This is a genomic window from Gammaproteobacteria bacterium (genome assembly GCA_015709635.1).
Classification (GTDB): domain Bacteria; phylum Pseudomonadota; class Gammaproteobacteria; order Burkholderiales; family Nitrosomonadaceae; genus Nitrosomonas.
The window spans coordinates 1,211,098-1,326,440 of record CP054180.1 but is presented as its reverse complement, the minus strand read 5'-3'; the positions used below and the strand labels follow the sequence as shown (position 1 = coordinate 1,326,440).

General features: G+C 49.5%; 103 protein-coding genes, 1 pseudogene and 1 riboswitch (2 of these 105 only partly in view). Of the genes and pseudogenes, 53 read left to right on the top strand and 51 right to left on the bottom strand.

Going from position 1 to position 115,343, the window contains the following annotated elements; translation table 11 throughout:
- Nucleotides 1-862, top strand: the 3' portion of a protein-coding gene (locus tag HRU78_06025) for an NAD(+)/NADH kinase (protein QOJ24945.1). It extends 152 nt beyond the left edge of the window; the window shows 862 of its 1,014 coding nt (coding positions 153-1,014); the start codon falls outside the window, past its left edge; it ends in the stop codon at nt 860-862.
- A 52-nt stretch (nt 863-914) separates the two neighbouring features.
- On the opposite strand, the gene HRU78_06020 is transcribed toward HRU78_06025, so the two are convergent.
- Both HRU78_06020 and HRU78_06015 read right to left on the bottom strand, forming a co-directional pair.
- Nucleotides 915-2,744 (bottom strand): ATP-dependent metallopeptidase FtsH/Yme1/Tma family protein, encoded by a 1,830-nt coding sequence (locus HRU78_06020; GenBank protein ID QOJ23262.1) that lies wholly within the window; start codon nt 2,742-2,744, stop codon nt 915-917.
- Nucleotides 2,745-2,862: 118 nt separating this feature from the next.
- A pseudogene (locus tag HRU78_06015) lies at nt 2,863-4,117 on the bottom strand (outer membrane protein transport protein).
- A 437-nt stretch (nt 4,118-4,554) separates the two neighbouring features.
- Between HRU78_06015 and HRU78_06010 the strand changes: the two are divergent.
- Nucleotides 4,555-7,080, top strand: a complete 2,526-nt coding sequence (locus tag HRU78_06010) for an EAL domain-containing protein (GenBank protein ID QOJ23261.1) — start codon at nt 4,555-4,557, stop codon at nt 7,078-7,080.
- Nucleotides 7,081-7,178: 98 nt separating this feature from the next.
- On the opposite strand, the gene HRU78_06005 is transcribed toward HRU78_06010, so the two are convergent.
- The 7 genes from HRU78_06005 to HRU78_05975 form a co-directional block, all read right to left on the bottom strand.
- Nucleotides 7,179-7,976, bottom strand: coding sequence for a carbonic anhydrase family protein (locus tag HRU78_06005; GenBank protein QOJ23260.1), 798 nt, complete (start codon nt 7,974-7,976; stop codon nt 7,179-7,181).
- Nucleotides 7,977-8,494: 518 nt separating this feature from the next.
- The gene (locus HRU78_06000; protein QOJ24944.1) at nt 8,495-9,016 is read right to left on the bottom strand and encodes a GNAT family N-acetyltransferase; all 522 of its coding nucleotides are present in this window, start codon (nt 9,014-9,016) and stop codon (nt 8,495-8,497) included.
- 76 nt (nt 9,017-9,092) lie between these two features.
- Nucleotides 9,093-9,476: a SirB2 family protein gene (locus tag HRU78_05995; GenBank protein QOJ24943.1), complete on the bottom strand. Its 384-nt coding sequence runs from the start codon at nt 9,474-9,476 to the stop codon at nt 9,093-9,095.
- A gap of 5 nt (nt 9,477-9,481) precedes the next feature.
- Entirely contained in the window at nt 9,482-9,964 is a 483-nt protein-coding gene (locus HRU78_05990) for a hypothetical protein (protein ID QOJ23259.1), read from the bottom strand.
- Between the two features lie 119 nt (nt 9,965-10,083).
- Complete coding sequence (locus HRU78_05985) at nt 10,084-10,434, bottom strand: STAS/SEC14 domain-containing protein (GenBank protein QOJ23258.1); 351 nt, start codon at nt 10,432-10,434, stop codon at nt 10,084-10,086.
- Nucleotides 10,435-10,533: 99 nt separating this feature from the next.
- Nucleotides 10,534-11,379, bottom strand: coding sequence for a DMT family transporter (locus HRU78_05980; GenBank protein ID QOJ24942.1), 846 nt, complete (start codon nt 11,377-11,379; stop codon nt 10,534-10,536).
- Nucleotides 11,380-11,430: 51 nt separating this feature from the next.
- Entirely contained in the window at nt 11,431-12,540 is a 1,110-nt protein-coding gene (locus HRU78_05975; GenBank protein ID QOJ23257.1) for an aromatic ring-hydroxylating dioxygenase subunit alpha, read from the bottom strand.
- 220 nt (nt 12,541-12,760) lie between these two features.
- Here HRU78_05975 and HRU78_05970 point away from each other — a divergent pair, with 220 nt between their 5' ends.
- The 3 genes from HRU78_05970 to HRU78_05960 all read left to right on the top strand — a co-directional run bounded on the left by HRU78_05970 (nt 12,761) and on the right by HRU78_05960 (nt 17,664).
- Nucleotides 12,761-14,185, top strand: coding sequence for an adhesin (locus HRU78_05970; protein ID QOJ23256.1), 1,425 nt, complete (start codon nt 12,761-12,763; stop codon nt 14,183-14,185).
- 82 nt (nt 14,186-14,267) lie between these two features.
- Nucleotides 14,268-16,454, top strand: coding sequence for a primosomal protein N' (locus HRU78_05965; GenBank protein QOJ23255.1), 2,187 nt, complete (start codon nt 14,268-14,270; stop codon nt 16,452-16,454).
- A 214-nt stretch (nt 16,455-16,668) separates the two neighbouring features.
- Nucleotides 16,669-17,664, top strand: coding sequence for a zinc-binding dehydrogenase (locus HRU78_05960; GenBank protein QOJ23254.1), 996 nt, complete (start codon nt 16,669-16,671; stop codon nt 17,662-17,664).
- A 106-nt stretch (nt 17,665-17,770) separates the two neighbouring features.
- On the opposite strand, the gene HRU78_05955 is transcribed toward HRU78_05960, so the two are convergent.
- The 5 genes from HRU78_05955 to purB all read right to left on the bottom strand — a co-directional run bounded on the left by HRU78_05955 (nt 17,771) and on the right by purB (nt 23,835).
- Nucleotides 17,771-18,241 (bottom strand): hypothetical protein, encoded by a 471-nt coding sequence (locus HRU78_05955; GenBank protein QOJ23253.1) that lies wholly within the window; start codon nt 18,239-18,241, stop codon nt 17,771-17,773.
- 230 nt (nt 18,242-18,471) lie between these two features.
- Nucleotides 18,472-19,578 (bottom strand): molecular chaperone DnaJ, encoded by a 1,107-nt coding sequence (gene dnaJ, locus HRU78_05950; protein ID QOJ23252.1) that lies wholly within the window; start codon nt 19,576-19,578, stop codon nt 18,472-18,474.
- A 151-nt stretch (nt 19,579-19,729) separates the two neighbouring features.
- Entirely contained in the window at nt 19,730-21,670 is a 1,941-nt protein-coding gene (dnaK, locus tag HRU78_05945; GenBank protein ID QOJ23251.1) for a molecular chaperone DnaK, read from the bottom strand.
- 56 nt (nt 21,671-21,726) lie between these two features.
- Nucleotides 21,727-22,317, bottom strand: coding sequence for a nucleotide exchange factor GrpE (grpE, locus tag HRU78_05940; protein ID QOJ23250.1), 591 nt, complete (start codon nt 22,315-22,317; stop codon nt 21,727-21,729).
- 141 nt (nt 22,318-22,458) lie between these two features.
- Entirely contained in the window at nt 22,459-23,835 is a 1,377-nt protein-coding gene (gene purB, locus HRU78_05935) for an adenylosuccinate lyase (protein ID QOJ23249.1), read from the bottom strand.
- Nucleotides 23,836-24,038: 203 nt separating this feature from the next.
- Nucleotides 24,039-24,117, top strand: a riboswitch (cyclic di-GMP riboswitch).
- Nucleotides 24,118-24,282: 165 nt separating this feature from the next.
- On the opposite strand from purB, the gene corA reads away from it, so the two are divergent.
- Both corA and HRU78_05925 read left to right on the top strand, forming a co-directional pair.
- Entirely contained in the window at nt 24,283-25,119 is an 837-nt protein-coding gene (corA, locus tag HRU78_05930) for a copper(I)-binding protein CorA (protein ID QOJ23248.1), read from the top strand.
- A 224-nt stretch (nt 25,120-25,343) separates the two neighbouring features.
- The gene (locus HRU78_05925) at nt 25,344-27,533 is read left to right on the top strand and encodes a cytochrome-c peroxidase (protein QOJ23247.1); all 2,190 of its coding nucleotides are present in this window, start codon (nt 25,344-25,346) and stop codon (nt 27,531-27,533) included.
- Between the two features lie 65 nt (nt 27,534-27,598).
- Here the strand turns inward: HRU78_05925 and HRU78_05920 are convergent, their stop codons facing one another.
- On the bottom strand, nt 27,599-28,933 hold the full coding sequence (locus HRU78_05920) for a DUF3422 domain-containing protein (protein ID QOJ23246.1): 1,335 nt from the start codon (nt 28,931-28,933) through the stop codon (nt 27,599-27,601).
- A 162-nt stretch (nt 28,934-29,095) separates the two neighbouring features.
- On the opposite strand from HRU78_05920, the gene HRU78_05915 reads away from it, so the two are divergent.
- The 9 genes from HRU78_05915 (at nt 29,096) to HRU78_05875 (ending at nt 38,754) form a co-directional block, all read left to right on the top strand.
- Nucleotides 29,096-30,433 carry an adenosylmethionine--8-amino-7-oxononanoate transaminase gene (locus tag HRU78_05915; protein ID QOJ23245.1) on the top strand — a complete coding sequence of 446 codons (1,338 nt, stop codon included), beginning with the start codon at nt 29,096-29,098 and terminating at the stop codon, nt 30,431-30,433.
- A gap of 17 nt (nt 30,434-30,450) precedes the next feature.
- A complete protein-coding gene (locus tag HRU78_05910) occupies nt 30,451-31,851 on the top strand; it encodes an MBL fold metallo-hydrolase (GenBank protein QOJ23244.1) in 1,401 nt (466 codons plus the stop codon).
- A 261-nt stretch (nt 31,852-32,112) separates the two neighbouring features.
- Nucleotides 32,113-34,227 (top strand): 5-histidylcysteine sulfoxide synthase, encoded by a 2,115-nt coding sequence (gene ovoA / locus HRU78_05905; GenBank protein QOJ23243.1) that lies wholly within the window; start codon nt 32,113-32,115, stop codon nt 34,225-34,227.
- Entirely contained in the window at nt 34,224-35,393 is a 1,170-nt protein-coding gene (locus HRU78_05900; GenBank protein ID QOJ23242.1) for a putative C-S lyase, read from the top strand. The genes ovoA and HRU78_05900 overlap by 4 nt, the downstream gene beginning before the upstream one ends.
- A gap of 810 nt (nt 35,394-36,203) precedes the next feature.
- Complete coding sequence (locus HRU78_05895; protein ID QOJ23241.1) at nt 36,204-36,425, top strand: ribbon-helix-helix protein, CopG family; 222 nt, start codon at nt 36,204-36,206, stop codon at nt 36,423-36,425.
- Nucleotides 36,403-36,657 carry a type II toxin-antitoxin system RelE/ParE family toxin gene (locus HRU78_05890; protein QOJ23240.1) on the top strand — a complete coding sequence of 85 codons (255 nt, stop codon included), beginning with the start codon at nt 36,403-36,405 and terminating at the stop codon, nt 36,655-36,657. The genes HRU78_05895 and HRU78_05890 overlap by 23 nt, the downstream gene beginning before the upstream one ends.
- 71 nt (nt 36,658-36,728) lie before the next feature.
- Entirely contained in the window at nt 36,729-36,923 is a 195-nt protein-coding gene (locus tag HRU78_05885) for a hypothetical protein (protein ID QOJ23239.1), read from the top strand.
- A gap of 186 nt (nt 36,924-37,109) precedes the next feature.
- Nucleotides 37,110-37,867 (top strand): IS5 family transposase gene (locus tag HRU78_05880; protein QOJ24941.1). Its coding sequence is split into 2 segments (ribosomal slippage): nt 37,110-37,425 and nt 37,425-37,867, totalling 759 coding nucleotides; the frame shifts between segments, so codons are not numbered across the junction.
- A gap of 293 nt (nt 37,868-38,160) precedes the next feature.
- Nucleotides 38,161-38,754 carry a PEP-CTERM sorting domain-containing protein gene (locus HRU78_05875; GenBank protein ID QOJ23238.1) on the top strand — a complete coding sequence of 198 codons (594 nt, stop codon included), beginning with the start codon at nt 38,161-38,163 and terminating at the stop codon, nt 38,752-38,754.
- Nucleotides 38,755-38,853: 99 nt separating this feature from the next.
- Here HRU78_05875 and HRU78_05870 read toward each other — a convergent pair whose 3' ends face one another.
- Both HRU78_05870 and recQ read right to left on the bottom strand, forming a co-directional pair.
- Nucleotides 38,854-39,036, bottom strand: coding sequence for a membrane lipoprotein lipid attachment site-containing protein (locus tag HRU78_05870; GenBank protein ID QOJ24940.1), 183 nt, complete (start codon nt 39,034-39,036; stop codon nt 38,854-38,856).
- Between the two features lie 87 nt (nt 39,037-39,123).
- Nucleotides 39,124-40,944, bottom strand: coding sequence for a DNA helicase RecQ (gene recQ, locus HRU78_05865; protein ID QOJ24939.1), 1,821 nt, complete (start codon nt 40,942-40,944; stop codon nt 39,124-39,126).
- A gap of 279 nt (nt 40,945-41,223) precedes the next feature.
- Here recQ and glnA point away from each other — a divergent pair, with 279 nt between their 5' ends.
- The 3 genes from glnA to HRU78_05850 all read left to right on the top strand — a co-directional run bounded on the left by glnA (nt 41,224) and on the right by HRU78_05850 (nt 43,794).
- A complete protein-coding gene (gene glnA / locus HRU78_05860; GenBank protein ID QOJ23237.1) occupies nt 41,224-42,633 on the top strand; it encodes a type I glutamate--ammonia ligase in 1,410 nt (469 codons plus the stop codon).
- A gap of 222 nt (nt 42,634-42,855) precedes the next feature.
- A complete protein-coding gene (locus HRU78_05855; protein ID QOJ23236.1) occupies nt 42,856-43,305 on the top strand; it encodes a DUF4124 domain-containing protein in 450 nt (149 codons plus the stop codon).
- Nucleotides 43,306-43,344: 39 nt separating this feature from the next.
- Entirely contained in the window at nt 43,345-43,794 is a 450-nt protein-coding gene (locus HRU78_05850) for a DUF4124 domain-containing protein (GenBank protein ID QOJ23235.1), read from the top strand.
- Between the two features lie 7 nt (nt 43,795-43,801).
- Here HRU78_05850 and xth read toward each other — a convergent pair whose 3' ends face one another.
- The 3 genes from xth to HRU78_05835 form a co-directional block, all read right to left on the bottom strand.
- Nucleotides 43,802-44,569 (bottom strand): exodeoxyribonuclease III, encoded by a 768-nt coding sequence (gene xth, locus HRU78_05845; GenBank protein ID QOJ24938.1) that lies wholly within the window; start codon nt 44,567-44,569, stop codon nt 43,802-43,804.
- A 71-nt stretch (nt 44,570-44,640) separates the two neighbouring features.
- A complete protein-coding gene (locus HRU78_05840; GenBank protein ID QOJ23234.1) occupies nt 44,641-46,332 on the bottom strand; it encodes a hypothetical protein in 1,692 nt (563 codons plus the stop codon).
- 57 nt (nt 46,333-46,389) lie between these two features.
- Entirely contained in the window at nt 46,390-48,312 is a 1,923-nt protein-coding gene (locus HRU78_05835; protein ID QOJ24937.1) for an ATP-dependent DNA helicase, read from the bottom strand.
- Between the two features lie 238 nt (nt 48,313-48,550).
- Between HRU78_05835 and HRU78_05830 the strand changes: the two genes are divergently transcribed.
- The 3 genes from HRU78_05830 to HRU78_05820 are packed head-to-tail and all read left to right on the top strand — an operon-like array spanning nt 48,551 to nt 53,481.
- Nucleotides 48,551-50,047 (top strand): toll/interleukin-1 receptor domain-containing protein, encoded by a 1,497-nt coding sequence (locus tag HRU78_05830; protein ID QOJ23233.1) that lies wholly within the window; start codon nt 48,551-48,553, stop codon nt 50,045-50,047.
- Entirely contained in the window at nt 50,044-52,818 is a 2,775-nt protein-coding gene (locus HRU78_05825) for a WD40 repeat domain-containing protein (protein ID QOJ23232.1), read from the top strand. Before HRU78_05830 ends, HRU78_05825 begins: the two co-directional genes overlap by 4 nt.
- 27 nt (nt 52,819-52,845) lie before the next feature.
- A complete protein-coding gene (locus tag HRU78_05820) occupies nt 52,846-53,481 on the top strand; it encodes an SLATT domain-containing protein (protein ID QOJ23231.1) in 636 nt (211 codons plus the stop codon).
- Between the two features lie 3 nt (nt 53,482-53,484).
- On the opposite strand, the gene HRU78_05815 is transcribed toward HRU78_05820, so the two are convergent.
- Genes HRU78_05815 through HRU78_05805 form a run of 3 tightly spaced genes read right to left on the bottom strand, consistent with a single transcriptional unit; the run spans nt 53,485 to nt 54,656 of the window.
- Complete coding sequence (locus HRU78_05815) at nt 53,485-53,673, bottom strand: hypothetical protein (GenBank protein ID QOJ23230.1); 189 nt, start codon at nt 53,671-53,673, stop codon at nt 53,485-53,487.
- Between the two features lie 33 nt (nt 53,674-53,706).
- Entirely contained in the window at nt 53,707-54,078 is a 372-nt protein-coding gene (locus HRU78_05810) for a hypothetical protein (GenBank protein QOJ23229.1), read from the bottom strand.
- Entirely contained in the window at nt 54,075-54,656 is a 582-nt protein-coding gene (locus HRU78_05805) for a hypothetical protein (protein ID QOJ23228.1), read from the bottom strand. The genes HRU78_05810 and HRU78_05805 overlap by 4 nt, the downstream gene beginning before the upstream one ends.
- 74 nt (nt 54,657-54,730) lie before the next feature.
- On the opposite strand from HRU78_05805, the gene HRU78_05800 reads away from it, so the two are divergent.
- From HRU78_05800 to HRU78_05765, 8 genes are all read left to right on the top strand, one after another.
- Nucleotides 54,731-55,174 carry a hydrogenase maturation protease gene (locus tag HRU78_05800; protein ID QOJ23227.1) on the top strand — a complete coding sequence of 148 codons (444 nt, stop codon included), beginning with the start codon at nt 54,731-54,733 and terminating at the stop codon, nt 55,172-55,174.
- Between the two features lie 83 nt (nt 55,175-55,257).
- Entirely contained in the window at nt 55,258-55,599 is a 342-nt protein-coding gene (gene hypA / locus HRU78_05795; GenBank protein QOJ23226.1) for a hydrogenase maturation nickel metallochaperone HypA, read from the top strand.
- A gap of 12 nt (nt 55,600-55,611) precedes the next feature.
- Nucleotides 55,612-56,532 (top strand): hydrogenase nickel incorporation protein HypB, encoded by a 921-nt coding sequence (hypB, locus tag HRU78_05790; protein QOJ23225.1) that lies wholly within the window; start codon nt 55,612-55,614, stop codon nt 56,530-56,532.
- On the top strand, nt 56,462-57,646 hold the full coding sequence (locus HRU78_05785; GenBank protein ID QOJ23224.1) for a carbamoyltransferase HypF: 1,185 nt from the start codon (nt 56,462-56,464) through the stop codon (nt 57,644-57,646). The genes hypB and HRU78_05785 overlap by 71 nt, the downstream gene beginning before the upstream one ends.
- Before the next feature lie 30 nt (nt 57,647-57,676).
- Nucleotides 57,677-58,531, top strand: coding sequence for an Hsp33 family molecular chaperone HslO (locus tag HRU78_05780; GenBank protein ID QOJ23223.1), 855 nt, complete (start codon nt 57,677-57,679; stop codon nt 58,529-58,531).
- A gap of 174 nt (nt 58,532-58,705) precedes the next feature.
- Nucleotides 58,706-58,951, top strand: a complete 246-nt coding sequence (locus tag HRU78_05775) for a hypothetical protein (protein QOJ23222.1) — start codon at nt 58,706-58,708, stop codon at nt 58,949-58,951.
- A 250-nt stretch (nt 58,952-59,201) separates the two neighbouring features.
- Nucleotides 59,202-59,591, top strand: a complete 390-nt coding sequence (locus HRU78_05770; protein QOJ23221.1) for a response regulator — start codon at nt 59,202-59,204, stop codon at nt 59,589-59,591.
- 15 nt (nt 59,592-59,606) lie between these two features.
- The gene (locus tag HRU78_05765; GenBank protein QOJ23220.1) at nt 59,607-61,034 is read left to right on the top strand and encodes a HAMP domain-containing histidine kinase; all 1,428 of its coding nucleotides are present in this window, start codon (nt 59,607-59,609) and stop codon (nt 61,032-61,034) included.
- A 199-nt stretch (nt 61,035-61,233) separates the two neighbouring features.
- On the opposite strand, the gene HRU78_05760 is transcribed toward HRU78_05765, so the two are convergent.
- Nucleotides 61,234-63,618, bottom strand: coding sequence for a DNA internalization-related competence protein ComEC/Rec2 (locus tag HRU78_05760; protein QOJ23219.1), 2,385 nt, complete (start codon nt 63,616-63,618; stop codon nt 61,234-61,236).
- A 256-nt stretch (nt 63,619-63,874) separates the two neighbouring features.
- Between HRU78_05760 and HRU78_05755 the strand changes: the two genes are divergently transcribed.
- The 3 genes from HRU78_05755 (at nt 63,875) to HRU78_05745 (ending at nt 67,033) form a co-directional block, all read left to right on the top strand.
- Nucleotides 63,875-65,089, top strand: coding sequence for a PAS domain S-box protein (locus tag HRU78_05755; GenBank protein ID QOJ23218.1), 1,215 nt, complete (start codon nt 63,875-63,877; stop codon nt 65,087-65,089).
- Nucleotides 65,058-65,705, top strand: coding sequence for a response regulator transcription factor (locus tag HRU78_05750; protein QOJ23217.1), 648 nt, complete (start codon nt 65,058-65,060; stop codon nt 65,703-65,705). The genes HRU78_05755 and HRU78_05750 overlap by 32 nt, the downstream gene beginning before the upstream one ends.
- Before the next feature lie 278 nt (nt 65,706-65,983).
- On the top strand, nt 65,984-67,033 hold the full coding sequence (locus HRU78_05745; GenBank protein ID QOJ23216.1) for a class I fructose-bisphosphate aldolase: 1,050 nt from the start codon (nt 65,984-65,986) through the stop codon (nt 67,031-67,033).
- An 80-nt stretch (nt 67,034-67,113) separates the two neighbouring features.
- On the opposite strand, the gene HRU78_05740 is transcribed toward HRU78_05745, so the two are convergent.
- Both HRU78_05740 and HRU78_05735 read right to left on the bottom strand, forming a co-directional pair.
- Nucleotides 67,114-67,791 (bottom strand): sel1 repeat family protein, encoded by a 678-nt coding sequence (locus HRU78_05740; protein ID QOJ23215.1) that lies wholly within the window; start codon nt 67,789-67,791, stop codon nt 67,114-67,116.
- 84 nt (nt 67,792-67,875) lie between these two features.
- Complete coding sequence (locus tag HRU78_05735; GenBank protein QOJ23214.1) at nt 67,876-68,619, bottom strand: ankyrin repeat domain-containing protein; 744 nt, start codon at nt 68,617-68,619, stop codon at nt 67,876-67,878.
- A gap of 329 nt (nt 68,620-68,948) precedes the next feature.
- Here HRU78_05735 and HRU78_05730 point away from each other — a divergent pair, with 329 nt between their 5' ends.
- The 5 genes from HRU78_05730 to purD all read left to right on the top strand — a co-directional run bounded on the left by HRU78_05730 (nt 68,949) and on the right by purD (nt 74,434).
- The gene (locus HRU78_05730; protein ID QOJ23213.1) at nt 68,949-70,121 is read left to right on the top strand and encodes an FAD-dependent monooxygenase; all 1,173 of its coding nucleotides are present in this window, start codon (nt 68,949-68,951) and stop codon (nt 70,119-70,121) included.
- Between the two features lie 165 nt (nt 70,122-70,286).
- Nucleotides 70,287-71,294 carry a tRNA dihydrouridine synthase DusB gene (gene dusB / locus HRU78_05725; GenBank protein QOJ24936.1) on the top strand — a complete coding sequence of 336 codons (1,008 nt, stop codon included), beginning with the start codon at nt 70,287-70,289 and terminating at the stop codon, nt 71,292-71,294.
- A gap of 4 nt (nt 71,295-71,298) precedes the next feature.
- Nucleotides 71,299-71,541 carry a Fis family transcriptional regulator gene (locus tag HRU78_05720; GenBank protein QOJ23212.1) on the top strand — a complete coding sequence of 81 codons (243 nt, stop codon included), beginning with the start codon at nt 71,299-71,301 and terminating at the stop codon, nt 71,539-71,541.
- Complete coding sequence (gene purH, locus HRU78_05715) at nt 71,538-73,097, top strand: bifunctional phosphoribosylaminoimidazolecarboxamide formyltransferase/IMP cyclohydrolase (protein ID QOJ23211.1); 1,560 nt, start codon at nt 71,538-71,540, stop codon at nt 73,095-73,097. The genes HRU78_05720 and purH overlap by 4 nt, the downstream gene beginning before the upstream one ends.
- A 14-nt stretch (nt 73,098-73,111) precedes the next feature.
- On the top strand, nt 73,112-74,434 hold the full coding sequence (purD, locus tag HRU78_05710; protein QOJ23210.1) for a phosphoribosylamine--glycine ligase: 1,323 nt from the start codon (nt 73,112-73,114) through the stop codon (nt 74,432-74,434).
- Between the two features lie 12 nt (nt 74,435-74,446).
- Here purD and flgL read toward each other — a convergent pair whose 3' ends face one another.
- The 11 genes from flgL to flgB form a co-directional block, all read right to left on the bottom strand.
- Nucleotides 74,447-75,655: a flagellar hook-associated protein FlgL gene (gene flgL, locus HRU78_05705; GenBank protein ID QOJ23209.1), complete on the bottom strand. Its 1,209-nt coding sequence runs from the start codon at nt 75,653-75,655 to the stop codon at nt 74,447-74,449.
- Between the two features lie 22 nt (nt 75,656-75,677).
- Nucleotides 75,678-77,582: a flagellar hook-associated protein FlgK gene (gene flgK, locus HRU78_05700; GenBank protein ID QOJ23208.1), complete on the bottom strand. Its 1,905-nt coding sequence runs from the start codon at nt 77,580-77,582 to the stop codon at nt 75,678-75,680.
- An 81-nt stretch (nt 77,583-77,663) separates the two neighbouring features.
- A complete protein-coding gene (flgJ, locus tag HRU78_05695) occupies nt 77,664-78,671 on the bottom strand; it encodes a flagellar assembly peptidoglycan hydrolase FlgJ (GenBank protein ID QOJ23207.1) in 1,008 nt (335 codons plus the stop codon).
- A 16-nt stretch (nt 78,672-78,687) separates the two neighbouring features.
- Entirely contained in the window at nt 78,688-79,797 is a 1,110-nt protein-coding gene (locus HRU78_05690; GenBank protein ID QOJ23206.1) for a flagellar basal body P-ring protein FlgI, read from the bottom strand.
- 46 nt (nt 79,798-79,843) lie between these two features.
- Entirely contained in the window at nt 79,844-80,557 is a 714-nt protein-coding gene (locus HRU78_05685; protein QOJ24935.1) for a flagellar basal body L-ring protein FlgH, read from the bottom strand.
- 26 nt (nt 80,558-80,583) lie between these two features.
- The gene (gene flgG / locus HRU78_05680; GenBank protein QOJ23205.1) at nt 80,584-81,366 is read right to left on the bottom strand and encodes a flagellar basal-body rod protein FlgG; all 783 of its coding nucleotides are present in this window, start codon (nt 81,364-81,366) and stop codon (nt 80,584-80,586) included.
- Nucleotides 81,367-81,395: 29 nt separating this feature from the next.
- A complete protein-coding gene (gene flgF / locus HRU78_05675) occupies nt 81,396-82,139 on the bottom strand; it encodes a flagellar basal-body rod protein FlgF (GenBank protein QOJ23204.1) in 744 nt (247 codons plus the stop codon).
- A gap of 49 nt (nt 82,140-82,188) precedes the next feature.
- Entirely contained in the window at nt 82,189-83,454 is a 1,266-nt protein-coding gene (flgE, locus tag HRU78_05670; protein QOJ23203.1) for a flagellar hook protein FlgE, read from the bottom strand.
- Nucleotides 83,455-83,466: 12 nt separating this feature from the next.
- A complete protein-coding gene (locus HRU78_05665; protein QOJ23202.1) occupies nt 83,467-84,141 on the bottom strand; it encodes a flagellar hook assembly protein FlgD in 675 nt (224 codons plus the stop codon).
- Between the two features lie 11 nt (nt 84,142-84,152).
- Nucleotides 84,153-84,557 (bottom strand): flagellar basal body rod protein FlgC, encoded by a 405-nt coding sequence (gene flgC / locus HRU78_05660; protein QOJ23201.1) that lies wholly within the window; start codon nt 84,555-84,557, stop codon nt 84,153-84,155.
- Nucleotides 84,558-84,560: 3 nt separating this feature from the next.
- The gene (flgB, locus tag HRU78_05655) at nt 84,561-84,971 is read right to left on the bottom strand and encodes a flagellar basal body rod protein FlgB (protein QOJ24934.1); all 411 of its coding nucleotides are present in this window, start codon (nt 84,969-84,971) and stop codon (nt 84,561-84,563) included.
- Between the two features lie 233 nt (nt 84,972-85,204).
- On the opposite strand from flgB, the gene flgA reads away from it, so the two are divergent.
- The 5 genes from flgA to pbpG all read left to right on the top strand — a co-directional run bounded on the left by flgA (nt 85,205) and on the right by pbpG (nt 88,708).
- Nucleotides 85,205-85,900 carry a flagellar basal body P-ring formation protein FlgA gene (gene flgA / locus HRU78_05650; GenBank protein ID QOJ23200.1) on the top strand — a complete coding sequence of 232 codons (696 nt, stop codon included), beginning with the start codon at nt 85,205-85,207 and terminating at the stop codon, nt 85,898-85,900.
- 292 nt (nt 85,901-86,192) lie between these two features.
- Complete coding sequence (locus tag HRU78_05645; protein ID QOJ24933.1) at nt 86,193-86,462, top strand: acyl carrier protein; 270 nt, start codon at nt 86,193-86,195, stop codon at nt 86,460-86,462.
- 128 nt (nt 86,463-86,590) lie between these two features.
- A complete protein-coding gene (locus tag HRU78_05640; GenBank protein QOJ23199.1) occupies nt 86,591-86,959 on the top strand; it encodes an Xcc1710-like domain-containing protein in 369 nt (122 codons plus the stop codon).
- Nucleotides 86,960-87,165: 206 nt separating this feature from the next.
- Entirely contained in the window at nt 87,166-87,393 is a 228-nt protein-coding gene (locus HRU78_05635) for a hypothetical protein (GenBank protein QOJ23198.1), read from the top strand.
- Nucleotides 87,394-87,880: 487 nt separating this feature from the next.
- Nucleotides 87,881-88,708 carry a D-alanyl-D-alanine endopeptidase gene (pbpG, locus tag HRU78_05630; GenBank protein ID QOJ23197.1) on the top strand — a complete coding sequence of 276 codons (828 nt, stop codon included), beginning with the start codon at nt 87,881-87,883 and terminating at the stop codon, nt 88,706-88,708.
- A 12-nt stretch (nt 88,709-88,720) separates the two neighbouring features.
- On the opposite strand, the gene HRU78_05625 is transcribed toward pbpG, so the two are convergent.
- Nucleotides 88,721-90,226, bottom strand: a complete 1,506-nt coding sequence (locus tag HRU78_05625) for a carboxypeptidase M32 (protein QOJ23196.1) — start codon at nt 90,224-90,226, stop codon at nt 88,721-88,723.
- A 119-nt stretch (nt 90,227-90,345) separates the two neighbouring features.
- Between HRU78_05625 and HRU78_05620 the strand changes: the two genes are divergently transcribed.
- Complete coding sequence (locus HRU78_05620; GenBank protein ID QOJ23195.1) at nt 90,346-90,786, top strand: CopD family protein; 441 nt, start codon at nt 90,346-90,348, stop codon at nt 90,784-90,786.
- Between the two features lie 107 nt (nt 90,787-90,893).
- Here HRU78_05620 and HRU78_05615 read toward each other — a convergent pair whose 3' ends face one another.
- The 9 genes from HRU78_05615 to HRU78_05575 all read right to left on the bottom strand — a co-directional run bounded on the left by HRU78_05615 (nt 90,894) and on the right by HRU78_05575 (nt 104,334).
- Nucleotides 90,894-96,020: a malto-oligosyltrehalose synthase gene (locus HRU78_05615; GenBank protein QOJ23194.1), complete on the bottom strand. Its 5,127-nt coding sequence runs from the start codon at nt 96,018-96,020 to the stop codon at nt 90,894-90,896.
- On the bottom strand, nt 96,013-97,842 hold the full coding sequence (gene treZ, locus HRU78_05610) for a malto-oligosyltrehalose trehalohydrolase (GenBank protein ID QOJ23193.1): 1,830 nt from the start codon (nt 97,840-97,842) through the stop codon (nt 96,013-96,015). The genes HRU78_05615 and treZ overlap by 8 nt, the downstream gene beginning before the upstream one ends.
- Nucleotides 97,843-97,884: 42 nt before the next feature.
- Nucleotides 97,885-101,211, bottom strand: a complete 3,327-nt coding sequence (gene treS, locus HRU78_05605) for a maltose alpha-D-glucosyltransferase (protein QOJ23192.1) — start codon at nt 101,209-101,211, stop codon at nt 97,885-97,887.
- Nucleotides 101,212-101,382: 171 nt separating this feature from the next.
- Nucleotides 101,383-101,916: a peptide deformylase gene (locus tag HRU78_05600; protein ID QOJ23191.1), complete on the bottom strand. Its 534-nt coding sequence runs from the start codon at nt 101,914-101,916 to the stop codon at nt 101,383-101,385.
- On the bottom strand, nt 101,906-102,652 hold the full coding sequence (locus HRU78_05595; GenBank protein QOJ23190.1) for an S-methyl-5'-thioinosine phosphorylase: 747 nt from the start codon (nt 102,650-102,652) through the stop codon (nt 101,906-101,908). Before HRU78_05595 ends, HRU78_05600 begins: the two co-directional genes overlap by 11 nt.
- A gap of 13 nt (nt 102,653-102,665) precedes the next feature.
- Nucleotides 102,666-103,211: a hypoxanthine-guanine phosphoribosyltransferase gene (locus HRU78_05590; protein QOJ23189.1), complete on the bottom strand. Its 546-nt coding sequence runs from the start codon at nt 103,209-103,211 to the stop codon at nt 102,666-102,668.
- The gene (locus HRU78_05585; GenBank protein ID QOJ23188.1) at nt 103,177-103,497 is read right to left on the bottom strand and encodes a hypothetical protein; all 321 of its coding nucleotides are present in this window, start codon (nt 103,495-103,497) and stop codon (nt 103,177-103,179) included. The genes HRU78_05590 and HRU78_05585 overlap by 35 nt, the downstream gene beginning before the upstream one ends.
- 38 nt (nt 103,498-103,535) lie before the next feature.
- Nucleotides 103,536-103,973 (bottom strand): DUF2231 domain-containing protein, encoded by a 438-nt coding sequence (locus HRU78_05580; GenBank protein QOJ23187.1) that lies wholly within the window; start codon nt 103,971-103,973, stop codon nt 103,536-103,538.
- A 22-nt stretch (nt 103,974-103,995) separates the two neighbouring features.
- A complete protein-coding gene (locus tag HRU78_05575; protein QOJ23186.1) occupies nt 103,996-104,334 on the bottom strand; it encodes a hypothetical protein in 339 nt (112 codons plus the stop codon).
- Nucleotides 104,335-104,445: 111 nt separating this feature from the next.
- Between HRU78_05575 and HRU78_05570 the strand changes: the two genes are divergently transcribed.
- On the top strand, nt 104,446-105,090 hold the full coding sequence (locus HRU78_05570) for an HTH domain-containing protein (protein QOJ23185.1): 645 nt from the start codon (nt 104,446-104,448) through the stop codon (nt 105,088-105,090).
- A gap of 187 nt (nt 105,091-105,277) precedes the next feature.
- On the opposite strand, the gene ligA is transcribed toward HRU78_05570, so the two are convergent.
- Nucleotides 105,278-107,329 carry an NAD-dependent DNA ligase LigA gene (gene ligA, locus HRU78_05565; GenBank protein ID QOJ23184.1) on the bottom strand — a complete coding sequence of 684 codons (2,052 nt, stop codon included), beginning with the start codon at nt 107,327-107,329 and terminating at the stop codon, nt 105,278-105,280.
- 116 nt (nt 107,330-107,445) lie between these two features.
- Here ligA and HRU78_05560 point away from each other — a divergent pair, with 116 nt between their 5' ends.
- The 8 genes from HRU78_05560 to HRU78_05525 all read left to right on the top strand — a co-directional run bounded on the left by HRU78_05560 (nt 107,446) and on the right by HRU78_05525 (nt 113,859).
- Nucleotides 107,446-108,270, top strand: coding sequence for a DUF2914 domain-containing protein (locus HRU78_05560; GenBank protein QOJ23183.1), 825 nt, complete (start codon nt 107,446-107,448; stop codon nt 108,268-108,270).
- A 41-nt stretch (nt 108,271-108,311) separates the two neighbouring features.
- Nucleotides 108,312-108,857, top strand: a complete 546-nt coding sequence (locus HRU78_05555) for a zinc ribbon domain-containing protein (GenBank protein ID QOJ23182.1) — start codon at nt 108,312-108,314, stop codon at nt 108,855-108,857.
- Nucleotides 108,858-108,907: 50 nt separating this feature from the next.
- Nucleotides 108,908-110,074: a D-alanyl-D-alanine carboxypeptidase gene (locus HRU78_05550; GenBank protein QOJ23181.1), complete on the top strand. Its 1,167-nt coding sequence runs from the start codon at nt 108,908-108,910 to the stop codon at nt 110,072-110,074.
- 33 nt (nt 110,075-110,107) lie between these two features.
- Complete coding sequence (locus tag HRU78_05545; GenBank protein QOJ23180.1) at nt 110,108-110,977, top strand: D-amino acid aminotransferase; 870 nt, start codon at nt 110,108-110,110, stop codon at nt 110,975-110,977.
- A gap of 22 nt (nt 110,978-110,999) precedes the next feature.
- A complete protein-coding gene (locus HRU78_05540; protein ID QOJ24932.1) occupies nt 111,000-111,263 on the top strand; it encodes a DUF493 domain-containing protein in 264 nt (87 codons plus the stop codon).
- An 18-nt stretch (nt 111,264-111,281) separates the two neighbouring features.
- Nucleotides 111,282-111,944: a lipoyl(octanoyl) transferase LipB gene (gene lipB, locus HRU78_05535; protein QOJ23179.1), complete on the top strand. Its 663-nt coding sequence runs from the start codon at nt 111,282-111,284 to the stop codon at nt 111,942-111,944.
- On the top strand, nt 111,941-112,885 hold the full coding sequence (gene lipA, locus HRU78_05530) for a lipoyl synthase (GenBank protein QOJ23178.1): 945 nt from the start codon (nt 111,941-111,943) through the stop codon (nt 112,883-112,885). The genes lipB and lipA overlap by 4 nt, the downstream gene beginning before the upstream one ends.
- Nucleotides 112,886-113,001: 116 nt before the next feature.
- Nucleotides 113,002-113,859, top strand: coding sequence for an HDOD domain-containing protein (locus tag HRU78_05525; GenBank protein QOJ23177.1), 858 nt, complete (start codon nt 113,002-113,004; stop codon nt 113,857-113,859).
- 86 nt (nt 113,860-113,945) lie between these two features.
- Here the strand turns inward: HRU78_05525 and HRU78_05520 are convergent, their stop codons facing one another.
- The 3 genes from HRU78_05520 to ilvD all read right to left on the bottom strand — a co-directional run.
- A complete protein-coding gene (locus tag HRU78_05520; protein ID QOJ23176.1) occupies nt 113,946-114,362 on the bottom strand; it encodes an OsmC family protein in 417 nt (138 codons plus the stop codon).
- Between the two features lie 108 nt (nt 114,363-114,470).
- The gene (locus HRU78_05515) at nt 114,471-114,782 is read right to left on the bottom strand and encodes a c-type cytochrome (protein QOJ23175.1); all 312 of its coding nucleotides are present in this window, start codon (nt 114,780-114,782) and stop codon (nt 114,471-114,473) included.
- A gap of 290 nt (nt 114,783-115,072) precedes the next feature.
- On the bottom strand, nt 115,073-115,343 hold the final stretch of the coding sequence (gene ilvD / locus HRU78_05510) for a dihydroxy-acid dehydratase (GenBank protein ID QOJ23174.1). Its footprint extends 1,403 nt past the window's final position; the window shows 271 of its 1,674 coding nt (coding positions 1,404-1,674); the start codon falls outside the window, past its right edge — the gene reads right to left on this strand; its stop codon occupies nt 115,073-115,075.

Sequence of the window (115,343 nt, the reverse complement as noted above, 5' to 3'; positions counted from 1 at the left end):
AAATGTTGAAGTGTGCCCTTCCGAGAAAAAAATGAAAGGCTATACGCGCATTGAAGACAACATTGCAGCGAGTGAGCTCGTTGTCGTGGTGGGTGGTGACGGCACGGTCAGAAAGTTATTGGGTCTCATCAATAAAACCGGCACGCCGGTTTATGCCATTCCGGGCGGAAACGAATCGCTCTTTGCACGCTCGTACGCCATGAGTACCGATACCGGCGATTTACTGCAAGCCATTGCTTCTGGGATCTGTTTGCAGCAATTTTACGGTGTGATCAGCGGCAATGGAATTCGTGGAGAAAAACCTTTCTTTCACATGGCGTCGATGGGATTGGATTCATTAACCGTGAAAAATATCGGTAAAAGAAAAGGTCCGCTCAATGATTCGATTTACCTGTGGCATGGCTTGAAAGCGTTGTGCGCATTGCATCATCCGACTGTATCGGTGAGCGTTGATGGCCAGCCAGCCGTCGATCATGGAGCCGGTTATATCATCGTGGCCAATACGTCAGCGTATGCAAAGAACTTGCAGCTCGTTCCCAGCGCCAATCCGTCAAAAAATGAACTGGTCGCCGGCTTTTTGCCGGGTGCGCGGCCTCAGCATGAATTAGTCAAGGCCATGCGGATTCTGCAACGCAAACCGGCTAACCTGCCGATGCAGTATTTTTCCGGCAAACATATTACGTGCACCTTGCACGACAAAGCGTACCCACTGCAAGTCGACGGCGATTATTTCCGCAATCGCGATATCGAAGCTGAAAGCACCATTGAATTCAGTGTTAGCGAGAGGCCAATCCGGGTACTCATTCCACCGGCACTGAATATAGAGGCACAGCAAACTGCCGGCAATTTGTCATCGAATTAAGGAAACGCTGAATAGTTGTCTCCGCAAGCGATCTTTACTTGCATTTTCGCGGTTAAGCTTGTTGTGCGCTGGCACTAATCGCCTGCTTCAGTTTGGCTATTTCCGGTTGATTTAGTGTTTCGGTTTTAAGCAGCTCATCCGCCGTCCTATCCAGCAGTGCACGATTATTTTGCAGAATATTGATGGCGCGTTCCAAAGCCTGATCAACCAGCACACGCACTGCGATATCGATTTTGTTCGCGGTTTCGTCGCTGTAATTGCGGCTCTGCGGCAGTACCATATTGGGTTGCAAGAAAGCCGACTGCTCGCGATCATATGCCACATTACCCAATGCTTCGCTCATACCGTAACGCAGCACCATGGCGCGCGCGATATCCGTGGCACGCACCAGATCATCCGCGGCGCCGGTGGATACTTCATGAAACACCACCTGTTCAGCCGCTCTTCCACCCAGCAACACCGCCATTTTGTTGAGCAATTCTACACGTGTCATTAAAAAACGGTCTTCGGTAGGACGTTGAATGGTATAGCCCAATGCGCCGACACCTCGTGGAATGATCGATACTTTATGCACTTCATCGCTACCGGGTAAAGCCAGCGCCACCATGGCATGACCCAATTCATGAAATGCCACGACACGCCGCTCATTGGGATTTAACAGGCGGTTACGTTTTTCCAATCCGGCCACGATACGTTCAATGGCATTATTAAAATCATCCATCGTCACCGATGCGGCAGCGCGACGTGTCGCGAGTAGCGTTGCTTCATTGATCAAGTTCGCCAGATCCGCGCCGGTAAATCCGGGCGTTAAAGCAGCGATCTGCTCAATTTTGACATCGGTATTCAGTTTCACTTTTTTCGCATGAACGGCAAGAATCTGTTCGCGCCCTATTTTATCCGGACGATCCACCAGCACCTGACGGTCAAAACGCCCTGCCCGTAGTAATGCCGGATCGAGAATCTCCGGCCGGTTAGTTGCGGCCAGCAGAACGATACCGCTGCTTGGGTCAAAACCATCCAATTCCGCCAGAAGTTGATTCAGCGTTTGTTCTTTTTCATCATGGCCGCCGCCAAAGCTGCCATAAGCGCCACGAGCACGGCCTAGCGCATCCAATTCATCGATAAAAATGATCGCAGGTGCCATTTGCCGCGCTTGCTCGAACAGATCGCGCACGCGCGCCGCACCGACACCGACGAACATTTCCACAAATTCCGAACCGGAGATGGAAAAGAACGGCACACCGGCTTCTCCGGCAACCGCGCGCGCCAGCAAGGTTTTTCCCGTCCCCGGCGGACCTACCAGCAAAATCCCTTTCGGCGCGCGCCCGCCCAAGCGGCCGTAATCTGCCGGATTTTTTAAGAAATTGATGATCTCGACCAATTCCTCTTTCGCTTCATCCACACCGGCCACATCATCGAAAGTAACCTTGGTTTCTTTCTCGACAAAAACCTTGGCACGGCTTTTACCGATCGACATCAGCCCGCCGCCCATACTGCTGCCCATGCGGCGGATTACAAACAGCCAGATCGCGATAAAAATCGCCGTAGGTATGATCCAGGACAGTAAATCGCGCAGCCACGTGCTTTGCACCACACCGGTATACACCACGTTATGCTTATCCAGTATTTCTGCCAAACCGGGTTCCACGCGCGTGGTGACAAAATCCTTCAAACCATCGGCATTTCTTTCTTTCAATGTGCCAAAAATTTGATTTTGCGTTATCGCAATTTCAGCAATGCTGTCTTGCTCCAGAAAATGATGAAACTGACTGTAGGGAATGGGTTTTACTTGGGTGTATTGCGAGTACAGATTTTGTATCAGCAGTATGCTTAACAACGCCACTATGACATACCAGACGCTGAAGTGAGTTTGTTTGTCCATTGCTTGACCTCAATTTTTGTGGGTAAGAAGTACCGCGAATAACGCCAGTGTCAACTGCCGTCATAAGATACCGCAAACCAGCATAAGTTGCAGCAAGCAATCAGTGCTACGGTTTCAATTAAAAACGCCAGTCGAGTTGCAAACCACCGATATTGATTTGCTCGGAATATTGGCCGACGAGAAAGTCCACTGCCGAGCCTCTGCGGTTGATGGCGGCATCGTTCATGAATAAGTGCGCGTATGCCGCATGGATATTGATATTCTTCATGACCGCGTAAGTCAGGCCTGCGGTCAGCCAGTAGCGGCTGGCATCGGGAATTCGTGACGAGCTGTTTTGTGTGCTTGAAATCGGTGTTTCATCGTAAGCAAATCCCAACCGCCATGCCCATTTATTATTTTCAGAAAAATGATTGATACCCAAGGCATAGCGCCAGGTATCGCGCCAATTCAAATTCTGCACGTCATCCGGCTGCGCCGATGAGAAACTCGTGCGCAACTCCCGCACCAAGCTCCAGTGCGTCCAAAGTGCATCCGCAGAAACAGCCCAGCGCGGATTGAGACGATGCGTAAAACCGAACAGCACGGAGTCTGGCAGAGTACGACGTGCGCGCATTAGAATCAACCAGAGTATTGCCCTGCGTCAGTGCGATGGCTTTGTCCGGCACTGAGAAATCGGCATTGCCATGGACATCATGCACTACCCGGGAACGATAACTGACACCCAAGTGGGTATCTTGATTCAGTGCATAAAAAGCACCGAAGTTATAACCAAATCCAACACTGTCACCTTTCACTGAAACATGTCCGTCCGCAGCCTGGGGCAAAATTCCGCGGCTGGTGCAAGGCGTTGGTCCCAACGTCAAAAAACACGCAGAGCCGAGATCTATTGCGTTGGTTAATCTGGCTTGCATATACTGCACATTAAAACCGGCGCCGAATGAAAATTTTTCAGTTACCTTAAACGATAGCGATGGATTGAAGTTAAAAGTCAAAATTTCCGAATCGAGCGCCTGGTAGCGCCCTTTCCAATCCTGTTGATAGCTATTGCTCATACCAAACGGTGTATTGAATCCGAATCCGAAGGCTATGCGGTTTGTCAGCTCTTGCACATAATATACATTAGGGGCAGAAACCAGATTGGGCGAATCGCCGCCGTTGCCGCCTTTCAGCGGTGCTCCCCCCAGCAACGGACTCATATGTGAAGCACTGTCGTGAAACGTTGCGGAAGGTGCAATGACATAGCCTGCTACCGAAACCAATCTGCCGCGCACCTGACTCATCGCAGCCGGGTTAAAAAATACCATACTGCCGTCATCAATGTTGGTGGGAGCACCTGAGAATGCTTGTCCCAGCTCCTTGACACTTTGCTCCATCACGGCGATACCAGCACTCCATGTCGGAATTGCAGCCACCGATAAAAACAAACCAATAAAGCGGAGAATATATCGACAAAAAAAACTATCAACTACACGGTGCGTTTTAATAAATTCACCCCTGTCATTTTCTAGAATAATTGAAGATTCGTTACTTTTATTTCGGTACCTGTGATGCCATAAAGGCTTGCTTTACTTAAAAAATTTTTTAAGTATAATTTTCTGAATGTCAATAAGAATATTCCGACGCGTACAGAAATGAGCACTTTTCGTTCGCCATCGAAGCAACATTATGTCATTGAAATAAAATGTGTACAAATCTTCATTGATCAACTGGCTCATATTGCCTTGTGGTTATTCTTTTACTCGACAAATAACCCTAAACTCTTCGGAAAACTTTCCGACAAACTGCGAACAATTTTCATACTCTGTCCGCAATGAAAAATGATCATGGTGAGTCCAATTTCAAAACCCATCCTGTGGGCTCTCATCTTTATCAAAACAATCACTCTACTGCATTACTGGCGGAACAAGTAAAACTGCTTTATCAGCAGGCACCCAAAGCGCTTGTTGTAACATTGATCATCGCCGCAGCACTCGCCTTTGTTTTCTGGAATCACGTGACTAAAGAATGGATCATGGGGTGGCTGGCTGCTATCTGTTTCTTGACTCTCGGCAGATTTCTTCTGATCAGATCCTATTTCCGCAAACATCCGGTGGCTTCGGAAGCGGTGATCTGGGGACGCCGGTTCTTCGTCGGCACACTGTTCTCCGGTGTGCTTTGGGGGTTGGCCGGAAGTATTTTCTTTATCGATGACAGCGCCACACATCAACTATTTCTCGCTTATCTGCTGGCCGGCATGATTGCCGGTGCCATGGCCACTTTATCGTCTTATCGCGGTACTTTTCTGGCCTTCTCGATACCGGTTGTCATTCCTTTCACCTATCAAGTCATTGCGCACGAAAGCGATACGCACCTTGCGATTGCGTTGACCTACTTGCTCTTCGTTTTTGCCATGGGCGGCATTTCGCACCGGCTGTACAGAACAGTCGCGGAATCCCTCAAATTCCGTTTTGATAACTTCGACTTGTTAAAGCGTTTGGTGCAAGCGAAGAATCATCAAAAAATGATCAATCAAGCACTGCAAGCTGAGATCGCCGAGAAAGACCAAACCCAGCAAGCGTTGAAAAACGTCAAGGAACAACTGGAGCAACGTGTTTCAGAACGTACCGAGGCGCTGGCACTGGCTAATGACGTATTGCATCAGGAAAAGGAGCTATTCCAAGTCACACTGGCGAGTATCGGTGATGCTGTCACTACTACCGGTGCCGATGGAAGGATCACTTTTCTGAATCCGATCGCGGAGATATTTACCGGCTGGCGCAATCAAGATGCCAGCGGTTTGCCGCTACTGCACGTGTTTAACATTCTCGATCCGGTCAACCGGTCACCGGTATCCGATCCGCTTGCCAGTCAAACCACCCCGCCCGAAAACATACAAGGGCATCGCGAATGTTTGCTCATCCGTAGAGACAAGCAGGAGTGGATTATTGATTATGCCGTCGCACCGATTCAGAACGAGCAGAAAAAAGCCATCGGCTTCGTCATTACATTCCGCGATGTCACGGAACAACGCAAATTGACACAAAAACTTGCTTATCAAGCAGCGCACGATGCTTTGACCGGCTTGTTAAACCGCAAGGAATTCGAAACCCGGCTCAGCAAAATTCTGGCAGCAACGCGTAAAAATGATACGCATGCGTTGTTATATCTCGATTTGGATCAATTTAAAATCATCAACGATACCTGCGGACATAGTGCCGGTGACGAATTATTGCGGCAAGTGACAGCGCTACTGCATGCCAAACTGCGTGCACGCGATACGCTGGCGCGGCTGGGTGGCGATGAATTTGGCGTTATTCTGGAACACTGCCCGCAAAATGAAGCGTTGCAAGTCGCACAAACGTTGCGTGAACTGGTGCAAAATTTCCGCTTTCACTGGCAGGACAGGACTTTCACCATTGGTGTCAGCATTGGATTATTCCCAATCACACATGAAAACAAAGGCCTCACTTTTGCTTTGAATGCCGCGGATAGCGCCTGCTATGCAGCCAAAGAACAAGGCCGCAACCGCGTGCATGTATACCAAACAGATAAAGCGCAGCAAAAACCAGTCGAAACTCATTGGCTGCCACGTATCCAACAAGCCATGGCAGAGCAACGCTTATGCCTTTATTTTCAACCGATCCGACCGCTTTCGGATAACGGTAATGTGATGGAACACGGCGAAATCTTGCTGCGCCTGCAAGATGAGCACGGCCGCTTAGTCATGCCTGGAGCGTTTCTACCCTCCGCAGAGCGGCACGATCACATGCTGATGATTGATCGTTGGGTACTGGAGCATGCATTTAAACTAATCGAAGCACATGCGCATCACCACCCCCGCACTGTGTATACCATCAATTTATCCGCTCAAGTGCTGGAAAATGCCGACTTTCTCGATTTTACCGTAAGTACTATCAAAGCTGGCAAACTGAATCCTGCATGTTTCTGTTTTGAAATTTCCGAACATATCGCCTGCGCCGATTTGACGGATGCTATGCGGTTTATTGCGCCATTGAAAGAACTCGGGTGCCGTTTCTCGATCGACAATTTCACTGGTGGTTTATCATCATTTGGTTATCTGAAAAACATCCCACTTGATTATCTGAAAATTGACGGCCGGCTGATTCGAAACATGCTTTCCGATCCAATCGACCGGGCGATGGTTGAATCGATCAACCATATCGCACATGTCATGCGATTAAGTACCATCGCCGAATGGGTTGAAAACGGCCAGACCTTGCAATTGCTGGAAAATATGGGGATCGACTATGCACAAGGATATTGGATCGCCCAACCATATCCTATCGATGCTGCGATCGTAGAATTCTCAAAAATGAGCAATCCCACACAAAGCTGAATTAAGAAATTGGGAGAGTCGAGCGCAAATACAATGCGACAGAACCGCACATTAGCTTTGAGACCATTAGCTAATGCGCGGGTATACCTTAAAGTTTATTATCGCGTTGAGGAAACGGTGCGTCCGTTGACATTTTGCGGCGCCCGGGCATTGCCGGCGTAGAATCCCTTCAGTTGATCAAGCTGTGCTGAGGATATCGTAATGGAATCGAGTAGCAGATACCATTGCACACCTTCGCTGCAAGGCGGCGTTGTTAAAGAGCCGGCTAGCGCTACGTAGTCAAACGAATTATGGCCAAGCGGCGGTAATAATGTTGTCGGATCGATTTGGATACCGCTGGCATTGCTGTTTTGATCACCTCCTGTGGTTGGCATGTTATTTAAAATAGTCTGAAATGTTGCATTTTCTTCCCCGACATTTACAGCAACACCCAATACAATGAGTCTTCCATCCTGACCCACATGAACGAAATGTAATTCGGCTGGGAACTTCACTCCACCGACTACGTGTTCGCTGGGTTCATGAAAATGAAACTGAATCAGCGGAAACGATTCTTCGCCAATTTTCAATTCCCCTTTGTAATTAGTCGAGGTATTCACTTGAACCGCATGGCCGGTATTAAAAAATACCGGTACATCCACGTCATACCAAACTTGCAGATCATTCAATTTCCGTTTGTTATCAATTTTTGCCGCAGCAAAATCGACCGGTGATTGATGTGTTCCAATACTGCATTCCGCATACGGATAATTTAGCGGCACAACCGTTTGCGACGTATCCTGAATCGCGCCCCACGTGGCTTGCTCCTCATGCGTCCAATGCGGAGCGGCAACAGCCACGGTCGCATAACATGTGAAAATTGCTGAAGCCAGATTTCTTAATACTTTTCTATTCATTGGTTATCTCCAGTTTTCAAATCGTAATTCGGTTAGCACGTATGTTTTTTACAATAATCCACCATCGACGGTTTCTTATCCTTATCGGACTCCGCAGTCGATTGAGAACTTTCTTTCGTGGTCGATGAACCCGATTGTGATGTTTGTGTTTGCGTTTGTTGACTCGAATCGGTGGATGACTTTGAATTATCCGATCCGGATTGAGCAAAACACGAAACACTTAAACTCATTGCGATAGCCAAAAATATTTTTATCAGCATAATCCCCTCGTTTATATAGAAATTTGATTACTATTTCACTGCATGAACGCTCACGATAGCATGGTAAATGTCAATAAAATGTCAAGGAAATTCGTATTTTTTGTGAAAAAAATGTGAACTAAAACAACTACTAATAGTAATGTTATTATAATTCGGATGAAGAATTATCCTGGCTAAGGAATAAAATCAAAACTACTGTACAGTGCGTGATAAGAAAGCAAATCCGGAAGAATTTTTTCTGTAACCTCACGGCAAAGCTCAACAAAGCGAAGCATTCTTCTCAAGATATTCAATCGTCAAACCGGCAATCTTAGGTGTGCCAAGATACGATGGATAAGCCTCGATTCGCCCAGTGCGGTGATAACCCTGGCGTTGATAAAACGCGATCAGTTCAGATCGTTGCGATATCACAAATAGAACGAATTTATGCACACCCAGGGTGTTACGCGCAAACATTTCCGCTTGTGTGAGCATATATTTTCCAAGTCCCTGACCTTGCAAATGGGGATGAACCGAGAAAAAACCGAGGTATGCTTGTTCTTTTTTTGTGGCAATGTAAATGCACGCGACGAGTGTGGATAGTTGATTGACGACAAAAAAACAAGCCCCCGGATTCAGCATAGCAGCTTCAATTTCCTGCCGGTTGGTTCTATCGCCTTGAATAATCGCGGCCTCCGTAGTCCAACCGGTAGTTCCACGATAGGTTAGATTGATTAGATCGCTGATGGCCTGCGCTTGACCGAGATCGGCTTTTTCAAAACGAAAAGCGGAAAAATCCATTATCATTCGTGAGCTGCGCTTTTTCGCCTGATTTCACCTTACCTGTCCGCTGCTCACCACCTTTCTCAGAGTTTCCCTAACCCATTCCTAATGACGGGCTTTTAGTGATCGCTACCAGTACAATGTAAATGAATACGCACTGCGCGGCCACCCAAGCGATAATTTTTGTCCGTTTGGTTTTAGCAAAGCGCATCGCCACCATACCAAGACCGATATACAGCAATAAGCCGACAACTTTTGCGGTTAACCAGGAATTTTGCAACGGGTTTTGTTGAATTGTCATCGCCAGCACAATAGCGCTTGTCAACAAAACGGTATCGATCACGTGCGGCAAAATTTTGACCCAGCGCTGGCGCAAATTGGTTGAATCGCTGATCAACCAGATACCGCGTAGAAAGAACAGTGAATAACTGCAAATCACGCTGCTGACGTGAATCATTTTCAACAATGCATAACTCATCACGTTCAGACTCCGGCTATCAACCAACCGTGGCTTCCTGCTACGGCACCGGCGATGGTAATCAAGCTGAGTATCAGCAAGAACAAGTGTTTACGTTGAATTTTGGCAAATGTTTCCGGTGACACATCTTTTTGCACCGATGCAGCGGCTTGCCGGCGGCCACGCGGCTCCATGACGAACAACATCACACTAAACAACAACCAAATAAAAACCATCGTGTGCATCCACCAGTATTGCCACTGCGCAAAACGTTGCCAAACATCCAGTACATACACCATATAAAAACCGCTCAAACCGACAATTAAGGTATAGATGCGCGCCTGTGCGGCAAAGCGCTGCCGGAAGCGGGAAAAAAACGCCATTGCTTCCGTAGCCGATTGCATACGCGCCAAATTCGGCAACAATACAAAAGTCACCATCGCCACTCCGCCAATCCACAACACGACACCCAGTATATGCAATACTCGGGCTAAAACGATATCATCCATTTAATTTTTCTGATTGATTAAAAACAAAATTGGAAATAATGAAAGAAAAAGCTGATTGCACATGATGATGGTTCTCCTCCGCAGCCATCTTTTTTGCTTCGACAAAACCAGCGTACCCCCTACTCGCCTTCCAGAGTCCATTTCTCAGCTTCTTCGTAATCGTGAAACACCACCACATTTGCGTTGATGAACAGATTGGAAACCCACGCGCCCCAAGTCTGCCATTCATCGTCGGTTACCACCGCCACCCGATTAAATTCGCTACCGTGAGCGCGCATGAATTTGATTTCCTCCCAGGCCACATCGACGGTGTAATCCAGCATATCGCGCCAATCGAACAGGAGATTCGCCGCGCCGTCAAAATGAGTTTGATAAAGCACTTGCTGCTCAAATTCGGTGTAATCAGCCAGCGTAAACTCACCGATAACCGCAACAATAACGAGATTGTCTTTCTTTTGAATCGTAATCATGGCTTCACCTCAAATGGTAACAACCTCATCATAGGGAATTAAGCGCAATGGTGCAAATTTTGCCGTTCCCCTGTCAGTTGTCTTCCGGCAATTGTAAAGTCACTTTCGCACTACAGCAGGTGCCAGCTTAATACCTAAAATACCGCTCAACGATCCGCCCAGCACGATTAATCCCATGCCGAACCAAGCTACGGGCGACAATAGTTCATTCCACAACACGATACCCCACAGACTGGCAAACAATACCGTGCTATAGCCCAGCGAAGTCACAACCAGTGTGGCGCCTTTATGATAGGCACGCGTCATCGCAAGCTGCGCCAATGTTGCCGTTATGCCGGTACCCAACAGCAATAATAAACCATCCCAGGTGACCGGACTGAATGCCGTGAACAGTAACCACAAACCGGTAGCCAACGTACTGATCAGCGTGAAATAAAACACCACATGCCACTCCGATTCGCCAAGACTGCCCAATTGCTTGACATTGATATAGGCAATCGCAGCAAAGAAACCGGAAGCCATACCGATGAATCCCGCGATCCAGTGCTCTTCGGGCAACGTCGGCTGCAGCAGTAAAATGACTCCGGCGAAACCGACCACAATGGCGCAAATTAAAGACCAGTGAATGTGCTCTTTTAGAATCAGCGCGGCAAATATCGCGACAAAAAGCGGCCAGGTATAATTCAACGAAATCGCAGTAGCCAAAGGCAATTGCGTCAGGCAGTAGAAAAACATCAACAAACTCACCAAACCGCTAATACCGCGCCAGCAATGAACCCGCCAGTGCGGCGTAGCCACCGGCAAGCGGTAATAGCGAATAACCAGGTAAGTTATCCAGACCCCGAACAGCGAGCGGTAAAATACCAGTTCCGTACTGGAAAAATAAACGGCGCCCAGTTTGACCAGGACGCCCATACAAGCAAACATAAATGCCGCTACCAGCATCCACAAAGAACGCACTGATTAATTTCCCTAAAACAGAATGCAGATAATGTGTTACCGGATGTGCGAACCGATTTCCCGTTGCAGAAACTGATGAAAATGTTTCATGCCGTCTTCCATTGGAATTTGATACGGCCCGGTCTCATTTAAGCCTTGCTCGTACAAAGCACGCCGCCCGGCAGTCATTAATCTGCAAATTTCATCATCTTCAAGCGCGGTTTCTTTATACGCAGCCTGTTCAGCTTCGACAAAATCACGCTCGAACAGCGCGATTTCCTCTGGATAGTAAAATTCAACCACATTCGTGCAACTTTCCACGCCGGTCGGCAATATCGTACTGATAATGAGGGTGTGCGGGTACCATTCCAGCATGATATTGGGATAATAAAGCAACCAGATCGAACCATGTGGTGGCATCTTACCGTTGGTTTGCTGCAGCACCTGCTCATGCCATTTGGCATAGACCGGACTGCCCGGTTTTTGCAGGCGCGCGCTATCGATGGCTACCGTCTGCACACTGTACCAATCACCAAACTCCCAATCGAGTTTCTTGGTATCGACGAAATGACCTAATCCCGGGTGAAACGGATCAACGTGATAATCTTCCAGATAAACTTCAATGAAGGTTTTCCAGTTGCAATCATAGTGATCGATTTGCACTCGATCGAGCAAATAGCCGGAAAAATCAAAATCCTTCAGCACTCCAAGATTCGCCATATCATGCGAAACAGTGCGCTCACCGCTAAACAACAAACCATTCCAGTTCTGCAATGCGGTTTGCCCTAAATTCAAACAGGGATTCTGGTCGAAATGCGGTGCACCCAGCAATTTGCCATTCAATGCATATGTCCAGCGATGAATCGGACATACGATACTCTTGGTATTGCTTCTGCCTGCTAATAAAAGAGCCTGACGATGACGGCAGACATTGGATAACAACTCGATACCTTGTTCGCTACGTACCAGCACTTTGGCATTGTTCATCCATTCCGGTACATAATAGTCACCCACATTGGGCACCATGACTTCATGACCGACATAGCCTGGCCCGCGATCAAACAGTAAATGTTTTTCAATCTCCAGAATTTTGGGATCCAAGTACCAGCTGATGGGAAGTTGTGCTGACATCTCCGTCAGTTGTGGAATCTCAGCCATGTTAGACATATAAATACCTTATATCTCCCAAGTAAAAAATAGCGGCGAAAATACACGAAAAGACAAAAATTTAAAACCTATTTAAGCAAGTCAGGAACGAAAAGCCGAATGCTTGGCTATAATAGTAGTCTTGATAGTAAAATATCAGCTTTTACCGATACATTACGCAGCCAAAGAAGTAAATTGTACAAGATTGAATTATCTAATTAATCAAAAAGAGAGCATCTTAATGAAATCTAAACAGTTGTTAAGAAAAAAATCATGGATATCCGTATTATCCACAGTATTTGTTGTCGGTCTAGCTGCTTGTGACAGCGGCGGTGAAAAAAACCTCGAAACTTCATCCGCTTCATCAACATCATCGGCAGTAGCCGCTGTTAAAAGAAATGCGCCGACTGGCCCCGCTACCGGTATTTTAGTCGATTCCGCCGTTTCCGGCGTAACATATGCCGCGACTTCTGGAAAATCCGGCACTACCGATGAAAAAGGTAATTTCAGCTTCACGCATGGCGACAAAATCGAATTCAAATTGGGCGATTTGACACTGGGCAATATTCAGGGTTCACAAATCGTCACACCGATCGAGCTAGCTGGTGACAACAACAATAAACTGCAAAATCTGTTGGTTCTGCTGCAATCGCTGGATTCCGACAGTGACCTTTCCAACGGTATCGCTATTTCTCGCGAAACCTCAGCCGCTGTTAAAGGTTCGATTAATTTAGATAGCAACCCGGAAACATTTGCCGAATCGGCCGGCTTAAAAGACATCATGTCAGCCGGCGGCATTTCAGGTGAAGCCAGAACACTCGAAGACGCCCGCACACATTTTCTCTCACAAGGTGTCGCACTGCTTAGCGCGCAAATCTGGGTCAGTTATACCAACCAAACCGCTAGCGTATTACGGGTAGCCGCCGATAGCAGCGGAGAATACTTGCAAGGTGACGCGCGACCGGATGATTCCTGCGATGAGAACCGCGTCTGTGGCGGCAAAACCGTATTCCAGGCCGGTGTTGAATACGGTGTTGCCAAAGCTACCGATTTTGATAATCGTGGCTTCAAACTGGTCAGCACACCCAGTGTCGATACCAATCTGAAAGCCGGATTTTCAAATCCCGGTCCGACCCGGCGCGTACGTACCGATGGTTTTGAATTGATTAATTCCGACATCGTCACGGTGCAAAGAGCGCGTGAACAAAGCAGCGTATTCGGTGAGCTTTTCCATATCGCCAAACCCATTCAGCTCAGCGATGAAAACGAAGTCGTCGAGAAAGAGGTAAAAGAATCCCGTTACTCAAAAATCGATAACGATGCGAATGGTATTACCGGTGCCTGGGCCTTTGACGGCGAAGCGATCAAAACAACAACCCTGGTTTTCTTTCCCAACGGCAAATATATGATGATCGACCCGACCGGCGCTACGCAGCGTGAAGATCAAGCAAAATGTGCAAAACCCGGAATTGAATTTGCATCCTACTCGTATGATAAAGGCAGCAGCAAATTAAACTTATCGAGCTACACATATAACACCAATGGTTGCGCCGGCTTCTCCGATATCGAGGGTGGCATTGGTTTTGCGATCAGCTCGGACGGCAAAACCGCTAAATTGGATAAATCAGGTGAACAATCCGTCACGCTTTATCGCGTCTCCAAATAACCGGATCAATTCTTGATCTGCCAAGCGGCTCGCCAGATTTTCAGCTGGCTGGCGGGTAGCTTGGGTTAATTTTTCAGCACTTATGCCGGTCATCCGTGTCGCGCTCAATGTTCCGGTTGACACGCTGTTTGACTATCAAGCCGACGATGTCAGTGAACACGATATCGGCGCGCGTGTCTGCGTACCGTTCGGAAAAAAACGAGTCACCGGGGTTATCGTTACGATCAGTGCCAGTACTGAGATTCCGCTTGAGAAACTTAAAGTTGCGCATGGCATCTTCAGGGAAATAAAACCGCTATCGGCCGCATTGCTGGATTTATTTCATTTCTGCAGTCATTACTATCATCATCCGCTCGGCATGGTGATCATGAATGGCTTACCCGTCAAATTACGCAACAACAAAATAATCAGTCTCAAAAAAAGCTCGTATGACTATCACTATGCTCTGACTGCAGTGGGAGCAAGCGTTGATGTATCCGTCATTCCGCCACGCAATCGTGTAGCACGGAACCTATTAAGTGAATTTCAGCGTATGACGGCACTGACTGCCGCGCAAGTCAAGCAGATTTCGCCGCGCGCGAATAAAGTGCTGCAAGAATGGATTCAGCTTGGATGGATAACCGCCAAGCCTGTTACTGTTACACCCGTAACGGCTGACGCGAAAATCCCGGCGCTGACTGCCGAGCAGACAATCGCGGTCAATGCGATTGTCTCCGGGATCAATCAATTTAATACTTGGCTGCTGCATGGTGTAACCGGCAGTGGCAAAACCGAGGTCTACCTCAGAATCATCGAACCAGTGCTGGCACACGACAAGCAAACGCTGGTGCTGATCCCAGAAATCAGTCTAACACCGCAATTGGAAGCCATTTTCCGTAACCGCTTTCCCACCGTTCCGCTGATCAGTTTGCACAGCGGGTTGAATGATACGGAACGCTTGTCCGGCTGGCTGCACGCGCAAAGCGGTGCAGCCAAAATCATACTGGGGACGCGCCTCGCCGTTTTTACCCCGTTACCCGATCTGGGATTGATCATCGTCGATGAAGAGCAAGACAGTTCGTTCAAGCAACAGGATGGGTTGCGGTATTCCGCGCGTGATTTGGCGATTTTCCGCGGTAAGCAAATGACTATCCCGGTAGTGCTGGGTTCCGCCACGCCGTCGCTGGAAAGCTACTATCATGCGCTCACCGGCCGTTACCGGCATATCCGCCTGCAATCCCGTGCCGTGCAAAATGCTGCCCTACCCTCGGTGCGCTGCATCGACACGCGCATCCACAAAACCCAGGACGGCTTATCGGAACCGCTGCTCCAAGCACTCCAACGCTGTTTGGCAGAAAAACATCAGAGCCTTATTTTTCTTAATCGGCGCGGCTACGCACCGGTGTTGCTGTGCAAAGCCTGCGGCTGGACCGCCCCTTGTCAGCGCTGTTCCAGCCGCCTGGTCGTTCATCTGCGCGATAAAAAATTAAGCTGCCACCATTGCGGTCATCAAGAACAATTTCCACGCGCCTGCCCGCATTGCGGCAATCAAGATATCGCCCCTTTCGGACAAGGCACGCAGCGCATTGAAGAAACATTAACGGCGCATTTCCCGGCGGCGCGGATTCTGCGCATCGATCGCGACAGCACGCGCCGCAAGCACGCCTGGCAAGAGATTCTGCATGCCGTTCAAACACAGCAAGTCGATATTCTGATCGGCACGCAACTGCTCGCCAAAGGTCATGATTTTCCGAATCTCGCATTAGTCGGTATCCTGAATGCCGATAATGCGCTCTACAGCACCGATTTTCGCGCCAGCGAGCGGCTGTTTGCACAGCTGATGCAAGTTGCCGGCCGGGCTGGGCGCGCGCAGGTGGCCGGACATGTATTGATTCAAACCGAATTTCCTGATCATGCGTTGTATCAAGCATTGCAACGGCACGATTACGATGCATTGGCGCAAACCCTGCTGGCGGAAAGAAAAAGCGCTGGCTTTCCACCGTATGTCTACCAAGCGCTGCTGCGAGCGGAAGCGCACGACATCCAAGCCGTGCTGGATTTTCTCGGTCAGGCGGTGCATCTTGCCAAACCACCCGCTCGCGTAGAATTATTCGATCCGGTTCCGGCGCACATGGTGCGGCTGAAAGGCCTCGAACGCGGCCATATACTGGTGCAATCCCCATCGCGCAAACACTTGCAATCTTTTCTGACCGAGTGGTACGCCAAACTTGCGGCATTATCCGGTCAAAAAGTGCGCTGGGTGTTGGATGTCGATCCGCTAGAATTCTGATCTTTAATAGCGTTTTTATATTCCATTAAATGATGAAGAACATGCTCACAAACGACTAACATGCTGATACCCTGGATTCCCTGAATATTAGAGCGGCATCCATGCATTGAAAACCGGAAACGACCATTTTGTGCATCAATATCGTGTGCAAAATTATGACTTACACCGGTAAAATCCGAATTTATGACGGCATTCAAAAGGTAAAAACTAACAAATGAAAGCGGTATATTTCAGTTCAGGCGGCACAGCAAACGTACTGCAGTATGGTGATATCGCATCGCCCGGCGAGTGCGGCGAGAATCAAATTCTGGTTCACATCAAGGCAGCCGGTATCAATCCGATCGATTGTAAAATCCGTTCGGCACCGGAGCGTTTTCCGCTTACTTTTCCAGTCATTCCCGGTTGCGACGGTGCTGGAATCATTACTGCCATTGGTTCGAAGGTAAAAAACTTTAAAGCTGGCGATGAAGTTTACTTTTCACAACCCGGCTTTAATAACCGGCAAGGCACCTATGCCGAGTATGTTCTGGTTGACGCTGAATTGGCCGCACTCAAGCCGCAGACTTTATCGTTTGAACAAGCTGCTGCGGCGCCGCTGGTTTTCATCACGGCATGGGAAGCGCTGCATGACCGGGCGCGCATCGCCAACGGGCAAACCGTGCTGATTCATGCCGGCGCCGGCGGTGTCGGTCACGCTGCGATCCAGTTGGCGAAGCTAGCCGGTGCTCAAGTGATTACCACGGTGAGCAGCGAAGAAAAAGCGGATTTTGCCCGGCAGCTGGGTGCCGATCAGATTATCAATTACCGCTTACAGGATGTGGCCGCTGAAGTATTACGCTGGACAGACGGCAAGGGAGTGGATATTGCGTTCGATACGGTTGGTCCGGAAGTATTGCAAAGCTGTTTTCATTGTGTAAAACCGTACGGCGATGTGGTCACCATACTGCAACCGTCACCGGATACGGACTGGAGTGAAGCACGGAAACGCAATGTGCGTTTCAGTCTGGAATTGATGTTGTCGCCTGTTTTGATGGAACTGGCGGATGCCAAGCGCCATCAAGGCAAAATATTACAGCAGTGCACTGCGTTGTTTGATGAAAACAAATTGACGGTAAAAGTCGCGCGCGGTTTTGCACTTCCGGATGCTACAGCAGCGCAGCAATTCCTTGAGCAAACTCACCCGGTTGGGAAACTTGTCATGTCGGTGTGATCTTACTTAATCCAATACCACCAGCAAAGCCGGCGGTATTGGGGTTCAACACAACAACATATGCATAAACTTAGTAAAATGCTGACTATTCAGCATGGCTTCACTGTTAAAACAATCCTAAATATAACCAGCGGTGACTGAAATCATCGTTAGTTTTACCATTGCCATCGCCGCCGTTTCCGGAATAATCCAGTTGAATTTGAGGAAAATCGCTGAGACTGAGCGCGCGCCCGGTACTACGTAAGGTAAAACTATAGTTGTTCGTCGCATTTTGATCAGCACTGCAGCTTTGGCTGCTCACTAAGGCTTCACTGGTATCGGTACCGTTCTTCAGGTAACTGACTTCTTCTTCGCTTACTTTGACATCGTTGGAAACAGCAATCACTCTCAGGGTGTTGGTAATGCTTTCGTCGGCAATATCAAAATACACGCCATGCAAATTTTTCATGCTGCCGCCCGCTTGCTTGACTTTGAAAAACAAAGAACCGTTTGCCATTTCTTCGATCGTTACCCATGCCACCGGTTTTGTTTGTTGTTGTGCTGTCGTACCGTTAACTAAGAATGATATTGTTGCCATGATCGTCTCCTGAATTTAATCCTGTAATGACTACCCTTATTCAGTAGTCGCTGTTGTTGTGAACACAGGAGTAACTATAAACTCAGAAACCAACCCAATTGTGGAGACAATGCAAACTCTTTGTTAAATGTCAGTCAAAATTAGAAAAATAGGCGGCAATACAGTGCAAGAATATTCTATATAATTTTGATTAATAATAAAATTTAAATAATAAGCAGTTTTATGAATTGTTATTCGGAGAAAAATTCACGCGCTTTATCCATCCACGATTTTGCCCGTGGACTGTGCCGGGAACCGTCTTTCAGGCTGATGGTTTCCAATTCTTCCAATAGCTCTTTCTGGCGCGCTGTCAGCTTGACCGGCGTTTCCACAACGACATGGCACAGCAAATCGCCTTTGTCATGACTGCGCACACCTTTGATTCCCTTGCTGCGTAAACGGAAAACCTTGCCGGTCTGCGTTTCGGCCGGTACTTTGATTTTGGCGTGACCTTCCAGCGTCGGTACTTCGATTTCACCGCCCAGCGCAGCCACGGTAAAACTGATCGGAATTTCGCAATGCAAGTTATCACCGTCGCGGCGGAAAACCGAATGCGCGGACAAATGAATCACGACGTATAAGTCACCGGGCGGACCACCGTTCAACCCGGCTTCGCCTTCGCCGGAGATACGGATGCGATCGCCGTCATCCACTCCTTCCGGAATTTTTACGTTGAGTGTTTTGTGCTGTTTAACACGCCCTACTCCATGGCAACTGGCACACGGATGCGAAATGATTTTGCCGTTGCCCTGACATTTCGGACAGGTTTGCTGAATAGAGAAAAATCCCTGCTGCATTCTGACTTGACCATGACCGTTGCAAGTCGGGCACGTTTTCGGCGAAGTGCCCGGCTTGGCGCCATTGCCGTTACAAGTGTCGCATTTTTCCATGGTAGGAATGCGAATTTTTGTTTCCGTTCCGTGTGCTGCCTGCTCCAGGGAAATTTCCAGGTTGTAGCGCAAATCGGAGCCTCGATGCATATTGGAGCGTCCGCTGCGCCCGCCGAAAATATCACCAAAAATATCGCTGAACGCCTCACTGAATCCATGCGCACCGCCTCCCCCTCCACTGGCATCCACTCCGGCATGACCGAATTGATCGTAAGCGGCGCGTTTATTCGGATCCGTCAATACTTCATAAGCTTCTTTGGCTTCCTTGAACATTTCTTCCGATTTCATATCGCCGGCATTCCGGTCGGGATGATATTTCATCGCCAATTTGCGATATGCTTTCTTGATGGCCGCTTCGTCGGCATCACGGCTGACACCGAGTACATGATAATAATCTCGCTTACTCATATTGACTTCCTGCTCGTATGATAAAGATCATCACTTTAATGGTTGAATTCAGAGCTTCCTCAAGCTTTATCAAAACACCAAAACGCAGAGTGCGTGACAAGAATCCTTTGTTATTCCTGACACGCCTCTGCGTTTGATGGTTTAACGACAATTACTTCTTGTTTTTAACTTCTTCGAACTCAGCGTCGACGACTTCGCCTTCGACCGGTTTCTCGCTGCGGCCGGACGCTGCAGATTCCGGTCCCGGTTGTGCTTGCTGACCAGCTTGCTGATCATTTTGCTGATACATTTTTTCAGCCAGCTTATGCGCCGCTTCGGTCAATGCCTGTGTTTTTGCATCGATATCTTCTTTCCGGTCGGTTTTAAGCACATCTTCGGCATCCTTCAACGCCGCTTCGATTTTGGCTTTTTCGTCGCCGCTCAATTGATCGCCGTGCTCTTTCAGCGATTTCCTGACCGAATGGATCATGGCATCGCACTGATTGCGGCTGGAAACCAGCTCCACTGCCTTATGATCTTCCTCGGCGTGCGCTTCGGCGTCTTTCACCATGCGTTCGATCTCATCATCCGACAATCCGGAGCTCGCTTGGATTTTGATTTTGTTTTCCTTGCCGGTCGCTTTGTCTTTCGCCGATACGTGCAAAATGCCATTGGCATCGATATCAAACGTCACTTCAATTTGCGGCATACCACGCGGTGCCGGTGGAATATCGCTCAAATTGAACTGCCCCAGGCTTTTGTTTCCCGAAGCCATTTCCCGTTCACCTTGCAACACATGGATCGTCACCGCCGTTTGACTGTCATCAGCAGTCGAAAATACTTGCTGCGCCTTGGTCGGAATCGTGGTGTTTTTCTGAATCAGCTTGGTCATTACACCGCCCAGTGTCTCGATACCCAACGACAATGGCGTTACGTCCAGCAACAAGACATCCTTCACGTCACCTTTCAGCACACCGCCCTGAATTGCCGCACCGACGGCCACCGCTTCGTCCGGGTTAACATCCTTGCGCGGCTCTTTGCCGAATATTTCCTTTACCTTTTCCTGCACTTTCGGCATGCGGGTTTGTCCGCCCACCAGAATGACGTCGTCGATATCCGATGCGGTCAAACCGGCATCTTTGATCGCCGTGCGGCAAGGTCCGGCGGTACGTTCGATCAAGTCTTCCACCAAGCTTTCCAGCTTCGCCCGGGTTATCTTGACAGCCAGATGCTTCGGTCCGGAGGCATCGGCCGTGATGTACGGCAAGTTGACTTCGGTTTGCTGACTCGATGACAATTCGATTTTGGTTTTTTCCGCGGCATCCTTCAAGCGCTGCAAGGCCAGCATATCCTTTTTCAAATCAATGCCGGTTTCTTTCTTGAATTCATCGACCAGATATTCCATCACACGCGAATCAAAATCCTCGCCACCGAGGAAAGTATCGCCATTGGTCGCCAACACTTCAAATTGGTGTTCGCCCTCGACTTCGGCGATCTCGATGATGGAAATATCGAATGTACCGCCACCCAGGTCATAAACGGCAATCTTGCGGTCACCTTCCTTTTTATCCAAACCGAATGCCAGAGCCGCAGCGGTCGGTTCATTGATAATCCGCTTGACTTCGAGACCGGCAATACGTCCGGCGTCCTTGGTCGCTTGCCGCTGCGAATCATTGAAATACGCCGGTACGGTGATCACGGCTTCAGTTACCGTTTCACCGAGATAATCCTCGGCTGTTTTCTTCATTTTCATCAGCACTTGCGCGGACACTTCCGGCGGTGCGATTTTCTTACCGCGCACTTCCACCCACGCATCGCTGTTATCAGCCCTGACAATGCTATATGGCACCATTTTAATATCGCGCTGCACCATGTCTTCGTCAAAGCGGCGTCCGATCAAGCGCTTGACTGCAAACAGCGTATTTTTTGGATTGGTAATTGCCTGGCGCTTAGCCGAAGCACCCACCAAAATTTCATTATCGTCCGTATAAGCCACGATCGAAGGCGTTGTCCGCGCACCTTCCGAGTTTTCGATGACTTTCGGGCTGCCGTTTTCCATAACGGCTACGCATGAATTCGTGGTACCCAGGTCGATACCGATGATTTTTGCCATGTCTAGATCCTTTTAGAGATTAAATTGGTATAAAAATGGAGATACTTGGAAAAAAATCAAGAGTCTTTCGCTTTCGAAACCGAAACCAGTGCCGGACGGATAATCCGGTCATGCAGCTTATAGCCTTTTTGCATGACTTGAACCACGGTATTGGCCGGCTGTTCGGAATCCACCATGCACATCGCCTGATGCTGATGCGGATCGAATTTCTCTCCTTTGGGATCAATCGCTTTGATGTTGAATTTATCAAATATGCTGGTCAATTGTTTTTGCGTCAATTCCATGCCGTTTTTAAAATTCTCAACCGTGGCATTTTCAACAGCCAATGCAGCTTCCAGACTATCCATTACCGTCAGCAGCTCGGTTGAAAAATTTTCCACGGCATACTTATGCGCATTGGTAATATCGGTTTGTGCGCGTTTGCGGATATTTTCAGTCTCAGCCTTGGCGCGTATCCAAGCATCGTGATGCTCGGCCGCTTTGATTTCGGCCTCTTTCAACAACTGTTCGAGATCGGGTTGAGCAGGGGCGACTTCCCCGGTTTGAATGGTAGCGTCACCGGTCACGCCCGGTATTTTGATCTCTTGCGAATCGGACATTGCGGTTTGATTGGTTTCCGTGGTTTGCGAATTTTCTGAGCTTTGCATCGTATCTCCTCATAAACTGTGGAAGCGATATTGGGATAGCTGCGATAAATTTCAAGCCATCACTGTGAAATTTATCCGGCCTTCCCTACGACTCTACTGAATTAACACGCCAGTTCAGTGTGTTATCTGTCAGAATAATTTCTAGCTTTTAATCCGTTCAGCCAGATCGCGCGCTTTTCCGGTGTAATTTCGCGGTGTCATCGCCAGCAAACGGTTTTTTTCCGCTTCCGGAATGCTCAAACCGGTGATGAACTGATGCAGGGTTTCCCGGGTAATTCCACTTTTGCCGCGTGTCAGTGCTTTGAGTTGCTCGTAGGGATTGGCAACGCCATAGCGCCGCATCACCGTTTGAATCGGTTCCGCCAGCACTTCCCAGGCGTTATCCAAATCGGCAGCCAATTGCGCGGTATTGACATCCAGTTTATACAGACCTTTGCGGCATGAGTCATAAGCTAACAACGTGTGCCCTAGCGCCACACCCATGTTGCGCAATACCGTGGAATCGGTCAGGTCGCGTTGCCAGCGCGATACCGGCAACTTCTCGCTTAAATGCCGCAAAAGTGCATTGGCAATTCCCAGATTGCCTTCCGAATTTTCAAAATCGATCGGATTCACTTTATGCGGCATCGTGGAAGAACCCACTTCATCCGCTTTGGTTTTTTGCTTGAAATAGCCGAGTGCAATATAACCCCAGATATCGCGGTTTAAGTCCAATAAAATTGTATTGATACGGGCATAGGCATCAAACAGCTCGGCCATCGTGTCGTGCGGCTCGATCTGCGTGGTGTAGGGATTGAATTCCAATCCCAGTTTCTCGACAAACGCACGCGCAAATTTTTCCCAATCCAGCTCCGGATATGCGGACAAATGCGCATTGTAATTACCCACCGCGCCATTGATTTTGCCCAGAATCGCGACTGCCTCGAGCTGTTTTTTACCACGCTGCAGGCGATAAACGGTATTGGCGATTTCCTTACCCAAGGTGGTCGGCGTAGCCGGTTGTCCATGCGTGCGCGCCAGCATCGGCACATCCGCCAGCAAATGCGCCAGTTCGACCAGTCGGACAATGATGCTATCGAGCGCCGGCAGCATGACCTGCTGCAAGCTCGATTGCAGCATCAGACCGTGCGACAGATTATTGATATCCTCGGAAGTACAGGCAAAATGAATAAACTCAGTTACCTTGACGACTTCCTCGTTATCCGCCAGTTTCTGCTTCAACCAGTATTCCACCGCTTTGACATCATGATTGGTCGTCGCTTCTATGGCTTTCACCGCTTTCGCATCGGCAACCGAAAAATTCGCCACCAGATTATCCAATTGCGCACGAGTTTGCGGTAAAAACGATTGCACTTCGGCAATCCGAGGCTCATCGCTCAATGCTTTAAGCCAAGCAACCTCCACTTGTACGCGGAAACGGATCAAAGCGAATTCGCTGAAATAAAACCGTAACGGTTCAACTTTGCTGTGATAACGGCCATCCAGCGGCGATAAGGCGGTAATGACTGAGGAATTCATAGTATTTGCTATTTTTTGAAGGGCGGATTTTATCACGCTTGCTCCGCGCTGAAGGTGGTTAATTTTTCAACAAATCCCTGCAGGATTTTCAAGGCAATCCGCATCGATCCTACGCTGCGGCAATTTGCCGCAGCGACAATTTGTCACATTGTTTTGTCGGAATATTCCCATAGAATATAAAAACGTAATTTATTTGAAAGAGATACAAACAAAGCCACGCTTGCCGCAAGGCAGGTCCGGAAAGCCAGCGGATCTCATCACGGAGATAGCCGGGTTGCCTCCTACGAATGATGAGGAGTAACTGAATCGGAGTGTACGAAACTGTCACCCGTTTTTCAGAACATCATTCAAAAAAAGAGGCGCTGCCGATTTGCCCTTTCCCAATTTCATAAGCAATCAACGGCGCCTTGAAATCTTAAAAATAGTAACAATTCTGGAGAAATGAATATGAAAACAAAATCATATCACAACAAAACCAATGCACTGGTATCGGCTGCCATTCTTTCAGCAGTTGCTTTGTCAAGCGGTAATGTTTACGCTGCCGGTGCTGTAGGATTTAAGCCTTGGAGCAGCAGCGGTAACGTTCTTGATGCCGGTCACTCTTCTATTTCCGCTTCCGAGACCGGTTTGAAAAGCGCCTACTCCGACAATCCAGCTCTTCTATATTCCTCTTGGGCGCACACTGGTGATTGGTGGACATTCAGAAACGATGCCACCGCAAATGTCACCGTTACAGTCAGCGGCGATTCCGGCTTTTCACCCGGTGTGACCATCTGGGCAAGCGGCGCCGCGCAATTTGACGGCGGCACCACCGGGTTCGGCTCAGAAATCAGCAATGCCGGATGGGAAACACCGCATTCGTTCAATTCTACCGGAGCAATGGGCGACGCAGGTACGCTCTGGATGGCCAATGGTCAAGGCGGTAACATGATCGAGACTCTAGGTTATGCTATCTCCGGTCCTTCTCATGCCGCCGCAACAACCGGTTGGAACGAAACCTTTTTGACCGGCGCGCATGACGTCAGTCTGACCAATACCTTTGAAAACGGCATTACCGGCAGCACCAGCGCTCATCTCGTGTCGCTGACATTCAATGATTTAGCGCCAGGCTGGTATACCGTCTATATCGGCGGCACCGATCATGCGACTGCGGGCGGCGCGTTTGAATTGACCGTCAGCGCGGTACCCGAAGCGGATACCTGGGCTATGTTGATGGCCGGTTTGGGTCTGATCGGATGGCGCATGCGCAACTATCAAAAAGACTCGGTCCGGGCTATCGCTTAATCTGCAAGCCATTATAACCAGAGGAGAAACAGAGGCCGATTTTCAACCTCCCTTCGTTTCTCCTTAAAGAGTACGCTCGGCCACGCTGCCATAAGAATTTACTGAAGAATTTTGCTGTTGATAAGGTAGAAAGATGTGCCGGCATTTGCGCAGAAAATGACACGGAAAAATTCGGATACTCAGGAGCATGAACGCCGGGTTATGGAAATGTCAGGAGTTTTATCATGCTAATAACAATTAAAAAATATATCATCAACACAACAAAGGCATACTGTCTTACGCTGCTTACCTGTTCAACCTTATACGCCGACTTTGGCCCTATGCCGATGACACTGAAAGGCGTGCCGGTCCCCGAAGTACCCGGTTTACTCGATGGTCCCGACCCGATCATCATCGACAGAGAAAAAGCGATCGCACTGGGGAAAGCCTTATTTTGGGACATTAATGTAGGCAGCGACGGCATTGCCTGCGCCAGCTGTCATTTTCATGCCGGTGCCGACCGGCGCACAAAAAATCAGCTTTCACCCATCGGTAGAAACAGCATACTGCCAAAAGAATTCTCCGCAGCCAGCGACGGCTCCATGCATGCCCCCAACACCGCATTGAAAAAAAGCGATTTTCCGTTTTTCCAGACCGATGATCCGATGAATCCGCTCGGCGTTCCGATTTATAACAGCAATGATGTCGTGGCATCGGCAGGAACTTTCGGCGGCGCCTATCGCGATGTCGAATGGTTTCAGGAAAAAAACGATGTGTGCGACCGCAGCGCCGATGCAGTTTTCCATATCGATAGCAAAGGCACGCGCAAAGTCGAGCCGCGCAATACACCGACGGTTATCAATGCCGTTTTCAATTTCCGCAATTTTTGGGACGGCCGCGCCAACAATATTTTTAACGGCAGCAGCCCTTGGGGGGATCGCGATCCCAATGCCGGCGTATGGTTTAAAAAAAGCGACGGCACATTTATAAAAAAACGCTTATGGCTCATCAATTCTTCGCTTGCTTCCCAAGCAGTCGCTCCACCGCTGGACGACTTCGAAATGGGCTGCCATGGCCGCACCTTTGCCGATCTGGGCCGCAAATTACAGTACCGCCAACCGTTGGAACATCAGCAAGTGCACTGGAACGATAGCGTTCTGAGCAGTTTGGCCTTCAGCACTCCCAATAATCTGCAGCTGGGATTAAATACCAAATACTATCGACTGATTCAGAAAGCATTCAATCCGAAATATTGGAGTGCGATTCCCAACGAGCAATTCGGCTTTCCTGCGGCAGCATCGTCAACCCATACATTGGCTTACAGTCAAACGGAAGCAAATTTCGCCCTATTTTTCGGATTATCGCTGCAAATGTATATCTCTACTTTGATTTCCGACGATTCTCCGTTCGATCAAAGTGAAGTCGACGAGCATGGCACGCCGATCGGACTGAGTGAATCGGCGCAGCGCGGCCTGGATATTTTCCGTGATTCTCATTGCGCGCTTTGCCATATCGGACCAAACTTTACCGCAGCTGCTGTGGTAACCAATGGGATACTGCAAAAAATCAATCCGCATGCTTTCGGCAACGAGGCTTTCCGTGTCAGCACCACCACCGTAGTGACCTATTTATCGGTGAATGGCGGCATGATGTTCCAAGATACCGGTTTTTCCGGCACCGGTGTCAGGCCGGTAGCCGATGATCCCGGTCTCGGCGCCGCCGATCCCTTTAGTAACCCGCTATCGTTCGCCGATCAATATATGCAACTTTTAGCCGGCAATACGGCTGCGGTTGTCGACCACTATGTTGCAGATGTGCGGCCGTGCGATCTCGATACCGCCATCGCAATCGATCGCGACAAACCGCACCCAATGTTATTCACCCGCGTAGACGGTATTCAGAAACAACCGCAGAGTACTACCGATTGCTTTAATCCGGCCGGCACTTTTATTCCAACCGTAGCAACTGCACAGGCTGAACTAAAGAAAACCAATAGAAAGCGTTTTCTGAGTGCCGCGAAAGGTTCTTTCAAAATCCCTACGTTAAGAAATATCGAACTGACCGGACCGTACATGCACAATGGCGGCATGGCGACATTGGAAGAAGTGCTGGAGTTTTATACGCGCGGCGGCAACTTTGAAACGCCGCCGAAAGAGTTCGGCAGGCTTTTTGCCTTGGTCGATCTACGGCTTTCACCACAAAGCCGCGAGGATTTGTTGAATTTCCTAAAAAGCCTGACGGATGATCGCGTGCGTTATGAAAAAGCGCCATTCGATCATCCCGAACTGCCGGTTCCTCACGGTCACGGCGCAAGTTCCAAAACTAACCCGCTGAGCGACGCGCTGGCCTCCGATGAATTTATCGCTATTCCGGCCGTTGGTGCTGCAGGCAGAACCGATGCCTTGCTGCCATTTGAAAGTTATCTGCCGCATTAAAGCCGCACGGAAAACTGATTAATCTGCCGGAAAACCTGCAGTTAATCAGTTTCTTGTGTAAAAAATCAGTGCGGCTTGAAAAATTTGTCGTGAATGCGCCGCGTGGTTCGCCATACCGCCCATAGCACCAGTGGAATCAGCGCGCCGGTCACCAGTTCCGGGTGAATCGGCAATCCGGCCGCCGCACCCGCTTTGAATACGTACAGCAGCAAGCTGATGACGTAGTACGAAATCGCTGCAATCGACAAGCCTTCCACAGTACTTTGCAGCCGCAGTTGCAGCTCTTGGCCGCGCGTCAATTTTTCCAGCAATTGCTGATTCTGCGTTTCCGCCAGAATATCGACGCGGGTGCGCAACAATGCGCTGGCGCGCGCAACACGCGCCGACAAATAATTCATGCGTTGCGCGGTGGCTTCCACCGTAGCGATGGCGGGAGAAAGACGCCGCTGCATGAACTCCCCGATGGTCTGCGTGCCGGGTATGGCTTTCTCACGCAGCTCGGCAATACGTTGCATCACCAGCTTGTTGTACGCTTGCGTTGCAGCAAAACGATAACCATGCTCGACCGTCGCACGTTCAACCCGCGCCGCCAATGCCGTGAGCGTATCCAGCAGTTCCTGATCGGAAGCGGCTTTATTTTCCAATTGCGCGGTGATTTCAGCCAACTGCTGCTCAACACCGGTCAATTCGGGAATCAACCGTTTGGCAACCGGCAAACCCCGCAATGCCATCAAGCGGTAAGTTTCGATTTCCAGCAAGCGCTGCGAAACCCGCCCGGCGCGTGTCTCGGAAGAATCAGCAGGCATAATCACCAGCATGCGTTCAAAACCGCTGGGGCGCAGCATAAAATCCGTCACCGCCAAGGAATGCGTTTCTCTACCGATCAGCGAAGCTACCACCGGATTTCCGCCAAACCACTTGCGCGCTTGCACGAGCAACTCATCGAGCCGGTTCAAATCGCCAGGCACCAGCGCCACTTCCACCGCTGCAAATGTGCGCCCGGGAATTTCCGCCAGCCAGCCGCGCGGCAAGGCCAAGTAAGAAAGCAGTTCCGGATCGGTCGCACCCAATTGTGCCACTTCGGGCAAATGTTGCACCAGCGAGTAGCGTGTGAATTCGCTATGGCGCTCCCAGCGCAAGGTATAGCCCTGCAATCGTAAGCGTAGAAAATTATTCTGCAACTGCTCGAGCATCAGCGTTTGCTGACCGGGAAGCCGCTGCAAGTGCTGGCATTCTTGCTCACGCGCGATACCTTCGTTAATCACCACGACATAAATGATCAATGCGGGCAGCCGGATGCGTTGACTGGGGCGGGCATGCACTTCATTGTGCAATTTGGTGCGTAGCGGATCGTCGCCGGGTAGCCAATCACTCAGATCAGCGTCAATCATTACACTCATAAAAAAGCAACTCTGTTGGAAAACTTGACTGTACCAAGGATCAAATAGCCCGTCAAAAACACTGAAAAACACCCCTTCATCGTCTACAATGAACGCTCACTACCTGAAGATTTCCGGTTGCATATGTCTTCAGAATTTCTGCTTTTCAGTTAACACAACGACATGTCAAATACTCAATACAAAACATCGGCATTTTCAGCTCAACTTCAGCACAGAAGCCTTGCCGCAGTCTGGCACCCTTGCACGCAAATGAAACAACACGAAACCCATCCGCTGGTGCCGATTGTAAGCGGTAAAGGTGTATGGTTATACGATGCCGGCGGCAATCGTTACCTCGATGCGATCAGTTCGTGGTGGGTCAATTTATTCGGTCATGCTAATCCAGCCATCAATGCCGCGATCCGCGATCAACTGGAAAAAATCGAGCATGTCATGCTGGCGGGTTTTACCCATGAGCCGGTAGTCGCATTATCGGAACGGCTCAAAAGTATCGCGCCCGGTTCGCTCGGCCACTGCTTTTATGCCAGCGACGGTGCTTCGGCGATTGAAATCGCACTGAAAATGAGCTTTCACTACTGGCTGTTGTGCGGACAGCCGCAAAAGAACGGATTTGTCAGCCTGCAAAACGATTATCACGGCGAAACGCTCGGTGCATTATCGGTCACCGATGTGGCTATTTTCCGCGAAACGTATGCACCTTTATTGAGACCGTGTACCCATGTGCCGACACCGGATTGGCGCTACGCCGCAGCCGGCGAATCGGCCCGGGATTTCGCGCTGCGTGCCGCAACTGCGCTGGAGAATCATCTGGCTAAACGTCATGCGCAAACGGCCGCGCTGATTCTTGAGCCGCTCATTCAAGGCGCAGCTGGCATGGGAATGTATCACCCCGTTTATCTGCAACGCGCCCGGGAAATCTGCGATCGTTATCAGGTGCACCTGATCGCCGATGAAATCGCGGTCGGTTTCGGCCGCACCGGAACCTTGTTTGCCTGCAACCAGGCTGACATCGCCCCGGATTTCTTATGCCTGTCGAAAGGATTGAGCGGCGGTTACTTACCGCTTTCCGCCGTGATGACGACCGATACGGTTTTTCAGGCTTTTTACGATGACAAAATGGCACGCGCTTTTTTGCATTCGCATTCGCATAGCGGTAATGCGCTGGCTTGCCGCGCGGCTTTAGCCTCGCTGGATATTTTTGAGCACGACCGGGTGATCGAAACCAACAAAAATAAAGCAGCGTATTTGAATACTATCGCCGCACCACTCGCAGCGCATCCCAAGGTCAGAAATTTCCGCAACTGCGGCATGATCTGGGCATTTGAAGTCGAAACGAACGACGCCGACTTTGCCGCCCGATGTTTCCAGGCCGGTTTGAACCAGCAGATTCTGCTGCGCCCGCTGGGGAAAACCATTTATTTCATACCGCCGTATATCATTGACGAGCAGGAAATGGATGTGCTGGTCAATGGTACGTTGCAGGTGCTGAATGCCCTCTAATTTATAAGATCACATTTATGAAGCTGACTTTTTTAGGCGCGGCTGGCGAAGTTACCGGTTCCAGCTATCTGATTGAAACCGGATCGGTCCGTTTTTTGGTCGACTGCGGCATGTTTCAAGGCGGGCGGGAAGCGGATAAAAAGAATCGCACGGCTTTCAAATTCGACCCCAAAACCATCAATTTTGTCTTGCTGACCCATGCGCACATCGATCACTCCGGGTTGTTGCCGCGGTTGAGCGCCTGGGGTTTCCGCGGCCCGGTTTATTGCACCACGGCAACGGCGGATCTGCTTCAGGTGATGTTGAAAGACAGTGCCTATATTCAGGAAAAGGAAGTCGAGTGGCACAATCAAACCCGCCGTCGCAATAGTCAATCCGCTCAGGAACTCGCTCCGCTCTACACCGTGACACAAGCGGAAGCACTGCTGAAGCAATTACACCGCATCGACTATAATGTGGAAATTAACCCGCATCCATCGATTCGTTGCTGCTTCCGCGACGCGGGCCATATTCTCGGTTCCGCCATCATCGAACTGTGGGTAAAAAAAGAGGGCGGTTATAAGAAAATTGTCTTCTCGGGCGATCTGGGGCAACCCGGCCACCCCATCGTACGCGACCCGGCCATCATCCGGCATGCCGACGTTGTGCTGATCGAATCCACTTATGGCAACCGGCTGCACCGGTCAATGCCCGAGACACTGGATGAACTGGTTTATGCGATCAACGATACGCTGATTAGCAAGAGCGGCAACATCATCATTCCGGCCTTTACCGTCGGCCGCACCCAGGATCTGCTGTTTCTGCTGATCGATTTGTACCGCCAGGGCAAACTTGGAGAAATGGCGATTTATGTCGACTCACCGATGGCGCAAGCGGCTACCGAGATCACGCTCAAACACATTGCGTTACTCGACCGCGAATCCACCGAAGCCTTGCAATGGATGAACAGCGCTACGCAAAAACCGCGCATCCATTTCGTCCAGGATATCGAGGAATCAATGCAACTCAACCACATCAAGCACGGCGTTATCATCATATCCGCCAGCGGCATGTGCGATGCCGGGCGTATCAAGCATCACCTCAAATATAACCTTAACCGGCCGGAATGCAGCATCCTGATCACTGGTTTCCAAGCGGAAGGAACGCTGGGAAGACGGCTCGTGGACGGCGCAAAACGGGTCAAGATCTTCGGTCAGGAAGTTCAAGTTAGGGCAACCATTTACACCATCGGCGGACTTTCAGCGCACGCCGACCAAGCCAATTTGCTCAACTGGCTGAGTCACTTCGAGAAAATGCCGGAAAAGATTTTTGTTGTGCACGGCGAATTCAGCAATTCCCAAGCACTGGCCGATGCTATCCAGAAGAAACTGCACTGGAATGCGAGCATTCCGGAATTTTTATCGATTGTTACGCTATAAATTCGCATACTCCCAGCTACCCTTACGATTAATGCGCATGCGGCCAGAGAGAACGGGCTGTTTGCTTTGCATTGATCGCAAAAATCCGGGATGCAAATCAATCATTTTCACTGCAAAAAACCAGTCAGTGTTAATATTTTCGTTATCTTTTTAGCGTAATATCAAAGCTTAATGACATTTATCCCGGTCAAAGTATAGCCTGAAAAGCGCAAGGCGTTATAATACCGGTCAATAACTGAGTAAACTACTAAACATTACCCTATGCCACAAACCTTATTCCAAAGAACACCTCTGCTGGATGGCGACGATATCAACCTGAAACGTGAAGAAATCCGCAATTATTTTCATACCACGCTGGATCGCTACGAACAATTATTCGAAACGCTGCGCAGCGACGAAGCTTATTACAAAAAACCCATCTCGCTGCGTCATCCACTGATTTTTTATCTGGGCCATACCGCCACATTTTTTGTCAACAAACTGATTCTTGCCGGATTGATCGGCGAACGCATCAACCCCAGACTGGAATCCATTTTTGCCGTCGGTGTCGACGAAATGAGCTGGGACGATCTCGATAGCACGCATTACGACTGGCCGACCGTCGACGAAGTGCGCGCGTACCGCAAAACCATGCGCACCATGGTCGACAAACTGATCACGACGATGCCGCTGAGTCTGCCGATCACGTGGGAAAGTTCGTGGTGGCCGATTGTGATGGGAATCGAGCACGAGCGCATCCATCTGGAAACATCGTCGGTATTGATCCGCCAGCATGCCTTGCATTTCGTGCAACCGCACCCGGATTGGCAACCGTACCGGAAAACCGGCGCCGCGCCACAAAATTCACTGGTCGATGTCGCTCCCGGAACAATCACACTGCAAAAAACCAAAACCAATCATCAACACTACGGCTGGGATAACGAATACGGCCTGCACACTGCGGATATCCCGGCTTTTCAGGCCAGCAAATATTTAGTCAGCAACCGGGAATTCTTGGCTTTTGTCGAAGTCAACGGCTATCGTACCGAAAGTTATTGGCAGGAAGAAGGCCGCTCCTGGCAAAAATTCACACAAGCCGAGCACCCCACGTTTTGGATCAAAAAAGGCAATGATTGGTGTTTACGGCTGATGACCGAAGAAGTGCCGATGCCGTGGGACTGGCCGGTCGATGTTAATTATCATGAAGCGAAAGCGTTCTGTAATTGGAAAGCTGCTACCACTAAAAAACCTATCAGACTACCAACCGAGGACGAATGGTACCGGTTGTACGATGTTGCCGGTCTCAGCGAAGTGCCTTATGACCGCAAAGCTGTAGGCAATTTGCACCTGGATTATTACGCGTCAAGTTGCCCGGTCACGGAATTTCCGCAGGGTGAATTCTTCGATATCGTGGGTAACGTCTGGCAGTGGACCGAAACACCAACGTATCCGTTTGAAGGCTTCGATGTGCACCCACTGTACGACGACTTCACCACACCAACCTTCGATAATCAGCACAATCTGATCAAAGGCGGCTCATGGATCGCCTGCGGCAACGAATCGATACGCAGCTCGCGTTATGCGTTCCGCCGCCATTTTTTCCAGCATGCCGGTTTTCGCTACGTGGTATCAAACGCCCCGGCCACCTTGCCAAGTTCCAACTACGAAACCGACAAACTGCTGTCCGAATACGCCGAATTTCATTACGGCGATACCTACTTCGACGTGCCGAATTTCTCCAAAGCGCTGGCCGAAATCGCCATTGCCGCGATGGGCGACCGCCCTCACCGCACCGCATTGGACTTGGGCTGTGCCTCCGGCCGCTCGACCTTCGAGCTGGCGAAAGTATTCGATCACGTCACCGGCATCGATTTCTCCGCGCGTTTCATCGGCCAGGGCGTGCAACTCGCGCAGCAAGGCATTTTGCGTTATACGCTGACCGACGAAGGCGAGCTGGTGTCGTACAAGGAACGCACACTCAGCAATTTAGGATTGGATCACGTCAAGAACAAGGTCGAGTTTTTCCAAGGCGATGCCTGTAATCTGAAGCCGATTTTCACCGGCTACGACCTGATCCTCGCCGCCAACCTGATCGACCGGTTGTACGATCCGGCCAAGCTGTTGAATAGCATTCACACGCGCATCAATCCAGGCGGTTTGCTGATGATCACATCGCCGTATACCTGGCTCACCGAACATACGAAAAAAGAGGCGTGGATCGGCGGCTTCAAGCGCGACGGTGAGAATTTCACCACGCTCGACGGCTTGAAAGAAATGCTCGGCAAGCACTTCCGCCTGATTCAAGGCCCGCAAGCCGTGCCGTTTGTGATCCGCGAAACCAAGCGTAAATTCCAGCACACGCTGGCGGAAGTCACCATCTGGGAGCGCACCGCTTGAGCGACGCGTTCGATTTCGACCGGGAAATCAATCGCACAGGCACGCACAGCGTTAAATACGACAGCTGCTTAGCGGTATTCGGCAAGGCCGACGTCATTCCGGCGTGGGTGGCGGACATGGATTTCGCCGCTCCGCCTGTCGTCACGCACGCGCTGACCGAACGCGCCCGGCACCCCATCTACGGTTACACGCTGTTTCCCGATAGCCTGTACGATGCACTGATCGCTTGGCTGCAGCGGCGGCACAACTGGGTAATACAACGCGAATGGATCGTCATGTGCCCCGGCGTGGTGCCGTCGATCAACGCTGCCGTGATGGCGCTGACGCAACCGGGTGACACCATCATCATCCAGCCGCCGGTATATTTCCCGTTTTTCTCCGTTGCCACGCAAACCGGCCGGCAATTGCTGCAAAACCCGCTGCGACTCGACAACGGCCGCTATAGCATCGACTTCGATCACTTGGAACAATGCGCCCGGCAAGCCAAATTCCTGCTGCTGTGCTCGCCGCACAACCCAGTCGGACGCGTGTGGCAACCGGAAGAACTGGATCGATTGCTGCAACTCGCTGCAACACACAATTTGGTTATTCTCTCCGACGAAATCCACCACGACCTGATTTACCCCGGTCATCGACACCACGTGCTCGCTGCGCTGGCGCGTAATCACCTTTCCGTCATCACCGCTGTCGCACCGAGCAAAACCTTCAACATTCCCGGCTTAAATCTGTCGGCACTGATCATTCCCGACAAAACCATGCGCAATGCCGTCATCCAGGTCTTCAACAGCCTGCACGTCAGCGCCTCCAACCCATTCAGCGTCACCGCCTTCGAAGCCGCCTACCGCGGCGGGGAAACCTGGCTGGAAGCACTGCAGCTCTATCTTCGCGACACGCGCGATACCGTCGAATCGCATCTCGCTGAACACTTACCGGAAATCAAAGTCATCCCAGCCGAAGGCACCTACCTGCTATGGCTCGACTGCCGCGCCATGAACCTGACCGACGCCAAACTGAAACACTTCTTCATCCACCAAGCCGGTGTCGGCCTGAATCCCGGCGTGCAATTCGGCCAGGAAGGCAGCGGGTTTATGCGGTTGAATATTGGGACGCCGAGGAAGACGGTTTTGCGGGTACTGAAAAATATCCAACGGACTATACGCCGATAACGTTACGCCATTTAGCTCTTGGATATAATCAGGCTTGGTATGATGACAACTAAATTGGATAATTCGATCAATAAATAAGAGGATAGTATGAGCGATACCGTGTTGGATTTCGTTTGTGACGTAATTCTTGCGTTATGTCGGACGCCTAATTCTAGTAAGACCGGATGGACGAGATTGCTACAATGACGGCTTCTGATATTGCAGCGTGGTGGGGTGCGATCGTTGCATCTGTCGTGCTTTTGTGGGATATCTTCAAATGGCGTGCAAACCAAGTCAACCTCCGGACTTAGCTCAGGCAAATATGCAAACCGTGACGCACGCAGGTAAGACTTGATGACAACCTCAACATTTTCGTTGAAGCCGTAAACAACAGTGGCAAGACAACGACTATCACGCACCTTGTAGTTAAGCCGTTTGATCGCTTGAGGGGCAAGACATCAATGCGGGGCTTAGTCGCATTGCCAGGTGGCACTCACAACCACTGCCATTTGAACTTGGGCCCGGTAAACGCTGGGTAGGACTAATCGACCAAAAGGAAGTAGAGGCGAAAGCTGGTACTGATGGTCACTTCTATTGCGGAATCATTCACACCGCATCGAAGAAGGAATATCTGGTTCGCGTTAGATTCGATAAGCGGTTCTAATCAGTAAGGTACAGCAAGTAGCTTGGATAAGCTTGCGTCATCCAGGATCAACAATTGAAACCAGAATGGCGCATCAACCAAATTTTAATTGCAAAATGTATAAGCTTACGCTATCGTGACATTCAGTGAATTTCGTTGACATTAAGAATTGGAGTGAAGGACCTTAAATGAGTCAAATATCTGCAAGATTACCGGATGAATTGATAGCTGCTCTCGATGAGGCGGCTACAAAATTGCATCGCACGCGTGCCGATGTGATCAGACAGGCGGTCGAATATTACCTCGACGATTTTGAAGACATTTCCCGTGCCGTAGAAGTTTTGCGCGATCCGGCTGACCCGGTATTAGATTGGGAAACCGCAAAGCATGATTTACTCCGTCAGCATTAAGCAAAGCGCGCTTAAATCATTAAAAAACATAACCTATGAAGATCGGCTTCGCATTATCGAAGCGATTGATCAGCTCAAAACAAACCCGGCAGCCGGTGGCGTGCTCAAGGGAGAATATTCCGGACTGCGCCGCATTCGCATCGGTTCGTATCGCGTCGTATACGAAGTGCATGATGCACAATTGACGGTTTTGGTTATTCGAATCGGCCATCGCCGCGAGGTTTACCGGTGAATTCATTTATTCGGATGGATAATTGCCGCACCAAGGCCAGATCGCGAAAAATAAATGTGAACTATAATTCTATGTTTTCCACTTTCCGATTGCTTATAGCATCTCTAGTCCTGCTTCACTTGACAGGATGCGCCGTCCTAGCGGTTGCCGATGCCGCGGTCACTACCGCTGCGACGGCGGCCAAAGTCACTGTCAAAGCGGTTGGCGCCATTGCCGACACGGTTATTCCCGATAGTAAGGAAAAAGACGCAGACCCGGATAAATAAGTATCGCTTAAAAGCATTCCCTCACTGGATCGACCGAGAAAGCTCGACAAGGAAGCCGCGCAAAAACGAAACCATCCATCATCAAATTTCATGTCATGCAGCACCATCTTCAAGTTTTGAAGAACAAATCGTTGACATTATTTGATAAAACTAGGGCCTGTTAACACTATTTGATATAATACGGTGATGGAAATCACCGAAACTCAATATCAACAGATCGAACACTGCATGCCGCGCCAGCGTGGCAATGTCAGTCATTCCAATCTACAAATTCTCAATGCTATTCTGTATGTTACCGAGCATGGTTGCAAGTGGCGCGGACTACCCAAGCGTTTCGGTAATTGGCATACCATCTACACTCGAATGAATCGATGGGCGAAAAGCGGCGTGCTTCAAAAAGTTTTTGAGCAGCTGCAGCATCAACAAATCATTCGCATCAAGATTGAAGCCGTTTCGATGGATAGCACCAGCATCAAAGTGCACCCTGATGGTACTGGTGCATTAAAAAAAACGGCCCGCAATCCATCGGCAAATCCCGAGGTGGCTGGACCACTAAAATTCATCTGGTTGCCGCAGATACCAGAACAGCCATAACTTTTTCCTTATCTCCGGGGCATACACATGACGCACCGGAAGGACGACAACTCCTGTTAGCACTCGGCCCCGTCTCTTCTCCTACTCATCTGCTGATGGATCGCGCTTATGAGGGTGATCAAACCAGACAGCTTGCATTGGAGCTCGGTTATATCCCGGTTGTCCCACCCAAAACTAATCGGCTGGAGCTCTGGGAATATGACCGCGCCATGTACAAAAAACGCAATGAGATCGAAAGATTATTCCGCAGACTCAAGGGATTCCGTCGAATATTCTCCAGATTCGACAAACTGGATGTCATTTTTCTCTCATTCATCCATTTCGCTCTCATCGTCGAAGCACTTAGGTAGTGTTAACAGGCCCTAGAAGCAGTGACTATGACATTATTCCTGCCAATCTTCTTCCATAAATTTAACTACTTATACAACATAAGCAGTCAGCAGTTTCTCAAGAAAACAAGAGATCCGGACTATCGGCTCCCGGTTCATCTTACCTACAAACCGCCTAGTGCAACTTTGGTGCATTTATCTCATTCATTTCATGACATTTTTCTCTATTGAACCCGGAGTGCTTACTGCATGATACGCACCATGATTTAGCGGTGAATTGTTCAATACGCAGGTTAAATTGCAAAGGAGCGAAAATGCGAAATTTTTTACGATTAATGGCGGTTTCTGGTGCACTTTGGTTGGGTTCAAACGTAGGTGTTGCCACTGCCGGGATTTTTGACGGACATACAGTGAATTACCAGTATTATTTTCCGAACTTAAGCAGCCCTTATACTGCGGCAGGTAACGGGAATTACTTGGTGGGTTCCGGCACGGAGATATCGAATGTCGTTGACGGTCTCGGCACGATCGATTTCAGTGGCAACGAATTCACTGTTTCTTTTTCACATGGCGGTACTTTTTCACCCACTGCGTTTAACGGTTTCGTGATCAGCGATTTGACCGCAAACATCAATCCGTTCACGTCTTTTACCTTGATTTCCAATACCGGTGTGAGCGGAACACCCACAATAAGCTTTGATTCGAATCATTTGTTCGTGAACTGGGAAGGCCTTAATTACACCCGGGGTGATTTGGTGTTTTCGGTCGATTCCGTAATTTCCAGCCCGTTTACGCCCATTACTCATATTTTCGATACCATCAGCCCCGTACCGGAGCCGGATACTTACGCACTACTGCTAGTTGGATCGGGTTTGGTGAGCTTTACCGTACGCCGCAGGCAAGTTTAATTTGCATGCACATATCACATATGGAAATCAGTTTTCTCAACAATAAAAAACCGCCACTTCGGGCGGTTTTTTATCTTACTTGCTTGTGATACCTGAGGATTAGTGTCCAGGTTTGCTGCTACCGCCATAAGGCCGTGGATCTTGTCCTTCTTTGAGGCATTCACCATTACCACCAACGCCAAACTTACAATCATCTGTGCTCGCATTGGGATCACCCATATTGGCGTTTGAACAAGCGGCTAAGAAAACTAATAAAGTTGCAGCAAAAATTGTTTTTTTCATCATTCTAATCGTTCCTTTCTTTAAAATACCCAAATTTAATCAGGGATTCGAGTATATAACAGAATGTCAAATATTCAAACAAGTAGTTTACTGCCCTGGCCCGGACTCACAACTGCGAAGAATTTCAATCAGATAACCGCCGTATTTATCGAACTTGCGCGCACCGATACCACTCACCAAACGCAGTTCATCTTCCGTTTTCGGACACTGCCGCGCCAGTTCGCGCAAGGTGGCGTCGTGAAAAATCACATACGCCGGGACACCGTGTTCTTTGGCCATTTTTGCCCGCCAGTTACGCAATTGTTCCCACAAATACCGTTCGGTCGCATCCAGTAGCGCGACATCCCCGCTGTGCCGTTTTCCGGATGTTTGCATTTGCTTGGCTTGCAGCCTCAATTGTACGGTTCGCTGCCCCTTTAACACGGCACGGCTGGCTTCCGTCAGATGCAATGAGCCGTGACTTTCGCTATCCACTGTCAGCAAACCGAGCGCGACAATCTGACGGAAAACCGCGCGCCAGGCACTCTCCGGCAAATCCTTACCGATACCGAAAGTGCTGAGCCGGTCGTGGTGCCATTCCTTGACCCGCTCCGTTGGGTTGCCGCGCAAAACATCAATCAAATGCCCCGCGCCGAAAGTCTGCCCGGTGCGATAAACGCAGGATAACGCCTTCTGTACTTCCACTGTCGCATCCCAGACTTGCGGCGGGTTCAGACAGACATCGCAATTGCCGCACGCCGCAGCATCATCCGCCGCTTCACCGAAATAACGCAACATACTCAAGCGGCGGCATGTGGTCGTTTCGCACAGCGACAACATGGCTTCCAGTTTGCGTGTAGCAACCTGTTTGAATTTGAATTGCGCTTCCGATTCCTCGATCATGCGCCGCTGTTGAATGACATCGCCAAGACCGTACACCATCCAGGCATTGGCTGCCTGCCCGTCGCGTCCGGCGCGGCCGGTTTCCTGGTAATAGCCTTCGATGCTGCGGGGCAAATCGAGATGCGCGACAAAACGCACATCGGGCTTATCGATTCCCATACCGAAAGCGATGGTGGCGACCATGATGACACCTTCCTCGCGCAGAAATTTTTCCTGATTCAAGCTGCGTTCCTGCATGTTCATGCCGGCGTGATAAGCAATCGCGCGCAACCCCTGTCCGGCCAACCACGCAGCCGTTTCCTCGACTTTTTTGCGTGACAGACAATACACGATGCCGGCGTCACCGGAATGTTCCGTCCGCAGAAAGGTCAATAACTGCGCTCGGCTGTTGGCTTTATCGATAATCTGATAGCGGATATTCGGCCGGTCAAAACTGGATACGAATATTCTGGCTTCATCCAATCCCAGCCGCTCGATAATCTCTTTGCGGGTATCCATATCTGCTGTTGCCGTCAGCGCAATACGCGGCACGTCCGGGAAACGTTCGTGCAGAACCGATAATTGCATGTATTCCGGGCGGAAATCATGACCCCACTGTGAAACGCAATGCGCTTCATCGATGGCAAACAAGGCAACCGGAATGCGCGCGATCAGGTGCAAAAAACGCGCCGTCAACAACCGTTCCGGCGCGACATACAGCAGATCGTATCCGCCTGTCAGCAGCTTTTGCTCAACTTCCGCCGCTTCCTGCAACGATAACGAGGAATTCAGAACCGCCGCGCGCACGCCGATTTCGTGCAACGCCGCGACTTGATTCTGCATCAACGCAATCAACGGAGACACGACGATTGCGGTACCATCACGCAATAAAGCCGGAATTTGGTAGCACAATGACTTGCCGCCGCCTGTCGGCATCAGCACCAGACAATCACCGCCGCTGGCAAGATGGCCGATTACTTCCGCTTGTTGTCCGCGAAATGCGGGATAACCAAAAACTTCCTTGAGTATATTCAGCGCACTGGGCATTCCGGGTCTAACTGCTGAGTTTTCCAAATTTTTTCAATTCCACGTGTTGATTTTCCGGTTCTGGAAAAAAACAGCGCGGGTTAATTTGCGAATCGTAAAGGTTTAGCGCGCGATAATACAGTAGAATGCGCGCCCAGACACCGGCAAGTTACTAGCGATGAACGGATTGAATCGTAACCGCATGCATCGTTTCAGATCATTCACGGTATTGTGCTGGTATAATTCTATCTAAATGCATCTTTATCTATACAATTTGTGACGCAAGTCTGGAGAGAAAAAATGGTGGTAGCCGATGTTTTGAAATTGATTCAAGACAATGAAGTTAAATTTGTCGATTTGCGCTTTACCGACACCAATGGCAAAGAACATCATGTTACCGTACCTGCGCATACCTTTGATGCGGATAAATTCGAAGATGGCCATCCTTTTGACGGCTCATCGATAGGCGGCTGGAAAGGCATTCAAGCATCCGATATGCTGTTGATCCCCGATCCGGATACCGCCAATATGGATCCTTTCATGGATGAACCGACACTGCTGATGACGTGCGATGTCGTCGAACCGGCCGACGGCAAAGGTTACAGCCGTGATCCGCGTTCGTTGGCCAAGCGCGGTGAAATTTACTTGAAATCGACCGGCATCGGCGATGTCGCTTATTTCGGCCCGGAACCGGAGTTTTTTATTTTCGATTCGGTACGGTGGCATACCGATATGTCCGGCTGCTCGGTCAAAATCGAATCCGAGGAAGCCGCTTGGAGTTCTGCGATCAAATACGAAAGCGGCAACATCGGTCATCGCCCGTCGATCAAAGGCGGCTACTTTCCCGTACCGCCTGTCGATTCGCTACAGGATATCCGCTCCGCGATGTGCCTGACATTGGAAGATATGGGCATCGGCGTCGAAGTGCATCATCACGAAGTCGCCACCGCGGGTCAATGTGAAATCGGCACCCGTTTCAACAGTTTGGTTAAACGCGCAGATTGGAATCAAGTTCTCAAATACGTCATACACAATGTCGCGCATTCGTACGGCAAAACGGCCACTTTCATGCCCAAACCGATCGTTGGCGATGCCGGCTCCGGCATGCATGTGCACCAATCCATCTGGAAAGACGGCAAGAATTTGTTCTCCGGCAACGGTTATGCCGGTTTATCGGAGATCGCGCTGTACTACATCGGCGGCATCCTGAAACATGCCAAAGCGCTAAATGCCATCTGCAACCCTAGCACCAATTCGTACAAACGGCTGGTCGCCGGATACGAGGCACCGGTCAACTTGGCTTATTCCGCCAGCAACCGTTCGGCCTCTATTCGCATTCCGCACACCAGCAGCCCCAAGGGGCGGCGCATCGAAGTCCGCTTTCCCGATCCGACAGCCAACCCTTATCTGGCGTTTACCGCCTTGATGATGGCCGGACTTGATGGCATTCAGAACAAAATCCATCCGGGCGACCCGATGGACAAAAATCTGTATGATCTGCCGCCGGAAGAAGCCGCCAAAGTGCCGAATGTATGCGCATCATTGGATGAAGCGTTGGAATGCCTGGATAAAGACCGCGATTTCCTGATTCGTGGCGGCGTTTTTTCCAATGACATGATCGACGCGTATATTCAATTGAAAATGGATGAAGTGCTTTTACTGAGAATGACGACTCATCCGGTTGAATTCGATATGTACTACAGCCTGTGAGCCGCGGGATAGTTATCAGTGAAAGGGAAACACTGAATATAGGTGAGCACCACCCAACACAGCAGATCGCTCGCGAAGATAGTTATTCAGTGTTTCCAAAAAAATAAAATGACATGGAGTAATAAATAGGGTTTATTCGTTCTTTTTTTGCTTTTCATTAGAAAAATCATTGGTAAACTGATCAAACTGTGGCAATTGTTATCAACATTCTTCTAGCTAAATATGAAAACCAAAACATTATTTATCCTAGCAGCCTTTATTTTGCCGGGTTCCATACCGCACGCGATTGCTCAAACGAATATCTACAAGCATGTCGATAAAGACGGCAATATCACGTTTACCAACCGGCGTATCCCGAACGCGGAAAAAATATCGATCGCTTCATATTCGAGAAATTCCGAATCCAATCCGACACGACTGCAATCCAACGGGAATGCGCCGCGGATAAAAGACACGACGCAAAAAGAGCGCGATACGGTGCGCCGGCAAATTTTGCAAAAGGAATTGACGGCCGAGGAAAAGCATTTCAGCGAAACCCAAACCCATCTGGATCAATTCAGCAACAACCCCGAAGCGGGCAATTTCCAAGAAAAAACCGTGCAACTCAAAAATAAATTATTCCTGCACCAAAGAAATATCACCGCGCTGAAAAAAGAACTTGGCAGACTATAGCTGTTCTAAAAATCACGAATAGCTGATGAGGTTTGACTGATGAAAAGAAATACCGGTTTGTTTGCCGCCTTGCTTTTTCTTTCCTGCCCGATTCAGGCCGGTGTTTATAAGCATGTCGACGAGCACGGCAAAGTAACGTACTCCAATGTGCCTTCCAATAACGCCAAGAAAATTGATTTGCCGCCGCTTGTAGTCGTGCCCTCGGTCGATTCCGGCGATGTGGAAGAAAGAATCGCAAAACGCCGTGAAACGATGAAACTCGATGAACAACGCGAGCAAATTCAAAGCAAAATAACGGAAGAAGAAAAACGTCTCAGCGAACTGAAAAGCGAATACAAAGACGGCAATCCGGACCGCCTGGGCAGTGAGCGCAACTACCAGCGCTACCTGAATCGTGTCGAGCGGATACGCGAGGAAATCGACGCCCGGGAAAAAAATCTGAACGGATTAAAAAAGGAGCTTCAGGAGTTATCCGGCAGCAGCAAATAATCTCCGCTCACGGAGACAATTCCACCATCACGGGCGCATGATCGGATGGGCGTTCCAGCTTACGTACCGCTTTATCAATCGCACACGTCATACAAGCACCGGCAAGCTCGTGACTCAGCAGTATGTGATCGATGCGCAATCCCCGGTTCAGGCGGAAAGCCATCATGCGGTAATCCCACCAGGTATACGATTTCTCTGCTTGCTCGAACAGCCGGAAGCTATCCTCAAGCCCCAATTTCAGCAACTCACTGAAAGCAGCGCGCTCCGGCTGGCTGCACAATACTTTTCCTTGCCAGAGTTGCGGATCATAGACATCGCGATCTTCCGGTGCGATATTGAAATCGCCTAAAATGGCCAATTTCTTATAATCTTGCAGTTCCTGTTGCAGCCACCCGGTCAAAGCAGGCAGCCATCGTAATTTATAACCGTATTTCTCCGATTCAACGCTATCACCGTTCGGCACGTAGACGGAAATGACGCGCACATCGCCATAAGTTGCCGCGATCACTCTTTTCTGCTCATCCGCAAACCCTGGAATCCCGGTAATGACTTCATTTCCTTGTTGTTTGCTGAGTATCGCAACGCCGTTGTAGGTTTTTTGCCCGGTAAAAATAGACTGATAGCCAACTGCCGCGATTTCGCCCGCCGGAAAATTTTCATCGGTCAGCTTGGTTTCCTGTAAACATAACATGTCCGGTTGATTCGCCTGCAACCAATCGATTACTTGCGGCAACCGCACTTTGAGCGAGTTTACGTTCCAGGTGGCTATCTTCATTATGTTTTCACTGTTTTTCAAAAATACCGGATCATCGAAAAATATCGTACCGGCAGAATTTGTCATGCCGTTCAATCCTTGGCGTTATGCACAACCAATTGATTGAACGGTATGACCCACTGCTGCTGATTGCAAACTTCCACGGCATAACGTTGCATGGCGAACTGAATGGTGAAAAACTCTCCGGCGACCGTACCATCGAACGATGCGATCAGTTTGTAATCCAGCGACGATGTATTGGCTTGCACAAATCGCACCGCCACATCGATTAATGACTGACCATAGGATTCCTGCAGCAAACCGCGGCGGATGCCATCGCATAATATTTCCGGAATGACCGTGATGCACTGCGCTTGATGTTTGTAATCAATGCGGAAATCGCTGACAACCGTAAATCCAAGTGAGAGATTTTTCGGTTTGGCCGCAAGAAAATCGGGAATACTATACGTAATGGGCATCCACCCGTTCGTTTGCGATAATAAAATATTTTCCAAAGTAATGTAGTTAACCATGGCAAAAGTATTATCGGACAGCATCACGTAATCACCCACTTGGCACGGAAACCAAGGCTCGTTCATTGCATACGGCCGGGAAACGTATTTGGCTAACTCAGCCAGCGTCAATCGCAATTCCAGGCCGGGGAGCACCGGATTGGTCAGTTTGGTGTAGTAATTCAAACTCTCCACTTTCATCGGAATGCCATTATAGATAATGCACTCACCTTCCCTGACCGATCCGGTATTGAGCAATATCCGCAGCTCGTTGATATAGCTTGGAATAGAGCTTTTCAATATCCAGACTATACTGATCAGCAACAATACTGTAATTCCGGTCAATACCTGATCGTTACGCGCACTGAGTACGTAAAATGCCGCCGTTATCGATAACACGGTCATCAGGAAGTGATAACACAAGGTGATAATACGCTGATAGTAAGTGCTTCTTTCCTCTTCCTTGCGATTGGTAAGCCAGCGCAAGAACTTTAACAACAACAGCATCGAAAAATAAACACTGATGAAGGCACTCAGCGCCAGCAGCAAAGTTGCGCCGCGCCCGGCGGCAAATTGCTGGATATGTTCACCCAGCGATACTTCCTTGATGGCCTGCGATTTGATCATTTCATCGAGCTGCAATTGCACGACTTCCAGCAAATGCTGATTTTCTTCCAACTGGCTTTGCCATTTACCGGCAATCCGTTCAAATTCCACCAGTGCTTCTTTTTCAAACCCTGCTTTGTTAATTCCGGCGATATGCTTCAATACTTCTTGAATGATGCGAACTTGTGATTTATAAAAGTCGATTTTTTTTTGCAGATTATCCGTCTTGCGTTTTTTCTCCGTGAACTGACGCAACTCGCTCATGATCGGCTGCACGATCTCCAGCAAATCCTTTTTCCAATCAAACTCGCGCTTATCCACCGTCTCTTCACGGCTTAACTCCAACCCGGCTGTCAGTATCATTTCAAACGATGATTCCTGTTCCGCGATATCGTCGCTTAGTTCATTCAGTTCAGCTTGAATTCGTTTTTTTTCCTGCTCCGTCTTGGCTTTCAGTAGCAATCGCGATTTCGATTCTGCTGCAACTTTTTGCAGTTTAATGCTTCTGATAATGTCATTCAGCTTGACGACGGTCTGTTCTTTTTGCTTCTCCTTTTCATCGGCGATCAACGGTATATCGATCTTACCGGCAGCGGTACCCGCAGCCAGTAACATCGCGCCGGATAAAAGAAAAACCAGTAGACCAGAAATAAAATCAGCTTTCATAGTTCAGCAAATGAATAATTGATTCTGATTGGCAGAACAGCGTCTATTCTGAAGACATCAATCGGCAAAGAAACGTTCGACTTCCGCCAGATCGCGCGTCCGCTTCATCGGTGGTAAGCTTTGCCATATTTGTTTGCCGTAGGTTTTCGTGGTCAGGCGTGGATCGCAGATCATCAATACGCCGCGATCCGCTTCATCGCGGATCAACCGGCCCGCACCCTGTTTCAGATTGATCACGGCACGCGGTAATTGATATTCCATAAACGCATTCCTGCCCTCGCTGTTCATTTTATCGATGCGCGCGGACAACACCGGATCGTCCGGGGGTGCAAACGGCAGTTTATCGATGATCACCAACGACAGCGCTTCGCCGCGCACGTCGACACCTTCCCAGAACGACTGGCTGCCGATGAGCACAGCATTGTTCAATGCCCGGAAGCGTTCCAGCATACTGGAGCGCGAACCCTGCCCTTGCAGCAACAGCGGAAAATCGAAATCACCGGCAGTCTGCAGCAACTCATGCACACGCTGCATCGCGCGCAAGCTGGTGCAGAGAAAAAAAGCCCGCCCGCGGCTCGCGCGTAACACCGGCAACGCCGCTTGCACAACCCGGTCGGTATACGTTTTATCATGCGGCTCCGGCAAACCTTGCGGTACATACAGCAGCGCCTGCTGCGCGAAGTTGAACGGACTCTCCCAGCACGCCGTTTGCGCCGCAGTCAGTCCCATTTCGTCATTGTAGTGGCTAAAATCCTTTTTCACCGACAACGTCGCCGAAGTAAAAATCCAGGCGCGCGGCGATGAAGCCATTTGCCGCTGAAAAATCTCCGCAATCGACAGCGGTGTCGCGTTCAATTGCAAAGCATGGTGATATACCTCGACCCAGCGCACATGATCCTGCATCCCGGTTTCGTCGCGCCAGCGCTGCATCAGATATAAATGCCCTGCGGCACGCTGACGGCAATTTTCCAGCCCTTCGGAACGCTCCGCTTGGCTCTCCAACAATTTCACCAGAGCCGTCAATTTCTCCAGTAAATTGTCCAGCGCATCGCTAAAACCGCGATTTTGCTTCACTGCCGCCAGCGATAACCGCGTGTTTTCTTCCGCAATCGTCAGGCGCACGTCGCGCGCAGCTTTTTCCATCGCCGCGATGGCATCCTGCAGCGCGGTAAAATCCCCAGCCGCCTGAACCGCTTCCACTTTGGCATCGCGCGCCAGATCGAGCAACTGCCCGGTGCTGACCGATTCGCCGAAAAACAAACTGGCGGTTTCCGGCAACTGGTGCGCCTCATCGAATATGACGGTATTGCACGCCGGCAGCAGCTCCGACAATCCCTCATCGCGCAACATAACGTCGGCAAAAAACAAATGATGGTTCACCACCACGACATCCGCCGCCAGCGCTTGCTTACGCGCCTCCATGACGAAACATTTTTTGTAACTGGGACACTCGGAACCCAGGCAACTATCGCGCGTGGACGTGACGTTCTGCCAGATCGCAGCATTCTCGGGAACCTCGCTCAATCCACTTTTATCGCCGCTTTGACTTCGATTGGCATAGCGCTCGATCAATTGCAAATAGTGAATCTCATCGCGGTTGATGAAACTGAGGTGGGTATCCTGCAAACTTCGTTCCAGATGGTAGTGGCAAATATAATTGGCGCGCCCTTTCAGCAATGCCACGGTGACAGGGATTTTCAGCGCCGCACGCACGGTCGGAATATCGCGATTGAACAACTGATCCTGCAAGGTTTTAGTGCCGGTCGAAATAATCACCTTGCCACCCGCCAGCAGCGCAGGCGCCAGATAAGCAAACGTCTTGCCGGTACCGGTACCCGCCTCGGCCACCAGAATTTGATGCTTGGCGATCGTATCCGCAATCGCTTGCGCCATTTCCACCTGCTGTGCGCGCGTACGGAATCCTGCAATATGCTGCGAAAGCGCGCCGTCCGGTGCGAAAATAGAATCGATATCAAACATAAAATCAGGAAAGCGGCTGCTAAAAATAAAAATGCGCCCTACTTTTGCCGGAACCGCCAAACTCGGGAATAAATCGGGAAAAACCTGGTGCATTATACTGGATGCGCAAAAGTTAGCGGTTGGTGTTCGCTTCGGCATGAAAAATGGTTTATAAATCCGCCTGATATTGCTAATATTCACCGCCGGTTAGATGAAAGATTAATTTGTAATTTGCGCAAATGAAGAATCAGGGGGATATGTGACAGAGGCATACGATGTTTTTATCAGCTATGCGCATGCTGATAATAAAATTCCTCATGGCTCCGCGGCTGAAATGGGCTGGATCGGTACTCTTGCAGCCAATCTGAATACCGGTCCGAACGTTCTCGAGAAACGGATCTTCATTGATTATCAACTCAAACCGGGCGACGAATTCAGCGACACGCTGATCGACAAAGTAACCAACAGTAAACTATTAGTCCTGTTTCTGTCACGAAACTACGCCGAATCCACATGGTGCGGTAAAGAACTGAAGCATTTTATCCAAGCACATTCCGCTAACCCGGAAAAACCGGTTGATGTTTTTGTCGTTGAGTTGTTTCCTTATGAACAACTGACCGGTTTGCCGGAAAACATCCGGAACATTCGCAAGCACAACATTCATGCAAAATTCTGGGTTCAACCCATCGATGGCAGTGTACCCATCCTGGCTGGTTACCCTACGCCCAGCGACAATGACGACAAAGTCAGGATTCACTATTGGAATTCGCTTAATACGCTGCGAACGGCTATTGACGAACGTTTAGCCAAAAAAACCGTTCTCCCAGCGATAAATCACACCGGAGCGGTGGTAAAAACCGTTACTACTAAGTCTGACGATCATAAAGCGGTAACACCCTGCACTATTCTGCTCGCGGATGTCACCGATGACTTGGAACCCAAGCGCAATGAAATTAAATTGGCGCTTGAAGCGGAGAAATTTCTGGTGCTACCGGATGGCGACTGCGTTGGCTTGTCGATAGAGGAATTTAATAGCGCTTTCCCGAGAGATCTCAAACGCAGCGAATTGTTTGTGCAACTGCTGTCGCCCACGGTAGGACGCAAAACCAAAGGATACCCGGCACCACTCCCGCAATTGCAATTTCAGCTCGCACGTGAAGCTAGCAAGCCAATCCTGCAATGGTGCGAACAATTGCCGGTTTCTGGTCAAATCAACGATCAAGCGCACGCCAAGTTGTTTGAAACCGAATTCCTTCGTGTCACCAATCTGAATAACTTTAAAACCGAAATCATTGAGCGCCTGCAAGCGGAAAAAGCTAAGCGCAGTAAAGCGATTTCAGCGTCGCTTCAATCATCGCAATCCAAATTGGGTAAAAAGGTCCTTTTTGTCGATGATCTCGCCAGTACCGATGATTTGAGCAAAACTTTGCGTGCCACCATCAAACAACATCGGTATGACATTCGCGCCCTGCCCGATGAGGCGCCTCTGGGTAACAATGGCATCGACATCAAGGAATTTCTGCGCCCCTGCCTGGCCGGAATTACCATTTATACCGACAAAAGCAAATTTCTAACGGCACACAGCCGTTTGACCTTTTTTCTGAACCAAATCGCGGAAGCCGATCTTCCTTTGTTGCGTTGGGGTGTCTATTTGCTCGACGGCGATGTCGCCAAGGTTTTCGGCATCGATTCCGAAGATGTCGTGCCCGTCTACGAGCAAGATTTGGTGTCATTCCTGCAAGGGCTGACGCAATGAAGCGCATTACCCTCACGCTTCCCGCGCCATATGTCGGCTTGCGGCCGTTTGAGGAAAAAGATGCCTTGCTGTTTTTTGGCCGCGAAGCGCATGTGCGGGATTTGCTCGCCAAATTGGAGCATCAACAGCGTTTCATTGCCGTAATCGGTGCTTCCGGTTCGGGCAAATCGTCGCTGGTTCGCGCTGGTTTGATTCCGGCATTGCACCGCGGTGCGCTGGCATCGGCCGGATACCGCTGGAACGTGCACATCACCAAACCTGGCGATGCGCCGCTGCACAATCTGGTGGAAAAATTGACCGAAGATCAACGCTGGATCGATGGCGACGACCGCACAGCATCGATGGCTTCGTTACGCGCGCAATTTGCGATCAATCCACTGGCGCTGGTCGAACAGTATCAGCGGCGCGCCGCATTGTTCAACGTCGAAGCCTTGCTGCTGGTCGTCGATCAGTTCGAGGAAATTTTCCGCTACCGCCAGCAAAACGTCGACGAAGCGGAAGCGTTCATCAAGCTGCTGTTGCGTTCGGTATCCGAATCCGGGCAGGTGCCGGTTTATGTCGTGATCACGATGCGTTCCGATTTTCTCGGCAACTGCGTAACGTTCTTCGGTTTGCCGGAAGCGATCAACAGCGGGTTGTACCTGACACCACGGCTGCGGCCGGAGCAACTGAAATCGATCATCGCCTCTCCGCTCGCCCTGATCGGTAGCGATATCGATCCGGTGTTGGTTAACCGTCTGATCAACACGCTGGAAGGCGGCGATGAACTGCCTGTTCTAGAGCACGCCTTGCTGCGCATGTGGAACCATGCCAAGGATAAAGGGCGCAACCGCATCGAAGCACAAGACTTTGCCGTCATTTGCAAACCGCCGGCAACGAATGAAGGCGAAGCCATGCCCAAGCTGGCATTCGCCATCGATAACCACGCGTCGGAAATCTACAACCAACTCACACCGCAACAGCAAGCGATTGCCCGGCAAGTATTTCCGGCACTGGTCGAGCGCCGTGAAAGCCGCGACGTGCGGCGGCCGCAAACCTTACAACAATTGATCGAACTGACCGGTGATTCCAATCGAGATTCTGTGCTGACGGTAATCAATGCATACCGCAAAGAAGGCGCAGGTTTTCTGTTGCCACCGGCAACTGAAACTATTACTGAAGAAACGCTGATCGACATCAGTCACGAAAGCTTGTTCCGCCAATGGCATTTATACAAGAAATGGCTCGACGAAGAAGCGCTCGATGCTGCCGAATTGAAAGAGTGGCATTATCGCTTGGAGCGTCACCAACAAACCGGCAGTGGCTGGCTGGATGAAAATGACAGCCATCGTGCATTGCAATGGTTGGAACGCATGAACAAATACTATGTGCCCCAGCAGTGGGTAACGCGCTATCTGGGGCAGCACGATTTCCAATCGATTAAGACATTCATTGAAAACAGTCATCGAATTGTTCAAAAGAAACAGCAAGCCGAAACTGAGCGATTGGAAGCGGAAGCCGCACTGCAACGCCAATTAGCGGAACATGCCGAAAAAGAAAAGCTACAAGCCGAAGCATTTGCAAAATCAAGCCGCATCAAGAGTTATTGGGCCATCGGCGCAGCATTGGTTGCAATCCTGTTCTCGGTCATTTCTTTTGGATTTTGGCAGCACGCAGAGCAAGAAAGAATCCGCGCGGATGGGGAAAAAGATCACGCCACCCAAGCCAAGAATCATGCCGAGAAACTGGCGCGCTCTGGGCATGCAAATGCTTTGATTTCTACCGCGGAAAATTTGAAGCTTGTTACGCCAGATCAAAGTATTTTGCTTGGATTGGCTGCATGGAAAATAGACAATAGCGCAAAAGTCGAAAGCCACTTACTTAGTGTTTTTACTGCCTATACGTTCCAAGCCAGTTTACGAGGTCATAATTATGAGATTAATGACGCTCAATTTTCCCCAGATGGCAAAACAATTCTGACAAGTAGTCGAGACAAAACTGCCCGGCTGTGGGATACGGTAAGCGGTAAGCTGATGTATGTGTTGCAGGGGAATGATGCTGGAGTTAGTGCCCAATTTTCCCCGGATGGCAAAACGGTACTGACCTATAGTAGTAAAAATAGAGGCCATGTCAAAACCACCCGGCTGTGGAATGCGTCAAGTGGCCAGCTATTGTACGTGCTGAATGGTGGTGAAGAACATTTTTGGGACGTTCAGTTTTTCCCGGATGGCAAGACGGTACTGGTCAGTAGCAAGGACAATACTGTCCACTTGTGGGATGCAACAAGCGGCAATCTATTAAACGTGTTACAGGGTCATAAAAAAAATGTTTCAGGAGTTAAACTTTCACCCGATGGCAAAACGATACTGACTTGGAGTGGACATGAAACTGCTCGTTTGTGGGATGCGGTAAGCGGCAAGCCATTGCACGTACTACAAGATCATGAAGGATTTTTTGAAGATGCCCAGTTTTCTCCAGATGGAAAGTTGGCCTTGATCTGGAATTACGACAAAATTTTTTACTGGGATGTGGCAAGCGGCAAGCCATTGCATGTGATGCAAGATCACGAAAAGAAAAATCACCAAAGAATTGTTTTGGGTGCCCAGTTCTTCCTAGATGGCGGAACGATTTTGACTTGGAGCTTTGAAAATATCGCCCGGCTTTGGTCTTGCGATGTTTGCCGCCCCATCGAGGAAATTGCCGCAGAACTGAAACGCCGCGTCGGACGCGACCTGACTGATGAAGAGCGCCGCCGCTTTGGTGTGGCGGATATCATCGCGCAAGAACAGTAATTTTGAACACACTCGAGGAAATTCAGCATGACTGAAAATACAAACAATCCCAAACCGGATACCGCACGCCGCGATGTGCAGCCGGAGGCCAGTCATGTGCTCGACTGGAGTCTCGAACACCGCCGTGAATCGATTCATACCGTGTATCAACGCGCCGAAAAGCACGCGCTGGATGCGATCGACTGGTATTTGCTTTCCAAACGCCAAAAGAAATTCTGGGCACAGGGACTCAGGCTTGGCACCATCGGCTTAACAGCGCTGGCCGGTCTTTTGCCCATCATCAGCGAGATTTATCAATTTTCATCACCAGCCTGGGCTTCCATTGCTTTAGGGTTGGCGGGCGTGGCTTTGGCCATCGACAAGTTTTGCGGTTATTCGTCCGCGTGGATGCGCTTCATCGCCGCCGAGCATCAGATCCGGCAAATTCTGCACGAATTCCAGATGGATTACGAGCTGGAACAAGCCGGATGGGATAACGCGCAGCCGAGTGTGGAACAAACGCAAGCCGTTTTGAGCCGCTGCAAAGCATTTTTGTATCAAGTGGACGCCATTATCCGGCAGGAAACCGATCAGTGGCTGGCTGAGTTTCAGGATGCGCTGAAGCAGATCGACAACGGTACGAAAGCCAAAACCGCTACGCAAGACACGAGCAAACCAGCGTAACGCTCAAGCGGATTTACCCGGCAACAACCGTCGCGCCCACGCCAGTAACAAATCGGTCATCATGTGCGACCCCATCAATCCACCCAGCAAACCGGTGAGCGTTGCGTTGACCACCGGCTCGCTGCCAAACGACGGAATCGGTAACCAGCCGGAAACTTGCTGGCCATAGAAAGAGCAAAATGTCAGCAGCAAACCGGCGACGACACCCGCCGGGACACGGATGAGCTAGGTCCAGACCGTCGCACCTGCACGGCTGACCGCCAGCAGCGCGCCGACCAGTGCGGCGAGCGCGGAAATCAGGTAGGTGTTGGACAAATCCACGTTGGTTTCGGTGAGCGTCGGATAAAACGGCACGTCGAGCATTTTGAAGTGATACAGGCCGCGCTCCAGCAGATGAAACCGCTCGATGGCTTTACCGGCGGAGAATTTCACACTGCGATCTTCGACCAGATGTTCATGATTGGTCAGCGGATCAACCCGGTACACACCGAGCTTGCCGGATTCGACACCGTGCGCATTCAGTTGCACTTCGACCGGCGTTTCGAGCCACGGATTAAACTGCTCGACCGCGAGGTGCACCCACGGATGCGCATTCAAACCATCCTCGCGCGTAACGCCGCAGGTGATGCGATAAATCGGTGCGGTCGGTATCTGATCGAATCTTCCTTGGCTGAAGCTGATACTGCGCCATGGTTCCAATGAATCGAACGTTTCGCTTTCGAGCACGCGCAACAGCTTTTGCCGCAACGCTTGCGCTTCCGGCAATTCGTGCTGGCCGCTGAGCGCCAGATTTGTAACGCTTCCTTGGTCGAGCCGCTGTTGACCGGCCCCAATATCGCCACGACATGATCTTCTTGCACCAGCTTTATCGCGCCGTCGGCCGCCATTTCTGGCTTGCCGCTATCGTTCCACGGAATCAACTTGAGCTTTATCTGCAAATCGCCGACCTGCAGCGGTTCGAAGTGGTCAAACACCAGCCGGATGCTTTCCTCGAGCGATTCACCGGCCAAAACCAAGCTGCTGCCATCCTTGGGCGAAATGATACCGATTGCGATGGCGTTCCGGTCCATCGCTTTGGCATGCAGCGCCAGCAGGATCAGCACAATACCGCAAAGAACAGTCAACCGCCGCATGAACAGCGTGATCAGCGATTTTTGTCCAACTGCGCGATCCATAACTCCTCCCGTTGCCATTCTGTTTATGCGCGTGTTAATTTATTCTTCCCTGATGTTACCTTGCAAGGTATTACATGAACAAATTGCTGTTATTCGGCTACGGCAATCCCGGACGCGGGGACGATGCTTTAGGGCCCTTGCTCATTGAACGTGTCAATCAGCTTGGATTAGCCGGGATCACCTGCCTCGTTGACATGCAACTGTTGATTGAGCATGCTACCGACTTAAGCGGATTCGATCAGATTATTTTTGCCGACGCCGACATGTCGTGCCGGGAGCCTTTCGAATACTCAGCCGTGCGCGCGGAAAAAGACGATAGTTATACCAGCCATGCCTTAACACCGGCGGCATTGCTGCATGTCTACCAGCACATCCGGCAAGGTGCAGAACCGCCGGCTTTTTTACTGCGCATCCGTGGTTATCGCTTTGAATTGGGTGATGCTTTAAGCACGCAGGCGAACCACAACCTGATTGCAGCGATCCGTAAAATCCGGCAGTGGCATGCACAACACGCGTGAAAAACTTACTGTGAATTTGAAGCTTTCCCAGTTTTAGCGATAATGGCATTTGATTTTTTCGACTCCATGACATCAGGCAATCGATGCACGAACTATCGCTCGCCGAAAATATCCTGCAACAGATCGAGGAAGCCGCGATTGCGCAGCCGTTTAACCGCGTCAAAACGGTGTGGCTGGAAATCGGTCAACTGGCTTGCGTCGAGCAGGAATCGTTGCGTTTCTTTTTTGCCGTGGTGACGGAAGACAGTATCGCCCGGCAAGCCAAACTGGAAATTATCGATATTGCAGGACAGGCGGTATGCCAAGCATGCAACCGCATTTCTCCGGTTGCCGCGTATCATGAAGCCTGCCCGCACTGCGGCAGTTATGCGCTGCAAGTCACGCAGGGTAATGAAATGCGTATTCGAGAACTGGAAGTGGAATAAAAGGAAGCGATTATGTGTACGACTTGCGGTTGCGGGATTGGCCAAACCCGTCTGAATGGCAAAGCAATGCCAGTGCGGCCGCGCGCCGATGAGCAGTTGCGTTTCCGTCCGCTGCAATCCGGCCAAGCGCACCCGCATGAACTTGCGCCATCAACTGTTGCAGACCGGCAGGCGGCTGACACGATTCATTTCGGAACCGGCATTGCCGGTACGCATGCACCCGGCATGAGCCAGACCCGGATAGTGAAAATCGAACGCAACATTCTGGCAAAAAACAATCAGTATGCTGCCGAGAACCGGCGGTACTTGGCCGGGCGCGGCATTTTCGCGCTCAATCTGGTTTCCAGTCCGGGTTCCGGCAAAACCACCTTGCTGGTAAAAACCATCGAATTACTGCGTGACCGGCTCCCAATCGCCGTGATCGAGGGCGATCAGCAAACCGATCATGATGCCGCACGTATCCGCGCGACCGGCGTTCCGGCGCTGCAAATCAATACCGGCAAGGGCTGCCATCTGGATGCGCAGATGGTCGGCCATGCCTTGCAGCAGTTGCCACTGCAGCATAACAGCCTGCTGTTCATCGAGAATGTCGGTAATCTGGTGTGTCCTTCCGGTTTCGATTTGGGCGAAGCGCACAAAGTGGTGATTCTGTCGGTCACCGAAGGTGAAGACAAGCCGTTGAAGTACCCCGATATGTTCCATGCCGCGGATTTGATGATGCTGAACAAATGCGACCTGTTGCCCTATCTGACTTTTGACGTCAATTTGGTCATTGACTATGCACACCGTGTTCACCCCGGATTGCCGGTGATGCAGATTTCCGCCACGCAAGACAGCGGCATGCACGCTTGGGTCGATTGGATTGAAATCGGTTGCCGCCGCGCGGCAGCAATTTCTCAAGCAGCACAACCGCACGACTCTCAACTTGGTTGATCCATTCGACACACCTATTGCCCTAACCATCGGCGGTCCTCCCGTTTTAGCCTGCGGCGCCTGGTTAAAAAATACCGTCTGCGTAACGCAAGGAAATACGGTGCATATTTCTCCGCTTATCGGCGATTTGGCTACGGCGGAAGCACGCGATCAATTCGATCAGACCGTGCAGCGCATGTGCCGGGACTATGCCATTCAGCCCGCCATCGTGACGCACGACCTGCATCCAGATTTTTACAGCACGCAATTCGCGCAAGCTTATGCTGAGCAACAGCAAATTCCGCTGCTCGCAGTGCAACACCATCACGCCCATATCGCTGCGGTCTGTGCCGAACATCAACTAACCGGACCGGTATTAGGTCTGGCGTCGGATGGTGTCGGCTTGGGAACGGATAACGCGCCGTGGGGTGGTGAATTGCTGCTGGTCGACGGCGCCCGTTTCGAGCGGCTCGGTCATTTGACACCGCTGGCTTTACCCGGCGGCGATCGCGCCGCGCAGGAACCTTGGCGCATGGCGGCAGCAGCATTGACCCGGCTTGATCGCGGCACCGAAATTACCCGGTATTTCCCGGATCAACCGGCGGCTGCGACGGTTGCTACGATGCTGGCAAGAAATCTGAATTGTCCGCAAACGTCCAGCATGGGGCGTTTATTCGATGCGGCGGCCGGTCTGCTCGGCATCTGTGCGATTCAATCGCACGAGGCGCAAGCTGCAATACAGTTGCAGCAGCTGGCCGAACAGCATGGAGAAATTGCAGCATTGGCGGAAGGTTATCGCATCAATACGGACAACCATCTGGATTTTTCCCCCTTACTGGCTGCGATGATCGATTTCCACGACGCCAAGCACGATGTTGCTCATGCCGCTGCTCTGTTTCATGCGACGTTGATCACCGGATTGACGGAGTGGCTGGAACGCTCGGCCAAGCAACATGATATTTCGCAATTGGCACTGGGTGGCGGATGTTTTCACAACGCCGTATTGCGGCACGGCTTGATGCGCCGGTTGACTGCTGCAAATTGCACGGTATTCGCCGGTCAGCGGTTATTGCCGGATGATAGTGCGATCGCACTGGGACAAGCATGGGTGGCACTGCACCATAACCCGTTATAATAGCGATTTGCTATTGCTTAAGGCTTTACAATGAGTAACTACGTACAACGTTTTCTTCTGGAAAACCTCGATATACGCGGCGCTGTGGTGCATCTGGATTCCGTTTGGCAGGCGATGCTGGCCGGACGCCATTACCCGCAACCTGTGACCAAGCTGTTGGGCGAAATGAGCGCAGTCACTATGCTGTTAGGAGAAAACCTCAAGCAAACCGGCCGGTTGACGATCCAACTGAACGGCAGCGGCCCGGTTTCGATGCTGGTCATCGACTGCACCGACACTCTGCACCTGCGCGGCATGGCCAAATGCGAACAAAATATCACAGTGCAGACTGCGCCCGATCTGCTCGGGGACGGCCGGTTGGTACTCACGCTGGATATGCCGTCGATGCGCGAATGTTACCAAAGTATCGTGCCACTCGACGGCGACAACATCGCGGAAATCTTTGAACATTATTTCAGGCAATCGGAACAATTGCCTTCACGGTTATTTTTGGTCACTTCGGATAACGCCATTTTCGGTTTGCTGCTGCAAAAACTGCCCGCCGCCGATCAGAAAGATCCCGACGGCTGGCCACGCGCCGAGGCCCTGGCAGCAACAGTTCACGATCAAGCATTATTCGATTTGACCGCGGAAGAAATACTGACACGGCTGTTTTATCAGGAAACCATCCGCATTTTCGACGCCCAGACCATTTATTACGGTTGCCACGATGATCCCGCCAAGATTTACGCCATGTTGCGTTCCCTGGGTCGGGAGGAAGTCGATTCGATTCTGCAGGAATTCGGCGAGGTCGTTGTCAACGACGACATCTGCAACCGTGAATACCGTTTCGATGCCTTGGCAGTCGACGCCATATTCCGCGAAGCCGGGCCGACGGTTCATTGATTCATTGAAATAGAAAGACAATCACTTCATAAATTCCAAGCATCCTCGCAGTAAAGCTCATTGATATTCTACTCACCTACTTCAGTTTGTAGTTATTGTCACAGACGATAAGTCATTTATTTATCATAATACAAAAAAATTAATTGTCATGTCTCGCAATCATTATTTTGACAATTGGCTGATCACACCTTTCATGGTGCTTATTTATCTTTTCTTTGCCTTGGTGACGCTGCTGAGCGCGCGCTCAGACTCAGAGCGGCGGCCATGCATGCAAAAAAGGAAATACTCAGGCGGTTGAATACAAATTCCGCGCAATCGCCAATTTGTGAGTGGCGATATTGGAAAAACGATAACATTGCAAAACTGAAATCATTGAGTGTAGAAATTGAAAATTTTAAAGAAGGGATATTCAAGCCGTAATTGCATCATCCGATGATATTATCTTTACTCATGTCATTTAGCGGTGTCGGTGGAGTTTATTTGATCGAGTATCTCTTATAATTTTGCAATCATGTTACGCAATAGTTTTTGATGCTTGATCGTTGGCTTATATTCACATCTTTTTCACATTTACTAAGATATGATCGGCTCAATAATATCCCCGGTGAGTAAACGGTTTCTCGAAAAAGCTTAATTTCCGGGTTCACATTACGAAGTAAGGAGAATTAAAATGACACTACGAATTGCACATGTTGACGATGATGCGGATATTCGCGAGGCGGTTGGGCGGATTCTGTGTAAAAACGGCTATGAAGTTGACAGTTATCTGTCGATGCAGGACTTTATCGATTCACTGGAAGATGAAAGCAAACGGCCCGATCTGGCGATTCTTGACGTAATGGTCGAATCTATGGATTCCGGTTTGACTACCTATGCAAAAATCCACAAGCGTTTTCCGCAAATACAAACCATCTTTCTAACCTCCTTGGGTGACATGATCAGACCCTATTTTGAAGATGGATCGCATGAATGGGTGTGCATCATGGAAAAACCCGTTGAACCGGTCAGTTTATTGGCGACTATCAACGACCGTTTAAAACAAGCAGGAGCAGCTGCGTAACCGGATTCTTCAAGAATGGCAACTACGGAATTCTCCTGGGACAAACCAAACAATAGCCAGAATGTTCTGCTCGAAATAAAAGGAGACAAGCTTAAACTCAGTGACGATGTTTTAATCAGCAATATCCGCTGGTTTATTACATTTCGCTGGGCGTTGATTGTCACACTGGTTTTTTTCGAAATCTTGATGCTGTCTGCATCGGATGTTCTGATGCAATTCGGTATCAGCGAGCAACAGAAATGGCCGGTTGCAGTAATTATCGTATTAGTGTTCGCCAATATCGCCTACATTTTCGCATTAGAACGTTGCAAGCCCGGCAAATTTAATTCACCTACCATTAATTTGTGGGTACAGATCATCGTTGATCTGATCTGTTTATCTGTTGTCGTGCATTATATTGGCAGTACCACTACGCCGATTTCCTTTTTTTACGTATTGCATATCGCACTGGCCTGCATCTTTTTTTCCACCCGGGAAAGCCTGTACGTAACGATCTTGGTCTGTTTCATGGATACGATCGTGATCGTGATCGATAACTTTCTGGTAACTCAGACACCGCTCTCAACCCTGCTGAATGGTCATTTCTTATCCGAAAGCTCACGCCGGGACGATGCAATGCTGTGGATGTTTTTTCTCGACATTTTGTTTTTTATCGTCTGGTACGTTGTCTCGCGGCTCTCCTTGATTGTTCGGGCGCATGAACGGCATCTTTTGGATGCCTACAAACAAATTAACCAGGCGCAAGTGGAAAAAGATCAGTACGCCGTATTGATGACGCATCAGCTCAAATCGCCGCTTGATGCAATCCGCAGTAAAATCAACCTGATCAAAGGAGGCTATTGCGGAGATGCTTCGGACGGCGTTAATGAAGCATTGGATAAGATCGATAGTCGTGCCCAAAGCATGTCGAGCTTGATTCTGGATTTGCTCAGACTCGAACGCTTGAAAGATACCTGCCTTAACACTGCAGTTTTCGAATCTGTCGATATTCAAGCTACACTGCAAAAATGTATTGAAAAACTAACGCCGGTTGCCAATGCAAAACATATCAAGCTCAATTTATCGATTGATAACTTTTTCTGTAAAGTCATTCCCGATCAACTCGATATTCTGCTGGAAAATATTATTACCAATGCAATCACATATTCGCATAACAATGCACCGATTGAAATCACATCCACTGTCAACCGGCGTAATCAAAGCGCCACCATTACCGTTACCGATCATGGCATCGGCATAGAGAGCAAAGACTTACCGAATATATTCAATGAATATTTTTACTCCCCCCGGGCGGCACTGCATAACAAGGCAACCAGCGGGATCGGTTTGTCGATCGTAAAAATCGCTGCGGAAAACAACAAATTGAAAATCAAGGTGACCAGCGAACCCGGCGCAGGCACTTCTTTCACCATCATTTTCAACAACATTGAATTACCTGATTGACGTAGTCGGCTTCAATCCATGTTTCCGGCTAAATTCCGTCGTTACGCTTGCTCGTTAGGAAAGCTCTGAAAAAGGTAGCGATGACGGTCAGGCAAGGCAAAATCAAGCGAGAAAGCGCGGCTTACAAGGTGTAAATGAGCATTTTGAGTCTGATTTCAACACACACCGAGTAAGCAGTTTTTCAGAGCTTCCCCCAGCGCTATTCGATAGTGCGATGATGCCAGTAACGCCGGTATAATCCTCGCCAGCTTTCAACCGACCAGCCGTTTTCCGCAAAACGCAGCAAAATAGCGCCCTCTCCGTCGCTGCGCATCACACGGCTGTTTACACTGAGATAACGGGCTACCACAGCGCTACGCGGATGATCATAGCGGTTTAAATAACCCACCGTAAAAATTGTCAGCGCTGGATTCACTTGATTGACAAAACCGGCAGTCGATGAAGACAAGCTGCCATGATGCGGCGCAATCAGAACAGTTGCCGCAAGCTTATCACCGGCACGGCTAAGCAATGCTTGTTCATCTTTATTTTCGATATCGGCCGGTATCAAGATGCTGCCATGAATCGACGAAATTTTTAATACACAGCTGTTCGCATTGATTCTGCGTTGCGGATTGGCATAATCCTGCGCCAATGGATGCAACACTTCAAAATGCACGCCATCCCAAAACCAGGATTGACCGGCACGACATTGGATTTTATCGGTGGCAGCACGTTGTATGGGGTGATCATCTTGCAAGGATGACAGCAGCAACTCAACCGGCATCTCATCCAGCACCGACAATGCGCCACCGCTATGATCGTTATCCGCATGCGATACAACCATGGCATGCAATCGCCGAATACCTTCTCCTCGCAGATATGGCACGATAATACGTTTACCGCTATCGCTATCTGCAAAGCCGGGGCCGGTATCGAACAACAGCGCGTGATGTTCGGTACGCGCCACGACAGCCAATCCCTGACCGACATCCAGTACCGTTAACCATAATTCACCGGTTTTGGGTTGAGGCGGCAATACCCAAAACAGCGGCAATACTGCAACCATCCCCAGCCAGCGAGCCGGGAAACCTGCAAAAAACCCTCTCCCCAAGCTTCCTGGCAACAGCATCCACAGAATTCCAATTGCAGCCACCGCTATCGTCCACAACGGCGGAGTGTGCTGCTGCCATACGGCGTGCGGAAAATTACTCAGTGAACGCAGTATCGTCATCAGGAAGCTTAATATCTCGTGCGCCCAAGGCAGTACAAATTCAAACAGCGGTATCGCGGCCAGCAAAGTGAGCGGAACAACGATCAGACTGATCAGAGGAATGGCGATGGCATTGGCGAGCGGCGACAACACCGGTACTTGCTGGAAGAAAACCAGCAGCAACGGAATTAATCCCAAGGTAATCGCCCATTGAACTCGCAGCCAACCGGTTAGCCAATGAATCTTGCCAATCCGGCCGACCGTGATCAGCATGATGAGTGCAATCGCACCGAATGACAGCCAGAACCCGGGTGCAATGACGGCCCATGGATCGAACAGAACCACACAAAATAACGCCCATGCCAGCACCGATGTCGCAGACGTTTGCTTCCCTTGCCATAACGCAACCGCCACTACGGCAAGCATGTAGAGTGTCCGTTGTGCCGGGATCGCGAAACCGGACAGCACGGCATAGGCAATAGCCGCCAATAATCCTGCCATGGTAGCAGCCCGGTACGCCGGTAAACGCAAGGTCAAATAAGCGCTCCATCGCCATAGCCAAAATACCGCCGCAAAAACCATACTGGAAATCATTGTGATATGTAAGCCGGAAATCGCCATCAAATGATTGGTCCCGGTCCGGGTGAATACTTGCCACTGATCACGCGGAATGGCATGCTGATCGCCAATAGCCAGTGCTTGCAAAATCCCGGTGTAGGCTCTATCGGGTAAGTTCGCGGCAAAACGATGTTGTATTTCTTCACGGACATACTCAATCCAATACCTTGACCATGGAACCATCGGCTGCAGGCGTTCATTTTCAGCACCCGGATGCACATAGCCGGTTGCCCGAATATTGCGCTCCAATACCCATGCTTCATAATCGAAGCCATGCGGATTCATCGTGCCGTGCGGCTGTTTCAGCCTGACCGTGATGCGCCAGCGTTCTCCAGGATGAAGCACCGGTAACGCCCTGTTATCCGTCTTCGCTTGCCGCGCTCTGAACCAGGACAATGCCAAATGCCGGGGTACTCTGGCACCCTTCGTGAGCACTTGTTCGACATCGAAGCGGAAGCGGATACCGCGATCAGTTTCTTGCTGCACACTCGCCACGACACCGGTTATCTGAATATCCTGACGTTCCCAGCTATGCGGTAAAGTATCGGATAAGCGCCATTGCGCTACTGCGGCAGCCCAGAAAAAACCTATTCCGAGACAAAGCGACCACGATAAAATTCTGCATAGCACGCTGAACTTATTTGCCGCACGTCGCATCAATCCGATAATGAGGGCAATCAAGAGCAAAATCCAGACCCACTCCGCCTGAGGCAATTTAGCCTGTTGCTGCAACAAGCCGGCACCCAGAGCAAATGCCAGGATATTGGATCGCACTGACAAATCCGCCCGATCCTCAGAGTAAAAGAATCTGCGCGACGGAATTGCCGTGCCGAGCGGCAAATATTCTTAACACACATTCCGATTTACTCGTTTGTAGGATTTTTCTCATAAAATTATAGCGTTATCATTTATCATAATTTGATATTATAGTCATGTGTATTTCATGTGTACTCTTAGTGCATGTATTGTGTGGTTAAGCGGAACGACCACAAAGCTCCAGTAACGCAAATGATGAGCAGGAGGAAACACCATGACGCAAACTGAAGAGCAGCGAAGAAAAGATGATGATATAAGACAAAGCAAAACCGAGCTACTGAGCGAGTTGCAGATTTCTCACCGGGAACTGGAGAAACAAAATCACGAATTGAAAGAAACGCAACAGCAATTAAATGAATCGCACAAACGCTACGCAGATCTCTATGAATATGCACCGGTCGGTTTCTTGACTTTAAACAAAACCGGGCACATTTTGTCGCTGAATCAAGCAGGCGCTAAGTTACTGAGAAATAACCGGGAATCACTGATCGGGAAATTATTTACCGATTGTTTTTTTGATATCGACCATCAAGCCTTTATCCAATATCTGCAGAAAATCTTTACGACCTCGGGTAAAACCGCGGTCGATCTGAAAATCAAAAATGCTGACGAACAGCTCAGCTATATCCGGCTGGAAAGCACGCTCATGTGCGACAGCAGTACCTGCTTGATGATCATGTCCGACATCAGCCAATTAAAAAAAGCTATCAATCTCAACCGCAATTTATTGCATGAAAACAGACGGCTTATGAAAAAGCTGTTCCATATCCAGGAGAATGAACGGCGCCTCATCGCACGTGAATTGCACGATGAATTGGGACAATGGCTAACGGCCGTTCGTGTGGAAAATGAAGTCATTCTCAACAACACATCAAGCAACTCAACGATTGCCGTCAGTGCGCGCGCTAACAATGAATGTATTCAAAAAATGAATAAAATAATCCATGAAATGCTGCATCAGTTACGGCCCGTGCTGCTGGATACACTGGGATTAATCGGTGCCCTATCGGAGCTGAAGCGGCAATGGTGCATACGTCATCCGCAGACTATCCTGGAATTCAAATTGAGCGGTGAACTTGATAAACTGAATGAACCGATCAATATTGCGGTATACCGGCTCATCCAGGAAGGTTTGACCAATATTTACAGTCACGCCGAAGCGACTTGGGCGCAAATAAGCCTAAGCCGCGAGGATGGCGCCGAACCAGCCGATAACTGCTTGCTGCTCACCATCGAAGACAATGGCAAAGGCTATAATATCAACCAGCAATCCAGCGGTTTAGGATTATTGGGCATGCGTGAACGCGTCATTGCCATGAGCGGCACCTTGTCGGTACGCAGCGCGTACAATGAAGGCACTGAAATCACTATTAAATTGCCGATAGAACATTCAAACTATGACGAAACCAATCTGTATCCTATTGATTGATGATCATCCCGTAGTACGCACCGGTTACCGCCGTTTGCTTGAAAGCACACCGGATATTTGTGTAGTGGCAGAAGCCGACGATGGTGAATCGGGTTATCAGCAATATTTGGAGCACCAGCCCGACGTCACCATTTTAGATTTGAATATGCCCGGCATCGGCGGCCTTGAAACTATCCGCCGCATCAAAGCGCGCGACTCTGTTGCACATATTCTGGTATTCAGCATGCTGAACAATGCCACCATGGCGCAGCGCTCTTTGAAAGCAGGAGCCACCGGGTTTCTCAGTAAACAAAGCGGAATCGGGGAAATGATTCAGGCTGTCCGGCAAGTCAATGCAGGGAAAATTTATATCGAATCGGAACTAGCCGCAACGCTGGCATTGAACGCAACACGTAAAGATACTTGCGAAAGCCCGTTGGATATGCTCACCAAGCGCGAGTTTCAAATATTCAAACTGATCGCGGAAGGAAATTCCAGTGTGCAGATTGCGGAAAAACTGGCCATCAGTCCAAAGACTGTTGGCGTTCATCACGTTAATTTGATGCGCAAATTACAGTTACAAAACACCACGCAACTTATTCGCATGGCGATTAATAACGATGTCATTCCAACCTAAATACCGGCTAACGTAATTGGCATGCAGTAGGGAAATTCTGAAAAAGGTAGCGAGACAGCCAGGCAAAGCAAAATCAGGTGAAAAGTGCAGTTTATGAATGATACATGAGCATTCTGAACTTGATTTCAGCGCAGCATGACCAGGTACGGCAATTTTTGAGAGCTTTCTTAGAAATAAGGAAAATGCTTATTTTCACGTTCTTTCGCATCCATTAAGATAGATCGTTCATTCCCGCCACATTCCGTTATCACCCGATAGTCCTCTAATCAGGAGCAAAAATGACCAATATTTCCGCGACACTGGGCAGTGAAAGCGAACAGCTGCTCAACCATGTGTGCAAAACCATACCGAAACAAAGTCTGCAGCTCCCCGGCGCCGATTTTGTCGATCGCGTCATGGCGTTAAGCAACCGCAAACCCAGCGTGTTGCGCAATCTGCAGACATTTTTTAATCAGGGGCGTTTGGCGGGAACCGGCTATCTGTCTCTTCTTCCGGTTGATCAGGGCGTTGAACATTCCGCCGGTGCTTCGTTCGCACCCAATCCGATGTTTTTTGACCCCAAACATATTGTCGAACTGGCGATTGAAGGCGGTTGTAACGGTGTCGCATCCACATTGGGTGTGCTGGGAATCGTAGCGCGCCAGTATGCGCACAAAATCCCGATGATTCTTAAAATAAACCATAATGAGCTGCTGACCTATCCCAATAAATACGACCAAACGCTTTTTGCCAGCATCAATCAGGCGTTCAATATGGGAGCTTGCGCAGTCGGTGCAACGGTTTTTTTCGGCTCGGAAGAATCCCGCCGCCAGATTCAGGAAGTTTCAGCCGCCTTCGAACATGCGCATAATTTAGGCATGGTGACCATTTTGTGGGCATATACCCGCAACGCTGCATTCAAAACTGCTGAAAAAGACTATCACGTCAGTGCCGATCTGACCGGTCAAGCCAATCATCTGGCGGTAACCATCGGAGCCGATATCGTCAAACAAAAAATGGCAACCAATAACGGCGGCTATAACGCGATTAAATTCGGCAAAACCCACCCCAAAGTCTATAGCGAACTGACAACGGAACATCCGATCGATCTGGTGCGTTACCAGGTGGCTAACTGCTACATGGGGCGGATTGGAATGATCAATTCAGGCGGAGAATCTGGCAGTGATGATTTACATCAGGCAATCCGCACCGCCGTCATCAACAAACGCGGCGGCGGCATGGGACTGATTTCCGGACGCAAAGCGTTCCAAAAACCATTTGCCGAAGGTGTCGAGCTACTGCATGCCATTCAAGATGTGTATTTGTCCAATGAAGTCACAATTGCGTGATAGGACCACTGGATCGTTAGCATTATTGCGTACAGCGCACGGCCGTGCCTATGAAGACACGGCCGGAATAAAAAAATCTGTTATTTTTTTCCTGCTGCCTTGATGGCGTCGAGATTCTCGCGAGCATCCTGATTTCCTTGTGCGGCTGCTTTCTCGAACCACTCGACCGCTTTTTTCTCATCTCTGGTTACCCCTTCCCCGGTGAAATACATAGCGCCCAGATTATTTTGCGCGTCAACATGGCCTTGTTCGGCTGCTTTCTTAAATAATTCCACCGCCTGCTCCATATCTTTCGGAACGCCTTCGCCATTCGCGTACATCAATCCTAAATTAAACTGCGCATCGGCATAACCTTGTTCAGCAGCGCGAAAGAACCAACCGGCAGCCAATTCCGGGTCAGTATTCAATACTTTGCCAGATAGATTCTTCGATACCGCCTCACCGGTGTAGTACATCACACCCAAACTGTTCTGCGCCGCCGGGTCCCCTGCTTTTGCATCGGCCATCAATGCTTTAAATTTCTCTTCGGCAGCTTTAACATCACCGAAACCTCCGGGCATAATTTGTTCTCTTATTTCCGCTTTTTCTTCTTCTGTCAGGCCTTCGCTCATGAAAGACGGAATTTCACCCAGTTTGGTGATCTCATTCATAGGCGCGGGTATTGAGCCTACTTCTGGTTTATCACTTTTCGGTTCGCCGTTGCAACCGGTAAACAATGAAACAGCCGTAGCAAGTAATAAAACAGCTATAACTTTCATTTGTAATTTCCTTTATTCACTTAGTTTAATGATAACAGCGTAACGTGATTTCAAATTGAATGTGGGATGATACATCCCCGATTGTCATTTGGCGCCCGCCTTTGTCAATAATTCAATAACTTCCCGATAGCGATAATGATTAGCCAACGATAGTGCAGTCGCGCCATTGCTGGCTTTCAGATTAGGATTGGCGTTTGCCGCCAGCAAGACATGAACCGCTCCCAGGTGACCTTGCTGCGCCGCCAGCATCAGTGCTGTCGCCCCATTTTCCAATTGGTAATTGACTTCAGCACCGGCGTTGATCAACGTTTGCATAGTCTGCCGGTGACCTTGCTGCGCTGCCAGCGTAAGCGCCGTCATCCCATCCGCGCGTTTTGTATTCACTTCCGCCTTTGCCGCCAGCAATAAATCAACGGCTTTTCTTCGATCTTTCTCAGCCGCCAGCATCAATGCCGTACCATCCTCTTCGGCAGCGGCACTGACCTCGGCCCCTGCAGCCAGCAAAATCTCAACAGCCTGATCACGGCCGTCACGGGCTGAGCGCATGAGCGGCGTATAGTGATCATTTGCCCTTAAATTGACATCCACCCCCGCTTGTAAAAAACGTTCGATTATCGCAGCGTGACCTTTCTTAACCGCGGCCAAAAATGCGGCATTCAATTCTTCCTGATCGATACGTTGCGTATCCAGAATTTTTTTTACCAAAGGAAAATTACCTTTTTCGGCAGCCTGCGTTAACCCGTCATCCGCGGACCAAGCCTCAGTGGAAACAATTGAAAGTAACAATATGATCCATCCAATCGATGCTTTTCCTAAAAACCTTGTCATACTCAATTCCTTCCCGCACTCTCATTCACACTGAAAATTCTTATAAAAATCGCTACAGAACTATTTTAAGGCGATAAGTTTCGCCAGCTTCAAATGATAAAAAAGGGATTATACAGTTTAAGCCGTGCCCTTGCCTGTGCATCACTATGTTTCCATTGAATTGCTCATTCCCTGGATATGTGCAATATGCTATTCTCTGCCCTGCTTGATGGTCATGAGATTCGCTCTGAACCGGAGGCTCTCATAACTACCGCAATTTTCCGGTGCGATATTTTATCCAGCTCTGCCAAACCACGAATTTATATTCTGTAGAAACTGTAAGAAATCATATGATCGCAGATCATTACGACATCGTTATCATAGGCGGCGGTCCGGTGGGCATGGCGTTAGCGCTGGCACTGCAGGATACCGGCATTTCGAGTTTGCTGCTGGAAGCGCGCGGTTTGCCGGAAAAAGACGAAGATCCGCGTCCGCTGGCCCTATCGCACGGCAGTCATTTAATCCTGCATCGCTTGGGTGTGTGGCACAAGCTGGCAAAAAAGACACCGATCACAACGATCCATATTTCCAATCGCGGCAGCTTTGGTCAAACGATTCTAACGCCGCAAGATGCCGGTGTTCCCGCCTTGGGGTACGTGGTCAACTATCACGATCTTTTTTGCTCGATGCATCAGCAATTAACCGCAAGCACGGCCGGTTACATTGCCGGCGCGCTAGTCACCAAGCTGGACACCACAGAAAGCCTGGGCATGGTGCATTTCAATTATCAAGGCAAAGAACAAAAAGTAACCGCCAAGTTACTGGTGCTCGCAGATGGCGGTAAGTTAGCCCAACAATTACCTGATATCACTTATCAGACTTACGATTATCACCAGTTCGCCGTGGTCGCCAACGTCAAAGCCGAGCGAAAACAAAGCGGAATCGCCTATGAACGTTTTACTGCCGATGGGCCGGTCGCATTGCTTCCCAACGAAGAGGATTTTGCCCTGGTATGGACGGTAAATCCAGAAGCAATCCATGAAATCACTTCGCTCAACGATGCCGGTTTCCTGGTTCGGTTACACCGGCATTTTGGCGACCGGCTTGGGAAATTCCTGCAAGCCGGAAAAAGATCGGCATTTCCATTGGCGCTTAAATACGCAACACCGGTTACGACACAAAGAACCGCATTAATCGGCAATGCCGCACAGACACTGCATCCCGTTGCAGGACAGGGATTTAATCTGGGTTTGCGGGATGCCTTTGAGCTGGCATGCGAGGCCATCAACACGCGCAGCTCGGCACGGGAAGTCGGTGCAGCGATAATGCTGTTCAATTACCGGCAAAGAAGACAAATCGACAGTAGCGGCGGCAGAATTTTCACCGATTCGCTCATCAGGCTCTTTTCCAATGACAATGTCTTACTCCAGCATGCCTGCGGAATCGGATTAACCGCATTGAATTGCACACCGCCACTGAAACGGTTTGTTGCCCGCCGCATGATATTCGGCGCACACGGATAATTTCCCTCTTACACTATCTGCCCGGCAAAACAAAAGCTATAATGCGCGTTGGCGCACGATGAACATGACATAAATTTATCCGCTGCAGCCAAGATCCCAAGCAGCCAGATCAATCGCTTCCCGAAATAACTGATTTTACTTATACGCATCGCCTACCATATGCATATGCAAATCGGCACGCACATTTTAAAAAACAAACTGATTGTCGCTCCAATGGCAGGCGTTACCGATCGGCCATTCAGGCAATTATGCAAAATGATGGGAGCGGGCATGGCGGTTTCCGAGATGGTGTCGAGCAATTCGTTGCTATGGGGTTCAAAAAAAACACAACGCCGCGCCAATCATGACGGCGAGGTTTCGCCGATTTCCGTGCAAATTGCCGGCGCCGATCCCGTGATGCTGGCAGCGGCCGCGCGCTACAACGTCGATCATGGCGCCCAGATTATCGATATCAATATGGGCTGTCCGGCAAAAAAAATCTGCAACGTCATGGCCGGTTCCGCGCTGTTGCAAGATGAGAAATTAGTCGGAAAAATCCTGGATACCGTAGTTAAGGCTGTGAACATCCCGGTAACACTCAAGATACGCACCGGTTGGGACAAACAACATAAAAATGCGCTCTCCGTCGCGCATATTGCTGAAAACTCAGGTATTCAAGCACTCGCGATTCATGGCCGCACACGTGCATGCGCATACACCGGTACTGCGGAATACGACACTATCGCAGCGGTTAAAGCCGCGATCAAGATCCCTGTCATTGCCAACGGCGATATCACCACACCGGAAAAAGCACGCGCTATTCTTGCCTATACAAAAGCGGACGCGATTATGATCGGACGCGCTGCGCAAGGCAGGCCATGGATCTTCCGTGAAATCAATCACTACCTCGCCACCGGCGAGCATTTACCGGCACCCGAAGTATCCGAAATCCATCGTGTGCTCATTAATCATTTACATGATCTCTATGAATTCTATGGCGAATATTCAGGTGTTCGCATCGCCCGCAAGCATATTTCCTGGTACACCAAAGGACTCGTTGGCTCCGCAGGCTTCCGTCAATTAATGAACCAATTACAAACCAGCGATCAGCAGCTTCATGAAACCAATCATTTTTTTTCCACGCTTGCTGAAAAAGGTCAACGATTGAGCTATATCAAAGAGGGGGAGCAGTGAGTTTATGAATGCAGTCAAGGAAAATGAAATTGCATCTTGTATACGCAAAGCCATAGATGGATATCTCAACGACCTGGATGGGGAAAAACCGTGCCATATATACAATATGGTCATGCATAGCGTTGAAAAACCATTAATTGAAATCGCCATACAATATACTAAGGGAAATCAGACGCAAGCGGCCGATTTACTGGGAATAAACAGGAATACGCTCCGTCAGAAAATGAAGCAGTATCAAATTAAATGATCATAAAACAAGCTCTCATCAGTGTCTCAGATAAAACCGGAATCATAGAATTAGCTCAAAAACTGGTTCAACACGATATCACCATTCTATCCACGGGCGGCACAGCTAAATTATTACGTGAAGCTGGGATACATGTTGTTGAAATCGGTGACTATACGGGTTTTCCGGAAATGTTGGACGGCCGGGTCAAAACATTGCACCCGAAGATTCATGCCGGAATACTCGCGCGTCATGATTTACCCGAGCACCAGAACGCACTCGAGCAGGCGTCGATTCCGAACATCGAATTGGTGATCGTCAATCTCTATCCCTTCAAGCAAACCATCGCAAAACCGGACTGCAGTTTCGACGATGCTATTGAAAATATCGATATCGGCGGGCCGACGATGGTGCGCGCGGCTGCCAAAAATTACCGCAAAGTCGCTGTCGTCACTGATCCCAAGGATTATTTGCCGCTCTGCCAAGAATTGGCGGAAAACAACGGTGCCGTCAGCTTAGCCACACGTTTTCAACTGGCGCAAAAAGCTTTTACGCATACCGCATCGTACGACAGTGCCATCAGTAACTATTTGACGTCACTGGATAGCGAGTATCGACACAAGGATTTTCCCGATTCGCTGAATCTGAATTTCACCATCGCGCAACCTTTGCGTTATGGCGAAAACCCGCATCAGAAAGCCGCTTTCTATCGCGATGAAACCATTGCACCCGGCAGTTTGGCGAATTATCAACAATTGCAAGGCAAAGAGCTATCCTACAACAATATCGCGGATACCGATGCTGCCTGGGAATGTGTCAAAACTTTCGACAGTCCGGCTTGTGTCATTGTCAAGCACGCCAATCCATGCGGCATTGCCATTGCGGAAACCACGTTACGCGCTTACCAGCTGGCATTCGCCACCGACCCGGTTTCAGCTTTTGGCGGCATCATCGCTTTTAACTGGACCATCGATAAAGACACAGTCGATGCCGTTCTGAAGCAATTCGTCGAAGTTATTATCGCACCTGAAATTACGCCGGAAGCACAGCAGCTTCTGGCTCAGAAAAACAATATCCGGGTACTGGTTTCACCTTTGCAGGCGGGATGCAACACTTACGATTTAAAGCGGATCGGTGGCGGTCTTCTGGTTCAAACACCGGATATTCAGAACATCACCGTCGCCGATTTAAAAATCGTCACACGTTTAAAACCCTCATCGCAACAACTGGACGACCTACTATTTGCCTGGCGAGCTGCGAAATTCGTTAAATCAAATGCGATTGTATTCTGCTGCAACGGCCAGACCATCGGCATCGGCGCAGGACAAATGAGCCGTGTCGACAGCGCGCGCATCGCATCGATTAAAGCACAACAAGCCGGTCTCACACTTGCGCAATCGGTCGTCGCATCGGATGCGTTTTTCCCCTTCCGGGACGGATTGGATGTTGTGGTGCAAGCCGGTGCAACAGCCGTCATTCAACCGGGCGGCAGTATCCGCGATAGCGAAGTAATTGCCGCTGCTGATGAACAAGGCATAACCATGGTATTTACCGGCGTTCGTCATTTCCGTCATTAGATAATCCCATCATCATGAAACTATTAGTGATCGGCGGCGGCGGCAGAGAGCATGCCTTGGCGTGGAAATTGAGCTTGTCGCCACGCGTACATAAAGTATTTGTAGCGCCCGGCAATGCAGGAACTGCATTAGAGCCGGGGCTGGAAAATATTCCAATAACAGCCATTCCTGAGTTAATCGAATTTGCAAGAAAAGAATCGGTTGCAATTACCGTCGTCGGCCCTGAGGTTCCGCTTGCCGCGGGTATCGTTGACGCATTCCAGGCAGCCGGTCTGAAAATCTTCGGCCCAGCCCGGCAAGCCGCTCAACTTGAAACATCGAAGATCTTTGCCAAGGAATTTATGCAGCGGCATCATATACCCACCGCCGCCTATGCGAGATTTACCGATGCAAAATCAGCGCATAGCTATATCGATCAGCACCCTGCCCCAGTTGTCATCAAAGCCGATGGTCTCGCAGCCGGGAAAGGTGTTGTCGTTGCACAATCGCATGAGGAAGCGCATACCGCTGTGAATACAATTTTGGTAGAAAGAAATCTTGGCAGCGCCGGACATGAAATTATTGTCGAAGAATTTCTTCAAGGTATTGAAGTCAGTTTTATCGTCATGACGGACGGCAATCATGTTCTTCCGCTAGCAACCAGTCAGGATCACAAACGGCTTTGTGATGCCGATTCAGGTCCGAATACGGGCGGCATGGGCGCTTATTCGCCCGCCCCTTTCGTTTCTCCGGATCTGCACGCGCATATTATGCGTACCATCATCGATCCTGTAATAGCCGGATTGAAACACGATGGTATTCACTATGCCGGATTTCTTTACGTCGGTTTAATGATTACTGCGCATGGTCAGGCCAAAGTACTAGAGTTTAATTGCCGCTTAGGCGATCCGGAAACGCAACCGATTATGTTGCGCTTAAAAAGCGATCTTTTACCTCTCATCGAGCATGCTTTGGACGGAACACTCAATGAAGTGGATGCTGAATGGGATTCGCGTACCGCTCTTGGTGTTGTGATGGCGGCAAAAGGTTATCCGGAAAACCCGAGAAAGCATGATGTAATCCATGGCTTGCAGGATTTAATCGGAGAACAGGAAAGCACCGGAGATTTTCACATTTTTCACGCCGGTACTCAATTACAGGGAAAAAATGGCGACGAAATTGTAACAGCAGGCGGGCGCGTTTTATGCGTCACGGCGCTGGGTGAAAATGTTAAAACTGCTCAGCAGGCCGCTTATAAGCTTGTTGCCAGAATCCGCTTTGATGGCTCTCAAATTCGCCGCGATATCGGCTACCAAGGTATAAACGCACAGTCAGACAAAAACCAAAAGCGCGACTGATTTTTGCTCTAACTAAATATAATTAAATAGAGACAATCCGGAAATTTTGGTATAGGACTGCTGCGCGGCCTGAAGATAAAGCTGCTGCCGCTGCAGATCCGATGTTGCTTGAGCAAAATCAACATCTTGCAATTGTGAAAGCATTTGCTCAAATTGAATATTCTGATCACTGCCAACGCTTTCCAACGTATCGATTTCTTGCAACCGGGCTCCGATAGAAGCTTGTTTCGACAGCACGTGCTCCAAACTATTGTTGATATTTTGCAGCGTTGTTTTTAAATTGTTCGCCAATTTCGTACCGCCAGGTTGTCCGCTTGCAGGTGTTTCCAGCGCTGTAATCAGGTCGCCCATCGTTTTAAAAATGCTTTGATTAGTGCTTGGCGACACGGTAAATTTATCACCGTTTGCAGGATCTCCTTTAATATTCATCTGCATTCCGTCAAAACTGATTGTATTGTTGCTTACATAGGGGTTAGCAGATGAAATAGTGGATCCTGTGGTTGTGTCGACGATGTCATACGTCGTTGCGCCAACAGAGACGGTAAATCTAATTTCATAGCTATCGCCGGTAAGGCTTGATGGGGTGATCACCGATCCTCCGTCAATAACACCGGTACCCGTATTTGTGGAATTAGCAGCTGTTGCAAAAACACCATTGCCATTCTTAATACGCTCAAAAACATCCGTGCCAGAATCACTAACGGCTAATTGCCGCGCAGGGCCGACTTGATTCAAGCGTTGTCCTTGATCACCAACATACTGTACGGTTAATCCAGTCTGAGCAAAGGGTTTTGTATTGGCCTGAAATCCTGAAAACAGAAACTGCCCCTTCTCGTCGGTTGTATTGGCCAAACCGACTAATGACTCTAATTTGCTGCGCAATTCGGTGGCAAGTGTTTTTCTGTCAGAATCGGTCAGTGTCGCATTCCCGGCATAAACGGCCGAGCTGTGCACATCCTGCATGATTTCGGTTACTTGTTTCAATACATTTTCTTCGAGTTGCAGTGAGGAACCCGCGCTGGATCGATTCACCGAATATTGTTTATTCAGTGACTCCGATTGGGAAATATTTAATACCTGCGCAGCAGAAATCGGGTCATCCGAAGGTGTTAAAATTCGCCGACCGGTAGACAATTGTTGTTGCGTATTAATTAATTTCTCTTGTTGCTGAAGCATTAAACTTGTACCGGTTTCATAAATTGTATTGGTGCTGATACGCATGATGTTGCCTCTACTTTATTTCTCAAGAAAAATGCAGAATTGAATCGAATAAAGTGCTACTGATTTCGATGACTTTACTTGATGCTTGATAAGCTTGCTGATACCGCAGTAAATTCGCCGCTTCTTCATCCAAATTGACACCGGATGCGGATTGAATGGATTCCTCTGTTTGTGCAAGTAAAGTGGCTTGCGCTTTACTTGTTACTTCCAGCTCACGGGTTTTATTTCCAACTTGACTCACCAGCTGTCCGTAAGCAGTCTGGTAATTTGCTGTACCGTTCTCCAATGTATTGGTTGTTTGTAGTGCACCTAGTAGCAATATATTACGGTTATCGGCAACACCGCTATTGTTGGGTGTGACAGTAAAAACATCGCCTGCGGCAGGATTGCCGCTAATCTGAAATGTATAGCCATTAAAACTAATGTCCGCACCTGATGTATAAACCTGATTGGTCGCTGGCAAGCCAGAACCAACGCCTGCCACATCAAATTTTCCATTATAAGGCGACTGGAATGTGATAGTGAGCGGCTGCTGAAGATCAGGATTCAGTGGTAGCGGATTTACTGTTCCTGCACTAATAGTACCTGTTCCGGTATTGGTAGTTGCAGCGCTGGTGCGATTGGGTCCGGCTGCCGCTATTTTGGTCGCATCTGTGATATTGACATTGATATCTTTTGCGCCATTAATGGTGGGCTGAATCCGGAATCTTTCACTAGCCAGCATCGCAGCGCTAGTTACTGATACACCATCCAGTGTTACCGGGAATGAGCCTGAAGATGTTGTCGATACATTATCGGATAATCGGGTCAGCGTATAATTTGTTCCATCGTACGAGAATTCATAATCACTTGTTGTTAAAGCACTATAGTCACTAATTGCTGCTGTGATATTGGATGCAATATTATTAGTTGACGCTGAAATCACTTTGGGCGAAGGCAGAGTGAAGAAATTTGTACCCATATCCCCATTCAAATCCATGCCTAATTGGTGCTGTGCATTGAAAGTTTGTGCTAGCGTTATAGCAATTCTTCCTAATGAATTTTGTGCATTATCCAGGGAGGTACTACGGAAAGACATAAGGCCTCCTAAAGTACCCCCCGATATTTGGTCTTCAGGTAGCTGAATCGTGCTATTTCCATTAACCAACCCAACCGTTAAATTATCCGGACTATCCGGTGACTTAATCGCTTGCAAAGAAAGTGTTTGTGCACCTACGACTAGTGCTTGTCCATTCGCGATATAGACATTTAGCGTGCCATCATTTTGCCGCACAGTATCGGTATTAACCAACTTATTCAATTGATTAATAAGTTCATCGCGCTGATCCAGCATATCATTAGCGGGTTGTCCGCCAGCCGCACCCTCCGCCCATATAATTTGCTTGTTGATTTCTCCGATTTGCTTGGCCAGCGAGTTAATTTGAACTACTGAGCTGGTAATCTGCGTATTTATCCCTTCCCTGATTTGCGATATGCGTTGATCCATACTGTGAAAACGCGCCACAAGCGCATCGGCATTGCTCAGCATCGACTGGCGCGATGGAATAACAGCCGGATTGGTTGCAACATCTTGCACGGCACTAAAAAAATTTTGCAATGTAGGCGAGAGCCCGGATGTTGTCTCAGCAAACATATTATCCAACTGTTGTATCTGAGCATAATTACTATCCAACGATTGACTCTGCGTTTGTACCTGTAATGATTGGCTAACAAGAAATTGATTGTATATACGCTGTACTGTCGATGATTGTACACCGCTGCCAATAAACCCGGCGCCACTAGATTGTGGCGTATTTGTACTCAACAAGACTTGTTGACGATTAAAACCCGGCGTACTCGCATTACTAATATTATGGCTAGTGGTAAGTAATTGGTTTTGTGCAGTTGTTAAACCGCTAACCGCGATATCAAGAATACCATTTCCCATATGCTCTTTCAGTTCTTAATTTTAAAAAAGATATAACGATAATATCGGCAGATTGATGAAAGAATTAAGAAATTTCCGGTATCAAATAAATTCCCGGCCCTGTAATTTTTCACTATTCAGGATTCGCATCAACTTCTCTGCATACATCGGATCAGTAGCATATCCGGCGCGTTGCAGGCCATTGGCAAATGTTGCGGCATCGGTCGATTTCAGCACTGTCGCATAGCGGGGATTATCCATCAGCAACTTGGCGTAATCATTGAATCCCTCGGCGTAGGAGCTATAAGCACGGAATTTCTCAACCGTCTTCTGTGCTACGCCATTGATGTACTCGGTTGTTGATGCCTCTACTACATTCCCTTTCCAATTGGTACCTGCCTTGATGCCAAAAAGATTATAGGTAGGACTATTATCCGCATGACGAATCTCATGCTTACCCCAACCACTTTCCAGTGCGGCTTGTGCCAACATATATTGCGGAGGAATGCCGGTTGATTCAGATGCAATTTTTGCATGTGGCAGAAGCTTATCGATAAAATTTGCCGATTGACTGGATGATTTTTTCTGCTGCATATCTGACTGAATCGGCAAAGAAAATTCTTCAATTACTGAACTAATTCCCCCTGCTGGCATCGCCGTATTGGATGAAGCCTGAGAGATGGACCACAACTGCCCGGATTTGTCATTAGGGTGTCCATCACTTACTGGTTGCGACTGCTGCACAGAATTAATCGCTGACAAAATAGCGTCGGTTTGACTGATGGTAGTTTGTGATTCAATTGATTGATTGGTTCGGGATAACTGCTTTACCATCATGTCAGCAATACCAATCCCTTTGGTAGAGATCTGCTGTGCCAGCTGCTGGTCGTACATCTGTGTAAAAAATTGCGTCTGCTGGCTATCAAATATTCCATCTTTAGGCGTGGCTTCTCGCATGCTTTTCAGCAGCATATTCATGAATAGCGCTTCAAATTGCTGTGCTACTTTTTGTAGAGCTTCGTCTGGATTTTGCTTCGCCATTAAATTCAAATCATCGATACTTTTGGCATCAATGGCAAGCTTGCTTGAAATATCCGGTGAAATAACCATTCTTGTACCTAATCAGTTAAATTATTTCCAAATCGGCACGCAACGAGCCGGCAGCTTTTAAAGCCTGCAGGATCGACAACAAATCCTGTGTCGTAGCACCAATTGCCGTCAACGCTTTCACCACTTCGCCGAGATCCGCGCCATTCGGCAATAACATTAAATTTCCCTCATCGGTGCGGATCTCAACTTGCGATCGCTGCGTAACCACGGTTTCACCCCGCTGCGCCAAGGGGCCAGGTTGACTGATTACAGGTTCAGTATTAATGATGATCGAAAGATTGCCATGCGCAATCGCACTGGATTCAAGTGTTACCGCCTGATTCATGACTACCGAGCCAGTACGGGAATTAACAATCACTTTCGCTGATGCTTTAGCCGGAGCGATATCCAAACTCTCAATCCGGGAGATAAACATAATGCGTTGACCATTGTCCGCAGGCGCTTTTACCTGAACCATCCGGCCATCCACAGCTGATGCGGCCGCCGGATAAAGCCCATTGATCGCATCAACGATACGGTTTACCGTCGTGAAATCCGTTGAATTCAATTCAAGATTGATAAAATCGCCTTGCCCTACTGTCGTGGGAATCTCGCGCTCCACAATACCGCCTCCTGTGATGCGCCCGACACTCAGATGATTCACTTGCACGCTGCTGCCACCGGCCGCGGCCCCAATACCGCCAACCAGTATATTCCCCTGCGCCATTGCATACACTTGATTATCCGCCCCTTTGAGAGGTGTCAACAACAGTGTTCCGCCGCGCAAACTTTTGGCATTACCCATGGATGAAACTGTAATATCGATGTGCTGACCCGGTTTAGCAAATGCCGGCAGGGTCGCCGTTACCATCACAGCGGCAACATTACGCAATTGCAAATTGGTGCCGGGCGGCAGGTTAACACCCAGTTGGCCCAGCATATTGATGACACTTTGAACGGTAAATGGTGTTTGTGTGGTCATATCACCGCTGCCATCCAACCCAACCACCAATCCGTATCCGATTAATTGATTATTGCGAACACCTTGAATCGATGCCAAATCCTTGATGCGATCAGCCAAGCTGATACCCGGTAAAAGCAAGCTTAGTGCAAGAAAAGAAAAAATAATGACGTTTCTTTTTTTCATAATCTTAAATGTCAATTGAAACATTGATTCATCCTGAAATCGGCTGCTAGAAAGGCGATATCGACAGGAAAAAACGTGATAACCAGCCCATCGTCTGCGCTTCGTCAATATACCCATTGCTACGATACTCGACGCGCGCATCGGCAATCTGCGTTGAAGAGATCGTATTTCCCAGAATATGAACCGGATTCACAACCCCGGACAACCTTATGAATTCTTGCCCCTGATTAATACCGATTTGTTTCTCACCGCTGACAACAAGATTTCCATTCGGCAACGCTTCGATGACGGTTACCGTAATAGTTCCTTTAAAATTATTTTTGCTTGAGCTTTCACCGCTGCCATCAAATTTGTTATTGGATTTAGCTTCAACCGATGCATTCTTTAATAAGCTTAACGGGATTCCTAGAAAGTTCGGTACGGAAAATTCGATACTTCCGGAACGGTTTGCATTACTTCCCGAACTTTTACTGGCATTCGTTGTTTCATTTAACGTAACGATAATCGTATCGCCGATACTTCTTGCGCGGCGATCTTCAAATAATGGCGTATATCGGACCCCGCCTGTTGTGCTATGTACCATCTGCAGAATGGAGCCGTTGGGCTGACTCACGGCTGCCGCATGTTGCGGAGCGCGTAATGTATTCGGCTGGTAAGTCACTGTCGATGGTGTCAGTGCGCAGCCGGAAGCAAGCGCGACTAACACCAGTATAAAAAAATACCGGTAGGAATTTTTTATTATCGGATTGCCGCTAACCATTGCCCGATTACCAATCGTCCAGTTAATCAAAGCTGCGCCAGCCGTTGCAGCATTTGATCCGACGTCTCAATGGACTTGGAATTCATTTCATAGGCGCGCTGAGTTTGAATCATATTCACCAATTCCTCCACCACATTCACATTTGAAGTTTCTACAAAATTTTGTTCCAGCAAACCCAATCCATTGGTACCCGGCGCATTCTGATTAGGTGCTCCGCTCGACGCGGTTTCCTGATACAAATTCTCACCCATTTTCAACAATCCGGCCGGATTAACGAAGCTCGCCAATTGAATACTGCCAACTTGGATCGGCGCAGTAGATCCCGGAACTGTTGCAGACACTGTGCCATCCCGCGCTATCGTGATACCCAGCGCATTAGGTGGAACAGTAATCGCAGGTTGTATAGCATATCCGCTGGATGTCACAAGCTGACCGTTAAGATCGGATTGGAATGCGCCATCGCGGGTGTAGGCTGTCGTACCATCCGGCAGCAAAACCTGAAAAAAACCTACACCACGTATAGCTACGTCGCGCTGGTTTTCGGTTTGCTGCAACCCACCCTGAGTGAAGATGCTTTCCGTAGAAACCGGTTTAACTCCAGTACCCAGCTGCAAGCCGGAAGGCAATTGCGTTTGTTGGGAGGATTGCGCGCCTGGCTGGCGTATCGTTTGATACAGCAGATCCTCGAAAACTGCACGAGCTCGCTTAAATCCATTAGTGCTGACATTCGCTAAATTATTGGAGATCACATCCATTTTGGTTTGTTGTGCATCAAGCCCTGTTTTAGCAATCCATAGCGAACGTATCATAATAATTTACCTATTAATTTGTTATTCAATTAAACTCTTACTACCATTATCTCACTCGCTTTCTGCGCATTATTCTGTGCGTTATCAAGCATTTTCATTTGCATATCGAATTGCCGTGCCAGATCGATCATGCTGACCATTTCATGCACAACATTCACATTGCTCTCTTCCAATGTGCCGTCGACAAGCTTAACTCTGGCATCAACAGGCGCTTCACCGCCATCCTTAAGCCGGAATAAGCCATCGGTGCCTTTTACGAGCTTATCTTCCGGTGGATTAACCAATTTAATCCTGCCTACTTGTGCCACAGTATTCGGTTGCGGCGTAATCGGCACGGACGATACGGTTCCATCAACACCGATCGTGATACGAGTGTCAGGTGGTAGGGTGATAATGCCGGTATCACCTTTAACTTTATGGCCGCTACTTGTCTGTAAAATACCATTGGGACTTACTTGCAAACTGCCATTGCGGGTATAAGCTTCCTTGCCGTCATCCAATTGAATAGCGATCCACCCCGAGCCTCGAACCGCAACATCAAGATCACGCCCGGTCGTTTGCAGCGCGCCTGGGGTAAAATCAGCACCCGTTGTAGAATCAACAACAAACGCGCGTGTTGGCAACCCGTCGCCAAATACCGGAACTGCACGAAATGCGTTGTTCTCAGCGCGATACCCTGTCGTTGATGCATTGGCCAGGTTCTGAGCAACGGTCGCTTTCTGATTCAGCGTATGGTTTGCTCCGGTCATTGAGGTATAAATTAGTCGATCCATTTTTTACTCAATTACTATAAAAGTTTGATACTTCACAATGAAACCCAGGTTAAATTTGAGTAATAGTTTGAATAATCTGATCTTGTGTTTCAATCTGCTTAGCACTGGCTTGATACATTCGCTGAGCCTGAATCAGTTTGACCAATTCCGCTGTTAAGTCGACATTGGAGTCTTCAACGGCATTAGATTGAAGCACACCCAAATTTCCTGTTTTGGGAGGACCAACCAAAGGCTCGCCAGAAGCAGGTGTCTCTACCCAATGACCATCTCCGACTGGAACCAGCCCTTGTGGATTAACAAAATTGGCCAGTACGATTTGCCCCAGTGTTTTCGATTGACCGCTACTATAATTACCCATAATCACGCCATCGGGGCTAATGGTAAAACCCGACATGCGACCTGAAGTATAGCCATCCTGTGTAATGGCATTGACACCAAAGTCCGAGCCAAACTGCGTGGCAGTTGTCATATCGAGAGTGACAGCTTGCGGGGTAGTCGCACCTAAAGCGGGGTTTATCAGACTAAAGTCAATGTTTAAGGCCAGTGGAGTGGTAATATTCTGCAGCACACCGTTCCCATCAAATATCATGGACTGTGAAGGACTTCCGTCAATAGTGACACCGACAGGCGTACCGGATGTATCCACTTTGCCATCCACGGTTGCAAATGCGGTCCATGTATTGGCGGCCGTATTGCTCTTTTGAAAAAATAAAGACAATACATGTGAATTCCCAAGACTATCAACCACTGTACCTGAAGTTGTGCTGCTATACGTTTTCGGATTGGTGGCATCAAAAGCCGTAGTAATAGCCGGTTTTCGTGCATCCAGATTAAACCCCACATCGAATGTCGTGGTTGCTTTCGGTGCAATATCAGAAGTACTGAATTTTAAATTCGCCGGTACGCCGCTGGCTTTGATATCGCCATTTTCATCGGCCATAAAACCCGTCAAATTCGCACCTGTTGAATCAACAATGTAACCGGAATCATCGGCATGAAATTGACCATTACGGCTGTAATTTATCGTACCGTTATCACTCATACGGAAAAATCCTTGTCCATTGATCGCAATGTCCAAAGGGTTGCTGGTCGGCGTAATTGTTCCTTGGCCAAATTGTTGCGCAATTGCGGATATTTTTGATCCGATCCCGATCTGTGAGGTATCGGTACCTTCCATTGAATTTGCAAAAATATCGGAAAATTGTGCAATAGATTGTTTGAAGCCAGCGGTATTCGCGTTGGCAATGTTATTTCCGATGACATCCAGATTAGTAGATGCCGCATTCAAGCCACTTAAGCCATGTTGAAAAGTCATAATAATCTCCTATCAAAACACCTGTTTAACATCAGATAAACTAATCAATCCTAATTTATCGCCCATATCCAGGTGAGTATCACCTGCACCAGGTGTCACACTTTTTACCAAACCGAATGAGAGGGTGTCGACTTTAATGTCATTACCGCCTTGCTTCGCACTTACCGCAAAGGTATAGTCCCCATCAACTGCCTTGGTACCGCTATCGGTTAAACCGTCCCAGGAAATTGTACTGATACCGGTCGGTTGCGCTCCCAGATCCATTGTGCGAATAGCAACTCCGGCGCTATCCAGAATAGTGACTTTGAGTTGATCAACCGGTTGCGCCAATTCGATACCGGCAATGGCGCCGTCTCCATTCAGCGCAATCGCTGTTCCTGGAACAAATGCTTTGTGTCCGATTAGTCCCAATGCTTCTACAGAACGGGTATCTTCAGCGCTGGAAACCAATTGCTGCAGCGTTGAATTCAGCTTATCAAGACCCGATACCGTGCTGATTTGCGCCAATTGACTGGTCACTTCGGCATTGTCCAGCGGTTTCAACGGATCTTGATTTTTCATTTGCGTGACTAAAAGTTTCAGAAAACGATCCTGCGGGTTTTCAGCATCTTTTGTACTGGTAGTGCCAGTAGTTGCGGTTGATGCAGCGGTAGCTGCTGTTGTATTTACTTGCGAAACTGAGCTCATCGCTTACTCCTTTATTGACCGATCGTCAGAGTTTTTTGCAACAATGACTTGGTCGTGTTCATCATATCGACACTGTTTTGATACGAGCGGGACGCCGACATCATATTGACCATTTCATCAACAACATTGACATTCGGCATCGTCACATAACCGTTTTTATCCGCTAACGGATGTTTAGGTTCAAACACTTGCCGCATCGGCGATTGATCGTGAACGATACCCGCAACCTTAACGCCGCTTGCACCGTTCGCGTCTGCCTGCAAAGTGCTGAAAACCACTTGCCTGCCGCGATATGGTTCACCGGTTGAGCTTGTTACGCTATCGGCATTGGAAAGATTACTGGCCACCACGTTCAAACGTTGAGACTGGGCTGACATGGCTGAACTTGCGATACCAAATACATTGAATAATGACATTTTCTATCTCTCCAACATTGCTGACGTTAAGTTTCTGAATTCGTTATTGATGAAGGTAATGCTCGCATCATATTTAATGGCATTGTCAGCGAACCGAGTCCGTTCCATATCCATATCCACAGTGTTTCCGTCCGCACTGGGTTGCAAAGGAACACGATATAAAATGTTGTCTCCGAAGGTTCCAGATGCAGTGGAATTAATATGCATGGTCGACGTCGTATTCATATTCACTTTTTTTAAGCTTGGAGTTGATGACAATCTTTCGTTCAGCACACTGGCAAAATCGACATCTTTCGCTTTAAAATTCGGCGTATCGGCATTGGCCACATTACTGGAAAGCAATTCTTGCCTTGCAACCCGCAAACTGAGTGCGTTATGGTGATAATTCAATTCTTTATCAAGTTTGTTTATCATATTCATTATCGCCTGATTCAAATGAGTGTCTATTCGGCTAGTAGCATTTAGCATGCCAGCAATAATATACGGTTGGATCAACCGACCAATCCGCAAATAAGACACGAAAGCGGTGTTATCTTTGAACTTGGATTTTTTTGCGGTCGTTTAATATATCGTCACGGGATAGCGGCAATAATTGCCGAATACGGCAAAAAAATGAAGGGTTATAAACTATGATGATACGTTGCTTAATGACAATCTTCTGTCTATCGGTACTGGTTTTTCCGGCACTTGCATCGCAGCAAAAAACATCCATTGATCACCAAGAAATTTCATTGATCAAAAACGCCATAGAGAACTTTCTCTACAGCAATACCGCGTCACTCCCCGGGCAGGTCATTGTGAATGTCGGGCAAATCGACAAGCATTTGGCGTTACCAAAGTGTCCGCAATTAGAGCCTTTTGTTCCAACTGGCGGGCGTTTGTGGGGGAAAACCTCTATCGGCGTACGCTGTGATAGCGAGATTGCGGCCTGGACTATCTATGTCCAAACTGAAATTGGCGTCATGGCGGATGTACTGCACCTCGCGCGGCCGGTATCATCCGGACAGACACTGACTTACGAGGATATTGCACCGCAGAGTGTCAATTTGACACAAATGCCCGAAGGTATACTGACGAATGCCGCGCAAATTGTCGGTAAAGTCGCCACCACCAACCTCCCGGCCGGTCAGCCTTTACGGCCGCAAATGTTGCGTGCACCTTACATTATCATGCGAGGACAATCAGTCAATCTAGTTGTTCAAGGCCGTGGCTTCAGCATCCGGTCAGAAGGCCAAGCATTGGTGAATGCAACCGAGGGACAAGTGATACAGGTTCGGAACAAATCAGGACGAATTCTCAACGGGCTTGCGCGCGCCAATTCCATTGTAGAAATACAGCCATAGCTTTTCTTTTAGGAAAGCTCCGAAAAACTGTTGCACTCGATCATGCTGCGGTGAAAGCAGGTTCAAAATGCTCATTTACCATTCGTAAGCTGCGCTTTTTTTATCTGATTTCGCTCTGCCTGGTCATTGCTCGCCACCTTTCTCAAAGTTTCCCTAATCTAAATTTTTCCTGCAGCACCGGCAAACTTTCTGCAACCGCGGTGCAATCCCGTGATCATCTCAGCCAATCGGATTTATAATGAGCGGCTCTTTTAGCATTTATAAAAACGAAAAGCTTCTTATTGTGACAGAAATAGACTATATCACTGAAATAAAAAGAGTTCTGACGAATACCCTGGGATTAGGCGATCGACTGGATAGAATGGGGCCGGATATGATCTTACTCGGCAACATTCCCGAACTTGATTCGGTTGCAGTCGTTACAGTCATTCTGGCGATAGAAAAGAAATTTTCCATCTCGATAAAAGACGACGAAATTAGCGCACAAACCTTCGCGACACTTGGTACGCTGACTGAGTTTGTAAAACATAAAGTAGCTGAAAACAACAAACAATCCGTGTGAGCCACACATAGAAAAAGACCGGCAATCCGCGCACTCCGATGAAACTTTGAAGACGACAAAGATTGTTTTTTGATTTGAATCATGCATAATCACGAATAGTTAGTCCACCTATATCAGGAAACCCTCCTTTGAAGCTTCACCTTGCAAACTTCGCACAGCACAATTTTTTCACCGGTTATGGTGAAGGATATGTATTGATCAATCAAACCCGGTACGAAAAAAACCTGATTGTGCTGCCCGATCATCTGATCGAGAATTGGCCTATCGCATCAGTACAAGAATTAGAACTTCAGCATTTCGAAAACTTATTACCACTATCACCCGAGATCATTCTCCTTGGAACAGGTGCCGAGCATCGATTTCCCGACCATACCTTACTTATTCAGCTGGCAAAAATGGGGATCGGAGTAGAAATAATGGATACCCAAGCATGCTGCCGCACTTACAATATATTGGTTGAGGAAGGACGTCGTGTCGCTGCGGCTCTTTTGATCTAGCGTTTTCCCCATAAATAAAATAAATTCCTTTTAAATCCACTGAATTTTTGCTTGATCAGCTACATAAAGTATGGCAATTCGATTCCTCAATACGCAAGATTTTAAAAAGAAATGGCCATGACAGTTATGATTGTGATAAATTCATGGCTGGCAAGTCAGGTATATTAAAATTGGCTTCCTTCATAACATTAATATAGGAGTAAAAAATGAACAAATATCTTATCGCTGCAATCGGTTTAGTCTTTTTGATGGGGTCTTCTGTCACCATGGCAAGCGGAAACAAAGAATCGAAAATGCCACCGATGGCGGCGCAAGACATCTTGAATAAAATGTCATGTGAAGGCAAAAAAGACGGCGAAAAAATTAGAGATCGCACCGACGGTGAGATGATTACTTGTCCAGCCAAAGTAAAACAACCTAATTTTGGTAAATAGTAACAAAGCGGTTACGATGTAACCGGCGGATAGGTCAAGCTACACAAAAAAGTTTTTCTCTGCTGCATCTCAAATACAAAAAAATTGGATAGGGATTGAATATTTGGCAGCTGTTGGCTTGACCTATTATTTTTCAGTAATTAAATACTTCGCTTATTTTTCGGCACTCACACTTTCACTTATTATTCCTCAGGTTTCACAAGTCAGCTGTAAAAAACCACCATTCCTGATTACCCTAAAATTTGGTTAATGATTAAGAATCATGATCATAGATATGATTTCATTACATGATCTATCATCATAATAGCTTAACCTTTTACAAATAAAGAATTTATTCTTAAGTTTCTACAAAAATATTGATAAAACTATAGTAAAATAGAATGATTCAAAATATATAAAACTCTAGACTGACATTATTCTCGTTCATAAAAATACTAAGATGAATTCATAAGAACTTGTCATTTTTGTCAATTGGAGAGTAGAAAGAATGAAATGGGGAATTTTTTTATTTTGCGCTTTATCTTTTTTTGCCGGTAATGTTTTAGCGCAGAAAGATAATCCGGATATTAAATCGCAAGCCGCTCTCGTTTTTAATCCAAAGAATGAGCGCGTTATTTACGATAAAAACGCCGACAAGGTGATGCCGATTGCATCCATTACCAAACTGATGACTGCAATGGTCACGTTGGATGCGCGATTGTCGCCGAACGAGAACATCACCATCACCAGCGCGGATGTCGACAAGCTCAAAAATTCATCTTCGCGTTTACCCGTAGGCAGCACATTCCCACGCTACGAGTTGTTGCGATTGGCGTTAATGTCTTCCGAAAATCGCGCTGCAGCAGCGCTTGGCAGGACTTATCCCGGTGGTGCCAGAGCATTCGTAAACGCCATGAATGCAAAAGCCAGGAAGCTTGGAATGACCAACAGCCGTTTTGTCGATGCAACCGGCCTGAATAGCGGCAATGTCGCAACCGCGCGCGACCTAGCCAAAATGGTCACCGCTTCCAACAACTATGCCGCCATTCGAGAATTCTCGACCACCTCACAACATTCCGTTTCTCCAGGAAACAGGCGCGGACAATTACAATATGTCAATTCCAACAGCCTGGTGCGTAATCAAGGTTGGAATATCGATGTTTCCAAAACCGGTTATCTAAGCGAAGCTGGGCGCTGTTTGGTGATGCAAGCAAAAATTTCCGGACAGCCGATGGTCATCGTTCTGCTGAATTCCTGGGGAAAAAATACTCGCATTGGCGATGCCAATCGCGTGAAAAAATGGATTGAGAACAATCAAGGCCGCAGGCAAGTATAAAACTTCCTGGTTTCAAGCAAGCTGATAAATACCACGGTATTTATTCTTAAGATAATCGATGAAATAATCCGGATTCAGCGGCTCACCGGTTACACGTTCGATCAATTGTTGCGGCGTGTAAAGTCTGCCCTGCCGATGGATTTTTTCATTGAGCCAGTTTTTAATCGGAGCAAAATTCCCATTGGCGATATTCTGCCCGGTATCGGGTTGCTCATTTAGCAACGCTTGATAAAATTGGCACGCATACATCGCTCCTAAGGTATACGAAGGGAAATACCCAAACGCACCGCTGCTCCAATGGGAATCCTGCAACACCCCAAGCGCATCGTTCGGCGGATCGATTCTCAAATATTTCCGTGTCAGCTCATTCCAGATTGCCGGTAAATCATCAACCGCCATCGAACCGTCAAACAATCCTCTCTCGATCTCATAGCGCAGAATGATATGCAACGGATACGTCACTTCATCCGCCTCAACCCGGATAAAATCCGGCTTGCAAGTATTGATCGCGCGATAAAACGAATCCACGGTGACATGCTGTAAATTTTCCGGGAATGTTGCACGGATCGTAGCGAAATAATGCTGACAAAAAGGCCTGCTTTGCGCAATCATGCGTTCCCAGAACAGCGACTGCGATTCATGGATACCCATCGTCAACGATTCGGATACCGGCAAATCGCCGAGTGCACGCGGCCGTCCCTGTTCATACAGCGCATGCCCCGTTTCATGAATCACGGCATATAGCGATTCGATGAAATTACGTTCGCTATAGCGCGTGGTGATGCGCACATCGGTCGGGTGACTGCCGCCGCAAAACGGATGCACCGACACATCCATGCGACCCTGCTCAAAATCGAAACCGATATCACGGCTGATTTTGCGCGCCAGTGCTTCCTGTTTATCCAGTGCAAACCTGCCCTGCAAGAACGAAGTATCCGGCTGATCAGCCTGATTCTGGATGGCATGAATCAAGGGAATCAATTCCATTTTCAATCGTTCGAATACCGGTGTGATCATAGCTATTGTCGTGCCGCGTTCGAATAAATCGATATTCGCATCGTAAGAATCAAGGTCGGGCAACACACACTGCGCCCATTCTTTCTTCAACTGTAAGAAACGCTGCAATACCGGCGCAAAATCGGCGAACTTATTTTGCTGGCGCGCCACGACCCATACACCATGCCCGCGCGAACTGAGTTCCGCCAATTCCTGCACCAACCGCTTCGGTACTTTGGTTTCCAGTTCATAACTACGCAGCGCTTCACGGATATTGCATCGCTCCGCTTCACCCCAATCGGCATATCCCTGCATTTCCAATTCATTCAAACAATCTCCCAAGCCGGGATCGGTCATGCGTTCGTGAATTACTCCCGCCAACGCGGCAATCTGCTTGGCGCGCGCATCACCGGCACCCGGCGGCATCATCACTTCCTGATCCCACCCCAGCGTGCTCATGACACCGCTCAAATGGGTAATTTCTTCCAGCCGCTGCACCAAATTTTGATAATGCGGATTCATCGCTCTCCCGTTTCCAAATTCATTGCTTCAGCGCGCACATTCACCCTAATCCCAAGGGATGGCGCTCACACCACAAGGTCAGTATCATAACAACTTTTCCACCAATCGCTCACATTGCCATGCTCTGGATAAAATCACTGCACATTATTTTCATGGTCACCTGGTTCGCCGGACTTTTTTACCTGCCGCGTTTGTTCGTCTATCACGCCATGTGCGAAGATCAACCCGGTAAGGAACGTTTCAAGATCATGGAACGCAAATTGTATTACGGCATTATGACCCCCGGTGCCGTGCTGACCGTGGTGTTCGGTGTGTGGCTGTGGGTAGGTTACGGCTTCTCCGGCGATTGGCTGTACGCCAAAGTCGCACTGGTTTTGATATTACTTTATTACCATTATTACTGCGGAAAATACGTCAAGGCGTTCAAAAACGATGCCAACCGGCATGGTCATGTATTTTACCGCTGGTTCAATGAATTTCCCGTGTTGATTCTGTTTGCGGTTGTGATACTGGTAGTGGTCAAACCGGATTTGGCGCAATGGCTCCAAACTGTTTGGTGAGTAATCGGGCACCGAGCATCAACCCTATCTTGCCGGTTCTTCCAGATCCGGCTCTCAAAAACGATCACCACACGCTTTTTCCACGACCAATTATCGATATCAACGAATCAGAATTGTAACAACGCAACCGGGAACGATGCCAACAAGGTTGCAACCACCAGTTGCGATACACCGTTTGTCCGAATGACCGGCACAACTTCTTGTGTCAATACATTCAGACCTTGCTGTTTGGCGGTAAGATCAGGTATTTCGATCATGGCCGCATCATCCCACTTGATGTTTTCCAACAGCGATTCGCTGGCATCTGCCGGTACCAGCAGCGAGAACCAGCGCGGCGCCACGACGATTAACGTCATTTCCTCGGTGCGGCGCGCAAATGCGCAAATGTGATCTTTTTGAGGACCTGTCACCGTCAACGGCAGATAGGCTCCGTTCCGAAATACATTCGGCCATCGCTTACGGCTTTGTAAAAGCTGCCACGTCAAATACAGCTTGGCGCGCCCATCCGTCATATCTTCCAGCAATTGTTTTACCCGCTGCGCCAGAGCATCCTGCGGTACATTGACATGTACCTCCAGATCTTTCAGTAATTGCTGGTTTTGCGTGTAATTCACAGCTTGCCGGTTATCCGGATCTACCAGACTGAAATTCCACAATTCATTACCCTGATAGATATCGGGCACGCCCGGCGCTGTTAATTTAAGCAGGGTTTGTGATAACGAATTCAACATTCCCCAGTGCGCGATCGTTTGATGAAAAACCTGAAAGGCTGATAAAAAAGTATTCTTTTCAGAAAAACATAACAGTTTCTTAATGAAAGCCGACAAACCTTCTTCATAGTCTGTATTGGGATTGATCCAACTGGTGTGATGTTTCGCTTCGCGCACCGCCTTGAGCATATAGGCTTCCATGCGCTCGATCAGCGTTTGGTGTTCGGTCGCAGTAAATTCTCCCAATGGCCAAATACCGACCAATGTTTGATAAATCAGGTATTCGTCATTGGCGCTCGGGATTTCTTCGTCATTGACATGCAGTTTCTTATTTTTATTCAGTTGCCGCCAACGCAGTACCTGTTTATGCCAACCACCGGAAATCTCGGATAAGACATTGATGCGCGCCCGCACATCTTCACTACGCTTAGTGTCGTGCGTGGAAGTATTGAGCATGGAATGCGGCCAATATTCCAAACGTTTGCTATTCTCGGAATGAAAAGCGTTGATGGAAACACCGAAAATTCGCGGATCGCCGCCCACTTCATTCAGGGAAATCAGGCGATGGTACTGATAAAAGGCGGTATCTTCGTAACCTTTGGCCATCACCGGACTGGAAAATTGCTGAAACTTCATGGCAAAGCCAGTGATAGCAGCGGCATAAAGCGGATCCTCGTCAATTGCGGCATCCAGCAACAGCACCGAACCGACAAAATCAAAAATACTAATATCCATGATCTGGGTGAGTTTCTTGGCTTTTGCAACTGCCCATTCGACATAGCGCCGATCCAGCGCCGTGACCTGATTGTCACGCACATACGTACGGTAAACCGGCAAGCAAGCGGTTACCTCGGCGAGTGCGTAGCGAAGATTGTTGGCAGTAAAGTCTCTTGTGTAAGGCCGCAGCTCGCAGATACGGCTCAATTGCCCTGCCATCACATTGAGTTCGCTGGCCATCGCATGCTTCATGATTTGATGCTTGCTGTAATAAGCCAGTTCTTCAAAATCGAACCGGGTATGAGCAAACGAACGGTAGGTGCGTTCCAGTACGGCCTTGGCTTGAGGATTGACAAACAGTCCGTTGACCAAATTACAGAAATCATAACCCGTGGTGCCGTGAATAGCCCAGTCTTGGTGTAATGATTCATGGCTGGCAAGGATTTTCTCGGCGACGATATAAACCGCCTTTTCTCCCTCGACCGGTGGCGACTGTATGGCTACACGGTCCTGCAACCGTTGAAAATACTGTAGCGGATCATATAATCCGTCAGGATGATCGATGCGCAAGCCGTCAACTTTGCCGCCGGCAATCAATTCCAGTGCCAGCTGGTGAGTGATCTCAAAAACATGATGATCCTCCATGCGCAAGGCCGCCAGATCATTAATATCAAAAAAACGGCGGTAATTGATTTCATCGGAAGCCACTCGCCAGTTGGCAATCCGCCAGGACTGAACTTCGAGCAATTCATGCAGCAGCGTAAAAGACTCCGAACTATCCAGCCCCCCGTTATAATCGTTGAGGGTATCTTGCACCATCTGCTTAATGGATAGCGAAACCTCGAGCAATGCCGCCAGACGTCTTTTGAGCAACTCTTGATCGCGGCGCCGCTCCAGAATTCTTTCGGGTGCGGTGGTTTCCTGCGGCGGCAGATTATCGAAAGCCGTGATCAAGCTTGCGAGCTCTTGCAAGTAAACATCATCGGGCGGCAATTGCGCCTCCAATAACGATAAACGATGCCGCAATAAGCGCGGATAAACGCGCGGAGTAACCGGCAGACGGTGATGGTAGTACCATAAACTGAAACTACCGCAATGCTCATCAAAGTTGAGCTTCAATTCGCCATCTTCCAGCGTCTTGCCATAGGATTTACCCAGTATGGGCAGCAACACTTTGCCGCATAGCTCTTTTTTGAGCGGCTGCCAGTCGATATCGAAAAAAGACGCAAAAGCCGAGGCAGATCCATTCTCAAGCACATCAAGCCACCACTGGTTATCGGCGCCCATCACCCCCATGTGATTGGGGACCAGATCCAGGATTTGCCCCATACTGTGCGCACGCAGCGCCGCACAGAAAGACTCGAATTCCTCTTTCGTTCCGATTTCAGGATTCAATGCATTGTGATCAACGATATCGTAACCGTGATTGCTACCCGGGCGCGCCTTGAGATAAGGCGAACAGTACACATGACTGATGCCGAGCTGGGCCAGATAAGGCACCAGTTGCGCCGCTTGCACAAAAGTAAAATCCCGGCTGAGCTGCAAACGGTAGGTAGACAACGGAATGCGCAAACGCCGGTTGCGCTTAGGTGTGGCAGCACGCATGCGCGGACGCTCCTGTCGCATTGCGGCACATAGGGTAAGCACCCTATGGTCGGTTGCACAAGCTTCGAAGCAAATGGGAATTTTGCGGCGCCAATTCGGATGTTGCGTCGTGGTGGAAGGAATATTGATTTGTTCCAGGACATCCAGCACATCCTCCATTTGCACCATCAATAGCTTGGCAGGACTGCGGGCAAGGTAGCTATAGACCGCGACAATGAATTCCGCTGTTGCGGCGGGTAATGACGCGGGATTTGCCGCCAAGCCTTGCGGCAATAATTCAGCTTGCTCCAGCAACAGCAGAAGATAAGCACGCTCCTGCGCGCGGTTCACGACTTCAGTACGGCGCGCGCCATCAGAACTGAATAACTGCAATGCCGTGCGTTGCACGATATCCCGTCCTTGCCAATAACCCGGCAGCGTCGGCAAGTCATGCGTTGTCACCGCTGCAAGCGCTTGTGCGGGATAATTCTGCGGCGCGATGAAATTGCCGGTTGTATCCTTTTCCAATATCAGCAACCGGTAAGAGAGAATATCCAATGGCGGCAAAGCGGCCTGCACCTCCGCTGGCACAGTTCCCAAATCCTCACCGATGATCAGGCATTGATTACGCTGACTTTCCAGAGCCAGGATACCGAGCAGATCCGCAAAAGGATAACGCACATAAGCGCCTTCCGCAGGTGTCAGATCGGCAGGGATCCAATATTGACGCATCAATCCCATGACATGATCAAGGCGCAAGGCGCCTGCATATCTCATCACGTGCCTGAGCGTCGCAATGAACGGTGCATAGCCCGCTTCGCGCAGGCGATCGGGCACGAGCGGCGGCAATCCCCAATCCTGACCCAGCTGATTGTTAAGCTCCGGCGGCGCCCCTATTCCTATGCCCATTGCGTAAAGCGCCTGATTGGCCCAGGCTTCGGCCCCGTTGCCGTCCACCGAAATCGCCAGATCCAGATACAAACCCACGCCAAGTCCTAATTCCAGTGAACGCCATCCGGCAGCACCCAGTTGTAAATCCGCCTGCCATTGCAGGTAAGCAAAAAACTCAATGCGATCCCGGTGTTGTAGTTCAAATGCACGAACCTCATCCGATCCGAATTGGCGGTAAGGTTCCGGCCATACCGGCCAACCCCAGATGCTGGGATCTTGGTTATGGAAGTATTCTTGTAATGTTTCGAATAAGGCATGATGATACAAATGCTCGCCTTCCTGCGCCTGAAAAGCGCGAAAAGCCGCAGCACGTTCGCTGTTTATCGCAATATGTTGTGTTAAAAAATGCTGAAACAACATTTCCAGCAAAGGCAACTTGAGCGCAGCGACACCGGCGTAATCGACCATAGCGGCTGCCCGCAATCCTTCCAAGCGGATTTGAAACTCCGGCGTTCTCAACATGGAGCGCACCGCATCGCATTCATGAAAATCAGCAACCGCCTCGACGTCAAGATAAAGAACATTCAGAAATAAGCGGCTGGAAGGGCTATACGGGCTGGCATGCTCCGGATTATGCGGAAACAGTGCATGCAGCGGATTGATACCGATGACATCCGCGCCTTGCGCCGCCCATTGCTCCAGCAGTCTGCGCAGATCGGTAAAATCACCCATGCCCCAATTGCGTTCCGATCTTACGGCATAGAGCTGTATGGCGGGACCCCAAACACGGCCGGTGCGGGCAACCGCCTCAGGTTGATAACAGGTAACCGGGGTAACAATGAGTGTCTGTTCTGCACAAGGCTCGCCGCAACGCCATAGGGTCAAACGATGATAGCCTGGTGTCGGACACTTCGGTAAATCCAGACGCCAGGCTATATACGCAGTGCGCTCAATTTTTCTGGTGTTAATTTTCCGCAGCGCTTGAGGACGGAAGTAACCTTGCAGGTTACCGCCTGTTTCAAGTTCCAGACGCCATTCCCAGTCATCGTCAAAACAAGTATCCGGCGTAACCAGACGCACCCAGGGTGTATGCCAGGGCACGACCGATACCGGTTCAAGCATGCGGCACCAAGGGCGCAATTTGTGCTCCCGGATGGCGGCCGCGATTTTTTCCGCTGTGGATACGTCGAATCCCATGGCGGTCAATAGCAGACGCTGGGTTGTTGCAGAGGCGATATGCCGCTGTTGCCAGTTATCGGTGTATTCCGGCAATATGCCTGCCAGCTCGCTCAGTTGCGCCAATAGCTTGGTGTCATTCTCGCACTTAGCCATGATGTTCCTTCAGATACCAAACGACGGCGAAAGCGGGCAGGATGCCGGATGATAGGCTTTGCTCCGGTTTCTCTTCACTGCTGAAAAATACCTCGCCTTGCGGCAAGCTGGCCAAACTCACCGGCATCGCGCCTAAATTGGCATAGACGGATAATCGTGCGTTCTCTTCAAATAACCAGCTGGCATGGAGTGCAGCAGGTGAAAGCACTGCAAAATGGCCGTCATGCAAGCCGTGCAGACGCGGCACAATAATGCGTTGACGGATATCCAGCAACTCATGGTAAAACTCGAGCCATTTGCGACCGCACGGCTGCTTTTGCGCCTGCCAATCCAGCTTGGCCAGCTTGAAAGTGGATGCGGCGCAAGGATCCGGGATCGCGCCGCGTGCCGCAGGATCGTGGAAACGCTCAAAACGGACGAATTCATTGCGCCGCCCCTGAGTCACCGCGGCCGCAAGATCGCCGCTGAATTCGCAAAAAAAAGGAAACGGTTCGCGCGCGCCCCATTCTTCCCCCATAAACAGCAACGGCACGGCGGGAGACAGCAAGAACAAGGCGATGGCGGCACGTAACGCCGCAGCTGTCGTCAACGTCACCAGACGCTCACCCATGGCACGATTACCGATCTGATCATGGTTCTGGAGAAAGCTGACAAATGCTGCAGGCGGGAGAAAGGCACTTGACTCGCCACGCGGCTTGCCGTTGCGATAAGCGGAAATTTCACCTTGATACGCGAATCCTTCCGCCAGGCAGCGCCCGAGATGACGGATCGGCTGGTGGGCGTAATCCGTGTAATAGCCATCGCTTTCATGGGTCAGTAGAACATGATAGGCATGGTGCGCATCGTCGTTCCATTGCGCATTGTAATGAAGCGCTTGTCCGTTCCGCCTGCGCACCAGATAGCGGGTGGCATTGTGATCATTTTCCACAATCAGATGAATAGGGCGTTGCGCGGCGAACGTTTGCCGCACGGCATGCGCCAGCTCTTCAAGAATATCGGGATGACCGGTATCGTATATCGCATGCACGGCATCCAGCCGCAGCCCGTCGAAATGATATTCTTCCAGCCAATAGAGCGCGTTATGCCGATAGAAATCACGCACGGTCCTTGAACTATCGCTATCGAAGTTGATCGCCGCGCCCCAGGGCGTGTGATATTGATCATTAAAGAACTGCGGAGCGTAATGATGGAGATAATTACCTTCCGGTCCAAAATGGTTGTAGACGACATCCAGCAATACCATCAGCCCGCGCCGGTGAGCACTTTGTATCAAACGCTTGAGATCGTCCGGGGTTCCATAAACGCTATCCGGCGCAAACAGCAAAGTACCGTCATAACCCCAATTGCGTTGACCGGGGAAATCGGCTATCGGCATGAGTTCGATCGCGGTCACGCCAAGCGCCGCCAAATAATCCAATCGTTGTTCAACGGCGGCGAAAGTTCCTTCAGGCGTGAAAGTACCCACATGTATTTCGTAAATCACGGCTTCTTCCCATGGCCGGCCGCACCAGTCATCATCTTGCCAATCAAACGCAGCCGGATCAATGACTTGGCTTGCTCCATGCACATCATCAGGGTTATAGCGCGAGGCGGGATCAGGCACGCAAAGCCCGCTATCGATTTGGTAGCGATAGCGGCTACCCGCTTGCGCTTGCGGGCTTATCCATTCATACCAGCCCCCCTCCACCGCGTGCATGGAAACAGGTGTTTCATTGCCGACCAACAGCAAAACCCGGGCGGCTGAAGGCGCCCATAACCGGAAACGCACCTGATTTTCTTGCGTAAACTCGGCACCGAAGGGCATACTGTGTTGTCGTTTCATATTTTTCCTTATCAATAGCGCTACTGTAAGGAGCGAAGCCGGTCAGATGTCGGTATTGTTTTCCGCACCGGCGACGATGTGATCAAACAGGTCGAGTAATACGAGTACCGAACTTTCCAGCAACGCAGGGTCGCCATCGAGCGCTTTTTTCACTTCATCGAGCATCTTCTCGAGCCGAAACCGCGTGAATAATTCTTGCCATTGCGCCGGTTCAGCCGGATAAGAACCGATTTCAGCCATAGTCATGCGGTAACCCAGAAGAAAACTATCGATGGACGCTCTTTGCCATTGCAGCGCACGGCTCTCCAATAAATCACGGAGCATCCGGTTTTCAGTGAAATGCCGTTTTACCGCGAGTGCGGCAGCGATGCTCAGTGAATAGCACATCCCTGCGACATCCTTGAGGGGCGACTGTTTGGTGCGGCGGATCTCGAGCGGCAAACCGGGATCGCCTTCAAAATCGGTAATTATAAAATCGCTATGAGCCATCAATATTTGATCAAGGTGATAATTTCCGTGGATGCGGCTTTTATACCCGCAAAATTCATCGCCTTGCGCGCCCGCAAAACGATCCAGTGCAGGCTGACGCAAACTGAGCAGACGCGCGCAAATGGCCTGCAGCGGCTCAGGCAAATGTAATGACGCTTGTTCGAACTGGTTAAAAGTATTGATAAGATCGGCGCGCAATTGTTCCGCGTGCGTCACCACTTCGCTGATTGTCAGCGTTTCAGGATCGAATACCGGATCTCCCGTGATCTTGGTCAATGCCCGGTGCAACTCGGCAGTGCACCGCCCCAACATTTCCATTTGCGATAAATAGCCAGCATGTATTTCCGGCTCACACGCATGGTCAGGTTCCGTGGCGCATAGTTTGAAATAGCGGTCCAGATAATCCTGGGTATAGTCCCAGGCGCTGCCTTGATTGGGAATATAACCATGCAATGCGGCAATGGCGGTTGCGCCATTTGCGGCCTGATACTGCAAAGTTCCTGCCAAAGGCGCCACACACCGGCAAGGCGAAATTTCAGTCAGAAACCTGCCCATTTCCAGCTCAGGATTGATACCCTCCTGCACCCGCCGGTAAACTTTGAGAATCAGCTGTTCGCCATACACAATGGTGGTATTGCTTTGCTTGAGCCGGGGGCGCGTCACGGGGATCGTTTCCGGCAGATCAGGAAATGCCGGAGTGCTGGAAAACACCATTTCACCGGCGGCGAAGGGAAAACGCAGGTTGGCCGCGATAGCCTGCAGAAAGAAACAGCAAAATGCATCTTCACCCAAGGCATCATACAGTATGCCCTCGCGCGCATGCTGCCTGACCTTCGCCAGCATCCAAGGCGACATTGCATGGTATTGCTGTTCCGCCGCTTCGCCGAGCATCAAGCCCAACGGCAAAAAGTAAGTCTGTGTCGTCCCCGTATCCAGCACCAGCTTGATCAGTAGCGGCAGCCATCCCTGGCCTTCCGCGGTTTTCCAGACATCGCTGAGCTGCAGATCCAATTCAAGCTGTGCAATCGGATGCTCGGCCCCGGCATACCAGTATTGCGTGGCAAGAAATGGCGGCAATATTTCCGCCTCCAGTTGTATGCGGGTTTTACGCGTCAGCAGATCGCTTACTTTGCCAACCGGATCGGCCATCAATGCACTCAGCAAACCTTCAGGCAAAACCAATACCGGCAGCATTTCCCGGGGAAGCTTGTCAATGTGCCAGACAGGAGCTGCCACATCGGTGGCCAATCGAAACCAGTAAAAACTGTAACTTGGTAAACTCAATAGATAAGGCAATTCGCCAATGGCTGGAAAAGCGGTACTTCCAATCAACTCAATCGGAACGCGGCCCTTGTATGCGGCCAGATCCAGTTCGACAGGTTGAGCGCTGCTCGCAAGATTGGCTACGCACAGAATGCTTTCTTCCTGATATTCGCGTAAATAAGCGAGTATTTTGCGATTACCCGGATGTAAAAATTTGATGGTACCGCGGCCGAAGGCTTTATGTCCTTTACGAGTCGCAATCAAGCGGCGCATCCAATTCAGCAGCGAGCTGGCATTACGGCTTTGCGCTTCCACATTCACGGCTTCATAGCCGTAGAGCGGATCCATGATAGGCGGCAGATAAAGCCGTTGCGGGTCGGCTTTGGAAAAGCCGGCATTGCGATCGGGACTCCATTGCATCGGTGTGCGCACACCGTTACGGTCCCCGAGGTAGATATTGTCGCCCATGCCGATTTCATCGCCATAGTAAATGATCGGGGAACCGGGCATCGACAGCAGCAAACTATTGAGCAGCTCTATTTTGATACGGCTACCGCCCATCAATGATGCCAAACGGCGCCGGATGCCCAGATTAAGCCGTGCGCGCGGATCGACAGCATAAATTCCGTACATGTAATCACGTTCCCGGTCGGTCACCATTTCCAGCGTCAATTCATCGTGATTGCGCAGGAAAACAGCCCATTGACAGTTTGCCGGTATCTCCGGAGTTTGCGCCAGTATTTCAATGATGGGATGCCGGTCCTCCTGAGCTACCGCCATGAAAATGCGCGGCATCAGAGGAAAATGGAAAGCCATGTGACACTCATCGCCGTCGCCAAAATACTCGCGCACATCTTCCGGCCACTGGTTGGCTTCGGCCAGAAAAATGCGGTCGACGTAATGCCGGTCCAAGCCTGCACGCAGATGTTTGATGACGGCATGGGTTTCGGGCAGATTTTCATTATGCGTTCCTTCGCGTTCGCACAGATAAGGAATAGCATCCAAGCGCATGCCATCCACACCCAGGTCGAACCAGAATCGCATGGCACGCAATATTGCATTCATCACGTGAGGGTTGGCAAAATTGAGATCCGGCTGGTGGGAAAAGAAACGGTGCCAGTAATACGCCTTTGCCACTTCATCCCAGGCCCAGTTCGATTTCTCCGTATCGGTGAAAATGACACGGGTATTTTCGTATTTCTTGATCGTCTCGCTCCAGACATAATAATCACGCTTGACAGAGCCTGGCGGTGCTGCACGCGCTGCTTGGAACCACGGATGCTGATCTGAAGTATGGTTAATAACCAGTTCAGTAATCACTTTCAGATTGCGTTTGTGCGCTTCTTTTAAAAAGACCCGGAACTCGGCTAACGTCCCGTAATGGCTATGAACATCCCGGTAATTCGAAATATCATATCCATCATCGCGCAACGGCGATGGATAAAATGGCAACAGCCACAGTGTATCGATGCCGAGATCTTTTAAGTAATCCAGCTTAGTAACCAAACCGGGAAAGTCGCCGATGCCATCGCCATTACTGTCGCAGTACGCACGTACATGCAGCTGATAAATAATGGCATCTTTGTACCAAAGAATATTATCTCCTGCGGTATCCATAAACTCTCCTCCGCCGTCAAATAACTGATATTTTTGCGATGCTCGATAGACTCGCTGATCGTGCAGCCGCTTGCCTTAACTCATTGTATTTAATAGCCAGTAATTCAAAAACTCACCGGTTTCACATAAACCGCCGTTGCGTATTTTCTTTATATCCCGAATTGCACCCATCTAATCATCCACAATCCCCTGCCCCGGAAACAGCACATCGGTAAACCCGAACAAGCGGAAATCCTTGATGCGCATCGGATACAAAATGCCTTGCAGATGATCGCATTCGTGCTGCACCACGCGTGCATGAAAACCGCTGACGCTGCGGTCAATCGTTTTACCGTATTGATCCACGCCGTGATAACGCAACTGCTTGTAACGCGGCACCATGCCGCGCATGCCGGGAACGCTGAGACAGCCCTCCCAATCGTCTTCTTTGTCATCCGCCAGCGGCGCCAATTGCGGGTTGATCAGCACGGTGAAAGGTACTTCTTCGGCGTGCGGGTAGCGCGGATTCTGCTCAAAACCGAAAATCACCACCTGCAGACTCACGCCGATCTGCGGCGCGGCCAAACCGGCACCATTGAGATACACCATGGTATCCTGCATGTCCTGAATCAACTCATGCAGCTCGGCAGTATCGAACCGTTCGACCGGTTTAGCGGTTTGCAGCAGCACCGGATCGCCCATTCTCAGTACGGATCTAATGGCCATCGCAACCCGCCACATGTTCCAAGATGTTTCTGACACGCACCATCGCCTGTTCCAAAACCACATAGATTTCCTCCAGCGGTATGGCATTCACATTGCTACCGCGCCCGGCGGCATGATTGGCGACCGCCGCGAGGGTAGCGTAACTCAAGCCCAATTCTCTCGCCAAAGCCGTTTCCGGCATGCCGGTCATACCGACCATATCGGCACCGTCGCGTTCCAGCCGGTTGACTTCTGCAGCGGTTTCAAGCCGCGGTCCCTGGGTTGCGGCATAAACGCCACCGTCGAAAACAGCTTCATCGGCAGCGCTCGCCGCTTGCAACAACAATGCGCGCGCCTGCTGGCTATACGGGAGGGTAAAATCAATATGCGTCACCGGTTGATCCTTTCCTTCAAAAAATGTGAAATTGCGTCCATAGGTGTAGTCGATAATCTGGTGTGGCACCACCAGTTTGCCCGGCGCCAGATCGGCACGGATACCGCCGACCGAAGCCACCGAGATAACGTGCGCGGGTTTTAGCGAATGCAGCGCCCATAAGTTCGCACGATAATTGATCGCGTGCGGCGGTATCGTGTGACCGTGGCCATGGCGCGCCAGAAATACGATATCCACACCATGCAATTTGCCGAATGTCAGCGGTCCGGAAGGTTCGCCGTACGGCGTGCGGATGATTTGCCGGTGCGATATTTCGAGACAGGATAATTGCGTCAACCCGCTGCCGCCGATAATTGCCAGCATTGCTCCCCCGTTTTCAGTCTTTCACTGCATAAATCGCGGGCAGATTCCGCCACGCACCATGTATATCCATGCCAAAACCGAATACATACCGGTCCGGCACCGTCAAGCCGGTAAAATCGGCTTTGAACGGCTTGGGGTGACCGGTTTCTTTCTCGGCAAAAACCGCACTATAAAATGCTTTTGCGCCGTTCTCCAGCACTTTGTCACGGATCGCGGCCAAGGTGATGCCTTCGTCGAGAATATCATCCAGCACCAGAATAACCCGATCCCTGACACTTTCCCTGGGTTCGATGCGCCAGCAAATATCCCCGCCCTTTAGCGCATCGCCGTAGCGCGTCAAATGCACATAATCCAAATCCAGCGGGAAGCACAACTGCGGCAGCAATTGTCCGGTAAAAATGACTGCCCCGGTCATCACGCACAAAATCAACGGTTGCTGATGCGATAATTCGCGCGTGATATCGGCGGCCAGGCCTTGCAGCGTTTGCGCAACGATTTGCTCGGAATAAATTAACTCGGCTGCTTCAAGTATTTGCACTGCTTGATGAGCATTCATCATGAGAATGAAATTTCCAAACTGAATTGAATTGCCGGCTTGAAATCAAGCGCAATATAACAGGATTTTCCCTATTACCGCCCGGTCCTCCACAAACACCAGTACCGTACTTTAGCTGAATTTTACGCAAAATAATGACAACAATGGCACGAACTTTGCCCGCCCTGCCGAACAGAGCGATGCGCAAAGTTACACGAAGTAGCGCAGCCGCGCCGGTTGATTTGATCAACCGTGACTTTGAAGAATAGTAGTATTTCGGACGCGGCGAGAATTTTTTGCCTTGACTCACCGAAGAATGCTTTTACTTTCGAAACGATAGATAGGCGGTTATTTGGAGATTTCTTGATTTTTCTGCTGCATGCCAACCCCGTACTCGTACACCAGCTTGCCTCCCAGCCACCCCGCACTGCAAAGGAAAGCAAATCCTATAATCGACAAGGCGATGGCAATCAATCCCGGCTGTTCGAGTTGAGTACCGTTCAAACGCAAAAATAAGCTGACCGCATAACAAGACCAGCTGGTCAAGATCAGTATCATGTGCTGATTGGCTACCTTCATTGCCGGATTTTGCTGGTCAATTTTTCCAAGCTCCAGCAGGCCGGTCATCATGGCCAGCAACGCGGTGATTGTTCCGATAACCAGCAACACCCCAGCTACCCAACCGACTTGTTCATTGGTGAATAAACTGGCAATGTCGGCTATGGTCGCGAGAAACCAGGTCGCTATCGGGAAATGAACCAGCATTGGGTGGATAGGGTGTTTCATGGTTTTTTACCTTTTTTGTTAACTAAATGAACATGCTCAGCAGCGTAAGAAAACCCGCGACCGCTACACCCGCATGGATGAGCACGACATTTTTAGGTGCAACGCTATTTTTGATATGAATAGAGGCCAGATAGAACCCGCCCAATGCCGCCACCACAAGCAAACCCAACGCAGCTGTCAGACGCGTGTCTCCCGAGCCTTCCAGAACCAGCATGATCAACATGACCAAACCTGCTGCCCCCAACAAAGCATGCACAATGGATAAAGACCATGGCGCCAGCTGTCCGGCGAATACTTTCAGGGCCAATACGACACCGCCGACGGCCGCGATTGCTAAAACGATGATTAAATATGTAAGCATTAACCTCTCCTCTCCTTATAATGTCAGGGCTTCTACTTTACTTTATAAGCCCCGACTTTTGCAATACAAATATGTCAAAACCAGTTAGGTAAATAATTACAACAAGTTAAAATGTCCACCCTATCATTTCTCGGTCAAAGTCAACAATCATTAGTCACGGCTTTACTTCGCCACCGCAACGGACTGACGGTGGATGAATTGTCGCAATTATTGTCCATTTCCCGCAACGCGGTTAATCAGCACCTCTCCAGCCTGGGAAATAGCGGTTTCATAAAGAGCGCGATGCAGGAAAGCACCGGTGGCAGGCCGAGCAAAATTTATTCGTTGTCGCCGAGCGGTTTGGAGTTGTTCCAGAGGCGCTATTCGTTCATTGCAAAGTTATTGCTTTCCTGGGTTGACAACAATCTGGGCGAGCAGGAACTGCAAACATGCTTGCAATCACTGGGGGAACAGATGGCGGGAGAATTTGAACATCGCGTGGCGGAACAGTTATCGCCGGACGACAAGCTTCGCGAAGTTGCGGCAATCATGTGCGAGCTCGGTTACGACGCCAGTGTGAAGCAGAATTCGGAAAATGATGCCGAGATTATCGCCAACAATTGCATTTTTCATCAATTGGCCGAAGAACGCCAGGGATTTTGCACGCTCGATCTGACTTTCCTGACCACTTTACTAAAAACCGACATCCGGCATAAGGAATGCATCGTCAGAAAAGGAAATTACTGCTGTTTCGCGATTGCGGGTCATATGGAGTAAAGCTCATCGATAAATACCTTGAACTGCAGCGAGCATCCGGGCACCATGCAACACTACCGGACGATCTTCTCAAAGTGCCCGGACAAAATAATATGAACAAATTTCCGTAGGTATAGTGGCGCTTTCTCTGTTGACGGAATCTCGCTTTGTAATCCGGAAAATAAAACAGCGGCCTCGCACTGACATTTCACTCTTCACGCATGGCCATCAGCGGTTCGAGTAACGCTGCCAATCCTGCTTCATCCAGAATGGGGATACCCAAATTCACAGCCTTGTCATATTTGCTGCCGGGATCGGCGCCGACGACGACATAATCGGTTTTCTTCGAGACACTGCCGCTGACTTTGCCGCCCAGCGCTTCGATTTTTTCTTTCGCCTGCTCGCGGCTCATCGTTGGCAGCGTTCCCGTCAGCACAAACGTTTTTCCGCCTAACGGCGTCGCAGCAGCGGTTGAAACCGGTTTTCCTGCGTGCTCATCCCAGTGCACGCCGCTAGCGCGCAACTGCTCGATCACTTCGCGATTATGCGCTTCGGCGAAGAAATCGGCGATACTCTGCGCCACCACCGGGCCGACATCAGGAATCTGCTGCAAGCGCTCGCTATCGACTGCCATCAACCGGTCCAAACTGCCCAAATGCGCCGCCAAATCCTTTGCAGTCGCCTCGCCGACATTGCGGATACCGAGTGCATAAATAAATCGCGCCAATGTGGTGTGCTTGCTTTTTTCAATTGCATTGAAAATATTGCTCGCCGATTTATCCGCCATGCGCTCCAAATTCGCCAGTGCGGCGATTCCCAGCCGGTACAAATCCGCCGGTGTGCGCACGATCGCTTGATCGACCATTTGCTCGACCAATTTCTCGCCGAGACCGTCGATATCCATCGCGCGGCGCGAGGCAAAATGCAACAGCGCCTGCTTACGTTGCGCCGGACAAAACAAGCCGCCGGTGCAGCGTGCCACCGCCTCGTCCGGCAAACGCACCGCTTTTGCGCCGCACACCGGACAATGCGCCGGCATGGTAAATACCAAAGCACCTAGTGGGCGTTTTTCCGTTACCACCGCCACCACTTCCGGAATCACATCGCCGGCGCGGCGCACGATCACGGTATCGCCGATGCGCACATCCTTGCGGGCGATTTCATCGGCGTTATGCAGGGTTGCATTGGTCACGGTAACACCACCGACAAACACCGGTTGCAGCCGCGCAACCGGTGTCAATGCACCGGTGCGGCCGACCTGCACATCGATACCGAGCAATTGCGTTATCGCTTCCTGCGCCGGAAATTTGTGCGCGATGGCGAAACGCGGTGCGCGCGAGACAAAACCAAGTTTCTCTTGAAATGCTAATGAATTGACCTTATACACCACACCATCGATGGCATACGGCAGCGTTTCACGCTTGGCGCCGATCGTCCGGTAATACTCCAGCAATCCCGGTAATCCCGTAACCACCCGGCATTCCGTCGATACTGGAAAATGTAACGAAGATAGATAGCGCAGCATGTTGTAATGCGTATCCTGCAGCAACTGCGCATCATCGCATTGCCCGATGCCATAAGCGAAAAAAGTGAGGCGCCGGGTTGCCGTTATGCCGGGATCGAGTTGACGCAGCGAGCCCGCAGCGGCGTTACGCGGATTGGCGAATTCTTTCTCGCCTTTTGTCGATTGCTGCTGATTCAATCGCAGAAAATCTTTTTTCAGCATCAATACTTCGCCGCGCACTTCCAGCAACGCGGGATGATCATCCATCGGCAACTTCAACGGAATCGACCGGATCGTCTTCAGGTTCAGCGTGATGTCTTCGCCGGTATAACCATCACCGCGTGTTGCGCCGGTTTTGAACACACCGTTTTCATAGCGCAAACTGACGGCCAATCCGTCAAATTTCGGTTCGGCGGTATATTCCACACACTCGATGGACAAACCTTCGCGCACACGCCGGTCGAAGGCTTCGACTTCGCCGTCTTCAAACGCATTACTCAGCGACAGCATCGGAATATCGTGTGCAACTTGTGCAAATACCTTGAGCGGCGCGGCACCGACGCGTTGTGTCGGCGAACCGGCGGTGATCAGCTGCGGATTATCCTGCTCGATTTGCTGCAACTCGCGCAGCAATCGATCGTATTCGGCGTCAGGAATGGAGGGATTATCGAGCACATAATAACGGTAATTATGCAGTTCGATTTCTTTTCGCAGCGTCTCGGCGTGCTGTTTTATTTTCTCAATATTTTCAAGCATGCTGAAAGTATAGCGAATCGCGGCAAACTGCGGTTTCAGTAATTGGCAAAAAATCCTTTATACTGCGCACTTCATCAAAATCCCTCGAGCGATATTCTAATGTCTTGAGACAAGCCATGAGCGACAATAAATTAAAAATCCGCATTCAAATCCAGCAACCGCAGCCGCAAGCCATCGAAGCGCTTTATCCCGAACCGGAGGTTACTTACGAACAAACGCTGGATTGGAATAAAATCGTCATCGCGGCGCTGCTCATGCTATCCCTGCTGGGCTTGGTCGGCTATTTGCTGTTTGCTGGCGATGACGGCGAGAAAACCCCGGCGGATAATACAACCGCTGTGATTCCCGGAGATGTCGCGCTGCAGGAAAAAGCCGAACCGCAACCCGGCCCAGCGAACGGTACAACCGGGACGCAATCCGGCGCATTGATCAACGCACAAAAACCGCCGTCCGAGCCTGTCAAACCCAAGGCTGCGAACAATTCAGCGCAGCCCGTTGTGATACCGGCCAAAAAACCGCCGTTCAATTCAACGGCCCACCCATCCGACAGCGCCGGAAAAAAGATCCCCAAAACCGCTGTACAAACGAAGCCGAAAAAAACATCCGATCAGACGGAAGTTGTCCGGGCGCAATTGAGTCATGCCATCGAAGCGCGCGAACCGGTCGATTCGATTGACACCGTGCAATTGCAACCGGGTGAGTCCAAACCGGTTTACTTTTACTTGCACTTAAAAAACCTGCAAGGGAAAAATATCCACATCGATTGGTACCACAATGACAAACTGGATTCAAAGTTGAATCTGCATGTGCGCAGTAACAATTGGCGCACGCATGCCAGCAAGCAACTGGATCAGCGGCGGCTCGGCGCATGGCGCGTCGAATTGATCGATGAATCGGGAAACCGGCTGGCGACCCGCAACTTTACCGTCACTCAGCAGTAAACCTCATTCACCTCCCATCGCATGTATTTAAGGATTTAGCCATGAAATACTGCAGCCATTGCAGCGCCACCGTTGAATTGATCGTCCCGGAAGGTGATTCGCTGCTGCGCTACGTATGCACTGCGTGCAAAACCATTCACTATCAGAATCCGAAAATGGTGGTCGGCTGCATTCCGGAATGGGAAGACAAAATTTTATTGTGCCGCCGCGCCATTGAACCGCGTTTGGGCTGGTGGACCCTACCGGCCGGTTTTATGGAAAACAATGAAACACTGGCGCAAGCCGCGGCGCGCGAAACTCTGGAAGAAGCCAATGCACGCGTAGAAATCGGCGATTTATATGCCGTTTACAGCCTGCCGCATATCAGCCAGGTTTATTTTCTATTTCGCGCACGCTTGCTGGATCTCGATTTCAAGCCCGGTATCGAAAGCCTGGAAGTCAAATTGGTTTCCGAACATGAAATTCCTTGGGAAGAAATGGCATTTCGCGTCATCCAAGAACCGTTAAAGCAATATTTTAAGGAACGCGGACAAGGAAAACTGGGATTTCATATGGATATCATCGATAAACCATCCGGCAGCTCGTAAGTCAGGTTATTGTTTCCAGGATTAAAAATACGAAGGTTTTAGATTCCCTGATGGCACGCTATAATGCTCACTTTTGCAGACTTCAGACTCCTATGAAGCATTTATTATTCGGATTATTGTTGTTGTACCTCGCGATTTCGTCAGTATCCGCCCAGCCGCAAAACATCTCCATTGCAGCCAAATCTTACATGCTTTCGGATTTCCAGACCGGGCAGGTATTGGCCGGACAAAACGAACATGAACGCATTGAACCGGCTTCGCTGACAAAACTGATGACGGCGTATGTCGTATTCTCCGCGATCAAACAAAAGCAGCTGGCGCTGGATCAACCCATTCCGGTATCCGAAAGCGCTTGGCGCATGATCGGTTCGCGCATGTTCATAGAACCCAGTAAACAGGTCACCGTGGATGAATTGATTCGCGGCATGATCGTTCAATCCGGCAACGATGCATGTATCGCTTTGGCGGAAGCTGTCGCAGGTTCGGAAGCCGGTTTCACCGATCTGATGAACAAAGAAGCCGCCCGTTTGGGAATGAAGAACACCCACTTCACCAATTCGACCGGTTTGCCCGACCCTGATCACTACACCACGGCGCATGATCTGACGCTGCTGGCAACCGCCATCATCCGCGATTTCCCGGAGTTTTATCCGCTCTATTCACAGAAAGAATATACCTACAACAATATCACGCAGCCGAACAGAAACCGTTTGCTATGGATTGATCCGCATGTCGACGGCATGAAAACCGGCTGGACCAAAACCGCCGGTTATTGTTTGATCACTTCGGCGATTCGCGATAAGCGGCGGCTCATTTCGGTCGTGATCGGGGCAAAATCGGCCAATGCGCGCAGTCAGGAAAGCCAGCGTCTGCTCAATCACGGCTTCCAATTTTACGATACGCTGCATTTGTACAAAAAGAACGACTCGCTGACTGTCATTCATTTGTGGAAAGGCGCACAAAATGAGCTGAAAGCCGGATTCGACCGCGATGTCTATTTCACGCTTCCCAAAGGGCAAGGCGATAAGCTGAAAGCCACCATGGAATATAAACAGCCTTTAATTGCTCCGGTACAACTCGGTCAGGAAGTAGGTACGGTAAAATTCACACTGGATGACAAAACCATCGAAACCTATCCGCTGGTCGCGCTGGAGAAAGTTGACAGCGCGAACATCATCGGCCGCGCCTGGGATAGTGTAAAATTGCTTTTTAATTAATCTGTTTCAATACTTACAGCACAAAAGGTTCGCATGATATATCTGAACGGTAAGTTTATGCCCATTGAAGAAGCATGCATTCCTGTTCTGGACCGCGGCTTTATTTTCGGCGACGGTGTATACGAAGTGATTCCGGCTTACTCGCGCAAACCCTTCCGTCTGGGCAAACACCTCCATCGATTGCAGCACAGTCTGGACGGCATTCGCCTGAAAAATCCGTTCAGCAACGATGAATGGAAAAATCTGCTGGAGCAAGTCATCGCCAAAAATGATGGCGAGGATCAGTATCTCTACTTGCACATTACACGCGGCGTCGCCAAACGCGATCACGCATTTCCGGTCAATGTGCCGCCGACTGTTTTTATCATGAGCAATCCGCTGCTACCGCCGCCTGCGGAGCTGCTGGTCAGCGGTGCTTCGGCCATCACTGCGCTCGATAACCGCTGGATACGCTGCGATGTCAAGGCCATTTCACTGTTGCCAAATGTCCTATTGCGGCAATTGGCAGTGGATGTGCAGGCACTGGAAACGATCTTGATCCGCGACGGATTCCTGACCGAAGGTGCTGCCAGTAACATCTTCGTAGTCAAGAACGGCGTGCTGCTGGCACCACCGAAAAGTAATCTGATGCTGCCTGGTATCACATACGACGTGGTGCTCGAATTGGCGGCGGCGAATCGCATTCCGCACGAAGTGCGCGACATTTCTGCAGCGGAAGTACGCACCGCGGATGAAATCCTATTAACCTCCTCGACCAAGGAGATCATGCCGATCACGTCATTGGACAATCAACCGGTAGGAAAAGGCAAACCGGGTGAACTGTTCGCGCGCTTGCACGCTTTGTATCAGGACTATAAAGCCACCAACATGCGCGGTCATTCCTGCGGTTGCTCGGATTCATAGCGGATACGCCAATTTATTCATGCTGGAACAGCCTTCACTGATCGAATATCCTTGCGACTTTCCCATCAAAATCATGGGCAAGGCGCAGCAAGATTTTACGCAAATTGCGCTGGCGATCGTTAAATATCACGCCCCCGATTTTGATACCACTACGATGGCAGTCAAGGCCAGCAAAAACGGCGCTTATTTAAGCCTTACCTGCACCATTCGCGCCACTTCCCGCGCGCAACTGGATGCTCTGTACCAGGCTTTATCTAGCCATCCCATGATTGCCGTGGTATTGTAATTATTGTGATCATTCACGATGCAGAATCTTTCCTTGTCTGTTTCCGCTTCACAGCATTTTGTCGTCAAAACATTGGGATTATGCGATTACCAGACAACCTGGCAAGCGATGAAGGATTTCACGCATAGCCGCAGCGAGCAAACCCATGATGAAATCTGGCTGTTGCAGCATCCGCCGGTTTTTACCCAAGGCATTGCCGGCAAACCCGAGCACTTGCTGCACGATCATGGAATTGCCGTCATTAAAACCGATCGCGGCGGCCAAATTACTTATCACGGACCGGGACAAATCATCGCTTACGTGCTGCTGGACATTCGCCGCTTGAAACTCGGTGTGCGCGAATTGGTCAGACGGATGGAAAACGCCGTGATCGGCGTGCTAGAAGACTATCACGTTAAAGCCGCAGGCCGCATTGAAGCTCCCGGGGTTTATGTGGGGAACGCCAAAATCGCGTCGCTGGGACTTAAAATCAAGCGCAGCTTCTGCTACCACGGCATTGCATTGAATGTGGATATGGATTTAACGCCGTTTTCGTACATCAATCCCTGCGGTTATCAAGGATTGCAAGTCACGCAAACCAAAGATCTGGGCATTCCCGACGGCGTGGAAATTCTAGGTACCAGACTGGCCAATCAATTACAAGAACAACTTCTCAAGAAAACAATCAACGGAACACTATGACCATCGATACCCGCCAAAAAGGCGCTGACAAAACTGCGCGCAACCCCGTCAAAATAGCACCACAATCGCGAGACGATCTGCTGCGTAAGCCGTCCTGGATCCGCGTGCGCTCGCCCAACAGCGAAAATTATTACGAAGTCAAACGCTTGTTGCGTGAACACAAGCTGCACACCGTATGCGAAGAAGCATCCTGCCCGAATATCGGCGAATGCTTCGGCAAAGGCACCGCCACCTTCATGATTTTGGGCGATTTATGCACGCGCCGCTGCCCTTTTTGCGATGTCGCGCATGGCCGCCCAAAACCGCCGGATGCGGATGAACCGCTGCATCTGGCGCAATCGATCGGTGCCATGAAATTGCGCTACGTGGTCATCACCAGCGTCGATCGTGACGATTTACGCGACGGCGGCGCACAGCATTTTGCCGATTGTATCCGTGAGATCCGTAAGCATTCACCGCACACCAAAATTGAAACCTTGGTACCGGATTTCCGCGGCCGTCTCGAAGTGGCCTTGGAAAAACTCGCCGCCTGCCCGCCGGATGTCTTGAACCACAACCTCGAAACCGTGCCTCGCCTGTACAAACAATGCCGCCCCGGTGCAGACTATGCGAATTCCTTGAAACTGCTGAAAGACTTCAAGGCGCAGTTTCCGCACATTCCGACTAAATCCGGCCTGATGCTCGGATTGGGCGAAACCGACGAAGAAATCCTGCAAGTTTTGCGCGATCTGCGCGAACACCATGTGGAAATGCTGACCATCGGTCAATATTTACAACCCAGTATCGGTCACCTGCCGGTCAATCGCTACGTCACGCCGGAAGGCTTTAAAGTGTTTGAACAAGCCGCGCTGGAAATGGGTTTCAGCCATGCGGCCTGCGGACCGATGGTGCGTTCCAGCTATCATGCCGATCAACAAGCGCACGAATCCGGCCTGCTCTAAGCCAAATAAGAAATAGCTTCAATTCACTGCGCTTTTTCCCAAATTACTTCTCCGGTGCCTGGAGTAAGCTGAGGATCGTGATTCATGCCTTGGCTCGAAAATAACAAGAGGTATCTATGGAGAAAAGCGCAATACTCAGCGCGTTGGCTGCCGAAATCGAAGAAGGAAGATTAATTTTTCCCACGTCGACTCATGCAGCAATCAAAATTAATAGAGCGTTAAACGATCCCGATTGCAATCTTGAAATGGTCATCAAGTTTATTCAATTGGAACCGCTCTTGGCGGCCAAAGTCGTGGCTATTGCCAATTCCGTGGTATTTAACCGTTCCGTAAAAAAAATCACCGATGTGCGTTCCGCAGTTGCCTTGATCGGCATACGGACCGTGCGTAATTTAGCAACGGCTGTCGTAGTGCAGCAGCTTGCCGGGCCGCAAGTCCGCAGCGAAATGGTGACGCAATTATGGCAGCATTCCGCGTACGTGGCCGCACTGGCGCAAGTTATTGCCCGCCGCATCACCAAGCAGGATCCGGATACTGCGATGTTTGCAGGAATAATTCATGAGATCAGCTGGTTTTACCTGTTGGCGCGCGAGAAGTATTATCCGGGATTGGTCGATGAGAGCATGGCCAGTTCATGGAGCAACGACGAAGATCTGGAAGACGAAACGGAACTCGAGTGCGAAATTAAAATCGGCACCGCCATTCTCAACGCGTTATCGGTTCCGGAATCGGTCATCGGCAGCATCGTTTGTTTATGGCGCGGCTATTTGGCATTCCCTCCAACCACTCTCGGCGATACGCTGTTGTTCGCCGATCAGCTGGCCCCCGTCAAGTCGCCTTTCATTCTGCCTTCAAACCAAACGGGCTACAGCATTGCGAATATCGATTTATTAACTGACGAAGATACGTTAAGCAGCATCCTCAAGGACTCGGAAGAAGAAATAAACTCGTTAACGCAAGCGTTGTGCGTATAGAAAACAGCAAAAATTTATTCGCTCGTCAGAAACTCCTGTGTGATCCCATCCATTGCGATACAACAAAACGGTACAAGAAACTATCATCAAGCATTAATGATTTCATAATCATGCGTTATTTTTACCGTCTGTTTCAGCATGATGGAAGCCGAACAATACTTTTCCGCAGATAGATTAATCGCACGCTCGATTGTTTGCGGATTCAAATCATGACCGGTGATAATGAAGTGCAAGTGAATATCGGTGAAAACTTTCGGATCGACCGGCGCACGCTCGGCTTCGATCTCAACCACGCAATCGGTGATGTCCTGACGGCTTTTTTTCAGAATCAACACTACGTCAAACGTGGTACAACCGCCCAGCCCCATTAGCAACATCTCCATCGGACGCGGCCCGAGATTCTGCCCGCCGGCTTCCGGCGCACCATCCATCAGCACCGCGTGACCGCTACCGGATTCCGCCAGAAAACTGACATTTCCTTTCCATTTGATACGAGTTTTCATCGTTCCCCCAACCTTCCCCTAACCTATTGGGACATGTATACATTTTGTTTTGATGCAAATAAAAAGCCGACGTTGTTATGCGTCGGCTTTTCTGAATTCAGAATGAAATTACTTCAGAGTCAGAATAAAGTCAGCTAATGCTTTAGCATTTTCCGGGCTAACGTTAGCATTTGGCGGCATTGGGATCGGACCCCAAACACCGTTACTTCCTTTTAATATTTTATCTGTCAGGTATGCAGAAGCGTCTGCCTGGCTTGCATATTTACCGGCAACATCTTTCAGGGCTGGACCAACCAATTTGGTGTCGACATTGTGACAATTCAAACATCCACTACTTTTTGCCAAATCAGCGTTGGCTTGAGCAACACCGGCTAATAAAATGGCAGATGCAGCAACTGCTCCAATTAAAACTTTTTTCATATCTCTTCCTTATAAAAATTATAAAAGGGTTGATATTCTAACCCGAACTTAACAGACTTGCAGCAATTCCTGTAAGTTTGTGAATACCGGCATGCAATTGTTGTCATCTATGCCCCAACGCTTACCAGCCTTGCTGCTGACTCTGATGATACTGCGTTGCTGAGACTTAGGGGTAAATTATTTAGTTCCAACAAACCGGAGAAGTCAGGCCAAACTTTCCTCAGGCCAGCACTGCCGATTCAAACGATGATCAATCCGCTGCCAAAGAACCGGAACCGGCTTTGCCGAAGCTAATCCGTTATTGCACCCTTGCTCGCGCTGGAAACCAGTTGCGCGTATTTCGCCAGTACCCCGCGCGTATATCGCGGTTGCGGCGGTTGCCAGGCGGTGCGGCGTTTTGCCAGCACATCATCCGGTACATTCAGTTGCAGCAGCCGCTGCTCGGCGTCGATGGTAATCGAATCGCCTTCCTGCACCAGCGCAATGTTGCCGCCGACAAAGGCTTCCGGCGCCACATGCCCGACCACCATGCCGTATGTACCACCGGAGAAACGCCCGTCG

Excerpts from the sequence above, each read along its gene's own strand:
- lipB (QOJ23179.1), top strand. The coding sequence starts at position 111,282 with ATGCAGAATCTTTCCTTGTCTGTTTCCGCTTCACAGCATTTTGTCGTC.
- flgB (QOJ24934.1), bottom strand. The coding sequence starts at position 84,971 with ATGATAAACAAACTTGATAAAGAATTGAATTATCACCATAACGCACTC.
- HRU78_05970 (QOJ23256.1), top strand. The coding sequence starts at position 12,761 with ATGAAATCTAAACAGTTGTTAAGAAAAAAATCATGGATATCCGTATTA.
- HRU78_05825 (QOJ23232.1), top strand. The coding sequence starts at position 50,044 with ATGAAGCGCATTACCCTCACGCTTCCCGCGCCATATGTCGGCTTGCGG.
- HRU78_05850 (QOJ23235.1), top strand. The coding sequence starts at position 43,345 with ATGAAAAGAAATACCGGTTTGTTTGCCGCCTTGCTTTTTCTTTCCTGC.
- flgC (QOJ23201.1), bottom strand. The coding sequence starts at position 84,557 with ATGTCATTATTCAATGTATTTGGTATCGCAAGTTCAGCCATGTCAGCC.
- HRU78_05550 (QOJ23181.1), top strand. The coding sequence starts at position 108,908 with ATGGCACGCTATAATGCTCACTTTTGCAGACTTCAGACTCCTATGAAG.
- HRU78_05625 (QOJ23196.1), bottom strand. The coding sequence starts at position 90,226 with ATGAATCCGCATTATCAAAATTTGGTGCAGCGGCTGGAAGAAATTACC.
- HRU78_05800 (QOJ23227.1), top strand. The coding sequence starts at position 54,731 with ATGAACAAATTGCTGTTATTCGGCTACGGCAATCCCGGACGCGGGGAC.
- HRU78_05770 (QOJ23221.1), top strand. The coding sequence starts at position 59,202 with ATGACACTACGAATTGCACATGTTGACGATGATGCGGATATTCGCGAG.
- HRU78_05995 (QOJ24943.1), bottom strand. The coding sequence starts at position 9,476 with ATGAGTTATGCATTGTTGAAAATGATTCACGTCAGCAGCGTGATTTGC.
- HRU78_05745 (QOJ23216.1), top strand. The coding sequence starts at position 65,984 with ATGACCAATATTTCCGCGACACTGGGCAGTGAAAGCGAACAGCTGCTC.
- HRU78_05590 (QOJ23189.1), bottom strand. The coding sequence starts at position 103,211 with ATGATGAATGCTCATCAAGCAGTGCAAATACTTGAAGCAGCCGAGTTA.
- HRU78_06010 (QOJ23261.1), top strand. The coding sequence starts at position 4,555 with ATGAAAAATGATCATGGTGAGTCCAATTTCAAAACCCATCCTGTGGGC.
- HRU78_06005 (QOJ23260.1), bottom strand. The coding sequence starts at position 7,976 with ATGAATAGAAAAGTATTAAGAAATCTGGCTTCAGCAATTTTCACATGT.
- HRU78_05965 (QOJ23255.1), top strand. The coding sequence starts at position 14,268 with ATGCCGGTCATCCGTGTCGCGCTCAATGTTCCGGTTGACACGCTGTTT.
- HRU78_05665 (QOJ23202.1), bottom strand. The coding sequence starts at position 84,141 with ATGAGCTCAGTTTCGCAAGTAAATACAACAGCAGCTACCGCTGCATCA.
- HRU78_05980 (QOJ24942.1), bottom strand. The coding sequence starts at position 11,379 with ATGCTGGTAGCGGCATTTATGTTTGCTTGTATGGGCGTCCTGGTCAAA.
- HRU78_05580 (QOJ23187.1), bottom strand. The coding sequence starts at position 103,973 with ATGAAACACCCTATCCACCCAATGCTGGTTCATTTCCCGATAGCGACC.
- HRU78_05805 (QOJ23228.1), bottom strand. The coding sequence starts at position 54,656 with ATGGATCGCGCAGTTGGACAAAAATCGCTGATCACGCTGTTCATGCGG.
- HRU78_05620 (QOJ23195.1), top strand. The coding sequence starts at position 90,346 with ATGCTCTGGATAAAATCACTGCACATTATTTTCATGGTCACCTGGTTC.
- HRU78_05600 (QOJ23191.1), bottom strand. The coding sequence starts at position 101,916 with ATGGCCATTAGATCCGTACTGAGAATGGGCGATCCGGTGCTGCTGCAA.
- HRU78_05975 (QOJ23257.1), bottom strand. The coding sequence starts at position 12,540 with ATGTCTAACATGGCTGAGATTCCACAACTGACGGAGATGTCAGCACAA.
- treZ (QOJ23193.1), bottom strand. The coding sequence starts at position 97,842 with ATGAAACGACAACACAGTATGCCCTTCGGTGCCGAGTTTACGCAAGAA.
- lipA (QOJ23178.1), top strand. The coding sequence starts at position 111,941 with ATGACCATCGATACCCGCCAAAAAGGCGCTGACAAAACTGCGCGCAAC.
- flgE (QOJ23203.1), bottom strand. The coding sequence starts at position 83,454 with ATGACTTTTCAACATGGCTTAAGTGGCTTGAATGCGGCATCTACTAAT.
- HRU78_05515 (QOJ23175.1), bottom strand. The coding sequence starts at position 114,782 with ATGAAAAAAGTTTTAATTGGAGCAGTTGCTGCATCTGCCATTTTATTA.
- hypB (QOJ23225.1), top strand. The coding sequence starts at position 55,612 with ATGTGTACGACTTGCGGTTGCGGGATTGGCCAAACCCGTCTGAATGGC.
- HRU78_05840 (QOJ23234.1), bottom strand. The coding sequence starts at position 46,332 with ATGAAAGCTGATTTTATTTCTGGTCTACTGGTTTTTCTTTTATCCGGC.
- HRU78_05690 (QOJ23206.1), bottom strand. The coding sequence starts at position 79,797 with ATGAAAAAAAGAAACGTCATTATTTTTTCTTTTCTTGCACTAAGCTTG.
- HRU78_05545 (QOJ23180.1), top strand. The coding sequence starts at position 110,108 with ATGATATATCTGAACGGTAAGTTTATGCCCATTGAAGAAGCATGCATT.
- hypA (QOJ23226.1), top strand. The coding sequence starts at position 55,258 with ATGCACGAACTATCGCTCGCCGAAAATATCCTGCAACAGATCGAGGAA.
- flgJ (QOJ23207.1), bottom strand. The coding sequence starts at position 78,671 with ATGGTTATTTCACCGGATATTTCAAGCAAGCTTGCCATTGATGCCAAA.
- HRU78_05560 (QOJ23183.1), top strand. The coding sequence starts at position 107,446 with ATGAGCGACAATAAATTAAAAATCCGCATTCAAATCCAGCAACCGCAG.
- flgF (QOJ23204.1), bottom strand. The coding sequence starts at position 82,139 with ATGGATCGACTAATTTATACCTCAATGACCGGAGCAAACCATACGCTG.
- HRU78_05875 (QOJ23238.1), top strand. The coding sequence starts at position 38,161 with ATGCGAAATTTTTTACGATTAATGGCGGTTTCTGGTGCACTTTGGTTG.
- HRU78_05635 (QOJ23198.1), top strand. The coding sequence starts at position 87,166 with ATGAACAAATATCTTATCGCTGCAATCGGTTTAGTCTTTTTGATGGGG.
- ovoA (QOJ23243.1), top strand. The coding sequence starts at position 32,113 with ATGCCACAAACCTTATTCCAAAGAACACCTCTGCTGGATGGCGACGAT.
- HRU78_06020 (QOJ23262.1), bottom strand. The coding sequence starts at position 2,744 with ATGGACAAACAAACTCACTTCAGCGTCTGGTATGTCATAGTGGCGTTG.
- HRU78_05870 (QOJ24940.1), bottom strand. The coding sequence starts at position 39,036 with ATGAAAAAAACAATTTTTGCTGCAACTTTATTAGTTTTCTTAGCCGCT.
- HRU78_05570 (QOJ23185.1), top strand. The coding sequence starts at position 104,446 with ATGTCCACCCTATCATTTCTCGGTCAAAGTCAACAATCATTAGTCACG.
- HRU78_05855 (QOJ23236.1), top strand. The coding sequence starts at position 42,856 with ATGAAAACCAAAACATTATTTATCCTAGCAGCCTTTATTTTGCCGGGT.
- HRU78_05730 (QOJ23213.1), top strand. The coding sequence starts at position 68,949 with ATGATCGCAGATCATTACGACATCGTTATCATAGGCGGCGGTCCGGTG.
- flgL (QOJ23209.1), bottom strand. The coding sequence starts at position 75,655 with ATGCGTATCAGCACCAATACAATTTATGAAACCGGTACAAGTTTAATG.
- HRU78_05765 (QOJ23220.1), top strand. The coding sequence starts at position 59,607 with ATGGCAACTACGGAATTCTCCTGGGACAAACCAAACAATAGCCAGAAT.
- purB (QOJ23249.1), bottom strand. The coding sequence starts at position 23,835 with ATGAATTCCTCAGTCATTACCGCCTTATCGCCGCTGGATGGCCGTTAT.
- HRU78_05985 (QOJ23258.1), bottom strand. The coding sequence starts at position 10,434 with ATGATTACGATTCAAAAGAAAGACAATCTCGTTATTGTTGCGGTTATC.
- HRU78_05915 (QOJ23245.1), top strand. The coding sequence starts at position 29,096 with ATGTCAAATACTCAATACAAAACATCGGCATTTTCAGCTCAACTTCAG.
- HRU78_05820 (QOJ23231.1), top strand. The coding sequence starts at position 52,846 with ATGACTGAAAATACAAACAATCCCAAACCGGATACCGCACGCCGCGAT.
- HRU78_05740 (QOJ23215.1), bottom strand. The coding sequence starts at position 67,791 with ATGAAAGTTATAGCTGTTTTATTACTTGCTACGGCTGTTTCATTGTTT.
- HRU78_05555 (QOJ23182.1), top strand. The coding sequence starts at position 108,312 with ATGAAATACTGCAGCCATTGCAGCGCCACCGTTGAATTGATCGTCCCG.
- HRU78_05595 (QOJ23190.1), bottom strand. The coding sequence starts at position 102,652 with ATGCTGGCAATTATCGGCGGCAGCGGGTTGACGCAATTATCCTGTCTC.
- HRU78_05955 (QOJ23253.1), bottom strand. The coding sequence starts at position 18,241 with ATGGCAACAATATCATTCTTAGTTAACGGTACGACAGCACAACAACAA.
- HRU78_06000 (QOJ24944.1), bottom strand. The coding sequence starts at position 9,016 with ATGGATTTTTCCGCTTTTCGTTTTGAAAAAGCCGATCTCGGTCAAGCG.
- dusB (QOJ24936.1), top strand. The coding sequence starts at position 70,287 with ATGCAAATCGGCACGCACATTTTAAAAAACAAACTGATTGTCGCTCCA.
- HRU78_05615 (QOJ23194.1), bottom strand. The coding sequence starts at position 96,020 with ATGGCTAAGTGCGAGAATGACACCAAGCTATTGGCGCAACTGAGCGAG.
- HRU78_05685 (QOJ24935.1), bottom strand. The coding sequence starts at position 80,557 with ATGGTTAGCGGCAATCCGATAATAAAAAATTCCTACCGGTATTTTTTT.
- ligA (QOJ23184.1), bottom strand. The coding sequence starts at position 107,329 with ATGCTTGAAAATATTGAGAAAATAAAACAGCACGCCGAGACGCTGCGA.
- HRU78_05835 (QOJ24937.1), bottom strand. The coding sequence starts at position 48,312 with ATGTTTGATATCGATTCTATTTTCGCACCGGACGGCGCGCTTTCGCAG.
- HRU78_05890 (QOJ23240.1), top strand. The coding sequence starts at position 36,403 with ATGATTTACTCCGTCAGCATTAAGCAAAGCGCGCTTAAATCATTAAAA.
- treS (QOJ23192.1), bottom strand. The coding sequence starts at position 101,211 with ATGGATACCGCAGGAGATAATATTCTTTGGTACAAAGATGCCATTATT.
- HRU78_05750 (QOJ23217.1), top strand. The coding sequence starts at position 65,058 with ATGACGAAACCAATCTGTATCCTATTGATTGATGATCATCCCGTAGTA.
- flgA (QOJ23200.1), top strand. The coding sequence starts at position 85,205 with ATGACAATCTTCTGTCTATCGGTACTGGTTTTTCCGGCACTTGCATCG.
- HRU78_05885 (QOJ23239.1), top strand. The coding sequence starts at position 36,729 with ATGTTTTCCACTTTCCGATTGCTTATAGCATCTCTAGTCCTGCTTCAC.
- HRU78_05925 (QOJ23247.1), top strand. The coding sequence starts at position 25,344 with ATGCTAATAACAATTAAAAAATATATCATCAACACAACAAAGGCATAC.
- HRU78_05755 (QOJ23218.1), top strand. The coding sequence starts at position 63,875 with ATGACGCAAACTGAAGAGCAGCGAAGAAAAGATGATGATATAAGACAA.
- HRU78_05525 (QOJ23177.1), top strand. The coding sequence starts at position 113,002 with ATGGAGAAAAGCGCAATACTCAGCGCGTTGGCTGCCGAAATCGAAGAA.
- flgK (QOJ23208.1), bottom strand. The coding sequence starts at position 77,582 with ATGGGAAATGGTATTCTTGATATCGCGGTTAGCGGTTTAACAACTGCA.
- dnaJ (QOJ23252.1), bottom strand. The coding sequence starts at position 19,578 with ATGAGTAAGCGAGATTATTATCATGTACTCGGTGTCAGCCGTGATGCC.
- HRU78_05910 (QOJ23244.1), top strand. The coding sequence starts at position 30,451 with ATGAAGCTGACTTTTTTAGGCGCGGCTGGCGAAGTTACCGGTTCCAGC.
- corA (QOJ23248.1), top strand. The coding sequence starts at position 24,283 with ATGAAAACAAAATCATATCACAACAAAACCAATGCACTGGTATCGGCT.
- HRU78_05990 (QOJ23259.1), bottom strand. The coding sequence starts at position 9,964 with ATGGATGATATCGTTTTAGCCCGAGTATTGCATATACTGGGTGTCGTG.
- flgG (QOJ23205.1), bottom strand. The coding sequence starts at position 81,366 with ATGATACGTTCGCTATGGATTGCTAAAACAGGGCTTGATGCACAACAA.
- HRU78_05735 (QOJ23214.1), bottom strand. The coding sequence starts at position 68,619 with ATGACAAGGTTTTTAGGAAAAGCATCGATTGGATGGATCATATTGTTA.
- HRU78_05920 (QOJ23246.1), bottom strand. The coding sequence starts at position 28,933 with ATGAGTGTAATGATTGACGCTGATCTGAGTGATTGGCTACCCGGCGAC.
- dnaK (QOJ23251.1), bottom strand. The coding sequence starts at position 21,670 with ATGGCAAAAATCATCGGTATCGACCTGGGTACCACGAATTCATGCGTA.
- purH (QOJ23211.1), top strand. The coding sequence starts at position 71,538 with ATGATCATAAAACAAGCTCTCATCAGTGTCTCAGATAAAACCGGAATC.
- glnA (QOJ23237.1), top strand. The coding sequence starts at position 41,224 with ATGGTGGTAGCCGATGTTTTGAAATTGATTCAAGACAATGAAGTTAAA.
- purD (QOJ23210.1), top strand. The coding sequence starts at position 73,112 with ATGAAACTATTAGTGATCGGCGGCGGCGGCAGAGAGCATGCCTTGGCG.
- pbpG (QOJ23197.1), top strand. The coding sequence starts at position 87,881 with ATGAAATGGGGAATTTTTTTATTTTGCGCTTTATCTTTTTTTGCCGGT.
- HRU78_05960 (QOJ23254.1), top strand. The coding sequence starts at position 16,669 with ATGAAAGCGGTATATTTCAGTTCAGGCGGCACAGCAAACGTACTGCAG.
- xth (QOJ24938.1), bottom strand. The coding sequence starts at position 44,569 with ATGAAGATAGCCACCTGGAACGTAAACTCGCTCAAAGTGCGGTTGCCG.
- HRU78_05780 (QOJ23223.1), top strand. The coding sequence starts at position 57,677 with ATGAGTAACTACGTACAACGTTTTCTTCTGGAAAACCTCGATATACGC.
- HRU78_05520 (QOJ23176.1), bottom strand. The coding sequence starts at position 114,362 with ATGAAAACTCGTATCAAATGGAAAGGAAATGTCAGTTTTCTGGCGGAA.
- grpE (QOJ23250.1), bottom strand. The coding sequence starts at position 22,317 with ATGCAAAGCTCAGAAAATTCGCAAACCACGGAAACCAATCAAACCGCA.
- recQ (QOJ24939.1), bottom strand. The coding sequence starts at position 40,944 with ATGCCCAGTGCGCTGAATATACTCAAGGAAGTTTTTGGTTATCCCGCA.
- HRU78_05720 (QOJ23212.1), top strand. The coding sequence starts at position 71,299 with ATGAATGCAGTCAAGGAAAATGAAATTGCATCTTGTATACGCAAAGCC.
- HRU78_05895 (QOJ23241.1), top strand. The coding sequence starts at position 36,204 with ATGAGTCAAATATCTGCAAGATTACCGGATGAATTGATAGCTGCTCTC.
- HRU78_05575 (QOJ23186.1), bottom strand. The coding sequence starts at position 104,334 with ATGCTTACATATTTAATCATCGTTTTAGCAATCGCGGCCGTCGGCGGT.